A 114,692-nucleotide genomic window follows, 5' to 3' on the forward strand; every position below is an offset into this window, starting at 1 on the left:
TGCGCCGGGTGAGGCAGGCGGTGGCCCCGCGAGCGCAGGATCACGGGACAGACCGCAGCACACCGCGGCGGGAGACGGCTCATGCACTACGAGATCCGCGTCGAAGGGGCCATGTCGGAGACGCTGACCCAGGCCTTCCCGGAAATGGAACACGTCACGATGTCCGGCCAGACGGTCCTGTTCGGTCCCGTCATCGACGAGGCACAGCTGTACGGCCTGCTGAACCGCTGCCTGTCACTCGGGCTGCGGGTCGTGGAGATGCGACGGCGCCCGGAGTGACCGGGCGCGGCGGCCGCGGTGCGGGAGACCGCCCCGGGCCGCCCCGGGCGGCGCACGATCACCCGCACAGGGTGAGGAACCCCGGCGTCCACCCTGCGCACCCTGAAACCGCAGAGCGCGGCCGACCGGCCGGTGCCGTGGACGGAGGACACAAATGAGCGCACAGACCTACCTCGCGTACGACTATCCGCTGCTGAGCGCCTTCTGGACCATGCTGTGGCTCTTCCTGTGGATCATGTGGCTCGTCCTGCTGTTCCGGGTCATCGTGGACATCTTCCGCGACGACTCGATGGGCGGCTGGGCCAAGGCCGGCTGGCTGGCCCTCTGCATCGTGGTCCCGTTCCTGGGCGTTCTCGTCTACGTGATCGCCCGTGGCAAGGGCATGGGGCAGCGCGAGATCTCCCAGGCCCGCGACCAGCAGAAGGCGTTCGAGTCCTACATCCGGCAGACCGCCCAGGGCGCCCCCGCCGGCACCAGCAGCGTCGACGAACTGGCCAGGCTCTCCGAGATGAAGTCCCGCGGCGACATCTCGGACGAGGAGTTCCGCAGGGCCAAGGCACTGGTCCTGAGCGACGCCGGGCCGGCCCAGCGTTCCACCGCGGTGCCCACCACCCACGGGCGCTGAGCACACGACGAGAGACCGACGAGAACAGAGAACGACGAGAACGAATCGAGGCAGGCGCATGACCGCGACACATCCCGCGCACCACCCGCACACCGCCAAGATGCAGTGGGCCGGCGGACTGACGGCCTTCTCCGCCGTCATGCTTATGATCGCCGGCCTGCTCGCGGTGTTCCGGGGCATCATGGCGATCGCACAGGACGACGTCTTCGTGACGACGCCCAACTACGTGTTCAAGTTCGACCTCACCAGCTGGGGCTGGATCCACCTGGTCCTGGGCGTGATCGCCGTGGTCGTCAGCATCGGCCTCTTCCAGCCCGCCGCGTGGGCCCGCGGCGCCGGTGTGGCCATCGCCGCGCTGGTGATCATCGCCAACTTCCTGTCCCTGCCGTACTACCCGGTGTGGTCCGTGGTGATGATCGCGCTGTCCGGATTCATCATCTGGGCACTGTGCGTGGTGCGGAGCGACGACTCCGCGGACACCGCCTGACGGCGCGGGCGCGAGGGCCGCGGCCCTCTCCGTCCGCGCCGCCCGAGGGGCCTGTCGCCTCAGCCGCGGCAGGCCCTCAGGCGGTGCCGGCGGGGATCAGGTGGGTCCGGGCCGCGCGGTGGAACGCCGGGAACAGCGGATGGCGGTGGCCGGCCCGGGCGGCGAGGACCACCTGGAGGGGGTCCGCGTCCTCGACCGGGACGGCGGCGATGTCCGGCCGCAGGTGGCCCGCGAAACCGGCGGGCGCCAGGGACACCACCTCACCGCTCGCCACCAGCTCCAGCTTGTCCTCCAGGGTCTCCACCACGGGACCCGGACGGGTGTGGCCGGCGGGATTCGCCCCGATCCGGTCCGCGCCGGTGAAGCGGGGGAGCGGCTCGTCCGAGAAGTCCGCGAGGGTGACCGACTCCTTGCCCGCCAGCCGGTGCCCGAGCGGCACCAGCAGGATTCGCGGTTCGTCGTGGAGGACCGTGACGTCCAGGCCGTCGGCGGCGAACAGGAACCGGGTCACCACCACGTCGACCCGGTGGTCCAGCAGCGCTGCGCGCGGGTCGTTCCAGTCGAGGTGCTGGGCGCGGACGTCGGCCTCCGGATGCCGGTGGCGCAGCTCGCGGACGGCCGGGGTGACGATCGTGTGCGTGGTGAACCCGACGGTGTACGGCCCCTGCCCGGCGGCCGACCGGGCGCTCGCGGCGGCCCGGCCCGCGGTCCGCAGCAGCTCCCGCGCCTGGGGCAGGAAGACCTCCCCGGCCCCGGTGAGCCGCGTCCCGCGCGGGCCGCGGTCCAGCAGCGGCGCCCCCAACTGCCGCTCCAGGCGCCGGATCTGACGGCTCAGCGACGGCTGCGCGAGATGCAGCGCGTCGGCCGCGCGACCGAAGTGCAGTTCCTCGGCGACGACGGTGAAGTAGCGCACCAGGCGTAGCTCCAGGTCCACCGGCGGTACGGGGGAATCGGACACCCTGCGACTCTACCTCCGCCCCGGTACGGCCGGCCGTGAGCAGCGGCCCGGCCGGTGTGAGCTGTGGTCATGACCGGGCGGGCAACACCGGGTGCGGAACAGGTCTTGGACCCGGCACCGGCGCCGGGCGCACGCTGACGTCATCCCAACAGATCCACTCTCCCTGAGGTGATGTGTCATGCGTGTGTTCGTCACCGGCGCCACCGGCTTCATCGGCAGCGCGGTGGTCCGCGAACTGCTCGGCGCCGGGCACCGGGTGCTCGGCCTGGCCCGCTCGGACGCGGCCGAGAAGGCCCTGAAGGAGGCGGGGGCGCAGGCGTACCGCGGCGACCTGGACGACGTCGACGGGCTGCGGACCGCGGCCGCCGGGGCGGACGGGGTGGTCCACACCGGCTTCAACCACGACTTCTCCGACCCGCACGGCGCCCTGCGCACCGAACTCGCCGCCCTGGCCGCTTTCGGCGACGCCCTCGCCGGCTCCGGCCGCCCCCTCGTCATCAGCTCCGTGACCGGCCTGCTCACCCCCGGCCGCGTCGGCACCGAGGCCGACGGACCCGATCCCGCCGCGCCCGGCGCGCACCGTGGCGAGCCGGAGCGGGCCGCCCTGGCCATGGCCGGCCGCGGGGTCCGGGTGAGCGCGGTCCGGCTGCCCTCGGTGCACGGGGCGGGCGACCACGCGTTCCTGCCGGCGCTCATCGGCATCGCCCGCGACAAGGGCGTCGCCGCCTACCTCGACGAGGGGACCGACCGCTGGTCCTCCGTGCACCGCCTCGACGCCGCCGCGCTCTACCGCCGGGCCCTGGAGGCGGCCCCGGCCGGTGCCGTGCTGCACGCGGTCGCCGAGGACGACGTACGGCTCCGTGACATCGCCGAGGTCATCGGGCGCCGCCTCGCGGTGCCGGTGGTGTCCCTGCCGAGGGCGGAGGCGGCCGGCCACTTCGGCTGGCTCGGCCGCTTCGTCGGCAACGACAACCCGACGTCCGCCGCCGCCACCAGGCAGCGCTACGACTGGCACCCGGAGCAGCCGGGGCTCCTCGCCGACCTCGACCAGGACCACTACTTCTGAGCCTCCCGCGGTCCGAGGTCAGTCCACCTTCGTGTCGGATTCCCGCCAGCATCGGCCACCGCCGTGGTCGATGCTGGACCCATGCAGAAAGGGATGCACCTCGACCGTGAGCACTGCGTACGGGCCGTGCAGTCGAAGGACGCTCGGTTCGACGGCTGGTTCTTCACCGCGGTCCTGACCACCCGGATCTACTGCCGGCCCAGCTGCCCGGTGGTACCGCCCAAACCCGCCAACATGACGTTCTACCCGAGTGCCGCCGCCTGCCAGCAGGCCGGCTTCCGGGCCTGCAAACGCTGCCGCCCCGACACCAGCCCCGGCTCCCCGGAGTGGAACCAGCGCGCCGACCTGGTCGCCCGCGCCATGCGGCTGATCGCCGACGGGGTCGTCGACCGCGAGGGCGTACCCGGCCTCGCCGGCCGCCTCGGCTACAGCCCCCGGCAGGTGGAACGCCAGCTGCTCGCCGAACTCGGCGCCGGTCCGCTGGCCCTGGCCCGCGCCCAACGCGCCCAGACCGCACGTCTGTTGATCGAGACGACCGCCCTGCCGATGGCGGAGATCGCCTTCGCGGCCGGCTTCTCCTCGATCCGCACCTTCAACGACACCGTCCGTGAGGTCTTCGCGCTCTCCCCGACCGAACTGCGCGCCCGCCGCCCCAGGTCGGCACAACTGGCCCCCGGCACGCTCACCCTCCGTCTCCCGTTCCGCGCCCCCCTCAACCCCGACAACCTCTTCGGCCACCTCGCGGCCACCGCCGTGCCCGGCGTCGAGGAGTGGCGGGACGGCGCCTACCGGCGGACCCTGCGGCTGCCCTACGGCCACGGCATCGCCGCCCTCACCCCGGGACCCGACCACATCGCCTGCCGGCTCACCCTCAGCGACCTGCGGGACCTGCCCGTCGCCATCAGCCGCTGCCGTCGGCTGCTCGACCTGGACGCCGACCCGGTCGCCGTGGACGACCAGTTGCGCTCGGACCCGGTCCTGGCCCCGCTGGTGGACAAGGCGCCGGGGCGGCGGGTGCCGCGCACGGTCGACGAGGCCGAGTTCGCGGTCCGGGCCGTGCTCGGCCAACAGGTCTCCACCGCCGCCGCCCGCACCCACGCGGCCCGTCTGGTGACGGCCCACGGCACCCCCGTCGACGACCCCGAGGGCGGCCTGACCCACCTCTTCCCGTCCCCCGAGGCCCTCGCCGAGGTGCCCCCCGAGTCACTGGCGATGCCCCGCACCCGCCGGACCACCTTCACCACGCTGGTCGCCCGACTGGCCGACGGCACCCTCCACCTGGGCGTGGAGAGCGACTGGGCGGAGGCCCGCGCCAGGCTCCTCTCCCTCCCCGGCTTCGGCCCCTGGACGGTCGACGTCATCGCCATGCGGGCCCTCGGCGACCCCGACGCCTTCCTCCCCACCGACCTCGGCATCCGCCGTGCCGCCCAGGAGCTGGGCCTGCCCGGCACCCCGGCCGCCCTCACCGCCCGCGCCGCGGCCTGGCGCCCCTGGCGGGCCTACGCCGTCCAGTACCTGTGGGCGACCGACAGCCACCCCATCAACTTCCTTCCCGTGTAAGGACCCCGCCGTGAAGAACCACACCGTCACCGACAGCCCCTACGGCCCCCTCACCCTGGTCGCCGAGGACGGCACCCTGTGCGGCCTCTACATGGAGGACCAGCGCCACCGCCCGCCCGAGGAGACCTTCGGCGACCGCCACGACGGCCTCTTCGCCGAGGCCGAGGAACAGCTCACGGCCTACTTCGCGGGCGAGTTGAAGGAGTTCACCCTCGAACTCCGGCTGAACGGCACCCCGTTCCAGCGGAGCGTCTGGGACCAGCTGACCCGGATCCCGTACGGCGAGACCCGCAGCTACGGCGAACTCGCCGACGCCCTCGGCAGCCCCCGGGCCTCCCGTGCGGTCGGCCTCGCCAACGGCCGCAATCCCGTCGGCATCATCGTCCCCTGCCACCGCGTGATCGGCGCCGACGGCAACCTCACCGGCTACGGCGGCGGCCTGCCCCGCAAACAGCGCCTCCTGGACTTCGAACGGGGCGCGGGTCTCTTCTAGCGGGCCCGCAGTTCCGCGAGCAGCTTCGGCAGCGCCCCGCCGATCGGCTCCCGCACGATCTCGTCGGCCAGGTCGTCGTACGGCGTCGGTTCGGCGTTGACGATGACCAGCCGGGCGCCGTGGTCGGCGGCGACGCCCGCGAGCCCGGCGGCCGGCTGCACCTGGAGGCTGCTGCCCACCGCCACGAACACCGTGCAGGCCTTGCTGACGGCGAGCGCGTCACCGAGGACGACCGGGTCGAGGCGTTCGCCGAACATCACGGTCGCCGGTTTCAGGACGCCCCCGCACTCCAGGCACGGCGGATCCGCCTCACCGGCCTCGACCCGGGCGAGCGCGTCCGCCATCGGCCCCCGGGCACGGCACCGCGTGCACACCACGGCGCGCGCCGTACCGTGCAGTTCGAGGACCTTGCGGGCGGGCATCCCCGCGAGCTGGTGCAGCCCGTCCACGTTCTGCGTGATGACCCGTACCGGCGTCCCCGATTTCTCGAGTGCGGCGACGGCCAGGTGCGCCGCGTTCGGCTCGGCCCGCAGCGCCCCGGTCCTGAGCCGCATCTCCCAGGACCGGCGCCGGATCTCGGGATCCCCCATGTAGTACTCGTACGTCACGAGCTTCTCGGCACCGGGGTCCTTCCGCCACAGCCCGTCGGGACCGCGGTAGTCGGGGATCCCGGAATCGGTCGAGACGCCGGCGCCGCTGAGGACGGCGACGAGGGGCTTGGTCATGTGGTCGAGGGTAGGGCGGGGCGGCCGGCGGCTGCGAGCGGATATCGGCGGGGACGACCGCCGGCACCGGCGCCGCAATTCACCCGACCCGGTGACCGTTCTCCAGCTCCACCGGGCCCGAGCCGTCGGTGACGGCGTCCAGTGCGATCAGCACCCGGCGGCCGAGGGCACCGGCCAGATGGTCGGGGATCCGCTCGCGGGGGACCAGCCGCCAGGACAGCAGTTCCTCCTCCTGGAGGGTGATCGCCGCCAGGTCGGCGTCGGTGAGGACGCCGCCGTCGTACACGTACGCCACGACGGGCGGCCGGTCCGTGCCGTGCAACCCAGTCCACCGTCAGCAGCCGGCCCATCGGCCGGTCCAGGCCGATCTCCTCCAGGGTCTCCCGGCGGGCGCCCTGACGCGGGGTCTCGCCGTCGTCGGACTCGACGGTGCCGCCCGGCAGAGCCCAGCCCTCCCGGTAGTTGGGCTCCACGAGCAGCACCCGGCCCTCGGTGTCCCGGAAGAGCGCGGCGGCCCCGGCGAGGATCCGGGGGAGGCTCGCGATGTACGCGGCGTACGAGTCGGTGGTGGTCACCCAGGAAGGGTAACGAGGACGGCCCCGCCGGCAGCCCGCCGAACCGGTCCGTCTCCCGCCGGGCCGGTCCGTCTCCCGCCGGGCCGGTCCGTCTCCCGCCGGGCCGGTCCGTCTCCCGCCGGGCCGGGCGGCTCCCCGGCGCGCTCTCCCAGCGCCTTCCCAGGCGGCTCCCAGCCACCTCCCAGGCTTCGGACGGGGAATGACGGGGAGGGCGTCCTCCGGTTAAGGTCGCAGCGGCGCGACTGGCCTTGACGTGCGCGAGGCCCGGAGAGCAAGGGGATACAGGTGACACAGCGCGTGCTCATCGCCGCGGACAAGTTCAAGGGCTCGCTGACGGCCGTACAGGTCGCCGAGCGGGTCACGGCGGGACTGCGGCGGGTCGTGCCCGGCCTCGACGTGGCGGCCCTGCCCGTCGCCGACGGCGGGGACGGCACGGTGGCCGCGGCCGTCGCGGCCGGTTTCGAACGGCACGAGCGGCTGGTCGCCGGGCCGCTGGGGCAGGAGGTCACCGCCGCGTTCGCGCTGCGCGGCGACACCGCCGTCGTGGAGATGGCCGAGGCCAGCGGACTTCAGCGGCTGCCCCGCGGCGTCTTCGCGCCCCTCACGGCCTCCACCTACGGCTCCGGCGAGCTGCTGCGGGCCGCGCTGGACGCGGGTGCCCGCACGATCGTCTTCGGCGTCGGCGGCAGTGCCACGACCGACGGCGGCGCCGGGATGCTGGCCGCGCTCGGCGCCCGCTTCCTGGACGAGGACGGCGAACCGGTGCCGCCGGGCGGCGGTGCCCTCGCCGGACTGGCCCGCGCGGACCTGTCCGGGCTGGACCCGCGGCTCGCCGCCGTCGACCTGGTCCTCGCGAGCGACGTCGACAACCCGCTGACCGGCCCGAAGGGCGCGCCCGCGGTGTACGGGCCGCAGAAGGGTGCCTCGCCGGACGACGTGGAGCTGCTGGACGCCGCGCTGGCCAACTTCGCGAAGGTCCTGGAGACCGAGGTCGGCCCGCGTGCCGCCGAGTACGCGGCCGCGCCGGGTGCCGGTGCGGCCGGCGGCATCGGCTACGGCGCGCTGCTGCTCGGCGCGCGGTTCCGGGCCGGCATCGAGGTCATGCTCGACGTGCTGGGCTTCGCGCCGGCGCTCGCGGGAGCCACGCTCGTCATCACCGGCGAGGGCTCGCTGGACGAGCAGACGCTGCACGGGAAGGCGCCGGCCGGCGTGGCGGCCGCCGCCCGCGCCGCCGACAAGGAGGTCGTCGCGGTGTGCGGCCGCCTGACCCTGCCCCCGGAGGCACTCGGCCGGGCCGGGATCCGCCGCGCCTACCCGCTGACCGAGGTGGAGCCGGACGTGGTGAAGTGCATCGCCGACGCCGGCCCGATCCTGGAGCGTGTGGCGGAGCAGATCGCCCGGGACTTTCTGACCTGAGGCCCGGGGGTCAGTCCAGCGGGGTCAGCAGCCCGTCGTCGTCCCGGTAGAAGCTGCCGCTGGTCTGGTCCTCCACCCGGTGCTTGTCGAACCACTGCATGGACATGTGGTGGACGACCTTGGCAGGACGTTCCCAGACCATGGAGTGTCCCGCGTCGGCCAGCTCGAACATCAGCTTCTTGGGGCCCGGGATCGCCTCGTACAGGGCCGGCACGGAGAAGGTCAGAATCGCCGGGAGCGGTGGGCTCGGCGGGGTGTTGGCCGTCCGGTCCATGTCGCCGTAGACGATCATCACGGGCACCCGGTCGCCGAGGATGTACTTGCCGGCGGTGTCCTTGAGCGGGACGGTGTGGTTGTTCCAGCCCCACCAGTAGGTGTTCCGGTACCGGAGGACGCCTTCGGCGACGCCCGACGAGACGGGCCCCCAGGTGCTGCCCAGGCTGTCGTTGGCCATCATCGCGTCCCACACGATGTCGCCCATGTCGGGTTCCCGCTGGAGCGGGCTGGCCTGCTCCTTGTCCCAGCCGATCTTGAAGCCGGTCTTGCTGGCGACGTGCATCGGGAAGCCGAACAGGACGGCGGGCGTGGACACGGGCAGGGTGGCGGCCTCCGTCGGGCGTCCGAAGGGCTTCGTGGCGTTGCCGGACCACCGGCCGTCGGGCGGGAAGATCGGGGCCAGCAGGAAGAGGCTCTTGACGTTCTCGGGGTGCTGGAGGGTGTATGGGCCCATCACGAGAGCTCCGGCGGACCAGCCGACGAAGTCGATCGGCCCGGTCGTGCCGGTCTGGGCCTTGATGAACTTGACCACCGTGTCGAGCTCCGCCTGCTCGCTCTCCGAGTTGCCCAGCTGGGATCCGTACGGGGGGACGCACTTGGCGGAGAGCGGGTTGGGTACGAGGACCGACTCCTGCTGGGCGGGGTTGGCGTTGCAGGGTTGGTCCATCGGCAGCGGTCGCGGTGTCCGCCCGCTGCCCTGTAGGTCCATCAAGAAGACGTCGAAGCCGTGCTGGGCCAGCTGCTGCGCCCAGCTGTACCGGATGTCGGAGCCGCCGGGACCCGGGATCACGAGGTCGAAGCCCGAGACCGCGGGCACGCTGCGGCCATGGAGCATCAGGACGGGCGGTGGCTGGGGCCCGCCGTTCTTCCGGTACTCGCGCACGAACAGCTGTACCGTCTCGCCGGCGTTCACCGGGATCGTCGAGAGATGCGGGACGGCGTGGTCTTTGACCGTGAGCGCAGCCATGACTGTCCTCCTATCCGAAAGAGGGGGTAATCCCCATCCCCGAATGGGGACAAATCCCCGTAAAGTTCAACTCAATTCCACCGTCCTCCTCCGTTGCGCCCCGCGCAACTCGGCCCCGGACAGCGGTGGTTGAGTCGTCAAGGGCCGACGGCGTACGCCCTTGAACGGGAAACGGGTGTGGCCCGAGCCGTACGGCTCGGGCCACACCCGTCGGTCGTGCGGGGCGTCAGGGCAGCTGGGTCGCCCGCGCCTCGCGCCGGTTGTCGCGGAAGTTGTTCACCCGGCGTGCCGTGGCGAACAACGGGATCACCGCACCCGTCACCAGCTGGAGCGCGCAGCCGGTCTGGAGGAGCAGCTGGCCGCCCGGGGCGTCGAACGCCCAGGCCGCCAGGAGGCCCACCCCGAGCACGATCCAGGACAGCATCGCGACCGCGAGGCGGCCCCGCGGCTTCGGGTACTCGACCCGGCTCACCATCAGCCACGCCGTGCCGAGGATCGCGAGCAGAGTCGCGAAGAACGGCAGTTCCAGGAGCACGATCGAGACGACCGTCAGCGCGCCGAACGGCGACGGCATGCCCTGGAACATGCCGTTGGGCGGTGTCACGCACGAGAAGCGCGCGAGTCTCAGCACCACGGCCAGCAGCACCACGACCGCTCCGACCGCGGCCACCTTCTGGTACGCGTCGTCCGCCACCATGCCGTAGACGAGGACGAAGTACGCCGGGGCCAGGCCGAAGCTGATCAGGTCCGAGAGGTTGTCCAGCTCGGCGCCCATGGGGGAGGACCGCAGCTTGCGCGCCACCAGGCCGTCGAACAGGTCGAAGATCGCCGCGCAGAGCATCAGGATGACCGCGGTGGCGGCGCTGTGCCGCGCCATGCCCGCCGACTGGTCGTCCCCGGTGAGGTGCGGGATCAGGATGCCGGTGGTGGTGAAGTACACCGCCATGAAGCCGCACGTGGCGTTGCCGAGGGTGAGGGTGTCCGCTATCGAGAGGCGGAGAGAGAGTGGCATCTCCTCCTCGTCGTCGCCGATCTCGTCGGCTTCGGGCACCCAGCCCGCCTGGGTCTCAGGATCAATCACGGTCAATGCGAGTCACCCCAGCCACGGTCTTCTGGCCGACCTCGACCGCGACCTCCACGCCCTCGGGCAGGTAGATGTCGACGCGCGAGCCGAAGCGGATCAGACCGATGCGGTCGCCCTGCTCGACCTTCGTGCCCTGCGGGACGTAGGGCACGATACGGCGGGCCACCGCGCCGGCGATCTGGATCATCTCGATGTCGCCGAGTTCGGTGTCGAAATGCCAGACTACGCGCTCGTTGTTCTCGCTCTCCTTGTTGAAGGCGGGAACGAAGCCACCGGGGATGTGCTCCACCGACGTCACCTCGCCCGACAGGGGCGCGCGGTTGACGTGGACGTTGAGCGGGCTCATGAAGATCGCGACGCGGGTGCGGCCGTCCTTCCACGGCATGATGCTCTGCACCACACCGTCGGCGGGCGAGATGACGCGGCCCTGGGCGATCTCACGCTCGGGGTCGCGGAAGAACCACAGCATGCCCGCCGCGAGTGCGGTGGCGGGCACGGCGACGGCCTTCGCGGCACCGGAGCGACGGGCACGAAGGAGGCTGACGGCTGCGGTGGCGACGGTCGGGAGAAGCCACGGCGATGCTCCGCGCGCGAGGCGTACGCCGGCCAGGCTGTCTCGATGTGCAGAGGTTTGGCTGTGGGGCATGGATGACCTTCGTAGCGGATGATGCCGCGCGGGAATCGGGGACGGCGGCTTTCCGGGATCGTACCGGTCGGGGGCCACAACTGGGCAAGCCAGGAAGCCGAGTCGGCGGCCGAAGACCGTTGACGGGGTGTGATCTTCTTCTCGAAGAAAACACCCCGTACCGGGACAATCAGCCCTGGAATCGATACTCTTCGAGCAACCTCCGCCCGATGATCATTTTCTGGATCTCGGCGGTGCCTTCGCCGATCAGCAGCATCGGCGCCTCACGGTAGAGACGTTCGATCTCGTACTCCTTGGAGAAGCCGTAGCCGCCGTGGATCCGGAAGGCATCTTCCACGACCTCCTTGCAGTACTCGGAGGCGAGGTACTTCGCCATTCCTGCCTCAAGGTCGTTTCGTTCCCCGGAGTCCTTTTTGCGTGCGGCGTTGACCATCATGGCATGCGCGGCCTCGACCTTGGTAGCCATCTCCGCCAGCTTGAACTGGATGGCCTGGTGCTGGGCGATCGCCTTGCCGAAAGTGTGACGCTGCTGGGCGTACTGGACACCGAGCTCGAAAGCGCGCTGGGCGACACCGCAGCCGCGAGCCGCCACGTTGACCCGGCCGACCTCGACTCCGTCCATCATTTGGTAAAAACCTCGGCCGGTGACCCCGCCGAGCACCCGATCGGCCGGGATCCGCAGCCCGTCCATGATCAGCTCGGTGGTGTCGACGCCCTTGTAGCCCATCTTGTCGATCTTGCCCGGGATGGTGAGGCCGGGGCGGACCTCGCCGAAACCGGGCTCCTTCTCGACCAGGAAGGTCGTCATCGACTTGTGGGGCGCCGTACCCTCGGGGTGTCCTTCGTCACTCCGGACCAGGACGGCCACCAGGGACGAGGTGCCGCCGTTCGTCAGCCACATCTTCTGGCCGTTCAGGACGTACTCGTCGCCGTCCTTCACCGCCTTGGAGGTGATCGCCGACACGTCCGAGCCGAGGCCCGGCTCCGACATCGAGAACGCGCCCCGGATGTCGCCGGCCGCCATCCGCGGCAGGAAGTGCTCCTTCTGCTCCCGCGTGCCGTGCTGCTTGAGCATGTACGCCACGATGAAGTGCGTGTTGATGATCCCGGAGACGGACATCCAGCCACGGGCGATCTCCTCGACGCACAGCGCGTACGTCAGGAGGGACTCGCCCAGGCCGCCGTACTCCTCGGGGATCATCAGGCCGAACAGGCCGAGCTCCTTGAGGCCGTCGACGATCTGCTGCGGGTACTCGTCGCGGTGCTCCAGCTCGGTGGCGACCGGAATGATCTCCTTGTCCACGAAGTCGCGGACCGTGGAGAGGATCTCCTGCTGGACGTCGGTCAGACCGGCGGTCTGGGCGAGACGGGCCATCGCTTACTTCCCCTGTTCCTTCAGCTCGGGGCGGCCCGGCTGCTCGCCGCCGCGCTCCTTGATGTACGTCTCGGTCGGCACCATCACCTTGCGGCGGAACACGCACACCAGCGTGCCGTCCTGCTTGTAGCCCTTGGTCTCGACGTAGACGATCCCGCGGTCGTCCTTCGACCTGGACGGCCACTTGTCGAGCACGGTCGTCTGACCGTAGATCGTGTCGCCGTGGAAGGTCGGCGCCACGTGCTTCAGCGACTCGATCTCCAGGTTGGCGATCGCCTTGCCCGAGACGTCCGGCACGGACATGCCGAGCAGCAGCGAGTAGATGTAGTTCCCGACCACCACGTTCTTGCCGAAGTCCGTCGTCTTCTCGGCGTAGTTCGTGTCCATGTGGAGCGGGTGGTGGTTCATGGTGAGGAGACAGAACAGGTGGTCGTCGTACTCCGTGACGGTCTTCCCGGGCCAGTGCTTGTACGTCGCACCGACCTCGAACTCCTCGTACGTGCGTCCGAACTGCATCGCGCTCAGGGCTCCTTAGTCGACGGGGGTCTCGAACTTCGAGGTGCGCTGCATGCCGGCCGCCCGGCCCTTGCCGGAGATGACCAGGGCCATCTTCCGGCTGGCCTCGTCGATCATCTCGTCGCCGAGCATCGCGGAGCCCTTCTTGCCGCCCGCCTCGGACGTGTAGTAGTCGTACGCGTCCAGGATCAGCTCGGCGTGGTCGTAGTCCTCCTGCGACGGCGAGAAGATCTCGTTGGACGCCTCGACCTGGCCCGGGTGCAGCACCCACTTGCCGTCGAAACCGAGGGCCGCGGCGCGCCGCGCGACCTCGCGGTAGCCGTCGACGTTGCGGATCTGGAGGTAGGGGCCGTCGATCGCCTGGAGGTTGTTGGCGCGGGCGGCCATCAGGATCTTCATCAGGATGTAGTGGTAGGCGTCCGCCGGGTAGCCGGGCGGCTGCTCGCCCACGACCAGCGACTTCATGTTGATGGACGCCATGAAGTCGGCCGGGCCGAAGATGATCGTCTCGACGCGCGGGGAGGCCGTCGCGATCTCGTTGACGTTGTTCAGGCCCTGCGCGTTCTCGATCTGCGCCTCGATGCCGATCTTGCCGACCTCGAAGCCCATGGTCTTCTCGATCTGGGTCAGGAGGAGGTCCAGGGCGACCACCTGCTGGGCCGTCTGCACCTTCGGCAGCATGATGCAGTCGAGGTTCTGGCCGGCGCCCTCGACGACCGTGACGACGTCCCGGTACGTCCACTCGGTCGTCCAGTCGTTGACCCGCACCACGCGCGTCTTGCCGGTCCAGTCGCCCTCGTTGAGGAACTTCACGATGGTGTGCCGCGCCCCGGGCTTGGCGAGCGGCGCGCACGCGTCCTCCAGGTCGAGGAAGACCTGGTCCGCCGGGAGACCCTGTGCCTTCTCCAGGAAGCGCGGGTTCGAACCGGGTACTGCCAGGCACGAGCGCCGCGGGCGGAGACGGTTGACGGTCGTCATGCGGGGACCTCCAGGGGGTCGAGCTTGTTCGCTTTCCGGATCTCGTCGACGATGCGGCCGATGATTCCGGTGATGTCGAAGTCCTTCGGGGTGAAGACCGCGGCCACTCCGGCTTCCCTGAGCTGCGCGGCATCACCGTTCGGGATGATGCCACCGGCGATCACCGGTATATCTGTGGCACCGGCCACACGGAGTCGTTCCAGGACGTCCGGGACCAGCTGCGCGTGCGATCCGGAGAGGATCGACAGGCCGACCGCGTGCACGTCCTCGGCGAGGGCCGCGTCCACGATCTGCTCCGGGGTGAGCCGGATGCCCTGGTAGACCACCTCGAAGCCGGCGTCCCGGGCACGCACGGCGATCTGCTCGGCGCCGTTGGAGTGCCCGTCGAGACCGGGCTTGCCGACCAGGAAGCGCAGCTTGCCGCTGCCCAGGTCGCGGGCGGTGGCGTCCACCTTCGCGCGCACCTCGGCCAGCGCCGAGCCGGCTTCCGCCGGGACGGCGACCGGAGCCGACGAGACGCCCGTGGGCGCCCGGAACTCGCCGAACACCTCCCGCAGGGCCCCGGCCCACTCACCGGTCGTCACACCCGCGCGGGCGCACTCCAGGGTGGCCTCCATGAGGTTGTCGGTGCCCTTGGCGGCCTCCTTCAGCCGGTCCAGGGCCTTGCAGGGCCGCGGGTGGTTGAACGGCGGCTGGTAGCGGGTGTCCCGCCAGTGCCCGAGCGCCGCCACGACTCTCGCCTCGACGGCCGGGTCGACGGTCTGGATCGCGGTGTCCAGGTCGGCGGTGAGGGGGTTCGGCTCGGTCGTCTCGAAGATGTTGACGCCGACGATCTTCTCCTGCCCGGACTCGATCCGGGCGCGCCGCTCGGCGTGCGAGGAGACCAGCTGTGACTTCAGGTAGCCGGACTCGACGGCGGCCATCGCACCGCCCATCTCCTGGATCCGGTCGATCTCCGCGAGGGAGTCCGCGACCAGCTGGGCGACCTTCTTCTCGATGACGTGCGAGCCCTCGAAGATGTCCTCGTACTCCAGCAGGTCGCTCTCGTGGGCGAGCACCTGCTGGATCCGCAGCGACCACTGCTGGTCCCAGGGCGTCGGCAGGCCGAGCGCCTCGTTCCAGGCCGGGAGCTGCACGGCACGCGCGCGGGCGTCCTTCGACAGCGTCACGGCCAGCATCTCCAGGACGATCCGCTGGACGTTGTTCTCCGGCTGCGCCTCGGTCAGCCCGAGGGAGTTGACCTGGACGCCGTACCGGAACCGGCGCTGCTTGGCGTCCTCGATGCCGTACCGGTCGCGGGTGATCCGGTCCCAGATGCGGCCGAACGCGCGCATCTTGCACATCTCCTCGACGAACCGGACGCCCGCGTTCACGAAGAAGGAGATCCTGGCGACGACATCGCCCATGCGCTCCTGCGGGACCTGACCGCTGTCGCGCACCGCGTCCAGCACGGCGATGGCGGTGGACATCGCGTACGCGATCTCCTGGACCGGTGTGGCGCCCGCCTCCTGTAGGTGGTAGCTACAGATGTTGATCGGGTTCCACTTCGGCATGTGGGAGACCGTGTACGCGATCATGTCCGTCGTCAGGCGGAGACTCGGCCCCGGCGGGAAGACGTGCGTCCCCCGGGACAGGTACTCCTTGACGATGTCGTTCTGGGTCGTGCCCTGGAGCCTGGTGATGTCCGCGCCCTGCTCCTCGGCGACGACCTGGTAGAGCGCCAGCAGCCACATGGCGGTGGCGTTGATCGTCATCGAGGTGTTCATCTGCTCCAGGGGGATGTCCTGGAACAGCCGGCGCATGTCACCGAGGTGCGAGACGGGCACGCCCACCCGGCCGACCTCGCCGCGCGCGAGGATGTGGTCGGGGTCGTAGCCGGTCTGCGTCGGCAGGTCGAACGCCACCGACAGACCCGTCTGTCCCTTGGCGAGGTTGCGCCGGTACAGCTCGTTGGACGCCTCGGCCGTGGAGTGCCCGGCGTACGTGCGCATGAGCCACGGCCGGTCCTTCGCACGCGCCCCGTCGGCGATCTGACGCTCAGTCATCTATGACCTCGGGTGTCTCAGATGTTGCGGAAGCGGTTGATGGCGTCGAGGTGCTTGGCGCGCATCTCCTCGTCACGCACGCCGAGGCCCTCCTCGGGGGCGAGGCACAGCACGCCGACCTTGCCCTGGTGGAGGTTGCGGTGCACGTCGTACGCGGCCTGCCCGGTCTCCTCCAGGGAGTAGGTCTTCGACAGCGTCGGGTGGATCTTGCCCTTCGCGATGAGCCGGTTGGCCTCCCAGGCCTCGCGGTAGTTGGCGAAGTGCGAGCCGATGATCCGCTTCAGGGACATCCACAGGTAGCGGTTGTCGTACTCGTGCATGTAGCCGGAGGTCGAGGCGCAGGTGGTGATCGTGCCGCCCTTGCGGGTGACGAACACGCTCGCGCCGAAGGTCTCGCGGCCGGGGTGCTCGAAGACGATGTCGATGTCCTCGCCGCCGGTGAGCTCGCGGATGCGCTTGCCGAAGCGCTTCCACTCGCGCGGGTCCTGCTCCTGCTCGTTCTTCCAGAACTTGTAGTCCTCGGCGTTGCGGTCGATGATCGCCTCGGCGCCCATCGCGCGGCAGATGTCGGCCTTCTGCGGCGAGGAGACGACACAGATGGGGTTGGCGCCGCCGGCCAGCGCGAACTGCGTGGCGTACGAGCCGAGGCCGCCGCTCGCGCCCCAGATGAGCACGTTGTCGCCCTGCTTCATGCCGGCGCCGTTGCGGGAGACCAGCTGCCGGTAGGCGGTGGAGTTGACCAGGCCCGGGGCGGCGGCCTCCTCCCAGCTGAGGTGGTCCGGCTTCGGCATCAGCTGGTTGGACTTGACGAGCGCGACCTCGGCGAGTCCCCCGAAGTTGGTCTCGAAGCCCCAGATGCGCTGCTCGGGGTCGAGCATCGTGTCGTTGTGCCCGTCGCTGGACTCCAGCTCCACGCTGAGGCAGTGCGCGACGACCTCGTCACCGGGCTTCCAGGCGTTGACGCCGGGACCGGTGCGCAGGACCACGCCCGCGAGGTCGGAGCCGATGATGTGGTACGGCAGGTCGTGCCGCTTGGTCAGCTCGCTGAGCCGGCCGTAGCGCTCCAGGAAACCGAAGGTCGACAGCGGCTCGAAGATCGAGGTCCACACCGAGTTGTAGTTGACGCTCGACGCCATGACGGCGACCAGGGCCTCGCCCGGGCCCAGCTCGGGCAGGGCCACCTCGTCGAGGTGGATGGACTTGCGGGGGTCCTTGTCGCGGGTCTCCAGGCCCGCGAACATGTCCGTCTCGTCCTTGTGCACGGTGATCGCGCGGTACGACTCGGGGAGCGGCAGGGCGGCGAAGTCGGCCGGCGTCGAGTCCGGTGACTGGATCGCGTCCAGGATGGCCTGAGTGGTCACGGTGTTGCCTCCGGCGGTGTGCGCCCCTCCCGGGGGGAGGGGCGCTGAGGGTTACGGCGGTGCTGCTGAGGGTTTTGGGAAAGATGCCGTCGGTTCGGCGGGGATGGTGCTTCGGCAGCGCTTTGTGGCGCGGGAGGGTGCCTGTGACGCAGGCGTCCGACGGGGGAGCTGGTGGGCTCACCGGGACAGGCCGGACACCATCAACGTATGACACCGCGTGTCAGGCCGCAAGGCACTGAGTGCCATGACTTCGCCTCAGATGAAATCTTTACGTAACAAATGAGCGATGATCGATCGAACGGCCGCTGAAAGGTGCCTGAAAAGGTGCTCTGACATGCCAAAACGGCCACCCGGGCGGGTGGCCGTCATCACAGCGGCGAAGTGTCCGAGGACACTCCGGGAAGGTGACTCAGCGCTCCTTGAGTGCCTGCTCGATGGTCCGCATGACCTCGTCCAGCGGGGCGTCGGTCCGGGCCACCGTCACCAGTACCTCGCCCTGCGAGGCGACCGTGCTCGCCGCGGCCGGCCGCGGCGCGGTCTCGCGGCCCGCCCCGATCCCGTTGCCGAACGTCTTCCGCACGATCGCGAAGGCGTGGTCCAGCTGCGCCTCCACGTCGCCCTGTCCCCCCGCCCGCAGCCAGCGCCGCAGCACGTGGTTGTGGGCGGTGACCACCGCCGACGCGGCGACCTCGGCGAGCAACGGGTCGTCGTTGGCGTCGTCGGCGTGGGCATGCTCGTCGAAGTGGCCGAGGAGGTAGCGGGTGAAGAGGCGCTCGTAGCGGGCCACCGAGGCGATCTCGGCCTCGCGGAGGGTGGGCACCTCGCGGGTCAGCTTGTAACGGGCCACCGAGATCTCCGGCCGGCCCGCGTACATCTTCATGACTTCCTTGATGCCACGGCACACGGTGTCGAGCGGGTGCTCGTGCGCCGGGGCCGCGTTGAGCACCGCCTCCGCGCGGACCAGCGTGTCGTCGTGGTCGGGGAAGATCGCCTCTTCCTTGGAGCGGAAGTGGCGGAAGAAGGTGCGGCGGGCGACCCCGGCCGCGGCCGCGATCTCGTCGACGGTGGTCGCCTCGTACCCCTTGGTCGCGAAGAGCTCCATCGCGGCGGCCGCCAGTTCTCGGCGCATCTTGAGCCGCTGGGCCGCCGCGCGGCTGCCCGCGGCGCTCTCCGGCGCGTCGGGCGTGGCTGGGGTACGTGAGGACTTGGCGGGCTGGGACATGACCCGAACGTACTGCATGTGCGCAGCTCGATGCGCAGGCCCGGGGTTTCCCCCGCCCGCGGGGGACGGGGGGCCGCCGGGCCCGGCGGGCTGGAGACGGCCGTGCCGGGCGGGCGGGGGACGGCCGCCGGGGTCGAGCAGTCCGCCCCAGTCGTCCTCGTCCCGGAACCAGTCGCCGACGCCGTCAGCGGCGGGCATATTCGCGGAAGCCGCGGCCGGTCTTGCGGCCGAGGCAGCCCGCGGCCACCAGGTGCTCGAGGAGCGGCGCGGGCGCGAGGCCCGGGTCCCGGAACTCCCGGTGCAGCACCTTCTCGATCGCGAGCGAGACGTCCAGGCCGACCACGTCGAGCAGTTCGAACGGGCCCATCGGGTAGCCGCCGCCGAGCTTCATCGCCGCGTCGATGTCGTCCAGCGAGGCGTAGTGCTCCTCGACCATCTTGATCGCGTTGTTCAGGTACGGGAACAGCAGGGCGTTCACGATGAACCCGGCCCGGTCGCCGCAGTCCACCGGGTGCTTGCGGATCTTCGCGCACACCTCGCGGACCGTGGCGTGCACGTCCTCGGCGGTCAGCACGGTCCGGACGACCTCGACCAGCTTCATGGCCGGCGCCGGGTTGAAGAAGTGCATGCCGATCACGTCCTGCGGACGCGAGGTGGCGCGGGCGCAGGCGACCACCGGCAGCGAGGAGGTCGTGGTGGCCAGGACCGCGCCCGGCTTGCAGACCTTGTCCAGGGTCTGGAACAGCTGCCGCTTGACCTCCAGGTCCTCGGCGACCGCCTCGACGGCCAGGTCGACGTCGCAGAAGGCGTCGTACGAACCCGCCGGGGTGATCAGGTCCAGGGTCCCCGCGGCGGCCTCGGCGGTCATCCGGCCCTTGCCGACCGAGCGGTCCAGGGACTTGCCGATCCGGGTCTTCGCCGCCCGGGCCTTCTCCTCGCTGCGGGCGGCCAGGACCACCTCGTAGCCGGCCTTGGCGAAGACCTCGGCGATCCCGGAGGCCATGGTGCCGGACCCGGCGACGCCGACCGAGCGGACCGTGCGGCCCGGAGTGAGCGCGGCGCCGTCCAGCGGGGTCTGGGCGTCCCGGACGACCGTGGCGCTGCCGGGGGCCTCGTAGGTGTAGAAGCCGCGCCCGGACTTGCGGCCGGTCAGGCCCGCCTCGCTGAGCTGCTTGAGGATCGGGGCGGGGGCGTGCAGCCGGTCGCGGGACTCGGCGTACATGGCGTCCAGGACCGTGCGCGCGGTGTCGACGCCGATCAGGTCCAGCAGGGCCAGGGGACCCATGGGCAGGCCGCAGCCGAGCCGCATGGCCGCGTCGATGTCCTCGCGGGAGGCGTACTTCGCCTCGTACATGGCGGCGGCCTGGTTGAGATAGCCGAACAGCAGCCCGTCGGCGACGAACCCGGGGCGGTCGCCGACCGCGACCGGCTCCTTGCCCAGCTCGATCGCGAGGTCGGTGACGGCAGCGACGGCGCCCGGCGCGGTGAGGACCGAGGAGACGACCTCGACCAGCTTCATCGCCGGGGCCGGGTTGAAGAAGTGCAGTCCGAGGACGCGCTCGGGGTGGGCCGAGGCGGCCGCCAGGCGGGTCACGGAGAGCGCGTTGGTGCCGGTCGCGAGGACGGTGTCCGGGCGGACGACGCCGTCAAGTTCGCGGAAGATCTGGTGCTTGATGTCGTACGACTCCGGGACCACCTCGATGACGAGGTCGGCGTCGGCCGCGGCCGTGAGGTCGGTGCCGGTGCGGACCCGGGCGAGGACGTCGGAGCGCTCCCGCTCGGTGAGCCTGCCGCGCGCCACGGCGCGGGCGGTGGAGGTCTCCAGCGCGGCCACGGACCGGGCGGCCTGGGCTTCGCTGATGTCGATGCCGATCACCTGACGGCCGGCCCTCGCGAGGACCTCGGTGATACCGGTGCCCATGGTGCCGAGGCCGACGACGGCGACGGTGCGGAGCGGGGACAGGGAAGGGTCGGACTGGGGAGTGGCCATCGCGGGACTCCAGGAATGAGGGTGACGACTGGAAACGCGCCCCGGTGCGCCGAGGGGCGCACCGGGTGCGATAAGAAGCTGCGTGAATGCGGGTGTCGCCGGGCTGCGAGCGCACACGCCCGGTGCGGCCGCCACGGGCGCGCACACGCCCGGTGGCCGCGGATTCCGACCGGCCCTGTCCCGGAGCCGAGCCGTACTGCGGTACGAGGTACCGAACCGACCTTGGTGCTCACGACGGCTGCGTCACCAAACCGATGTGAGCGTTGCTGCGAGTGGGTGACTCGCTCGATTGAGCTTAACCGGCGGGTAACGAGCACGCCAGCCCCCCGACTTTGTGATGTACGTCCCCCTGTCCCGACAACCCCTCTACGCTGGGCTTCGTGGACGAAGAGTTGCGATCACTCACGGAGCGTCTGCGGCAGGAGTCGCAGGGAACGGCCGCCTACGACCGGCTTCTTGCCACCGAGGACCACGATGATCTGGCGGAGGTGCTGACCGCCGTCGGACAGCCCCTGTGGGCCAGGGAGCTGGCGGCGTACCGGCTCGGGGTGGCCGGGGACCGGCGGGCCTTCGAGACCCTGGTCCTCCTCCTCAACCACCGCGACCCGCCGCGCTGTGCCTCCGCCGCGCACGCCCTCGCCCGCCTCCAGGACCCGCGCACCGCCCGCGCGGCCGCCGCCCTCGCCACCAACGAACTGCGCGTCGCCTACGCCCTGCACCCGGTCCGCCTCCTGGTCGAACTGCGCGCCCCTGAGTCGGTCCCCGCTCTCATCACCACCCTGGAGCGCCGACTGCGCCCCCACGACCCCTACCGCAAGATCGCCCTCGCCTGCGTGGACGGCCTGGGCACCCTCGCCGACCCCCGGGCCGGCCGGGTCCTCAAGGAGGCCCTGGCCCATCCCACCCTCGCCGAGGCGGCGGTCCGGGCGCTGGCCCACATCCCGCGGCCGAGGTGACGGCCTCCGCCGGTCAGCCGGCGACCACCGCCAGCGCCTCGACCTCCATCAGGAACTGCGGCGCGACCAGGGCGGCCACCTGTACGGCGGAGGACGCCGGGAGGCGGTCCTCCGGTATGTGGGCGGCGCGGGCCGCGCGGAGGGCCGGCATGTGGGCCATGTCCGTGACGAAGTAGGTGAGTTTGACGACGTCGTCGAAGCCTGCGCCGGCCGCGGCCAGGCACCGGCGCAGGTTCTCGAAGACCTGTCCGGCCTGGGCGGCCGGGTCGCCCTCGCCGACCAGCGCGCCGTGTTCGTCCAGCGGGAGCTGCCCGGAGACGGCCACGAACCGGCCGGTGCCCGCCACCACGTGCGTGTACTGGGCGGCGGGGGCGACTCCGGCGGGGGCGGGGATGCGGGTCAGATCACTCATGCGTCCATGGTGGACCACGGGTGTGACAACACCCCCGCCGGACCGGTGCGTTCGGCGGGTCCGGCTCAGCGGCGGAAGCCCAGCAGGCCGTGCAGGGTCGAGCCGCGGGAGGTCGTCGAGGCCGTCTTGGTGGTGAGCGGCTTCGGGTCGGGACTCCTCCGGCAGACCGCGTCGGCCGTCCCGGCGCCGCGCGGGACCGTGCCGTCCGTGAGGTAGGCGGCGAGGTGCTTGTCCAGGCAGGCGTTGCCGCTGAGGCTGATGCCGTGGTTGCCGCCGCCCTCCTCGACCACCAGGCTGGAGCCGGCGAGGAGCCGGTGGGCGGTGACGCCGCCCTGGTAGGGGGTGGCCGCGTCGTCCGTGGCCTGGAAGAGGAGCGCCGGCGGGAGCTCGGCGTTGGCGATGTCCGCCGGCTTCAGCGTCTCCGTCGGCCAGTAGGCGCACGTCGCGTTGTACCAGGCGTTGTTCCAGACCATGAACGGCGCCTTCTCGTACGCCGCCCAGTTGTCCTTGCGCCACTGCTTCCAGTCCCGCGGCCATGACGAGTCCCGGCACTGGACGGCCGCGTAGACGCTGTAGCCGTTGTCGCCGGACGCGTCGACCGCGCCGAAGTCGTCGTACGCCTCGACCAGCGCGGCCGTCTTCCTCTCGTTGACGTACGCCGAGAACGCCTCGGCCAGGTAGGGCCAGTAGCCGTTGTAGTAGCCGCCGGGGATGAAGGTGTCCTCCAGTTCGGAGGCGCCCACCCTGCCGGCCGCCGGTTTCTTCGCCAGCGCCGCCCGCATGGCGTACCACTTGGCCTCGACCCGCTTCGGGTCGGTGCCGAGCCGGTAGACCGGGTCGTACTTCGCGATCCACGCCATCAGGGCACGGTGCCGGTCGTCGAACGCCCGGTCCTGGCCGAGGTTGTCGTCGTACCAGACGCCCGTGGGGTCGACGATCGAGTCCAGGACCAGGCGGCGGATCCGGTCCGGGTGCAGCTTGGCGTAGACCGCGCCGAGGTACGTGCCGTACGAGTAGCCGAAGTAGCTGATCTCGGGGGCGCCCAGGGCCTGCCGGACCAGGTCCAGGTCCTGCGCGGCGCTGACCGTGTCCAGGTACGGCAGCACGCTCGCGTACTTCCTGCCGCAGGCCGCCGCGAACGACCGCACCCGGTCGAGGTTCGCCTGCTCCAGCGCCGGGGTGGCCGGGACCGAGTCGGGGCGCACCGGCGCGAAGTAGCCGGGCGCGCAGTCGATCGCCGGGCCGCTCCTGCCGACCCCGCGCGGGTCGAAGCCGATGACGTCGTACCGGGCCGCCACCTTCTTCGGCAGTGCGGACGCCACGAAACCCGCCAGGGTCAGCCCGCTGCCGCCGGGGCCGCCGGGGTTGACCAGCAGCGGGCCGAGCGGGGCGGAGGCGGTGTGCGGGACCCGGGAGAGGGCGAGCGTGATCTTCTTCCCGCCGGGGTTCCGGTGGTCGAGGGGCACCTCGACCGTGCCGCACTCCAGGGTGGGGTAGTCGGTGGTGCCGCACTTCTTCCAGGTCACCGGAGACGTCTGGACGGCGGCCCGGGTGGTGGCGCTCGCGGGCGGGGCGGTGAACGACCCGGCCACGACGGCGGCGGCGCACAGCACGGCTGCGCGTGTTCGCATGGAGCCTCCCAGGACGGAGGGATCGCGGACCGCGCGTGTCACGGCCCTCGCCGCATCGTCCCGGGGCCGGGGCCCGGAAGAACCTGTTCAGATGAGTAATGACCCGATTGGGCCGAGGGTTGCGCTCGAACGCCCTGGGGCGCGACGGGTGCTCACAGCAGGGTCAGTTGGGTCGGCTCGGACGGCTCGGCCGCGCCCGTGGGGCCGGCCGCCGGTACCGGCAGCCGGCGGGGCGCGCCCGCGCGGGCCGGGCCGATGCCGTACTCCCGGGCCAGTTCGTGCACCTGACGGGTGATCCGGCGCTGGTACCACTTGGGGGCGTAGGCGCCCTCCGCGTACAGCCGCTCGTAGCGCCGCACCAGGTGCGGGTGGTGCACGGCCAGCCAGCTCATGAACCACTCGCGGGCCCCCGGCCGCAGATGCAGCACCAGGGGGGTCACGGAGGTGGCCCCGGCGGCGGCGACGGCCCGGACGGTGGCCCGCAGCTGGGCCGGGTGGTCGCCCAGGAAGGGGATCACCGGCGCCATGAGGACCCCGCAGCCGATGCCCGCCCCGGCCAGGGCGCGTACGACGTCCAGGCGCCGCTCGGGTGCCGGGGTGCCCGGTTCCACGGTCCGCCACAGCTCGGGGTCGACGAAGCCGACGGACACCGATATGCCGACGTCGGTGACGTCCGCCGCCCGGCGCAGCAGGTCGAGGTCGCGCAGGACGAGGGTGCCCTTGGTGAGGATCGAGAACGGGTTCGCGTGCTCGGTGAGGGCCGAGATGATCCCCGGCATCAGCCGGTAGCGGCCCTCGGCGCGCTGGTAGCAGTCGACATTGGTGCCCATGGCGATGTGGTCGCCGAGCCACCGGCGCGAGCCCAGCTGGCGGCGGAGCAGGTCGGGCGCGTTCACCTTGACCACGATCTGGGTGTCGAAGCCGATCCCGGTGTCGAGGTCCAGGTAGCTGTGGGTCTTGCGGGCGAAGCAGTACACGCACGCGTGCGAGCAGCCCCGGTAGGGATTCACCGTCCATTCGAACGGCATCCGCGAGGCGCCCGGCACCCGGTTGATGATCGACCGCGCCCGTACCTCGTGGAACGTGATCCCCCTGAACTCGGGGGTGTCGAACGTGCGCGTCGTGACCGCGTCCGCGCCGAACAGCGCGGTGCCGGCCCGGCCGTGTCCGGTCTCCTCGGTGAGGTTCTCCCAGCGCATGACGCCTCCTCGGTAGCACTGGGCACAGAATAGAACATCTGTTCCCATGATCGTGCGGACGATCCCCGGAGACCGCGCGGGTACCGTTTCCGACCGCTTACGGCCCCCCGATTTGGGCGGCCGGGCGCCGGGGTGGTTGGCTTGGCGCGACCCCGAGAACCCAGCTGCTGGAGGAACGCAATGGCGCAGGTCGAGGCCACCACGGAGCGGATCGTCGCCGCGGACCCGGAGACGGTGTTCGACACCCTCGCCGACTACAGCGGCACGCGCGCGAACCTGCTGACGGAGCACTACAGCGAGTACGAGGTGCGCGAGGGCGGCGACGGCGAGGGCACCCTCGTCCACTGGAAGCTCCAGGCCGCCAGCAAGCGCGTGCGCGACTGCCTGCTGGAGGTCACCGAGCCCACCGACGGCGAGCTCGTCGAGAAGGACCGCAACTCCTCCATGGTCACCACCTGGCGCGTCACCCCCGCCGGGGAGGGGAAGTCCCGGGTCGTCGTCCACACCACCTGGCAGGGCGCCGGCGGCATCGGCGGGTTCTTCGAGAAGACCTTCGCCCCCAAGGGCCTCGGCCGGATCTACGACGGCGTCCTCGACCGGCTCGCCGCCCAGGTCGAGAAGTAACCTCCCGGCGGACAGGGGGCGTTGGCCCCCCTCACCGGTTCGAGTGGATCTCCGTGTCCACCCGCTTCGTACCGTAACTCGTCGCGCTTGTTCGTAGTTGTCGCCTTACGGCGGGAATTGCACGCAGGTGCGACGAGGGGAGCGGTACGTGGGCGGAACGACACTGGTGCAGTACGAGGAACCGGCCATGGCGCCGGCGGACGCCCCCGCGCCGGAGCCCGCTCCGGCATCCGGACTCGGGACGCGCCGCACCTGGCTGGTGTTCTGCGGGCTGATGCTGGCCCTGCTCCTCGCCGCGCTGGACCAGATGATCGTCGCCACCGCGCTGCCGAAGATCGTCGGCGAGCTGCACGGCCTCGACCGGATGTCCTGGGCGATCACCGCCTATCTGCTCACCGCCACCATCGGACTGCCCGTCTACGGCAAGCTCGGCGACCTCATCGGCCGCAAGGGCGTCTTCCAGTTCGCGATCCTGGTCTTCGCCGTCGGCTCCGCGCTCGCCGGACGGGCCCGGAGCATGGACCAGTTGATCGCCTTCCGGGCCGTACAGGGCGTCGGCGCGGGCGGGTTGATGATCGGTGTGCAGGCGATCATCGCGGACATCGTGCCGCCCCGGCAGCGCGGCCGGTTCATGGGCCTGATCGGCGCCGCCTTCGGACTCGCCTCCGTCGCGGGGCCGTTGCTCGGCGGCTACTTCACCGACCACCTCTCCTGGCGCTGGTGCTTCTACGTCAACGTCCCCTTCGGGCTGGTCACCCTGGCCGTCGTCACCGTCGTACTGAAACTGCCGAAGCCCCGTGCCCGGGCCCGTTTCGACGTGCTGGGCGCCCTGCTGCTCGCCGTCGCCTCCACCTGCCTCGTCCTGCTGACCAGTTGGGGCGGGACCGAGTACGCGTGGGGCTCGCGCGTCATCCTCGGGCTGGGCGCCGGTGCGACGGCCGCCACCGTGCTGTTCCTCGTCGTCGAGCACCACGCCGTCGAACCCCTCATCCCGCTGCGGCTGTTCCGGGACTCCGTCTTCAACGTGACCGGGCTGGTGGGGCTCGTCGTCGGCGTCGCCCTGTTCGGCGCCGCCAGCTACCTGCCGACCTTCCTACAGATGGTCGACGGGGCCTCGGCGACCGAGTCCGGACTGCTGATGCTGCCCATGATGGGCGGGATCGTCGGCGCCTCGATCATCACCGGACAGCTCATCAGCCACACCGGGCGCTACCGGATCCACCCGGTCCTGGGCGGCGGCCTGTCGGTCCTCGGCATGTGGCTGCTCTCCCGGCTGGAGGTCGGCACCCCGCGCTGGCAGTACAGCATCTGGATGGCGGTACTCGGCGCCGGCATCGGCATGGTGATGCCGGTCCTCGTGCTCGCCGTGCAGAACTCGGTGCGGCCCACCGACCTGGGCACCGCCACCAGCGCCAACAACTACTTCCGGCAGATCGGCGGCAGCGTCGGCGCCGCCGTCTTCGGCACCCTCTTCGCCGACCGGCTCGCCGACGCCCTGCGGCACCGTCTCCCGGCCCGCGCCGGCGCCCGGCTGCCCGACCCCGAGGGGCTCACCCCGCAGCTCGTCCACGCGCTGCCCCCGGCGCTGCGCGACGCCTACGTCCGCGCCTACGCCGACGCGATGCCCCGGATCTTCCTGTACCTGGTCCCGGTGCTCGTCCTGGGCCTGCTCATCGCCTGCTTCCTCAAGGAGAAACCGCTGGTGTCCCACCCCACCGCCGAAACGGACCCCCTGACCGTGACCGCTTCGATCCCGCAGGCCCGCCCCCAGCCCCCGGCCGGGGAGACCCCCACCTCGCTCCGCCCGCCGCACACCGGCGCCGGGGTCCCGGTCTGCGGCACGGTCCAGCACCCCGACGGGACCGTGGTGCCCCGCGCGGCCCTGACCCTCATCGACGCCGTCGGCCGGCAGGTCGGCCGCGGCGCCAGCGGCGCGGACGGCCGGTACGCGCTGGCCACCCCCGGCTCCGGGTCGTACGTCCTGATCGCCGCCGCCGGCGGACACCAGCCGCAGGCCGTCACCGTGACCGTCGGCGAGCGCCCCGTCGAACTCGACGTGGTCCTCGGCGGCGCCGGGCGCCTCGCGGGCAGCGTCCTGACCGCCGACGGCACCCCCGTGAGGGACGCCACCGTCACCCTCACCAACGTGCACGGCGAGGTGGTCGCCAGCGTCCGCAGCGGCCGCGAGGGCGGCTACGTCATCACCGAGCTGGTGGCCGGCGAGTACACCCTCGCCGGCAGCGCCCCCGCCTTCCGCCCGGCCGCCCTCCCGGTCACCGTCCAGGCCGCCCGGGAGACCCGGCAGGACGTCGAACTCGCCGGCGGCGCCGTCCTGCGGGGCACGGTCCGCGCCGGGGGCGGGCGGCCGGTGGAGGACGCGCGGGTGACGCTGCTGGACGCCGCCGGGAACGTCGTGGACACCCTCACCACCGGAGCCGACGGCACGTTCCGGTTCGTCGACCTGTCCTCGGGCGAGTACACCGTCATCGCCGCCGGCTACCCGCCGGTCGCCACGGTCCTCCAGGTCGCGGGCGGTGGCCGCACCGAACGCGACCTCCAGCTCGGCCACGAGGACTGAGCGGAGGCGCGGCCGCGGGCCCGGCGAGCGGCGCGGTGAACGCGGTTCGCGCACCGCACGGGGGCGCGGACCTGCGCGCCGGTGCGATCAGGTGGAACCAATTCCAGGATTGCCACACATCGCAACCGCCCGCCACCGTACGGTAGTGGCGGGCGGCACAGATCTTTTGCGGAGCCGTGGGGAGAGAGGGCCTGGTTCATGGACCGTGGCAGCGAGCGGGACGCACCTGCCGGCCTCGGTGCCGGGGATCCGGTGGCGGGCCGCGTCCCGCTGGCCGTGGTCGTCGTCGACCGCGCCGGCCGGGTCTCCCACTGGAGCTCCGGCGCCCGGCGGCTCTTCGGCGCCGCCAGGGAGGACGCGATCGGCCGCTCCGCCCTCGACCTGCTGCCGGTCTCCGGCGCCCTCCCCGAGGACGACGAGCTCACCCCGTACGGGGCCTACGCGGCGTACGACGGACTCGGCCCCGACCTGGAGTCGTCCCTCGACGGACGGCTGAACTTCCCGGCGGCGGGCCGCGCCCGTATCGACGTGTCCGGGCACGGCGCGACCGGGGAGCCCCCGCCCGCCGGATGGGGGCCCGACCGCGCCGACGTGCTCTGGTGGGCGTACCCGCTGGTCGGCCCCGGCGAGGAGCGGCTCCTCGTACTGGCCGCCGACGCCGAGGGGCTGCGCCGGACCGAGCGGGACGAGGGCATCGCCTTCGAGCGGATCGCACCCGGCTTCGCCCTGCACACCGACTTCCCCGGCGCCGAGGAACTCGCCCGCAGGCTCCCCGAGATCCTGCCCAGCATGAGTGTCGACGAAAGCGCCCGCATAGTCGCCCAGGTCCTCGAACTCGGCTATCCGATTCTGGAGTTCAGCCAGAACGACCGGGTGCCGGTGACCCCCGACTGGGGCGTCGCCCGGCGCACCGAGCGCAAGGCCCGCCGCGAGCGCGCCGCCCGCGTGGCGGCCCAGGGCCTGCCGGTACCCGCCGAACTCGCCGACGAGGGCGAGGACCTGGAGTACACGGCCGTCCGGGAACGCCTCGAGTTCCTCAACGAGGTCAGCGGCAAGATCGGTACCTCGCTCGACCTGTCCCGCACCATCGTCGAGGTCAGCAGAGCCGTCGTCCCCCGCTTCACCGACGTCGCCGGCACCTACCTGCGCGAACAGGTCGTCGCCGGCGAGGGGTTCCCGGACGGCGTGCCCGACACCACCACCATGTGGCACCGGGTCGCCCTCGAACACACCGACGAACCCGGCCGCTGGGACGACGTCGTACCGGTCGGCGAGGCCATGCCGTTCCCGGCGCACACCCCGTTCTTCCAGTGCATGACCAGCGGCGAACCGGTCCTCGTGCCGCGGATCAGCGAGGAGATGGGCCACGCCATCGCCTCCCAGTTCGAGAAGCGCGACATCCGGCCGCTGATCAGCGGCCGTTCGATGCTGGTGGTCCCGCTGAAGGCACGCAACGTCGTGCTCGGCTTCATGATCCTGCTGCGCCACCCCGAGCGCGAGACGTTCAACGACATGGACCGGGTCACCGGCGCCGAACTCGCCGCCCGCGCGGGCCTCGTGCTCGACAACGCCCGCATGTACACCTTCCAGGAGAGCGTCGCCGAGACCCTCCAGGACAGCATGCTGCCGCACATCCCGCCGCGGATGGCGGGCTGTGACATCGCCACCCGCTACCTGCCCGGCACCCTGCTCGGACGGGTCGGCGGCGACTGGTTCGACTCGGTGAAGCTCCCCGGCGCCCGCACCGCCCTGGTCGTCGGCGACGTCATGGGCCACGGTCTCAACTCGGCCGCGATGATGGGCCAGTTGCGCACCGCCGTGCAGACGATGGCGGCGCTCGACCTGCCGCCCGCCCAGCTCCTGCGCAACCTCGACGACCTGGCGCAACGCCTCGGCGACAGCTACCTCGCGACCTGCCTCTACGCCGTCTACGACCCGATCGAGGGCGAACTGCACATCGCGAACGCGGGCCACATCCCGCCGGTGCTGGTCCGCGCCGTCGACGGCCGCAGTGAACTCCTCGACCTGCCCACCGGCGCGCCCATAGGCGTCGGAGGGGTCGCCTTCGAGTCGCTGCGGGTGCGCGTGGAGCCCGGCGACCGGCTGGTGATGTGCACCGACGGGCTCGTCGAGATGCGCGGCGAGGACATCGGCGTCGGCCTCGCCACCCTGTGCGAGTCCGCCGCCCACCCGGCCGCCTCGATGGACGACGCCTGCGACACCATCATCCGCGCCCTCAACACCCGGGGCGGCCGCAAGGACGACGTCGCCCTGCTGATGGCCCGCCTCAACGGCATCGAGCCCGAGGACGTCGCCGAATGGCGCCTCGCCCTGGACCCCGCCGAGGTCCCGCGGGCCCGCGCCGCCGTCCGCGAACAACTCCACGACTGGGGCCTCGGACGCCTCGCCGACCAGGCCGCACTCATGGTCAGCGAACTCGTGACCAACGCCGTACGGCACTCCCACAGCCGCCCGGTGCTGCTCCGGCTGGTGCGCGGCGAGACCCTGCTGTGCGAGGTCGAGGACGACGACCACACCCTGCCGACCCTGCTCAGCGCGCGCCCCGACGCCGACACCGGACGCGGACTGCGAGTGGTCAGCACCCTGGCCCGGGAGTGGGGCACCAGCCGTACCGCCGCCGGGAAGACCGTCTGGTTCGAACTCACCTCGCGGCGCCGCTGACCCAGGGGGCGCACGTTCGCCGAACGTGTGGTGAAGGAACGCGCCGGGCGCTTGTGGCTGAAACCCGCGCAGGGTAAACCGTACTGGCCCGTCGGTGACGGCGGTCATCTGTGGTTTCACCCTGGGGAGTTGGCCATGAGTGTGACGAGTCGGTACCGGCATGCCTGGGAAGGTTTCTGGCAGGAGGCGCCCGAGGAGCCCGGGGCGGTGTTCTGGGACGCCGAACCGGACGTGACCGCCGCGGTCCACGTCGCCCTCCTGGAACCCCACCTCACCGACCCGGGGCTGCCCCTGGTCGACCTCGGCTGCGGCAACGGCACCCAGACCCGCTTCCTCGCCCAGCGCTTCCCGCGCGTCCTGGGCACCGACATATCCGAGGCCGCCCTGGAGCACGCCCGGCGCGCCGACCCCGCGGGACAGGCCGGCTACCGGCGTCTCGACGCGGCCGAGAAGACCGAGGCGCAGGCCCTGCACCACGAGCTGAGCGACGCCAACGTCTACATGAGGGGTGTCCTGCACCAGTGCGAACCGGACGACCGGCAGCCGCTGGCCGACACCATCGCCACCCTCGTCGGCAGCCGCGGCCGGGTCTTCCTCGTGGAACTCTCCGAGGCCGCCCGCCCCGTCCTCGGCGGCCTCGCCCAGAGCCCGGCGGGGCCGCCGCCCAAGCTCGCCCCGATCTTCCGGCACGGGATCGCCCCCGGCGAGGTCGCCGACGACGCGGTCCCCGCATATCTGCGCAGCGCCGGCCTCACGGTCCTGGCGAGCGGTGAACTTCCGCTGACGACGACCGAGTTCACCCCCGAAGGCGAGCGGATAGTGCTGCCGTCGAAGTGGCTGGTGGCCGGGCGGGAGGGCTGACGGGCCACACGGCGGACCACACCGCGAACCACACCGCGAACCACACGGCGGACCACACGGCGGACCCCGGGCGGCGCGAGGCGGGCGGCACGCCCCCGCCTCCTGGCCCGGCCCCCCTGCGGCGCGTAACGTGACGGACCATGAAGATCCTCATCAGCGCCGACATGGAGGGCGCCACCGGGGTGACCTGGCCCGGCGACGTGCTGCCCGGGACCCCGCAGTGGGAGCGGTGCCGGTCGCTGTTCACCTCCGACGTCAACGCCGCCGTCCTCGGGTTCCACGACGGCGGCGCCGACGAGGTCCTCATCAACGAGGCCCACTGGAGCATGCGCAACCTGCTCCTGGAGGAGCTCGACGAACGCGCCGAGATGATCACCGGCCGCCACAAGAGCCTCTCCATGGTCGAGGGCGTCCAGCACGGCGACGTCGACGGTGTCGCCTTCGTCGGCTACCACACCGGCGCCGGCATGGAGGGCGTCCTCGCCCACACCTACCTCGCCAACTCCATCACCGGCGTCTGGCTGAACGACGTGCGCGCCAGCGAGGGCCTGCTCAACGCGCACGTGGTCGCCGAGTACGGCGTCCCCGTCATCCTCTTCACCGGCGACGACCTGGCCTGCGAGGACGCCCTCGGCTACGCGCCGGAGGCCCTCAAGGTCGCCGTCAAGGACCACGTCTCCCGGTACGCGGCGGTGTGCCGGACCCCGGCCAGGACCGCCGCCGACATCCGGGGCGCCGCCAAGGACGCCACCCGCCTCGCGGTGCGGCACGAACCGGTGACCGGCGGGCCGTTCACGATCGCCCTGGAGTTCGACGCCGAACACCTCGCCCTGTCCGCCACCGTCGTCCCCGGCGTCGAGCGGATCGGCGAGCGCAAGGTGGCGTACACCGAAGAGACCATGTACGACGGCATCCGTACCTTCAAGGCGGTCACCACGATCGTCTCGGCCGCGGTGGAGGAGCAGTATGGCTGACCAGCAGGCACTGGACGAGGCCGTCCGGTTCACCTCCGAGCTGATCCGGATCGACACCAGCAACTTCGGCGGCGGCGACTGCCGGGAGCGGCCCGCCGCCGAGTACGCGGCCGAGCGGCTCGCCGGAGCGGGCCTGGAGCCGATCCTCCTGGAGCGCACCGAGGGCCGTACCAACGTCGTCGCGCGGATCGAGGGCACCGACCCGGCCGCCGACGCGCTCCTCGTCCACGGCCACCTCGACGTGGTGCCCGCGCAGGCCTCCGACTGGAGCGTCGACCCCTTCTCCGGAGAGGTCCGCGACGGGGTGGTGTGGGGGCGGGGCGCCGTCGACATGAAGAACATGGACGCGATGATCCTGGCGGTGGTGCGCGGCTGGGCCCGCGAGGGCGTACGGCCGCGCCGGGACATCGTGGTCGCCTTCACCGCCGACGAGGAGGCCAGCGCGGTCGACGGCTCCGGGTTCCTCGCCGACCACCACCCCGAACTCTTCGAGGGCTGCACCGAGGGCGTCGGCGAGTCCGGTGCCTTCACCTTCCACGACGGCGGCGGGCGGCAGCTCTACCCCGTCGCCGCCGGAGAGCGCGGCACCGCCTGGCTCAGGCTCACCGCGCGCGGCCGGGCCGGACACGGCTCCAAGGTGAACAAGCAGAACGCGGTCACCCGGCTCGCCGCCGCCGTCGCCCGTATCGGGGAGCACACCTGGCCGCCCCGGCTCACCCCCACGGTCAGCGCGGCCCTCACCGAGATCGCCGTGCTCTACGGCATCGAGCCCGACCTGCACGAGGTCGACCTGCTCCTCGACAAACTCGGCCCGGCCGCCAAGCTGGTCGAGGCCACCGTCCGCAACAGCGCCAACCCGACCATGCTGAACGCCGGTTACAAGGTCAACGTCATCCCCGGCGAGGCCGTCGCCTTCGTCGACGGGCGCTATCTGTACGGCACCGAGGACGAGTTCCGCGCCACCCTCGACAGGCTCACAGGACCCGACGTCGACTGGGAGTTCGAGCACCGCGAGGTCGCCCTCCAGGCACCGCTGGACGCGCCGATCTACGCCCGGATGCGGGCCGCCGTCGAGGAGTTCGCGCCCGAGGGGCACGTGGTGCCGTACTGCATGTCCGGCGGCACCGACGCCAAGCAGTTCTCCCGGCTCGGCATCGCCGGCTACGGCTTCGCCCCGCTCAGGCTGCCCGAGGGCCTCGACTACCAGGCCCTCTTCCACGGCGTCGACGAACGCGTGCCCGTCGAGGCCCTGCACTTCGGCGTCCAGGTCCTGGACCGCTTCCTGCGCACGGCCTGACCGCGGAGGAGACAGCGTGGAGACGAAGGCGTACGGCTCATGGAACTCGCCGGTCGACGCGGCCCTGGCCGCGGCGCACGACGGCACCCCCGACTGGGTGGGGTTCGTCGGCGGCGAACCCTGGTGGACCGAACCCCGGCCGGCGGAGGGCGGCCGCCGGACCCTGGTCCGGGGCGACACCCGCGAGTCCGTGCTGCCAGCGCCGTGGAACGTGCGCAGCCGGGTCATCGAGTACGGCGGACACCCCTGGGACGGTGCCGTACCCGTCGACGGCGGCGGGCCGCTGCTGGTCTTCGTGCACTTCGACGACCAGCGTCTGTACCGCTACGAGCCCGGTGGCGAGCCCCGCCCGCTGACCCCGCCGGGACCCCGCTGGGCCGAACCGCGGCTGCTCCTGGACCGGGGTGAGGTGTGGTGCGTGCTGGAGGAGTCCACCGGCGACGGCCCCTCCGACGTACGGCGTGTGCCCGCCGCCGTACCCCTGGACGGCTCGGCCGCCGACGACCGGGCCGCGGTACGTGAACTGACAGGCGAGCGGCACCGGTTCGTGACCGGGCCACGGCTCTCGCCCGACGGGCGGCGGGCCGCCTGGCTGGCCTGGGACCACCCGCGGATGCCCTGGGACGGCACCGAACTGCTGGTCGGCGAGGTCGGCGACGACGGCCTGCTGCACGCGGTCCGCGCGGTCGCGGGCGGACCGCGGGAGGCCGTCGCCCAGGTGGAGTGGGCGGCGGACGGCCGGCTGCTGTACGCGAGCGACCGCGAGGGCTGGTGGAACCTCTACCGGGACGACGTTCCCTCCCCACCCGCCGGGCGGGAGGAGTCCCCGCTCGCTTCGCTCTGCCCGCGTGCGGAGGAGTTCGCCGGACCGCTCTGGAGGCTCGGATCCCGCTGGTTCGCTCCGCTGTCCGACGGGCTGATCGCCGTCGTGCACGGCCGGGGACCGACCGCGCTCGGCGTGCTGGACCCGGAGACCGGCGAGGTGGCCGACACCGCCGGACCCTGGGCCGAGTTCGCGCCCACCCTCGCCGTGCACGGCACCCGGGTCGTCGCGGTCGGCGCCGGGCCGCGCACCGCGCCCGAGGTCGTCGAACTCGACACCGCCTCCGCCCGCGCCCGGGTCGTGGGCACCCCGCACCGCGACCCCGTCGACCCGGCCTACTACTCCGAGCCGCAGGCCCGCACCTTCGCCGGACCGGGCGGCCGCGAGGTGCACGCCTACGTCCACCCGCCCCGCCATCCCGGCCACACCGCGCCCGAGGGCGAGCTGCCGCCGTACGTCATCTGGGCGCACGGCGGCCCGACCAGCAGGGTGCCGCTCGTCCTCGACCTCGCGATCGCCTACTTCACCTCCCGGGGCATCGGGGTCGCCGAGGTCGACTACGGCGGCTCCACCGGGTACGGGCGGGAGTACCGGGAGCGGCTGCGCGAGCAGTGGGGCGTGGTCGACGTCGAGGACTGCGCGGCCGTCGCGCTCGCCCTCGCCGAGGAGGGCAGCGCCGACCGCGCCCGGCTCGCGATCCGCGGCGGCAGCGCGGGCGGCTGGACCGCCGCCGCCTCCCTGACCGGCACCGACGTCTACGCCTGCGGCACCATCGCCTACCCGGTCCTCGACCTCGTCGGCTGGGGCGCGGGGGAGACCCACGACTTCGAGTCCCGGTACCTGGAATCCCTGATCGGGCCGCAGGCCGAGGTGCCCGAGCGCTACGCCGAACGGTCGCCCAGCGAGCAGGTGGACCGGCTCACCGCGCCCTTCCTGCTGCTCCAGGGCCTGGACGACGTGATCTGCCCGCCCGCGCAGTGCGAACGCTTCCTGGCCCGGCTGGACGGCCGGGCGGTGCCGCACGCGTACCTCACCTTCGCGGGTGAGGGCCACGGCTTCCGCCGCGCCGAGACCCTGGTCCGCGCCCTGGAGGCCGAACTGGCCCTCTACGCCCAGGTGTTCGGCCTCGACGTGGCCGGGATCCCGGCTCTGGAGCTGATCGGGTGAACGCGCTGACCAGGCCGTCGCGGCTGACCGCCGGTGCACGGGTCGCGGTCGTGGCGCCCAGCGGGCCGGTCGTGGAGGAGCGGCTCCAGGCCGGCCTCGACATCCTGCGCGGCTGGGACCTCGACCCGGTGGTGGCCCCCCATGTCCTGGCGAAGGACACCACGTCGGGGTACCTGGCGGGCGCCGACGCCGACCGCGCGGCCGACCTCCAGCGGGCCTGGTGCGACCCGTCCGTCTCCGCCGTGCTCTCGGCACGCGGCGGCTACGGCGCCCAGCGCGTCGTCGACCTGCTCGACTGGGAGGCGATGCGGGCCGCCGGGCCGAAGGTGTTCGTCGGCTTCAGCGACGGGACGGTACTGCACGAGGCGTTCGCCACCCGGCTGGGGCTCGCCACCCTGTACGGGCCGGTGGCCGCGGGCGTGGACTTCGTCAAGAGCACCGGGGCCCAGGAGCATCTGCGGGCCACCCTGTTCGCCCCGGAGACGGTCCGCACGATCACCTCCCGGGGCACCACGCTGGTCCCAGGGCGGGCCGCGGGCGTCACCGTCGGCGGCTGCCTGCGGATGCTCGCCACCGGTCTCGGCACCCCGGGCACCCACCCCGGCGTGCGCGGCGGGCTGCTCCTCCTGGAGGACGTGGGCGAGCAGCCGTACAGCCTCGACCGCAGCCTCACCCAGCTGCTGCGGTCCGGCTGGCTCGACGGCGTCGCCGGGATCCTGCTCGGGTCCTGGGACCGCTGCGGGCCGTACGAGAGGGTACGGGCGACACTCGCCGACCGGCTCGGCGGGCTCGGGGTGCCGGTGGCCGAGGAGTTCGGGTTCGGGCACTGCGCGGCGGCCCTGACGGTCCCGCTGGGGGTGGCCGCTGAACTCGACGCCGACGCGGGCACCCTGACCCTGGCCGAGCCGGCGCTGTGCTGACCGCCCACCGGAGGGCCGGGGCGGCGCGTAGGGTGACGGGATGCCGCACACCGCTTCCCGCTACCTCGCCGAGGGCCCCCGCGTGGGCATCCGTCACTTCAGCTACGAGGACGGCGCCGAGTTCATCGCCCGGGCCCGGGAGAGCAAGGACCTGCACCAGCCCTGGCTGTTCCCGCCCACCACGGACGCCGCCTACGCGGGCTACGCGGGGCGGTTGATCGAGGACCGCACCAAGGCCGGGTTCCTGGTGTGCGAGAAGGACGCCGACGGTGCCATCGCCGGGTTCATCAACATCAACAACATCGTCGAGGGCGGCTTCCAGTGCGGCGCCCTCGGCTACGGCGTGTTCGCGCACGCGGCCGGGCGCGGACTGATGCGGGAGGCCATGGGGCTGGTCGTCGACCACGCCTTCGGGCCGATGCGCCTGCACCGCCTCGAGATCAACGCCCAGCCCGGCAACGCCGCGTCCATCGCGCTCGCGCGCGGTGCCGGCTTCCGTCTGGAGGGCTTCTCCCCGAACATGATCTACATCGACGGCGCCTGGCGCGACCACGAACGGTGGGCGATCACGGCGGAGATGCGCACGGACGGCTGACGGCCTTTGCGCAATCCTGACCCGTAGCTCCCCTGGCCGACTCACCGCGGGCCGGGTTCCATGGTGATCGTGACGAGGATCCGACGTGAGGTACTGACCCTGCCCGCGGCGGAGCTGGGCCCGGACAACCCGCTGCCCCCGCTCCGCCTCCTCGAAGAGGTCCACGGCGTCGACGAGCGCGAACGCGACGACCTGCCAAGGGACATGGCCCGGCAGATCGGCTACGGACCGCTGCGCAGCCTCCTGCCGGTCCGGATCCGCGACGGCTACGGCAGGACCCGCGAGCCCCGTGCCCTGGACACCCTCGTGATCGAGAACGACCGGCTGCGCGCCACCGTCCTGCCCGGTCTCGGCGGCCGGGTCGTCTCCCTCGTCCACCTGCCCACGGGCCGCGAACTCCTCCACCGCAACCCGGTGTTCCAGCCCGCCAACCTCGCCCTCAACGGCGCCTGGTATGCCGGCGGGATCGAGTGGAACATCGGCGCCACCGGCCACACCACCCTCTCCTGCGCGCCCCTGCACGCGGCCCGTGTCCAAGCCCCCGACGGCGGAGAGATGCTGCGGCTGTGGGAATGGGAGCGGCTGCGCGACCTGCCGTTCCAGGTCGACCTCTGGCTGCCGGACGGCTCCGACTTCCTGTACGCCGGCGTCCGCGTGCGCAACCCGCACGAGCACCCCGTGCCGCTGTACTGGTGGTCCAACACGGCGGTCCCCGAGGACCGCCGGATCGCCGTACCGGCAGAGGAGGCCTGGGAGTTCGGACCCGAGCGGCGGCTGCGCCGGGTGCCCGTCCCGTCGTACGACGCCCGACGCTCCTGTGCCACCGACTGGTTCTACGACATCCCGCAGGAGCGGCGCCGCTGGATCGCCGCGCTGGACGCGGAGGGACACGGGCTGGTGCAGACCTCCACCGACGAACTGCGCGGCCGGAAACAGTTCGTGTGGGGCTCCGGGCCGGGCGGCCGGCGCTGGCAGGAGTGGCTCGGCGCGTCCGGCACCGGCGGCTACCGCGAGATCCAGGCCGGACTCGCCCGCACCCAGCTGGAACACGTCCGGCTCGACGCGGGCGGCGAGGTGTCCTGGCTGGAGGCGTACGGGCCGCTGACGGCACCTCCCGAGGCGGCCGGGGAGGCGCTGGAGGCCGCCCTGCCGCGCGCCGCGCTCGACGCCGCCCGTGCCGTCTGGCAGCCGTACGCCGACGCCGAACCCGGCGAACTCCTCGCCACCGGCTCCGGCTGGGGCGCCCTCGAAGTGCTGCGCGCGGACCGGAAGCTGCCCGGCACGCCGTTCGCCGAGTCGACGCTGAGCGAGGAACAGGCGCCCTGGCACGAGCTGTTGCGCACCGGCACGCTGCCCGAGCCCCGCCGGGTACGGCCGCCGGGGCCGACGCTGGTCGCCCCGCACTGGCGGGACATGCTGGAGACGGCCCCCGCCACCCCGCACACCGAGTACCACCTCGGCGTGGCCCAGTGGCACGCCGGGGACCGCGCGCAGGCCGTCCGCAGCTGGGAACGCGGCCTCCGGCTCGCGCCGTCCCTGTGGCCGCTGCTGCGCTGTCTCGCCGTCGCGGACCAGGAGTACGGGCATCACGAGCGGGCCGCCGAGCGGTACGCCGACGCCTTCGACGACCTGTGCCGGGAACGCCGCGACGACGGCGAGACCTGGACGGCGGCCTGCGCGGCGCTCGGCCGCGAGGCCCTGGAAGCGCTGCTGCGGGTACGGCGGGTCGCGGACGCCCGCGCCGTGTGGGAGGCGCTGCTGCCCGCGACCCGGGCGCGGGGCCGGTTCCGGCTCCTGGAGGCGGAACTGCTGCTCGCGGAGGGACGGCCTCAGGCCGCCCGGGCCGTGTTCGACAGCGGCTTCGAGGTCGCCGACCTGCGGGAGGGCACGGACGTCGTCGACCGGTTGTGGGCGCGGCTCGGCGACGAGCCGCTGCCCGGCCGGTACGACTTCCGCATGCGGCCGCCCGGCCCCTGATCAGGCCTGGTGCTGGTCGACGTACTCGAAGATCGAGCCGTCCGGGTGCATCGCGAGCAGGTTGCGGCCGACCGGTGTCGGCACCGGTCCCGCGATGATCTGCGCGCCGAGGTCGCCGAGCAGCCGGTGCGCCTCCGTCACGTCCTTCACCGCGATGGTCGCGGACACCTTGCGCAGCACCTCCAGCTCCGCCTCCGGGCCGCTCATCAGCAGGAACGAGCCGACCGCGGCGACCTGGACGCCGCCGCGTTCGAACCGGCTGGCTCTGCCGCCGGAGAGACGTTCGTAGAACGGGATCGCGGTATCGAGGTCGTCGACGCAGATGCGCAGGGAGGCGCCCAGAATCTCCATGCGTCGAGCCTAGTTGGCGCCGGGCGCGATGGTGCAGCCTCCGGTGTTCTCCTGTTACCGCGATCCGGGTCCGGGTACCCGCCCCCCATGGACCACATCGACCGTCTGGACCATCTGGACCATCTGGACAAGGAGCTCGTCGACGAACTGGCGCAGGTCGCACGCGAGACCGTACGCGACGAACTGCGCGAACAGGGCCGCAAGCGGCGGCGCACGGCGGCCCTGTACGCGGCCTCCGGCGCGGTCGCCCTGTACGCGGGGGCCGCGGTCGCGCTGGCCGTGGGGCTGGCGCTGGCGATCGTGCTGCCCGGGTGGGCCGCGGCGCTGGTCACCGCGGTGCTCCTCGCCGCGGTCGCCGCCCTGCTGCGGGAGGCGGGCCGCCCCAAGGGTCCGCGGGCCCCGCATCCGATGGCGGGCGCCACGACCCCCGGGGACCCGCGGAGCGGCACCGGACTGCCGTACCCGCCGATGCCGGCCGAGCCGCCGGTCACGCCCGGCACGGACGGCGGCACACCCCCGCGCCGCGTCTGACCGCGCCCGACCCGCCCTGAGGCGGTGAACCCGCCCCGACGCGGTGAACCCGCCCTGACACAGTGAGACAGGGGGCCGCGGGACTGTTCGGCGGGCGCGGTAGGACCGCCCCGCCTACGGTTACGTGGGAGGCCTCGGACCCGGCCCGCGCCCCGGACGGCGCGCCGTGAGCAGCCGGCCCCGCAGGGTGACCGCCGGGCCGGTTCCGCGCGAAGAGTGCGGACCCGCGGGGGACGGGTACCCGGGTCCGTGCCGGACCCCCGGAAGGAGCCCCATGAACACCGACGAACTCGTAGAACTCGCCCAGCAGTTGCGCGTGGACAGCGTGCGGGCGGCCGCCGCTGCCGAGTCCGGGCATCCGACCTCGTCGATGTCCGCCGCCGATGTGATGGCGGTACTGATCGCCCACCATCTGCGCTACGACTTCGACCGGCCCACCCACCCCGGCAACGACCGTTTCATCCTCTCCAAGGGGCATGCCTCCCCGTTGCTCTACGCCGCGTACAAGGCGGCCGGCGCCATCGACGACGCCGAACTGCTCACCTTCCGCAAGCTCGGCAGCCACCTGGAGGGGCACCCCACACCGCGCCGGCTGCCCTGGGTCGAGACGGCCACCGGCTCCCTCGGCCAGGGCCTGCCCGTCGGCGTCGGCATCGCACTCTCCGGGAAGCGGCTGGAGCACGGCCGCTACCGGGTCTGGGTGCTGTGCGGGGACAGCGAGCTGGCGGAGGGCTCTGTCTGGGAGGCCGCCGAACACGCCGGGTATGAACACCTCGACAACCTCACCGTGATCGTGGACGTCAACCGGCTCGGCCAGCGCGGCCCCACCCGGCACGGCCACGACCTCGACGCCTACGCCCGCCGCTTCCAGGCCTTCGGCTGGCACACCGTGGAGATCGACGGCCACGACGTGGACGCCGTCGACCGCGCCTGCGGCGAGGCCGCGTCCACCGCGGGCCAGCCCACCGTGATCCTCGCCCGCACCCGCAAGGGCCGGGGGGTCGCCGCCGTCGAGGACCGCGAGGGCATGCACGGCAAGCCACTGCCGGACGCCGAGGAGGCCATCGCCGAACTGGGCGGCCAGCGTGACCTGCGCGTCCACGTGAAGGAGCCTCCGGCGGCCCGCGCACTGCACTCCGCGTCCACCGGACCGCTCGAACTCCCGCGCTACGACAAGGGGGACGAGGTCCCCACCCGTGACGCCTTCGGCAAGGCACTCGTCGCGCTCGGTCACGCTCGCGCCGACGTGGTCGCACTCGACGGCGAGGTCGGCGACTCCACCAGGACCGAGCTCTTCGGCAAGGAACACCCCGACCGCTACTTCGAGTTCTACATCGCCGAACAGCAACTCGTCGCAGGCGCCGTCGGCATGGCCACCCGCGGCTGGGTGCCGTACGCCTCGACCTTCGCCGCCTTCCTCACCCGCGCCCACGACTTCGTGCGGATGGCCTCGATCAGCGGCAGCGGCATCAACCTGGTCGGCTCGCACGCGGGCTCGGCGATCGGGCAGGACGGGCCCTCGCAGATGGGCCTCGAGGACCTGGCGATGTTCCGCTCGGTGTACGACTCGACCGTGCTGTACCCGTGCGACGCCAACCAGACCGCCAAGCTCGTCGCGACCATGGCGGGCCTCGACGGCATCCGCTACCTGCGCACCTCGCGCGGCGCCGCCCCGGTGATCTACGGCCCGGACGAGGAGTTCCCGGTCGGCGGCAGCAAGGTGCTCCGCTCCTCCGACGAGGACCGGCTGACCGTGGTCGCCGCCGGCGTCACCCTGCACGAGGCACTGAAGGCCGCCGACGCGCTCGCCGAGGACGGCATCCGGATCCGGGTCGTCGACCTGTACTCCGTCAAGCCCGTCGACCGGCGGACCCTGTACCGCGCGGCCGAGGAGACCGGCTGTCTGCTCACCGTCGAGGACCACCACGAGGAGGGCGGGCTCGGCGACGCGGTCGCGGAGGCGTTCGGCGACGGCAGGCCGGTGCCGCGCCTGGTCCGGCTCGCCGTACGGACCATGCCGGGATCGGCCGCGCCCGACCAGCAGCTGCACGCCGCCGGCATCGACGCCGAGGCGATCGCGGCGGCCGGGCGGCTGCTCGTCGAGGAGGCGGTCGTGCGGTGACCGGCGGCGAGCGGCGGCCGGTACGGGCCGGCCGCCGCACCGTGGAGCTGCACCGGCCCGGCAAGGTCCTGTTCCCCGGTGGCGGCGACGGCGCGCCCGAGTACACCAAGGCCGACCTCGTCGAGTACCACAGGTCGGTCGCGCCCTTCCTGCTGCCGCAGCTGCGCGGCCGCCCGCTGATGCTGGAACGGTACCCGGACGGCCTGGACGGGCCCCGGTTCATGCAGAAGAACACCCCGGACCACTACCCGGAGTGGATCGAGCGGGCCGAGGTCGCCAAGGAGGGCGGCACCGTGACCCATGTGGTCTGCGACGACACCGCCACCCTCGTCTACCTCGCCGACCAGGCCTGTCTCACCCTGCACCGCTGGCTGTCGCGCGCCACGGCACCCGACCGCCCCGACCGCCTGGTGCTGGACCTGGACCCGGCCGGCGAGGACTTCGCCACGGTACGGGAGACCGCAGGCTGGGCCCGTGACCTGCTTGACCGGCTGGGGCTGCCGTCGGCGCCGATGACCACCGGCTCCCGCGGGGTACACCTCGTCGTGCCGCTGAACGGCCGGCACCACTTCGACGAGGTCCGCGCCTTCGCCCGCGACCTCGCCGAACTGCTCGCCGCCGAGCACCCCGACCGGCTCACCACCGCCGTCCGCAAGGAGGAGCGCGGTGACCGGCTCTTCCTGGACATGGGGCGCAACGCCTACGCACAGACCGCCGTGGCCCCCTACACGGTGCGGGCCAGGCCCGGAGCCCCCGTAGCCGTACCCGTCACCTGGGACCAGCTCACCGATCCCGCCGTGGACGCCCGCCGCTGGACGATCGCCGACGCCGCCGACCAGGCCCGGACCAACCCCTGGGCCGAGGTGCCCGGCCGGGGCAGGGCGCTGGGGCCGGCCCGGCGCAGGCTGGACGCGCTACGGAACGAGGCCGTCCGACCGCGAGGCGTGTCCGGCCGAATGTGAAGGTTTGAGCGGGGTACCTCCGGCCACTCGGACAAAGAGGTGGCCATGACGAACACACACAACACGTCAGAGACACACAATTCACGCCAGGAACGCAACCGCGACAAGGAACCCGACACGGCCGCGCACAACCGGCCGGGCCCCATGGACGTACTGCGTCAGGCACGCGCCCAGCTCGCCGAACTCACCGGCATGGCCGCCGAGTCGGTGTCGTCCTTCGAACAGACGGAGGACGGCTGGGCGTTGGAGGTCGAGGTGCTCGAACTCCCCAGGGTGCCCGACACGATGAGCCTGATGGCGAGCTACCAGGTCGAACTCGACCCGCAGGGGCAGCTCACCGGGTACCGGCGGGTCCGCCGCTACGAGCGCGGACGTGCCGACACCGCGCACAGGCCAGGCGGCCGCTAGACCGCCCGCCCGCGACCACGGACGGTTCCCACGACAAGGAGGTCGGACAGGCATGACCGTAGTACCCGCACAACAGACCGGCGGAGGCGGCTCCAGCGGCCTCTACGACGTGCTCGAACTCGTTCTCGACCGAGGACTGGTCATCGACGCGTTCGTGCGGGTCTCCCTCGTCGGCATCGAGATCCTGAAGATCGACGTACGCGTCGTCGTCGCCAGCGTCGACACGTATCTCCGCTTCGCCGAGGCCTGCAACCGGCTCGACCTCGAGTCGGGCCCCAACAAGAGCCCGGGCCTGCCCGAGATCGTGGGTGAGGTCACCGAGTCCGGCGCCCGCGGGAAGTCCAAGGGCGCGCTGTCCGGCGCCGCGCAGACCATCTCCGACGCCTTCCAGCAGGCCCGCGACGAGCACTCGGGCGAGACCGAGTCCCGGCCGCGTGCGCGCAAGTCGACCGCGTCCCGCCGGAAGGAGGAGCAGGAGTGAGTACGTACGTCTACGGCATCACGGCCGCGGCACACCCCTCCCTGCCCGAGGGCATGGGCGGGGTGGGCGATCCGCCGTGCCCGGTCCGGGTGATCACCGAGGGTGAGCTGTCCGCGGTGGTCAGTGAGGCTCCCGAAGGGCTGCGGCCCAAGCGCCGGGACCTCCTCGCCCATCAGAACGTGCTGGCCGAGGCGGGTGGCGGCGGCTGCGTGCTGCCGATGCGGTTCGGCAGCGTCGCCCCCGACGACCAGACCGTCGCGGGCGTGCTCGCCGAACGCGCCGACCACTATCTGGAACGGCTGCGCACGCTCGACGGCAGGGTCGAGTACAACGTCAAGGCCAGCCACATCGAGGACGCCGTGCTGCATCGCGTGATGTCCGAGAACGCGGACCTGCGCGCCCTCGCCGAGTCCAACCGGCAGTCCGGTGGCGGAAGCTACGAGAGCCGGCTCCAGCTCGGCGAGATGGTGGCGGCCGCCGTCCAGGCCCGGGAGGCCGAGGACGCGGTGGAGGTGGAGCGGGCACTGGAGCCGAAGGCCGCGGCCGTCAGCGTGGGCCCCGAGTCGACCGGCTGGCTCGCCAACCTGTCGTTCCTGGTGGACCGGGCCGAGGCCGAGAAGTTCATCGCCGAGGTCGACCGGCTGCGCAACAGCCATCCGCACCTCGACGTGCGGATCAACGGCCCGCTCCCGCCGTACAGCTTTGTCGAACCCGGGCCCTCCGAGCCCGCGGGCACCATCGCCGGCGGTGCGGAGGGCGGTCAGGAGTAAGGCTCATGGGACTCGTCAAGGAGCTGCTGCTGCTGCCGTTCGCGCCTGTGCGCGGCAGCGCCTGGGTCATCGAGCAGGTGGTGAACGAGGCGGAGCGGATCTACTACGACCCCGCTACCGTCCGGGCCGAACTGGGCCGCCTGGAAGAGCGGCTGGAGGCCGGCGAGATCGACGAGGAGGAGTTCGACCGGGCCGAGGACGAACTCCTCGACCGGCTGGAGACCGCCCTGCGCAATGACGTGGGGCACGGCAATGGGACGCATATATGAATCGCATGGGACTGGGCCTCGCGATCGGGGCCGGATATCTCCTGGGCAGGACCAAGAAGCTCAAAATGGCCGTCGCCGTGGGTTCGCTGGTGGCGGGCAAGCGGCTGAACCTGGGCCCGAAGGCCCTGCTGGACCTCGCCAACCAGCAACTGCGGGCCAACCCGCAGTTCAAGGAGATCGGCGACCAGTTGCGCCAGGACCTGCGCGGGGTCGGCAAGGCCGCCTCCGGTGCCATGGTCGAACGCCAGCTGGACGCCTTCGCCGACCGGCTGCACGGCCGTACCGAACAGGTACGCGACCAGTTGGCCGGCGTCGTACCGGACACCGGCGACCTCGGTCTCGGCGGCGGCCGGTCCGACAAGGACGCCGAGGACGCCGAGGACACCGAGGACACCGAGGACGCCACGGACGAAAACACCGGGGCGGAGAACGGCAGGGCCGAGGACGACGGGTCCGAGGACGAGCGTGGGCGGCGGGACAGGGCGCCCGCGAAGAAGGCGGCGAAGAAGGCCCCGGCCAAGCAGGCCGCGGCGAAGAAGGCGCCCGCCAAGAAGGCTCCGGCCCGGAAGGCGCCCGCCAAGAAGGCCGCACAGGGCCGCGCCGCTGCCAAGAAGACGGCCGGCCGCGCCCGGCCGAAGGGAGGCGGTGACCGATGAACACCGGACCGATCGGCAACGCGGCCCGCTCCGAGGCCGCCGACCGCCTGAAGGCGGAACTCCAGGAGTACCTCGCCGCCCAGGCCCAGCGTCTGCTGATGGGCGCGGGAACCAAACTCGGCGAGGCCACCGGCAAACTGAACGACATCGCCGAGGGCAACAGCCCCGGCTTCGGCAAGCTCGCCCTCGACGCCGGCCGCAAGGTGGCCGAGGGCAAGGGGCCCGTGCGTTCCGCCCTGGAACTCGGCTTCTCCCACGCCAAGGACACCGTCATGGACAAGGTGAAGAACCTGGGGGGCGGCAAGGGCAAGGGGAAGGGCAAGGGCTCGGGGCAGAAGCCGACCGTCATCATCGAATCCGTCGACGTCGGCGTCCCGGTGCGCACGGCCTACGACCAGTGGACCCGCTACCAGGACTTCAGCACCTTCGCCAAGGGCGTCAAGAGCGCCGGCCGGGCCGACGACACCACGTCGGACTGGCAGGGCAAGATCTGGTGGTCCAGCCGCAGCTGGAAGGGGAAGACGCTGGAGCAGGTCCCCGACTACCGCATCCAGTGGTCGTCGGAGGGCGCCAAGGGCACCCACAAGGGTGTCGTGACCTTCCACCGGCTCGACGACAACCTCACCCGCATCCTGCTGGTGATCGAGTACTACCCCAGCGGCTTCTTCGAGAAGACCGCCAACATCTGGCGCGCCTCCGGCCGCCGCGCCCGGCTCGACCTGAAGCACTACGCCCGCCACATCTCCATGAAGGGAGAGGTGGACGACGGCTGGCGCGGCGAGATCCGCGACGGCGAGGTCGTCGTCAGCCACGAGGACGCCCTGGCCGAGGAGGAGAACGCCGAGGACGAGAACGCCGAGGGGCAGGACGAGGAGTCCTACGAGGGCGAGGAACCCTACGACGAGGCGGAGGAGGGCCCGGAGGAGGACGATGAGGAGGAGACCGAAGAGTCCGACGAGTCCGGGGAGCCCGAGGAGTACGAAGCCGAGGACGCCGAGGGCGCCGAGGACGAGGACTACGAGGAGGACGAGGAGGGCGAGGAGGAACCTGAGGACGAACTGGAGGACGAGGACGAGTACGCCGAGTCCGGGAGCCGTCGATGACGATGGCCGGTCGGCTGCCCGAGCCGTACGGACGTGACGGGGGCGGGGCGAACCTCGCGGACATCCTGGAGCGCGTCCTCGACAAGGGCATCGTGATCGCCGGCGACATCAGGATCAACCTGCTCGACATCGAACTGCTCACCATCAAGCTTCGCCTGGTCGTCGCCTCGGTCGACCGGGCGAAGGAGATGGGCATCGACTGGTGGGAGCACGACCCGGAGCTGTCCACCCGGGCCCGGAGCGACCAGCTCACCAGGGAGAACCACGAGCTGCGGGAGCGGCTCGCGGCCCTGGAGGCGCTGGAGGCGGGCCGCGGACAGCACCAGAAGGAGGACGGATGACCGCTCAGGGCGGACTCCGCTACGTCTACGCCGTCTGCCGCCCCTTCGAGGCGGCCCTTCAGGCCCAGCTCACCGGCGTGGGCGGCACCCCGCCGGGGCTGCTCAGGCACCACGGCCTGGTCGCCGTCGTCAGTACGGTCCCCGAACGGGACTTCTCCGAGGCGCCGCTGCGCGACCATCTGGAGGACCTGGACTGGCTCGCCGCGACCGCCCGGGCCCACCAGGGCGTGATCGACGCGCTCACCACGGTGACGACCCCGCTGCCGCTCCGGCTCGCCACCGTCTTCCGGGACGACAGCGGCGTACGGACCATGATGGAGAGCCGCGAGGACGACTTCCTGCACACCCTCGACCGGCTCGAAGGCCGGGTCGAGTGGGGTGTGAAGCTGTATGCCGAGCCGTCGGAGCCCGACCGGCCGCCGACGCCCGCCGGGCGGCCCGCCAGCGGTCGTGACTACCTGCGGCAGCGGCGGTCACAGACCCGTGAGCACGAGGAGAAATGGCAGGCGGCCGAGGAGTTCGCCCGTTCGCTGCACGAGCGTCTTTCCGAGCGTGCCGAGGATTCCCGGCTGCACCCGCCGCAGAACGCCTCGCTGTCCGGGGTCGCAGGGCAGAACCTGCTCAACGCCGCTTATCTGGTGCGGCGCGCGGATTCCGAGGAATTCGTGGAACTGGTCGACCGTACGAAGGACGAGGCTCCGGGAATGCGCGTGGAACTCACCGGGCCGTGGGCCGCGTACTCCTTCACCGAACCTGTGGAGGCGACGCGGCGGGAGGAGTCCCGGTGACCGTCGTCGAACGCCGTGAGGTCGCCCTGGTCGACCTGCTCGACCGGCTGCTGGCCGGCGGGGTCGTCATCACCGGCGACATCACCCTGCGCATCGCGGACGTCGACCTCGTCCGCATCGACCTCAACGCGCTGATCAGCTCGGTCAACGCCCAAGTGCCCGCACCCTGGGGGGAGCCGACGTGAGCGAGCACCGCAACCGGATGGACCTCGACCCTGACACGGTGGAGCGCGATCTGGTGAAACTCGTGCTGACGGTCGTGGAACTGCTGCGCCAGCTGATGGAACGGCAGGCGCTGCGCCGCTTCGACACCGGAGACCTCACCGAGCAGCAGGAGGAGCGGATCGGGCTCACCCTGATGCTCCTGGAGGACCGCATGGCCGAGCTGCGGGACCGCTACGGACTGCGGCCCGAGGACCTCAATCTGGACCTCGGGCCGCTGGGACCACTACTGCCGCGCCGGTGACCCGGCCGCTGTCGGCGGCTTCACCACCTGTACCAGCGGCCCCTGCCGCCGGCGCCGGTGGTGCCACGTACCAGGAATCCGAGCAGCCACACCACCAGGACGGCCAGCGCGATCCACCAGAGCACTTTCACCGCGAACCCGGCGCCGAAGAGAATCAGCACCAGAAGCAGTACCAGCAGAATGGGAACCATGGTCTGAACCTCCTGCGACCCGGGTTTCCCGAAATGCCGGAATCAGGCTCACTTGCGGCAGAGAATTTCCCCGTGCAGTACGGCGAACCAGCCGTCCTCCTGTTCCGCCCACTGCCGCCAGGCCGCCGAGATCGCCCGCAGCTCCGCGGTGGTCGCGTGCCCGCCCTCCGTGGCCCGCTCGGCGTAGGCCGAGGCGACCGTACGGTCCGCCCACAGCCCGCCCCACCACTGCCGTTCCTCCGTCGTGCTGTACGTCCAGGTGCCGGAGGTGGCCGTGATGTCGGTGAGTCCCGCCGCCAGCGCCCACGACTTCAGCCGCCGCCCGGCGTCCGGCTCGCCCCCGTTGGCCCGCGCCACCCGCCGGTACAGGGCCAGCCAGTCGTCCAGGCCGGGTACCGGCGGGTGCCAGGTCATCGCCGCGTAGTCCGAGTCGCGTACGGCGATGAAACCGCCCGGCTTGGTGACCCGGCGCATCTCGCGCAGCGCCTGCACCGGGTCACCCACGTGCTGGAGCACCTGGTGGGCGTGGACCACGCAGAAGGTGTCGTCCGGGTAGTCCAGCGCGTGCACGTCGGCGACCGCGAAGTCCACGTTCGACAGGCCGCGTGCCGCGGCGGTCGCCCGGGCCTGCTCCAGGATGTCCGGCGCCCGGTCGACACCGGTGACCCGCCCGTCCGGGACCAGCTCCGCCAGGTCGGCCGTGATCGTCCCGGGGCCGCAGCCGATGTCCAGGATCCGCATGTGCGGCTTCAGCGAGCCGAGCAGGTAGCCGGCCGAGTTGGCGGCGGTGCGCCAGGTGTGGGAACGCAGCACCGACTCGTGGTGCCCGTGCGTGTAGACAGCGGTCTCCTGCGGCTTCGACATGGCCCAACCCCTTCGCGTCACACCGGCGGACGGGGTCGGACGACCCCGTCCCGCGGTGTCCACGACGCTACGCCCGCATGCCGAATGATGAGACCCACGTTTTACGATGTGGACTGACGGTTCATCAGGAACGTTCGCGGATCAGGGCAGCGGCCGGTACACGGTCAGCGCCTCCGGCAGCTTCTCCACGGTCATCTCACCGGACACGTCGATCACCTCGCCGTCGTAGGCGAGCGGGGTGCCGGCCGCGATACCGGTCAGGCTCAGCCGCCTGACCCGGGCCTCGGCATGTGCGGGGGAGCGGGTCAGCGGGCCCGCGAGGGCGGCGGAGAGCAGCCGCAGCGCGGGGTGCCGGCCGCCGTGCACCACCCGCACGTCGAGCTGCCCGTCCGCCAGGTCGGTGCGGCGGCCCGGGGCCAGCCCCATCCGGCGGTAGTGGCAGTTGCCGACGAACAGCAGCCACAACGGATGGGTCTCGCCGCGCAGTTCGACCTTCAGCGGATGCCGGTCCGTGCGCAGCACACGCACCGCGGCCAGCACCTCGGCGGGCCAGCTGCCGATCCGGTGCGCCCAGTGCTCCCGCTCCCGGACCAGCTCCGGATAGACGCCCAGGCTCAGGGTGTTCAGGAAGATGCCCTGACGCTCGCCGGCGGTGAAACGGCCCACGTCCACCCGGACCGCCGCGCCTTCGCGCACCGCCCGGGCGAGACCTCGGCCGTCCTCCACGCTCAGGTCGTAGGCGAAGTGGTTGAGGGTGCCGCCGGGCAGCACCGCGAGCGGCAGCCCGTGGCGCAGGGCGGTGGCGGCGGCCGTGTTCACGGTACCGTCGCCACCGCACACCCCGAGCGCCTTGGCCCGCATCGCCGCCTTCTCCAACTCGGCCTTCACGTCGGCGGGTTCGCACTCCACCAGCTCCGCCTCCGGCAGCTCGTCGTGCAGCGCCTGCACCCGGTCGGAGCTGCCCGAGGCCCGGTTGGCGACCACCACCAGACCCTCCCCGCCGGGGAGTGCCGGGGCCTTCGCGAGAGGCCGGGGCGGCGGACCGGTCTGCGCCCGGGTCGGCACCAGCGCGCGGACGGCGAACGCGGCACCCACCCCCAGCGCGGCGCCCGCGAGCACATCGCTCGGGAAGTGCACGCCGGTGTACACCCGGGACATGGCGACGGAGAACGCCACCGGCGCCACCGCCGCGCCCCATGCCGGGGACTCCAGGGCCACACCGGCCGCGAAGGCGGCCGCCGACGCGGCGTGCCCGGACGGGAACGAGGTGGTGATCGGCTGCCGCTTCAGCTGCCGGGCCGCCGGGACCGGGTCGAGCAGCGGCCGCGGCCGGCGCACCGAGCGCTTCCCCAGCGTGTTGATGGTGAGCGAGGCCAGGGAGAGCGAGGCCAGGCCACGGGCGGCCGCCCGGCGGGCCCGCGGGGTGCGGGAGGCGGCCACCGCGGCGGCCGCCGCGAACCACAGCACCCCGTGGTTGGCGCTGCGGCTCAGCCGGGGGAGCACCGGCTCGGCGAACGGCCAGTTCCGCTCGGCGGCCACCTCGAACAGGCGGGAGTCGAGGGCGAGCAGCCTGTCACGCAGCGCGTGCCGGCCGGGCTTCGGGACGGTCAGGTCGACATCTGGGCTCATGCGGGTCCGGTTACCCTGAAGTGGCTGTTTCCTGCCCGCACGCGGTGCGGTCGAGTGAGAAGTGAGAGGAAACCCCCGGATGCGCCTGCTCCTCGTACGCCACGGGCAGACCCCGGCCAACGTCGACTACCTGCTCGACACCGCCGTTCCGGGGCCCGGTCTGACCGCCCTCGGCGAACGGCAGGCGGCGGCCCTTCCCGCGGCCCTCGCCGACGAGGACATCGAGGCGCTGTACGTCTCCACCCTGACCCGCACCCGGCTCACCGCGGCCCCGCTGGCCGCCGCCCGCGGTCTCGAACCGATCGTCCGCGACGGCATCCGCGAGGTGTCCGCCGGCGACCTGGAGATGCTGCCCGGCCACTCCGGGGCCGGCGAGGAGTACATGCGGACCGTGTTCGCGTGGGCGGCCGGCGACACGGGGCTGCGCATGCCGGGCGGCGAGACCGGCACGGAGGCGCTGGGCCGCTACGACGCGGTGGTCGCGGAGGCGTTCGCGAGCGGGGCCGGGACGGTCGCCATGATCAGCCACGGCGCCGCGATCCGGCTGTGGACGGCGGCCCGCGCCTTCAACGTCGACGTCCCCTACGCCGCGTCCCGGCCCCTGGACAACACCGGCGTGGTGATCCTGGAGGGCTCCCCTGCGGACGGCTGGAAGGCGCTGTCCTGGGAGGGGGCCGTGGTGGAACCGACAGGGGCGAGCGGGCCGACGGGCGAGGTGGTGGAAGACCTGGCCGAGTGACGCCGGGTGCGGGTGCGCGGTGGTTGCTCGCGCAGTTCCCCGCGCCCCTTTCAGGGGCGTCCACTCGGCGCCCCTTCAGGGGCGCGGGGAACTGCGCGACCAGCCCCCACCGGGCCGCACCCGAAGGACTGCCTCGATAACGGTTTGCCCCACCCCCGGTGGGCCCCGCAGAATCCCTGACCATGGGACATCTGGAAGCCGCGCACCTTGAGTACTACCTCCCCGACGGGAGGGCGCTGCTCGGCGACGTCTCCTTCCGGGTCGGTGAGGGCACCGCCGTCGCCCTGGTCGGCCCCAACGGCGCCGGCAAGACGACCCTGCTCCGGCTGATCTCAGGCGAGCTGAAGCCGCACGCCGGCACCGTCACCGTGAGCGGCGGCCTCGGCGTGATGCGCCAGTTCGTGGGCTCCGTACGCGACGAGACGACCGTGCGCGACCTCCTCGTGTCGGTCGCGCCGCCCGGCATCCAGCAGGCCGCGCGGGCCGTCGACAAGGCCGAGCACGCCATCATGACCGTCGACGACGAGGCCGCCCAGCTGCACTACGCGCAGGCCCTCGCCGACTGGGCCGAGGTGCGCGGCTACGAGCACGAGACGCTGTGGGACATGTGCACCACGGCCGCCCTCGGGGTGCCGTACGACAAGGCGCAGTGGCGGCAGGTCCGCACGCTCTCCGGCGGCGAGCAGAAGCGGCTGGTGCTGGAGGCGCTGTTCCGGGGCGCCGACGAGGTGCTGCTCCTCGACGAACCGGACAACTACCTGGACGTCCCCGGCAAGCGCTGGCTGGAGCAGCAGCTGAAGGAGACCCGCAAGACGGTCCTGTTCGTCTCCCACGACCGCGAACTCCTCTCCCTGGCCGCCGAGAAGATCGTCTCCGTGGAGCCCTCGCCCACCGGAGCCGACGCCTGGGTGCACGGCGCCGGGTTCGCCACCTACCACGAGGCCCGCCGTGAACGCTTCGCCCGTTTCGAGGAGTTGCGCCGCCGCTGGGACGAGAAGCACGCCCAGCTGAAGAAGCTGGTCCTGACGCTCCGTCAGGCGGCGGCGGTCTCCCACGAGATGGCGTCCCGGTACGCGGCGGCGCAGACCCGGCTCCGCAAGTTCGAAGAGGCCGGACCGCCCCCGGAGCCGCCGCGCGAGCAGGACATCAGGATGCGCATCAAGGGCGGCCGTACCGGCGTCCGCGCCGTCACCTGTGAACAGCTCGAACTCACCGGCCTGATGAAGCCGTTCGACCTGGAGGTCTTCTACGGCGAACGGGTCGCCGTGCTCGGCTCCAACGGCTCCGGCAAGTCGCACTTCCTGCGGCTGCTGGCCGGCGAGGACGTGGCGCACACGGGACAGTGGAAGCTGGGCGCCAGGGTGGTGCCCGGCCACTTCGCCCAGACGCACGCCCACCCCGAGCTGGAGGGCCGCACCCTCCTGGACATCCTGTGGACGGAACACTCCCAGGACCGCGGTGCGGCCATGTCCCGGTTGCGCCGCTACGAGCTCACCCAGCAGGCCGAGCAGACCTTCGAGCGCCTGTCGGGCGGCCAGCAGGCCCGGTTCCAGATCCTGCTGCTGGAGCTTCAGGGCGTGACCGCGCTGCTCCTCGACGAGCCGACCGACAACCTCGACCTGGAGTCCGCCGAAGCCCTCCAGGAAGGGCTCGAGGCCTTCGACGGCACGGTCCTCGCCGTCACCCACGACCGCTGGTTCGCCCGCTCCTTCGACCGCTACCTGGTCTTCGGCAGCGACGGCCGGGTCCGGGAGGCCACCGAGCCGGTGTGGGACGAGCGCCGGGTGGAGCGCGTGCGGTAGGAGGCCCGCGGGCCCGGATGTTCGTACAGTGGAGGCAGGAATCCGGACCGCCGGGACCCACACGACGAGCGGGGTACCACCATGACCGGAGTCGACCCCAGCCGGCTGGACGAACAGCAGCTCATGAAGGAGCTGGAGACCATCCACCGGACGCGCCACGACACCCTGCTGTACGGCTCCAACGACGCGCTGCGCGCCCACAACGAGCGCATGGCCCAGCTGGAGGGCGAGTACCTGCGCCGTAATCCGCGCCGCCCCGTCGCCGCCGGCCGCACCCGGGAAGGTGCCCGGGAGCGCAGCTGCGCCGAGGCCGCGACGCCGCGGACCCCGGCGAGCTGAGCGCCGCCGCGCCGCCGGGTCCCCGGCTCAGCCGCCGGCCCGGCCGGTCTCGGCGAACACGTCGAGGAAGGCCTCGCAGAACGCCTTGAGGTCGTCCGGTTTACGGCTGGTCACCAGCTTGTTCGGGCCGCCGTCGCAGACCTTGACCTGCTCGTCCACCCAGGTGCCGCCCGCGTTGCGGATGTCGGTCCGCAGGCTCGGCCAGGACGTCAGGGTCCGGCCGCGCACCACGTCGGCCTCGATGAGCGTCCACGGCGCGTGGCAGATGGCGGCGACCGGCCGGCCCGCGTCGAAGAAGCCCTTCACGAACGCGACGGCCTTCTCGTCCGTCCGCAGGAAGTCCGGGTTGGCGACCCCGCCCGGCAGCACGAGCGCCCCGAACGACTCCGCCGACGTCTCACCGACCACCTCGTCCACCGGGAACGTGTCGCCCTTGTCGAGATGCTCGAAGCCCTGGATCGTCCCCGGCGCCGTCGACACCAGCACCGGCTCGTGCCCGGCGTCGGACGCCGCCTTCCACGGCTCGGTCAGCTCCACCTGCTCGACGCCCTCGGGCGCGGCCAGAAACGCGATCCGCATGATGCTCACTACCTTCCGCATGGGGGTGCCGCACGCGTACCCGGGGACAGGGCACCGACACGGGGATTCGACCGCCGGCTCGTGACCTGCCGGTTCCGGGCGGTCAGGTCACCCGAAAGAGTGCGGGTGTCCCGCGAATGGGGTCCGGCCGCGCGCGGCGCCGGGCGGGGCGGGCTGTGATGGCTGCGGGGGTACGGGCCCCGTGCCCCCGGAGTCGTACGTGCGAGGAGTCCCACCCATGCGCCGCACCGCTCGGGCCCTGTCCGTCGCCGTCCTGGCGGGTGCCGCGTTCGGCGTCGCCGGTACGGCCGCAGCCGTGTCCTCCGCCGCCGGGGCGAGCCCCGTCAGCTGCCAGAGCCGTACGGAGGGTGCCGGCCCGGCGGGCACCGGCGGCGACGGCACCCGTACCACCGACGGGGCCTGCCCCGCGGCCGGCGTCGGCCGGCAGCCGTCCTGGACCCCGCCGGCCGCAGCCGACCCGGGCGTCCCAGGCATCCCACCGGCCGACGACGGCACGGGACCGGGGAGCGCTGCGGGCCTGGTCCCGCCCGGGGACGGCGTCATGGATCCGCAGGACGGCGCAGGCCTGGTCCCGCCCAGGGACGGCGTCATGGATACGCAGGGCGGCGAGGGCCCGGTCCCGCCCGGGGACGGCGTCATGGATCCGCAGGACGGAGGGGGCCCGGTCCCGCCCGGGAAAGAGGCCCCGGTTCCTCACGGGGACGGCGGTGCCGGGGATCCCGGTGGCGACGGCGGGACGACCGTGCACGGCGACGGCGGCGGTGCGGATGGTCATGGCGACGGCGGCGGGACGGCCGTGCACGGGGACGGCGGCGGTGCGGATGGTCATGGCGACGGCGGCGGGACGGCCGTGCACGGGGACGGCGGCGGTGCGGATGGTCACGGCGGCGGCGGCACGGGCGGCTGGCAGGGCGGGGAGCGGCCCTGTTCCGGTGACACGCGGCAGCAGTGCGGAGGCGACGGACAGGAGTGCGGTGGCGCTCGGGGCGGTGACACGGCCTGTGCCCCGGCGGGCGTGCAGCACGGCGTGCAGGCCGGGGACGGCGGCGCCTACAACGGTTCCGTGCCCGCCCTGGCCGCGGGCGCGCTGCTGATCGCGGCCGCCTGCTGCGGCGCGGTGTACCGGGTGTGCGGCGGCGGACCGGGCCGGCTCTGGGGCGGGCGGTCCGGTCGGATGTGGGGCGGGCGGTCCGGTCGGCTGTGGGGCGGGCGGGCCCGCGCGGACGGGTGACACGGCCGGAGGCGGGTACCCCGGAGCGACCACTCCGGCACCGTACGCCGTGCCCCGACGGCGGAACACGGCCCGGACCGGACAGCACACGGCACCACGGACTGCGCGGAGGCGGACATGCGGCGGACGGACCCCGAGGGCCACGGACCGGCGCACGGCACGGCCGCCGGGAGCCGGGCGCGGGCGCACGAGCCGGCCGCCGGGGAGGACCTGCCGTCGTCGGCCGTGGGACACGGGCCGGTCCGTTACGGTCCGCCCCTGCCCGACGACGGGCTGCCCGTCCTGCCCGACCTGTCCGCCGTGCTGGCCGCCGCCGCGAGCCGGGGCGCGGAGGAACCCGTCGGCGGCGGGCCGGCGCTGCTGGACGCGGCCCGCGGCTACTGGGAGCGGCGCGGGCTGCCCGTGGCGGCCGGCCGGGTCACCGCCGGGCCCGGTGCCCCCGCCCTGCTGCTCGCGCTCACCGCCGCGCTGGGCGGCGACGTCCTGGTGCCGCGCCCCTGCGCCGCCTGGTGGGCGCCGTACGCCCGGCTGCTCGGCCGGCCCGTCTTCCACGTGCCGACCCCGGCCGAGTCCGGCGGCGCTCCCGACCCCTACGCGCTGCTGGAGACCGTGCGCCGGGTCCGCGACGAGGGCGGCGACCCGCGGCTGCTCGTCCTCTCCGTCGCCGACGACCCGACCGCCACCGTCGCCCCGCCCGAGCTGCTGCACGAGACCGTCGAGGCGGCGGCCGCCGAGGGGCTGCACCTGGTCAGCGACGAGACCTGGCGCGACACCGTGCACGCCCCGGACGCCACCGTGCTGCTCAGCCCCGCCGAGATGCTCCCGGACCGGGTCACCGTCGTGACGGACCTGGCAGGCGCCCTGCTGCCGGCGGGCTGGCCCGCCGCCGTCGCCCGGTTCCCGGCGGGCGACACCGGGGCCGCCCTGCACGCGCGCGTGCTCGACGTCCTCACCGCTATGGGCGCCCGCCTCGCCGGCCCCGTCGCGTTCGCCGCGGGGCACGCGCTGGACGAACCCGAGGCGGTGGTCGTACGCCGGGCGGCCGCCGTACGGCTGCACGCGCGCCTGGCCGCCGCCGCGCACACCGCGGTCGTCGCCGGCGGCGCGCTGGCCCGGCCCCCGCAGGCCGGCCGGCACCTGTACGCCGACCTGGAGCCGCTGCGCTCCGGACTCGCGGGCCAAGGAGTCGGCGACGCACAGGAGTTGGAGGAATTCCTCACCGCACGGCTCGGCATGCCCGCCCCCGGCGGCCACCGCTTCGGCGACGATCTCGGCGCGCTGCGCGTGCGGTTGGCGACCGGGCCGCTGCTGGGCGGGACCGAGGCAGAACGCCAGGAATGCCTCACGTCCCCCGCGCCGTTGGAACTGTCACACGTGCAACGCGCGTTGATGTCCTTGAGGTCGGTACTCGACGATCTCCGCGACGACGCTCAGCGATGGGAGCCTCCTCGATGACGCAGCAGACGCAAGAGTCAGGGTCCGCCACGACGACCGCTGCCACGACAACCGCCGCCACGACGACCGCCGACACGCCGCCTGCCGACCCGCCCGCCTCCACGCCGACCGTTGTCACAGCGCCCACCGCCACGCCGACCGTTGTCACAGCGCCCGCCTCCGCACCGTCCACTGCCCCACCGGCCGCCGTGCCGGCCCGGAGTCCCGCCGTCCCCACGGCCCCGGCGCCGGTCACGCCCCCTTTCCCGCCGCTCGCCGAACCCCGTGCGCTGGGTGAACTCCGGGTCTGGCCGCGGACGTTCCACGACCGCCTGACCGCCCCGCTGCCCGGTCTCAAGGCCATGGCCCGCTTCGCCCGTGAGGGCTCGGTCCGCCCCGGCCGCCAAGGGCTCGCCGACATCCCCCGGCTGCCCTACGAACCCGGCCCGCTGCCCCGGGCCGACGTCGGCACGGTCGCCGTCACCTGGGCGGGACACGCCAGTTGGGTCGTCCGGATCGGCGGCCTCACCGTCCTCACCGACCCCGTCTGGTCCCGCCGGATCCTCGGCACCCCGGCCCGGGTGACCCCGGTCGGCGTTCCCTGGGAGACGCTGCCGCCGGTCGACGCGGTCGTCATCAGCCACAACCACTACGACCACCTCGACGCCCCCACCCTGCGCCGGCTGCCGCGCGATACCCCCGTCTTCGTGCCCGCGGGCCTCGGCGGCTGGTTCCGCCGCCGCCGCTTCACCACCGTCACCGAGCTGGACTGGTGGGAGGCGGCCCAACTGTCCGGTGTCCGCCTCGACTTCGTCCCGGCCCACCACTGGTCCAAGCGCACCCTCACCGACGCCTGTCACAGCCTCTGGGGCGGCTGGGTCCTCACCGGCCCCGACGGACAGCGCGTCTACTTCGCCGGCGACACCGGTTACGGCCACTGGTTCGACCGCATCGGCCGCCGTTACCCCGGCATCGACCTCGCCCTGATGCCGATCGGCGCCTACGACCCGCGCTGGTGGCTCAGCGACGTCCACCTCGACCCGGAGGAGGCGGTCCGGGCGACCCAGGACGTCGGTGCGCGACGGATGGCCCCCATGCACTGGGGCACGTTCATCCTCTCGGCGGAACCGGTCCTGGAGCCGCTGACCCGGGTACGGGCCGCCTGGGAGAAGGCCGAACTGGCCCGCGAGGACCTGTGGGACCTGCCGGTGGGGGGATCGAGGATCCTGGAGCGTGCCCCGTCGGACAGCGCCGTCAACTAGAGCGCACCGTCAGAGGCGCGTGGAACCGCGCGTGGGACCGCGCGCGGAACCGCGCGTGGAACCGCGCGTGGGACCTCGCGAGGAAGCACAACGGCACCCGCGCCCCGCGACGCGCCGTCACCCGGCCGACCGAACCCGCCGCCACACTCCCGGTGCCACACTGATCACCACCGTCAGCGCGACCGCCACCACGACCCCCTCCCACGGCTCCGGGAACAACGACCCACCCAGAATGCCGATCACCTGATACGTCGCCGCCCACGCCAGACAGGCGGGCCCGTTGCCCCGCGCGAACCGCCTCAGCGGCCACTCGGCCAGCAGACACGCCAGCATCACCGGTATGCGCCCGGCCGGCACCAGCCGGGACAGCACCAGGACCGCCACCCCGTGCTCGGCCAGTTTCGACTGCGCCTGCTCCAGCCGCTCCTCCGGCGCCCGCGAACGTATCGCCTCCAGCCACCGCGACCCGTTCTTCGACCGCAGCCCGCGCCGCCCCAGCCAGTACAGTGCCGCGTCCCCGAGGAAGGCCGCGAGCGACGCCGTCACGAACACCAGCGCCAGCGCGAACGGTGCCGTCTGGTGGAACGCCACCACCGCCGCCGAACTCACCAGTGCCCCCGTCGGCACCACCGGCACCAGCGCCCCGATCAGCACCAGCAGGAACAGGGTCGGATAGCCGATGGCCTGCTGTGCGGACTCCACGGACGAGGTGGTCGCCGCCGTGGACCCGGCCGCGGCCGTCACGACCAGCAGCAGTCTCACCGTGCGACCTCCAGCCGCACGCCTTCCCCGTGGCCGAGCTTGTGCACCGCCACCGTCGGCGCGTACTCCGCCGCGAGGCGCACGAACTCGTCACCGGGCGCATGGAACTCATGGGGGCGCACGGCGTCCATGCCGATCGGCCAGTACGTGCCGTAGTGCACCGGCACCGCGCTCCGTGGCGCCAGCCGGGCCAGCGCGCGCGCCGCCCGCCCGGCGTCGAGGTGCCCCTCCCCGAGGTACGGCCCCCAGCCGCCGACCGGCAGCAGCGCCACGTCCACCGGGCCCACCGCCTCGGCCATCTCGTCGAACAGGCCGGTGTCCCCGGCGAAGTACGTCCGTGCCGCGCCCTCGACGACGTACCCGAGGGCGGGGGAGCGGTGCGGGCCGACCGGCAGCCGGCGGCCGTCGTGCAGCGCGGGCACGGCCCGCACCACGAGCCGGCCGACGTGTATCTCGTCGCCGACACCGACCTCGGTGACGCGCAGCTGCCGGAGCCGACGGAGCGCGGGCACCGCACGTCGTGCGCCCCGGGGCACAAGCAGGCGCGTACCCGGGGCGAGCCCGGCGAGCGAGGGGACGTGCAGATGGTCGGCGTGCAGGTGGGAGACGAGCGCGAGGTCCGCGCGGCGGGCCTCGGACGGGGGCGGGGCGCCCCGGCGCCGGCGCAGATGGGCGAGCCGGCGCGCGAACAGAGGATCGGTGAGCAGTCGTACGCCCGAATCCTCGATCGTGCAGGTGGCGTGGCCCCACCAGGTGATCTCCACCGGCACCCTCTTTGCCTCCTTCGCGCGACTCCCCGAAGCCTACGTGCAGGAGTAGGGTCGGCGGCGAAACCCGGAGGTGAGGGGGACGCCATGGGACAGGTGCGGGGTGCCTCCGGCGGGCTCGCCCGGGTGCGGGTGACCGCCATCGCGAGTCTGACACCCCTGGAGGAACTGGAGATCGACCCGTTTCTGGTCGACTCCCGCAGCCAGCACGCGATGTGCGCGCGCTGGGCCGTGGAACACGGGTACGTCATCGCCCGGGAACTCCTGGTCCGCGGTCTGCGGCCCGACCACAGCGCCCTGTGGGCGGGCGTCCGCCCCGGCCTCGACGTCTTCGTCGCCCCGAGCAGACGGGTCCTGGAGAGCGCGCTGTCGTCGGTCGAGGCCTTCACGGCGGAGTGCGCGCGCCGCGGGGTGCGGGTGGAGACGGTGGGCCGCGCCGAGCCCTGCTACGACGCCCAGATGAAGGCGCGCGTCCACCGGCGGCTCTCGATGCCGACGGCGGGGTACGACGGGCGGTAGGGCCGGGGACCGCGGCCCGTATGACAGTCTGGGCGGCAGACTGATCCGCGGCCGGCGCGGGTCTCGGAGCCGAGGTCGGTGGGGCGTGCGGTGGCGGCGGGTCGTCAGTCAGCTCGGGCGGAGTGTGGCGGTGTGGGCGGTCTCCACCGTCACCATGCTGGTGCTCGCCGGGATCCTGCCCGACTTCCAGCTCCAGTCCGCGGACGGTGACAGCGCCACCCGGATCGCCGTCACCGCCGCCCTCGGCGCCGGCGCCTTCGGTGTGCTGTCGGCCGTCGTGTGGCCCCTGCTGGTACGACTGCTGCTGCTGGTGCCCGCCCTCGTCCTCGGCCTGCTGGTCTTCTTCCTGAACGGCTCCCTGCTCCTCGTCGCCCTGCGCATCAACCCCTCCGGGCAGAGCGAGGCCGCCCCGGAGACCGCCGTGATCGTGGCCGCCGTGATGTCCGCCGTGGCCTCCGCCACCGGCGGTGCCCTCGCCGTCCGCGACGACGACGCCTACCGGCACCGGCTGTCCCGGCTGGCCACCCGGCGCCGCAGATCCCACCCACCCTGCGCGACCGCCCCGGGCACCGTCTTCCTCCAGCTCGACGGCGTCGGCCACGACGTCCTCACCGCCGCCGTCGCCAAGGGCCTGATGCCCACGGTGGCCGCCTGGCTGGGCACCAGCCACCGGCTCACCCCCTGGCGCACCGACTGGTCCAGCCAGACCGGCGCCAGCCAGCTCGGCATCCTGCACGGCTCGAACTTCGACATCCCCGCCTTCCGCTGGTACGAGAAGGACAGCCGGGAGGTGATGGTCTGCAACCGGCCGACCAGCGCCGCAGAGCTCCAGCGCCGCGCCGTCGAGCGCACCGCCGACGGGGGGCTGCTCGCCGTCGACGGCGCCAGCCGCGGCAACCTCTTCAGCGGTGGCGCCGAGGAACAGGCCCTGGTGCTGTCCATAGCGACCCGCCGCCGGGGCCGCAAGAACCGCTCCCGCGCCGGATACTTCGCGTACTTCGCCGACCCCGCCAACGCCGTCCGCACCGCGCTCTCCTTCTTCGCCGAGGTCGGCCGGGAGGTGGGCCAGTCCCTCACGGCCCGGCTGCACCGGCAGCGCCCGCGTGTGGGGCGCGGCGGCCTCTACCCCCTGGTCCGCGCCTTCGCGACGGTCGTCGAGCGGGACGTCGTGGTCGCCGCGGTCATCGGCGACCTGCTCGGCGGCCGCAGCGCCGTCTACGCCGACCTGGTCGCCTACGACGAGGTCGCCCACCACTCCGGCCCGCGCAGCCGGGACGCCGAGAAGGTACTGCAACGCCTGGACCGCGCCCTCGCCCTGATCGGCAAGGCCGCCGAGCACGCCCCGCGGCCCTACCGGATCGTCGTCCTCTCCGACCACGGGCAGAGCCCCGGTGAGACCTTCCGCACCCGCTACGGGCTCACCCTCGGCGACCTGGTCCGGGCCGGCTGCGGACTGCACGTGCCGAGGCGCGCCGAGCGCACCCACAGCGGCACCGAGGCCCGCGCCGCCGTCCGGGCGGCCCTGCGCAGGCCGGTCGAGGAGGGAGGCGAGAAGCACCGGCCGACCCGCCACTCGGAACCGGTCGTGCTCGCCTCCGGCAACCTCGGCCTGGTCTCGTTCCCGGACGTTCCGCACCGGATGACCAAGGAGGAACTGGACGCCCGCCACCCGGCGCTGCTCACCACCCTCGCCAACCACCCCGGCATCGGGTTCCTGCTGGTCCGCAGCGAGGAACACGGCGGGGTCGTGCTCGGCGCCCACGGCGCGGAGATCCCGCTGGACCGGCTGGACACCCGGCCGGGACCGCTGGCCGCCTTCGGGCCGGGCGCCGCGGACGCCGTCCGGCGCACCCACTCCTTTCCGCACACCGCCGACATCATGGTCAACTCCTGGTACGACCCGGAGGACGGCGAGGTCCTGGCGTTCGAGGAGCAGATCGGCTCGCACGGCGGACTGGGCGGGGCGCAGGGCAGGCCGTTCCTGCTGTCACCGTTCGCCGTGTCCGCGCCGGTGGCCGACGGCGAGGAGCTCGTCGGCGCCGAGTCCGTGCACCGCGTGCTGCGGCGCTGGCTCCTGGAGGCGGACGGACCGCAGGTGCCGCTGCCCGAGGAGCAGGAGAAGGCCGCCTGACGCGCCGCGTCCACCGGCCGCCCGGCACACCCTCAGGCGGGCTGCCACAGTTCGATCCGGTTGCCCTCGGGGTCGGTGACCCAGCCGAACCGGCCGACGCCCGTCATCTCCTGCGTCTCCTCGGCCACGTCCGCACCCCTGGCGCGCAGTTGCGCGAGCATCGCGTCCAGGTCGCGGACCCGGAAGTTCAGCATGGTCCGCTGGGACGGGGACCCGAAGTAGTCGGTGCCGGACTCGAAGGTCGCGAACACGGTCGGCCCGGTCTCCTGCCGCCACAGCCCGTGGTCGTCGGCGTCCAGCCCCAGACAGTCGCGGTACCACGCCTTCAGGGCCGCCTGGTCGGCGGCCCGCAGGAAGTACCCGCCGATGCCAAGCACACGTTCCATGCCGCCATCCTGCCAGGGCACCGGCCGGCGGCACCGCCGCCACCGCGGCCGGACCGCCGATAAATCAGCTGCGTCCGGCGCGCTCCCGAACCACACTGTTCGAGTCGCGGAACCCCTCGAAGGGCCCCTTCGAAGGGCCGCTGTGCAACACCCCTTTGCAACACCCCTGTGCAACACCCCTTTGCAACACCCCTTCGGAACACCCCTTCGGAACACCCCCAAGGAGCAGCCTCTTGCAGGCAGCCGTCACCGTCACGCCCTCCCGCATCCCCGAACTCCTCCTCGGTCTCGCCACCGTCCGGCCCGTCTTCCTCTGGGGCGCGCCCGGCATCGGGAAGTCCTCCCTGGTACGGGAGTTCGCCGAATCGCTGGGTCTGGAGTGCGTGAGCCTGCTGGGTACGCAGCTCGCGCCCGAGGACCTGATCGGGGTCCCGCAGATCCGCGACGGCCGGTCGGTCTTCTGCCCGCCCGAGGCCATCGCCCGCGACGAGCCGTACTGCCTCTTCCTGGACGAGCTGAACGCGGCCACCCCCGACGTGCAGAAGGCGTTCTACTCGCTGATCCTGGACCGCCGCATCGGGAACTACGAACTGCCCAAGGGGTCGATCGTGATCGGTGCCGGCAACCGGGCCACCGACAACGCCCTCGCCCGGCCCATCGCCTCCGCCCTGGTCAACCGTCTGGCCCACGTCCATTTGGAGGCCTCCGCGCACGACTGGCTGGCCTGGGCCGCCGGGAACGGCATCCACCCGTGGATCCTGGACCACCTCACCGACCGGCCCGACCACCTGTGGTCCAAGCCGCCGAAGACCGAGGAGCCGTTCTCCACCCCGCGCTCCTGGCACATGCTCTCCGACGCCCTGCACTCCTTCGGCCGCGACCTCGACGAGACCACGCTGCGGATCCTCGCCCACGGCACGCTCACCCCCGCGCACGCGACCGCGTTCTGCGGCTACGTCAAGATCGTGCGCAGCCGGTTCGGGATCGAGGCGATCCTCAAGGGCGACGCCGGCTGGCCGCACCGCGTCGAGGACCGCGACCTGCTGTACTACCTCGCCGAGTCCTTCCGCGGCCGGCTGGTGAAGGAACTCCCCGCCGCCAAGGAGCACATGTCCGCGAACGGCCGGGGGACCGCCTACCGCGCCAAGTCGCTGCTGGTGCAGCTCGCCGAGATCTCCGTCGAGGTCGCCCAGACCGTCATCGCCGCCGACGCCGACGGCAACCCCGTGCTGCCCGCCTGGTTCCTGATCGAGGCGGCTCGTGACATGCCCCGGCTGGTGGAGGCCCGGCGATGAGCCGGTCCACCGCCCGCAAGGAGCAGCAGAAGCAACAGCGGAAGGACCCGGCGGCGGAGGCCTTCGCCGCCGGTGTGGAGCTGCTGCGCGCCAACCCGGCGCTGCGCGCGGTGGAGTTCACCATCTGCCGGCACGAGAAGTGCGAACTCGCCCCCCACGAAGGGCTGGTACGGGCCGACTCCGACGGCGTGCTGCACGCGCACGCCACCCGGCGGGCCGAACCCGAGGCCTGGGCGTGGGCGTTGGCACACTGCACCATCCACCTCGGCTTCGGCCACCTGCCCGCCGCCACCGGCCCGCGCACCCAGCCCGACCGCTACGACCTCGCCGCCCGCTGCACCGTCGTCAACCGTTTCCTGGAGTCCTTCCCGGTCGGCGAGGCGCCGGACCACCTGCCCCCGTCGTACCCGGACGGCGACGAGGAGCAGCTGGCCGCCCGCTGGCGTCGCGCGGGCGGTGTCCCGGCCGCCTACGAGCGCGGCGGGACCAACGGCGGCGAGCCCGACCAGCTGCTGCTCACCTGGAACCAGTGGGCCGGTCAAGTGCCGGACTGGCAGCTCGGGTTCGCGCACGCGCTGACCCGCACCATGTCCCGTGCGATGGACCTGGCCGGCGGCCGCCGCACCTCCATGACCGGCCCGCCGACCCCGCTGCGCCCCTGGGAGCGCGCGCTGAGCTGGTTCGTCTCCTCCTATCCGCTGCTCGGCGGCATCGCGGCCGGGATCAAACTGGTCGCGGACGCCGAACTGGCCCGCGCCCACGACATCGCCGTCGCCGCCGTCGACCCCGAGGCCGGCGAGATCTACGTGAACCCGCTGCGCACGATGGACGACGAGGAGTGGCGGTTCGTCCTAGCCCACGAGATGCTGCACGCCGCCCTGCGCCACGGCGACCGCCAGGGCGGCCGCGACCCGTACCTCTTCAACGTCGCCTGCGACTACGTCATCAACGGCTGGCTGGTCGAGATGCAGGTCGGCACCATGCCCGAGGGACTGCTGTACGACCCCGCGCTCAAGGACCTCTCGGCGGAGGAGGTGTACGACCGGATCGCCGGCGACCTGCGGCGGCTGCGCCGGCTGGCCACCCTGCGCGGCAAGGGGCGCGGCGATGTGCTGGGCGCGCCCATCGGGCCGCCCGGCGCCGGTGTCGACCTCGACGAGTTCTACCGCCGGGGCCTCGGCCAGGGCCTCGACCTGCACCGGGCGCAGGGCCGCGGCCTCCTGCCCGGTGGCCTCGTCGAGGAGATCCGTGCGCTCAGCCACCCGCCGCTGCCCTGGGACGCCCGACTCGCCCGCTGGTTCGACGAGTTCGTGCCCCGGCCGGTGCCCGTACGGTCGTACGCCCGGCCCTCGCGCCGTCAGTCGTCCACCCCCGACATCCCGCGCGCCGGCCGGTACTTCCCGCCCGAGGAGGTGGCCCGCTGCACCTTCGGCGTGGTCCTCGACACCTCCGGTTCCATGGACCGCACCCTGCTCGGCAAGGCCCTCGGTGCGATCGCCTCCTACGCCGGGTCCCGTGACGTCCCGGCCGCCCGGGTCGTCTTCTGCGACGTGGTGCCCCATGACGCCGGGTATCTTCCGGTCACCGAGATCGCGGGCCGGGTCCGGGTGCACGGGCGCGGCGGCACCGTCCTCCAGCCCGGCGTCGACCTGTTGCACCGCGCCGAGGACTTCCCTCCCACCGCCCCGGTCCTGGTCATCACCGACGGCTGGTGCGACGTCCTGCGGGTCCGCCGCGAGCACGCCTACCTGATCCCGCAGGGCGCCCGCCTGCCCTTCGGTGCAAGGGGGCCGGTCTTCCGCGTGCACTGAGCCGGGATGTGATCGGATGGGGTCCCGGAAACCGGTTCACCCCCGAAAGGAACAACCGTGGCTACCACGCGTACCGCACACACCGTCTGGGAAGGCAGCCTTACCGAGGGCAGCGGTGTCATCACCTTCGACTCCTCCAACATCGGCGAGCAGCCGGTCACGTGGGCCGCCCGCTCGCAGGAGGCGAACGGGAAGACCAGCCCGGAGGAGCTGATCGCGGCCGCCCACTCCAGCTGCTTCTCCATGGCCCTGTCGCACGCCCTGACCGGTGCCGGCACCCCGCCCACCAAGCTGGTCACCAACGCCGACGTCACCTTCCAGCCGGGCACCGGCATCACCGGCATCCACCTGACCGTCGAGGGCACCGTCCCCGGGCTCGACGCGGACGGCTTCACCGCCGCCGCCGAGGACGCCAAGAAGAACTGCCCGGTCAGCCAGGCCCTCACCGGCACCACGATCACCCTGGACGCGAAGCTCGCCTGATCTCCGCCTCCCCTGGATGCCGCGTCCCGCTCCGGGGCGCGGCATCCGTGTTCCCGGGGTACCCGGCATTGACAACGGCCCGCTCAAGTTTTGTGCTGGAGTCGGGGAAGCGCCCGGGTGGAAGGGGACGGACATGGCACGTGCGGTCGGGATCGACCTCGGTACGACGAACTCGGTGGTGGCTCTGCTGGAGGGCGGTGAGCCCACCGTCGTCGCCAACGCCGAGGGCGCGCGCACCACCCCGTCGGTCGTGGCCTTCGCGAAGAACGGCGAGGTGCTGGTCGGCGAGGTGGCCAAGCGGCAGGCGGTGACCAACGTGGACCGCACCGCGCGCTCGGTGAAGCGGCACATGGGCGCCGCGGACTGGCGGTTCCCGGAGAGCGGGTCCGTGGACGGCACCCGCTACCGGGCCCAGGAGCTGTCCGCGCGGGTGCTCCAGAAGCTCAAGCGGGACACCGAGGCCTACCTCGGCGAGGACGTCACCGACGCGGTGATCACCGTACCCGCCTACTTCGACGACTCGCAGCGGCAGGCCACCAAGGAGGCCGGGGAGATCGCCGGCCTGAAGGTGCTCAGGATCATCAACGAGCCGACCGCCGCCGCGCTCGCCTACGGCCTCGACCGGGGCGAGGAGCAGACCGTCCTCGTCTTCGACCTCGGGGGCGGCACCTTCGACGTGTCGCTCCTGGAGATCGGCGACGGCGTGATCGAGGTGAAGGCCACCAACGGCGACACGCACCTCGGCGGCGACGACTGGGACCAGCGGGTCGTCGAACATCTCGTGAAGCGGTTCAAGGGACAGCAGGGCATCGACCTCGGCAACGACAAGATGGCGGTGCAGCGGCTGCGGGAGGCCGCCGAGAAGGCGAAGATCGAGCTGTCGTCGGCCACCGAGACCTCGATCAACCTGCCGTACATCACCGCGTCCGCGCAGGGCCCGCTGCACCTGGAGGAGAAGCTCACGCGAGCCCAGTTCCAGGAGCTGACGGCCGACCTGCTGGACCGCTGCAAGAAGCCGTTCCACCAGGCCGTGAAGGACGCGGGCGTACGGCTGTCCGCGATCGACCACGTCATCCTGGTCGGCGGCTCGACCCGGATGCCCGCCGTCACCGACCTGGTCAAGGAACTCACCGGCAAGGACCCGCACAAGGGCGTCAACCCCGACGAGGTCGTCGCGGTCGGGGCGGCCCTCCAGGCGGGCGTCATCCGCGGTGACGTGAAGGACGTCCTGCTGCTCGACGTCACCCCGCTGTCCCTGGGCATCGAGACCAAGGGCGGCATCATGACCAGGCTCATCGAGCGCAACACGACGATCCCGACGCGCCGTTCGGAGATCTTCACCACCGCCGCCGACAACCAGCCCTCCGTCGGCATCCAGGTCTACCAGGGCGAGCGGGAGATCGCCGCGTACAACAAGAAGCTGGGTGTCTTCGACCTCACGGGTCTGCCGCCGGCGCCGCGCGGTGTGCCGCAGATCGAGGTGGCGTTCGACATCGACGCGAACGGGATCATGCACGTCTCGGCGAAGGACCTGGCCACGGGGCGCGAGCAGAAGATGACGGTGACCGGCGGATCGGCGCTGCCCAGGGACGACATCGACCGCATGATGCGGGAGGCCGAGCAGTACGCCGAGGAGGACCGCGGCCGCCGGGAGGCGGCGGAGACCCGGAACCAGGCCGAGCAACTCGTCTACCAGACCGAGAACTTCCTGCGGGAGAACGCGGAACGGGTGCCGGGCGACACGAAGGCCGACGTGGAGGCCGCGATCACCGAGCTGAAGGCACTGCTGGAGCGTGACGCCGGCACGGCGGAGCTGAGGCAGGGCGTGGAGAAGCTGGCGACGGTCAGCCAGCGGGTCGGGCAGGCCATGTACGCGAGTGCCTCCGGCGGTTCGGCCGAGGAACGGACGGCGCCCGGAGCCGACGACGAGGAGGGCGTGGTGGACGCGGAGATCGTGGACGACGAACGGGGCACGGCCGGCTAGGCACCGCCGAAGCCCACCATCGCGGCTGACCACCGTCGCGGCGGGAAGAGGTGGGTGGCTGATCGCCGTCGTGGCGGGATGAGGTGGGTGGTTGGTCGTCGTCGTGAAGGAACGGGATGGTGGCTGACCACCGTCGCGGCGGGATGAGGTGGGTGACTGATCACCGTCGCGGCGGGAACAGGCGGGTGATTGATCGCCGTCGTGGCGGGATGAGGTGGGTGGTCGGTCGGCGTCGTGAAGGAACGGGATGGTGGCTGGTCACCGTCGTGGCGGGAAGGGACGGGTGGTTGATCGGCGTGTGGGGTGGGTGGCTAGCGGTGGGGGGTTTCCCAGCCTCGGCGGTCCGGGCGGGGGCCCAGTTGTCTCGGGTCCCTGCTGCGGTACACGACGTACGGGCGGAAGAGGTACTGGAGCGGCGCGCTGAACATGTGGACCAGGCGGGTGTAGGGGACCAGGGCGATCAGGACCAGGCCGACGACCGCGTGGACCTGGTAGAGGACCGGCACGCCGGTCATCAGGTCCGTCCTCGGACGCAGCGTGAACAGACTGCGGGCCCAGGGCGCGATCGTCCGCCGGTAGTCGTAGCCGTCACCGGAGGCGTGCGTGAGTTTGGCCGTCATGCCCAGCACGATCGCGGCGACCAGGAACAGGTACATCGCCTTGTCGTTGGCGGTCGTGGCCCGGAAGACGGGCGCCCGGGTACGGCGGCGGTAGATCAGCAGGGCCAGACCCGCGACCGTCAGGGCGCCCGCGAACGTACCGCCGTAGAGGGAGAACAGGTGGTACGTGTGCTCGCTCGCGCCGACCGCGTCCGTCCAGGACGCCGGCACGAACAGGCCGACGACATGGCCCGCCAGGACGAACAGGATGCCGTAGTGGAACGCGGGCGAGGCGACGTTCAGCAGCTTCGACTCGTAGACCTGGGACGAGCGGGTCGTCCAGCCGTACTTGTCGTAGCGGTACCGCCAGACCAGTCCCGCCACCAGGAGCGCGCAGGCCACGTAGGGCAGGGCGCCCCACAGGAGCGTGGTCATCGGCGCGCCCCGGTGGGCGTGGGCGGCAGCGCGGCGCAGACCGCGTCCAGGACACACGCGTAGGGAGTGCCGAAGTCGGTGAGCCGGCACCGGAGCTGGTCCAGGCAGGCACGGTGCTCGGTGAGCAGGTCCGTGTTGCCGGTGCGGGCCGTGAACTCCAGTACCGCGGGCAGGAAGTCCGGCAGTTCCTCGCCGGTGAACTCCATGCCGTACGCCTTGTAGACGTCCTTGAACCGCACCAGGGACATGCCACGGCGGCGGGTGTCGCCGTCCTGCCACCAGCTGAGGTAGAGGCTGTGCCGGTTCTTGAAGTCGAAGACCTGTACGTAGTGCGCGGCCAGCTCCTGCCGTGGGGTCACCGTCGCGTGGTCGGTGAACTCCCGCAGCTGCGGGGCGGCTTCGCGCAGCAGCGGCAGCCGGGCGATGAAGTCGTCGTCCGGGTAGGTCAGACAGAGCGCCGCCGCCTGGTAGAACACCGCGTCCGAGGGCATCAGTCCTCCTTCGCCTCGTCGGGAGTGTCGGCGGTCTGCCGTCTGCGCAGGATGTGGAAGTTCTCCACCGACACCAGAGGGAGCAGTTTGCGTCCCGAGTCCTGGCCGAAAGGCCCGTCGCCGCCCATGCCGGGGCCGCCGTCGTGGTCGAGGCTGCACCCCTGGGGCAGCGCGGACTCCTCCAGGCGGCGTGCGTCGCCGACGGCCGCCGTCGGGATCACGTACCGGTCCTCGTACTTGGCGATCGCCAGCAGCCGGTACATCGTCTCGATCTCCTCCGGGGACATCCCGACGGCCGCGGGGATCCGCGTGTCGGGCTCCTCGCCGAGGTTGAGCGAGCGCATGTGGGAGCGCATCGCCGCGAGCTTCTCCAGCGACGCCCGGACCGGGCCGATGTCGCCGGCCGTGAACATCTCGGCCAGGTACTCGAGGGGGATGCGCAGCGTGTCGATCGCTGCGAAGAGGTTGCCGGCGTCCTCGCCGTCGTGACCGGTCTCCGACAGGGCGTCCACGACGGGGGACAGCGGCGGGATGTACCAGACCATCGGCATGGTGCGGTACTCCGGGTGCAGGGGCAGGGCGACCCGGTACTCGCTGATCAGCGCGCGGACGGGGGAGCGGCGGGCCGCCTCCATCCAGTCGTACGGGATGCCCGCGGCCTCGCAGGCATGCTGCACGCCGGGATCGTGCGGGTCGAGGAACACCCCCAACTGGGCCTCGTACAGGGCCTTCTCGTCCTTGGTCTCGGCGGCCGCCGTCACCCGGTCCGCGTCGTAGAGGACGACCCCGAGATAGCGCAGCCGCCCCACGCAGGTCTCCGAGCAGACCGTCGGCAGACCGACCTCGATCCGCGGATAGCACAGCGTGCACTTCTCGGCCTTGCCGGTGGCGTGGTTGAAGTAGACCTTCTTGTACGGGCATCCGGTCACGCACATCCGCCAGCCCCGGCAGTGGTCCTGGTCGACCAGGACGATGCCGTCCTCGGCCCGCTTGTACATCGCCCCGGACGGGCAGGAGGCCACGCACGACGGGTTGAGGCAGTGCTCGCAGATTCGAGGCAGGTAGAACATGAAGGTCTGCTCGAACTCGAACCGCACCTTGTCGGCGGCCTGCCGGCGGGTGCGTTCGACCATCGGGTCCAGGTCGCCGTGGGCGGGTGCCCCGGCCAGGTTGTCGTCCCAGTTCGAGGACCACTCGATCTTCATCGGTCTGCCGTCGAGCTGCGAGACCGGGCGGGCCACCGGGTAGTCGTCGCCGAGCGGGGCGTCGGTGAGGTTCCGGTACTCGTACGTCCAGGGCTCGTAGTAGTCCTTGATCTCCGGGAGCCGCGGGTTGGAGAAGATCCCGGCGAGCTTGTGCAGCCGCCCGCCGGCCTTCAGTCTCAGTGCCCCGCGCCGGTTCAGCTCCCAGCCGCCACGCCAGGTCTCCTGGTCCTCGTACCGGCGCGGATACCCCTGCCCCGGGCGCGTCTCGACGTTGTTGAACCAGACGTACTCCATGCCCCGCCGGTTGGTCCACGCCTGTTTGCAGGTGACCGAACAGGTGTGGCAGCCGATGCACTTGTCGAGGTTCATGACCATCGCGATCTGGGCCATCGGACGCATCAGTACTCGACCTCCTGGCCGCGCCGGCGGATCACCGTCACCTCGTCACGCTGGTTGCCCGTCGGGCCCAGGTAGTTGAAGGCCCAGGACAGCTGTGCGTAGCCGCCGATCAGCTGCGAGGGCTTGAGGATCAGCCGGGTGAGCGTGTTGTGGATGCCGCCGCGCATACCGGTGGTCTCCGACTTCGGGACGCCCACCGTGCGCTCCTGCGCGTGATGCATGTAGACCGTGCCGGCCGGCATCCGGTGCGAGACGACCGCGCGGGCCACCACCACGCCGTTGCGGTTGACCGCCTCGACCCAGTCGTCGTCCGCGACCCCGATGGCGTCGGCGTCCTGCGGGGACATCCAGATGTTCTGGCCGCCCCGGGAGAGCGCGAGCATGAACAGGTTGTCCTGGTACTCGGAGTGGATCGACCACTTGTTGTGCGGGGTGAGGTAACGGACCGTCACCTCCCGCTGCCCGTCCGAGCCGAGCCGGGGCTCGCCGAAGAGCCGGTGCATGTCGAGCGGCGGCCGGTACACCGGCAGCGCCTCACCCAGCTCGTGCATCCAGTCGTGGTCGAGGAAGAACTGCTGGCGGCCGGTGAGCGTGTGCCAGGGCTTGAGGTGCTCGGTGTTCAGGACGAACGCCGTGTACCTGCGGCCGCCGGACTCGCTGCCGGACCACTCCGGCGAGGTGATCACCGGCACCGGGGCCGCCTGGGTGTCCGCGTAGGTGACCCGCCTGCCCTCGTGCTCGGCGGCCAGGTGTGCCATCTCCTGCCCGGTCCGCTGCTCCAGGGTGCGGAAACCCTGGGTGGCGAGGCGGCCGTTGGTGGTACCGGACAGCGCCAAAATGGCGTTCGCGGCCTTCACCGCGGTGTCGAGCGAGGGACGGCCCTGATGTCCGACGCCGTTCGACTCCCGCAGCCGGTCGACCTCTTCACCCGGCCGCAGCACGATCCCCTTGGCGGGCAGCCCCAGTTCCTCCACCAGGGGACCGAGCGCCGCGAACCTGGCGCCGATCGCCGTGTAGTCCCGCTCCACCACCGTCAGGCTCGGCATGGTCTCGCCGGGAACCGGCTCGCACTCCCCGCGCCTCCAGTCCCGCACCACCCCGCCGGGCTGGGCGGTCTCGCCCGGGGTGTCGTGCTGGAGCGGTGCGGCCACCAGGTCCCGGCGCACCCCGAGATGTCCCACCGCCAGCTCGCTCAGCCGCTCCGCCAGCGCCTTGAAGGTGTCGAAGTCGGTGCGCGCCTGCCAGGGCGGGTCCACGGCCGGGGTGAAGGCGTGCACGTAGGGATGCATGTCCGTGGACGACAGGTCGTGCTTCTCGTACCAGGTGGCGGCGGGCAGCACGACGTCCGACAGCAGGGTGGAGGACGTCTGCCGGAAGTCCAGGGAGAGCAGCAGGTCGAGCTTGCCCTCGGGCGCCTCGTCCCGCCACCGCACGTCACGGGGACGCTGGTCCGGGGCCGCCTCAGCGGCGCGCAGCGAGGAGTGCGTGCCGAGCAGGTGCTTGGTGAAGTACTCGGCGCCCTTCGCCGACGAACCGAGGAGATTGGCCCGCCACAGGGTCAGCACCCGCGGCCAGTTCTCCGGCGCGTCCGGGTCCTCGCAGGCGAACTTCAGCGTCCCCGCCCGGAGTTCGGCCACCGCTGCTGCCACCGGATCGCCGGCCGCCCCGCCCAGTTCCAGAGGGTTGCGGTCGAAGGTCGGATACGACGGCATCCAGCCCACACGGGCCGACAGCGCCAGGCAGTCGGCGCCCGTCATGCCCGCGAACCTGCCCTCACCCAGCGGCGAGGCCAGCACGTCGGCGCCGAACCGGTCGTAGCGCCACTGGTCGGTGTTGAGGAACCAGTACGCGGTGCCGATCATCTGACGTGGCGGCCGGGACCAGTCGTTGGCCGAGGCCAGCGAGGCCCAGCCGGTCACCGGGCGGCACTTCTCCTGGCCGACGTAGTGCGCCCAGCCGCCCTCGTTGCGGCCCTGGCAGCCGGTCAGCTGGAGCAGGGCCAGGAATGCCCGGTAGATGGTCTCGGAGTGGAACCAGTGGTTGGTGCCCGCGCCCATCAGGATCATGCAGCGGCCCTTGGAACGCTCCGCGGTCCGCGCGAACTCCCTGGCGATCTTCACGCACTTGGCGGCCGGGACCGAGGTGTGCCGCTCCTGCCAGGCCGGGGTGCCGGGGGTACGGGCGTCCTCGTAGTGGGTGGGCCAGCTGCCGGGCAGACCGGTCCGCCACACCCCGTACTGCGCCAGCAGCAGATCGAAGACGGTGGTCACGAGGGGGCCCCCGGGACCGCCCAGCCGGGTCGCCGGCACCCCGCGCCGCAGCACCTCGCCGCGCCCCTGGCCGTGCTCGCCGCCGTCCGTGTCGAAACGCGGCAGCAGCACCTCGACCCCGGCCGCCACCTCACTGCCGTACAGGGTCAACTGCGGTTCGATGGCGCCCAGTTCGAGATTCCAGCGGCCCTTGCCCGACTCGGTCCAGCGGAAGCCGAGGGAACCGTTCGGGACGACCGCGCGGCCGGACGCCGTGTCCAGGACGACCGTCTTCCACTCGGCCCCCTCGCCCGCCTGCCCCAGGTCGGCGGCGCGCAGGAACTTGCCCGGCACGTACGCGCCGTCCCGCTCGGTGAGCGTCACCAGGAACGGCAGGTCCGTGAACCGCCGTACGTAGTCCGCGAAGAACGGCGTCTCGCGGTCGACGAAGAACTCCTTCAGGATGACGTGGCCCATCGCCAGGGCCAGCGCGCCGTCCGTGCCGGGGTGCGGGTGCAGCCACTCGTCCGCGAACTTCGCGTTGTCCGCGTAGTCCGGGGAGACCACGACGACCTTCTGACCCCGGTAGCGGGCCTCCGCCATCCAGTGCGCGTCCGGGGTACGGGTCACCGGGACGTTGGAACCCCACATCATCAGATAGGCCGCGTCCCACCAGTCACCCGACTCCGGGACGTCCGTCTGGTCGCCGAAGACCTGCGGCGAGGCCACCGGCAGGTCGGCGTACCAGTCGTAGAAGGAGAGCATCGGGGCGCCGATGAGGGAGTGGTACCGGGCGCCGGCCGCGTGCGACACCATCGACATCGCCGGGATGGGGGAGAAACCGGCGATCCGGTCCGGGCCGTACGTCCTGATGGTGTGCACCTGGGCGGCGGCGACGATCTCCACCGCCTCGTCCCAGGTCGCACGGACGAGACCGCCCTTGCCGCGCGCCCGCTGGTAGCGGCGGCGGCGCTCGGGGTCGCTCTGGATGTCCGCCCAGGCGTCCACCGGATCCGGGAGCCGGGTCTTCGCCTCCCGGTACATCTCGAGGAGCACGCCCCGGACGTACGGGTACCGCACCCGGGTCGGCGAGTACGTGTACCAGGAGAACGCGGCCCCGCGCGGGCAGCCCCGCGGCTCGTACTCGGGGCGGTCGGGACCGACCGACGGGTAGTCCGTCTCCTGGGTCTCCCAGGTGATGATGCCGTCCTTGACGTACACCTTCCAGCGGCAGGAACCCGTGCAGTTCACGCCGTGCGTGGAGGCCACGACCTTGTCGTGGCTCCAGCGGTCCCGGTAGAAGGCGTCCGCCTCCCGGCCGCCGGTCAGCGCCACGCTGTGCAGGTCGGGCGCGGGCGTGCCGGGCCGGAAGAACCGGGCGACGCCCAGCAGCGCCGCGCCGGGCTCCTTCGGGGGTGTCTGCGTGTCGGTCACCTGCGCTCCCTTGCCGGCCCCTCGGTCCGACGCTAGGGGCAGGCACGGGAACGCACCCGTTCAGGGCGCCCGGACGGGTCACCGGAGCAGGACGCCGGGACGGGTCACCGGAGCAGGACGCCGGGACGGGTCACCGGGGCAGGGCGCCCGGACGGGTCACCGGGGCAGGGCGCCCTTGACGGGTCAGGGCTTGCGGGCGACCCCGCCGTACACCGGCACGATGCCCTCCTGCTGGAGCGCCACGTCCTCGGGGTCCGGGCGCCAGCCGGAGACCGGGATCACGCCGGGGCCGAGCAGCTCCAGGCCGTCGAAGAAACGCGAGAACTCGGGCAGTGAACGCGGGTGGAAGGGCGTCCCGCTGCGCCGGAAGTTCGCCGCCGCCTGCTCGATGGCCGCCGGGCTGAGGTCCGGGGTGACCTGGGAGAGGATCAGATGGCTGCCCGGGGCGAGCGCGTCGACGTACCGCTTCAGCAGTCCGTGCACGTCGTCGCCGTCCGGGTCGTCGCCCAGGTAGTGGGTCAGAGCCACCAGCGACAGCGCGATCGGCTGCCCGAAGTCCAGGGTCTCGGCGGCCTCGGCCAGCAGGGTGCCGGGGTCGCGGACGTCGGCGTGCACATAGGCGGTGGCGCCCTCGGGGGTGCCGCGCAGCAGGGCCTCCGCGTGACGCAGCACGATCGGGTCGTTGTCGGCGTACACCACCCTCGCCTCGGCTGCGACGCCCTGTGCGACCTGGTGCAGGTTGGGCTCGGTGGGGATGCCCGTGCCGATGTCCAGGAACTGGCGGGTGCCCGACTCGGCGACGGTCCGCACCGCCCGCTGCATGAACCGGCGGTTGGCGCGCGCCCCGCGCAGCACGGTGCCGTCCACCGCCAGGATCTTCCGGGCGAGTTCCTCGTCCACCGGGTAGTTGTCCTTGCCGCCCAGCCACCAGTCGTACACCCGCGCCGGGTGCGGCCGGCTGGTGTCGACGGCGGGGGGCGCGGGCTCGGATGCGGTCACGGTGTCTGCTCCTCGGGATGCTTCGCGGTGCTTGCGCTCGGGGTCATGGGCGGTGCGTGGGCTCAGAGCTCGTCGCGGTACTTCCGCAGCAGTTCCTCGGTCCGCTGCGCCGAGGCGGCCCGGGCCGTCATGTGGTCCAGCACCTCCAGATGCGCCCCGACCTCGTCCCGGGAGTCCAGGTACAGGGCGCCGGTCAGGTACTCGGTGAACACCATGTCCGGCAGTTCGGGCTCGGCGAACCGGAACAGCGTGAACGGCGCGTACGTCCCCGGGTGCGGACCACTGGCGAACTCGGCGAGCTGAAGGGTGATCCGGTCCCGTTCGACGAGGGCCAGCAGCTTGTCGACCTGCTCGCGCATCACCCCGCAGTCGCCGCTCACCGGGCGGCGCAGCACGGTCTCGTCCATGATCACCCACAGGTGGGGCGGATCGTCCTGCTCCAGCAGCCGCTGCCTGGTCATGCGCAGCGCCACGTGCCGTTCCACGGCCGCCGGGTCGGCATGGCCGATCGTCCCGGCCTCCATCACGGCCCGCGCGTACGCCTCGGTCTGCAACAGGCCGGGGAAGAAGTGCGGTTCGTAGGAGCGGATGACCCGGGCGGCGCCCTCCAGGCTCACGTACAGGCTGAACCAGTCCGGCAGCACGTCGTGGAACCGCTGCCACCAGCCCGGCTGGTTGGCCTCCTCGGCCAGCCGCACGAACGCGCCCTGTTCCTCCTCGGGCACCCCGTACGTCTCCAGCAGCACCTGGACGTACGGGATCTTCAGCGCGACCTCGGCCATCTCCATCCGCCGCACGGTGGCCTGCGCCACCCGCAGTACCCGCGCCGCTTCGTCCCGGCCCAGGCCCGCCGCCTCCCGCAGTTCCTGAAGCCGTTTGCCGAGCACGACCTGACCGACCGTGGGCGCAGCACGCCGCTCACTCACGCCACGCCTCCCCTACGTGCACAAGTACGCGTGCAGTGTGCCACGCGATGCCGCTCTCGCACATGTTGTCGAGGCAGACTCCTGTATCTACGCGCGGAGCCGCCCGTGCGTCAACCCGTCGGCGTGCAGGGCCACTTGACGGCCGTGCCGTCCGCCGGCGGGAACCCGGGGGCGATCACGGTCGCGTCGCGCCCCCGGCCGGGCCGCCGGCCCGTACGCTCGGGAACCGCGCAAGCCGCCGCAGTCCCAGGGAAGGAAGCCCCACCATGGCCGTCGAACCGCTGTCCCAGAAGGAGATCGAGGACCGGCTGACGGAGCTGCCGGGCTGGTCGGTGGACGACGACCGGCTCGTCCGCGCCTACCGCCTCGACTCGCACTTCGCGGCCGCCGCGCTGGTCGTGCACATCGCCCGCGTCCAGGACGAACTCGACCACCACTCCGACCTCACCCTCGGCTACCACACGGTCGCCCTCGCGGTGAACACCCACAGCGTGGGCGGCGCGGTCACCGCCAAGGACTTCGAACTCGCCCGCAGGGTGGAGGACATCGCTCCCGGTCACGGCGCACACTGAGCGATGTGCTGGACTACGACAAGGAAGCCGGGGTCTACGACGCGACGCGCGGTGGCGAGCCCCGCGCCGAGGCGGCGGCCGGCGCCGTCCTCGGTCTGATACCCGACCGCCCCGGCCGGCTCCTCGACCTCGCCTGCGGCACCGGCATCGTCACGCGCCGGCTGGCCGCCGCCCGTCCCGCGCTCCGCGTCACCGGCGCCGACCGCGCACCCGGCATGGCACGGATGGCGGCGGCCCGGCTGCCGGGGGCGGTCGTGCTCGCCGACAGCCGCCGCCTCCCCTTCCCGGACGCCACGTTCGACGCGGTCACCACGGTCTGGCTGCTCCACCTCGTACCGGACCCCGCCGAGGTCCGTGCGATCGTCGCGGAGTGCGCGCGCGTGCTGCGCCGCGGCGGGGTGTACGTCACCACCGTCGACAAGGCCGCCGCGCACGACGTCGGCAGCGACATCGACGCGGTGCTCGCCGACCGCCCGCGCCGCCCGCCCCCGGACGCGGCCGCCGACGTCACGGCGCTCGCCCGGGACAGCGGGCTGCCTCCCGCCGGACAGACCGCCTTCGTCGGCCTCGGCCAGGGCCGCAGTCCCCGCTCCACCATCGCCGACCTGCGCCGTGGCTGGTTCACCCTGCTGCGCGCCGGCGACCCCCGGATCGAGGAGTTCACCGGCCGGCTGGCGGCCCTGCCCGACCAGGACCGCCCGCGCCCCGACCCGCGCTTCGGCGTCCGGGCGTACCGCAAGCCCTGAACCGGCCGACGCGGAAACCAAGTTGGCGCAAAGCAACGGCAACGAGACGACATGCGACGGCGACTGACGGTGCGACCACGCAACCCGTCCGTCCTCTCTGGAGGTTCGTCCCGTGCAGCACCCGCGCCCGCACCGCAGACACCGCTTCCTGCTCCCGGCGGTCACCGCGACCGCGGCACTGATCGCCGCCGGTCTCACCGCGCTCTCTCCCACCCCGGCCGCGGCGGCCACCGCCCGTCAGGTCGAGGCGCTCGACCGGGGTGTGGTCAGCGTCCACACCGACGCGGGCAACCTGGTCAGCTGGCGCTGGCTGGGCACCGACCCCGACAACGTCTCCTTCAACGTCTACCGCGCCGGTACGAAGGTCAACTCGACGCCGGTCACCGGCTCCACGAACTACTTCCACACCGGCGCCCCGGCCCAGGCCGACTACACGGTCCGCGCGATCGTGGGCGGCGTCGAACAGGCCGACTCGGTCCACGCGATCCAGTTCCGCACGGGATACAAGGACGTCCCCATCACCCCGCCCGCCGGCGGCACCACCCCCGACGGCGTCTCCTACACCTACGAGGCGAACGACGCGTCCGTCGGCGACCTCGACGGCGACGGCCGGCTGGACTTCGTCCTCAAGTGGCAGCCGACGAACGCCAAGGACAACTCCCAGTCCGGCTACACCGGCGCCACGATCCTGGACGGCATCACCCTCGACGGCACCCGGCTGTGGCGCGTCGACCTGGGTAGGAACATCCGCTCGGGCGCCCACTACACCCAGTTCCAGGTGTACGACTACGACGGCGACGGCAAGGCCGAGGTCGCCGTGAAGACGGCGGACGGCACGGTCGACGGCACCGGCACGGTGATCGGCAGCGCCACCGCCGACTACCGCAACTCCAGCGGCTACGTCCTGTCCGGCCCCGAGTACCTGACCATGTTCAACGGGCAGACCGGCAAGGCCATGGGCACCGTCGACTACGTCCCGGCCCGCGGCACGGTCTCCTCGTGGGGCGACTCCTACGGCAACCGGGTCGACCGCTTCCTCGCCGGTACCGCCTACCTGGACGGCTCCCGTCCCTCCCTGATCGAGGCGCGCGGTTACTACACCCGCACGGTGATCGCCGCCTGGGACTGGCGGAACGGCGCCTTCACCCGCCGCTGGACCTTCGACACCAACTCCTCCACCAACTCCGGCAAGGGCTACGACGCCCAGGGCAACCACCAGCTCTCCGTCGCGGACGTCGACGGGGACGGCAAGGACGAGATCGTGTACGGCTCGATGGCCGTCGACGACAACGGCTCCGGCCTGTGGACCACGAAGAACGGCCACGGCGACGCCATGCACGTCGGTGACCTCGACCCGTCCCGTCCCGGTCTGGAGGAGTTCAAGGTGGACGAGGACAGCTCCAAGCCCTCCTCCTGGATGGCCGACGCGAAGACCGGCGAGATCCTCTGGTCCACCGACCCCGACGGGGACAACGGCCGGGGCGTCTCCGGGGACGTCTGGGCGGGCAGCGCTGGCGCCGAGTCCTGGTCGTCGCACGCGGACGGCGTCCGCGACCCCCAGGGCACGGTGGTCGCGAGCCGCAAACCCTCCAGTACCAACTTCCTCTCCTGGTGGGACGGCGACCCGGTGCGCGAACTCCTCGACGACACCCACATCGACAAGTACGGCACGTCCTCCGACACGCGTCTCCTGACCGGCGCGGGCGTCCACTCGAACAACACCACCAAGGCCACTCCGTCCCTCTCCGGCGACATCCTCGGCGACTGGCGCGAGGAGGTCGTCTGGCCGACGACGGACAACACGGCCCTGCGCATCTACTCCACCCCGTACGAGACGAGCACCCGCATCACCACCCTCCTCCACGACACCCAGTACCGCACGGCCCTGGCCTGGCAGAACACCGCCTACAACCAGCCCCCGCACCCGAGCTTCTTCCTCGGCGACGGAATGCCCACGGCACCCCGGCCGTCGGTGTACACGCCCTGAGAACAGGGCCTGAGCACAGGAGGGCGCGCGCCCGGTGCGGCGCGCGCCCTCGGTCGGTCAGGCGGCCGTGCAGGTCTGGTCGCCCAGTCTGAATGCCGTCGGTCTGTCGTTGGCGCCCGTCCAGGTGCCCGTGAAGCCGAAGGACACCGACGAGCCCGCCGCCACCGTGCCGTTCCAGCTGACGTTCCTGGCGGTCACGGCCGCTCCCGACTGGGTCCAGTCGGCGTTCCACAGCTGGCCTACGGTCTGGCCGTTCGGGAAGGACCAGCCGAGGGACCAGCCGCTCCAGGCCGCCGAACCGGTGTTGGCGAGCTGGACGTCCGCCTGGAAGCCGCCCGCCCACTGGTTGGTGATCCTGTAGGTGACCGTGCAGGCGCCGGTCGGCGTCGGGTCGGTGCCGCCTCCGCCGTCCCCGCCTCCGCCGGTGTCCGAGGTGTCGCCGTAGATCACACCCCGGCCGTTGGTCGAGACGTACACCCGGCCGTAGACCCGCGGGTCACCGGTGATGGCCGCACCCGTCCAACCCCATTGGTGGGCGTCGTCGTTGACACGGGTCCAGGTCGCGCCCCGGTCCGTGGAGCGGAAGATGCCGCGGACACCGCCGATCTTCGCGCTGGTGTAGAGGGTCTGGTACGAGGCTCCGGTCGCCGCCTTCCCGAAACCGATCGTGTCGGCCTGGTCGACGTTCGAGAGCTTGGTGAAGGTCACGCCGCCGTCCGTCGAGTGCCACAGGCCGTACGCGCCGTCCGTCGCGCCGCCGGCCAGCCACACGTCGCCCTTCGTCCCCGGCAGCGCCTTGAACCGCACGCTGTCCCCGCTCGGCAGCCCGGTCGCGGCGGACGCCGTGAAGGTCGCGCCGCCGTCCGTACTGACGTAGAACTTCCCGGACTTGAAGCCGTAGAAGGTCTTCGGGTCGACGCGGTCGGATTCCACGGCCGCGCCCGCCGGGATGCCGCTCGACGCCGACCAGGACGATCCGAAGCCCGTCGTGTACTGGACGCCGGTGCCGGCCGGACTCCAGACGAACCGGCCGCCGTCCGGGGCGGCCGCCACCGTGCCGCCGCCGCTCACCCCCGAAGGGTCCGTCCCCGCGAACCAGTTCGCCCCGTTGTCCGTCGAGAACGCGATGTGCGGACCGGAGTCCAGGTCGCCCACGCGGACCACCGTGTTCGGGTTCGACTCCGCGAAGTCCAGGCTCGTGGTCGTCGTGAACGTCGGGGACGTGTACATCATCGAGGGGACCTTGGTGAGGTCCGTGTGCCGGAACCCGCCGATGTCACCGAGCGCGCTGAACAGCTGGGCGCCGCCCGACGGGGGAGCGGCGAGGTCGTCGACGGCTGTCTCCTCCAGCCCCCGCACCATGGGCTTGACGGTGAACTGGCCACCGCTGTCCCACTGGGTGAGGTTCTCGGTGCCGTAGAGCGTGGCGCCCGTCCCGTACATCATCCGGTCGGAGTCGAACGGGTCGATCTCCAGCGACTCCGTCATCCACCCGAGTTTCGGGCTCTGTTCGGGGGGTGAGGGGTTCGCCCCGAAGGTCAGCCAGGGGGAGGACGACACGTCGATGGTGTAGCGGTTCGAGCGGTTCGGGTACGACGTGTAGTCCCACGCCTTGGTCCAGGTCGCCCCGCTGTCCGTGGAGCGGAAGATCTGGGTGTCCGGCCACCAGGAGCTGTACGCCGTCGCCATCACCGTGCCGGGGTGCCGGCGGTCGACGGTCAGCCCGGAGAAGCCGTAGTAGGTGTCGGCCTCCGCGACCGGGCTGATGTCCGTCCAGGTGCCGGTGGCCGTCGCGTACCGCCACAGCCGCCCCTTGCCGCCGTCGTACGGGCCGCCCTTGTCGCTGTAGGCGAGGTAGAGAGAACCGTTCGTGGCGTCCAGCACGCCCTTGTGGGCGAGGTATCCGGTGGGCTGCCCGGCCAGCCGGGTCCAGGTCGCGCCGGCGTCCGTCGAGCGGTACACCGCGTTGTCCTTGTCGGCGACCCCGACGTAGATCGTCCTCGTCGCCGAACCGGCGGTCCCTGTCGACTCGTCGAAGGTGACCCACACGATGCCCTGGTTGTCGGAGGCGTAGCCGGTGGTGTCGGTCGAGTCCTGCACGTAGTTGCCGGCATTGGGGAAGTTCGTCACCTGCGACCAGGTCACGCCCGAGTCCGTCGACCGCCACAGGCCCTTGCCGCTGGGCGCGCCCAGATACAGCACGCTGTCCTTGTTCGGGTCGATCGCCAGCCGCTCGCCCATGCCCCGGCCGGGCATGTTGCCGCCCAGTTTGAACGGCAGGTCGGTCTTCTGCCAGCTCGCACCCCGGTCGGAGGAGCGCAGCACCGCGCCGTCGGTCGGGTCCCAGCTGTTGGTGTACGTCCCGACGGCCGCGTACACCTTGTCGGGATCGACGGAGTCGGAGGCCAGGCTGACCACACCGGTGTGCCCCCACTCGTTCCAGCCGACCGAGTCCAGCAACGGGGTCCAGCTCTTCGTCGGCTCCGACCAGCGGTAGGCCCCGCCGATGTCGGTACGGGCGTAGGCGAGGTTCTTCTCGGTGCGGTTGAAGACGATTCCGGGCACGAATCCGCCGCCGTCGATCCGGGCGTTGTGCCAGGTGTACGTGTCGGCGGCGAGCGTGGCCCGCGCGGTGCCGTCGGCGGCGAGCGCGGGCGGGGTGCCGGCGAGCAGTCCGGCCGCGAGGGCGAGTACAGCGGTGAGGATGCGGGTTCTTCGCACGCGAGAAGTCCTCTCCATAAAAGGGAAGGGCGGCCCCCGGCGTGAAGGGACCGCCCACTGGAGCGCCCCTTCAGGGGCGCGGGGGAACTGCGTGACCAGCCACGACGCGGCCGAAGCCGCAGCCGGACTACTCCAGCAGCTCCGCGTACGACCCCATGGCCAGGGCAATGTCCGCCTGGGCCCAGAACCGGTGGTACGTGAACACAGGCGCGGCCCCGCCCGCCAAGTAGCTCTGGATCTTCGACCACGCGGGGTCGTTCTTGTAGAAGCTCCGCAGCGAAGCGAACGTGGACGAGGAGTTGATCGCGTCCCCGTTCGGCATCTTCCCGGTCCACCCGCTCGGCACGTACACCGTGTCGTCGAACCGGTTGTAGTCGGCCCGCGTCTCCGGCACAGCGATCCCCAGGCTGTCCTGGTAGTTGCCCCACATGCCGTCGAGCAGCGCCTTGGCCGTCGACTTCGCCGTCGCGTCACCGGACCTGGCGGCGTAGTACGTCAGCGTCTTGGCGTACGCGGCCGCCACGCCCACGTCGTTCGTGTAGTCGGCGACCGTGACGTGGAGTCCGCTGTTGGAGCCGGGACTCGACGCGTTCCAGGTGTCGGGCTGCCCCGACCACTGGAGCGTCGACGGGATGAGGTACGTGCCGTCCGGATTGACCGTGGTCTTGGACAGCGCCCACGCCACCCACTTGTCGAGGACCGCCTTGGCGCTCGCGTTGCCGGTCTGCTGGTAGTACTCGGCGACCCGCTCCATCGACCAGGCCTGGAAACCGAACCACTGGTTGGACGGCGGGTCGTGGTACACCGGCTCCCAGTCGTAGTACATGCCGTAGAACGTCGGCGTACCCGACGGCGGGCTCGCGTACCGTCCCTGCCAGCTGTTTGTCGCGCCACCGGCGATGGCCCCCTCCGACGACTGAAGCCAGCGGTAGAACTCCAGCTGCCGGGTCAGGGAGGTGCCCCAGTCCGCCGCGCCCGTCGCCGACTTGGGCTTCAGGTCGGCGTACGAGCTCAGCGCGTACGCGGCCAGCGGGTTCTGGTAACCCCCGTGCACATGGCTCGACCCGATCCGCCAGGCCCAGCCCGCGCTGGTGTCGGTCGCTCCGCCCCACGCGTAGTACCAGGACAGCAGATAGTCCGAGGCGTCCTTGCCGGTGCCGGCCGCGCAGGTCGTCGGCCCCACACAGTTGCCGATCTTCTTGAAGTACTTGTCGTACATGGCGTAGCGCAGATAGTCGCCCATCTTCGCCGCCTTGCCCACGGTCGCGGAGACGTCGCCGCCCTTGCCCTGCTCCTTCGCCCACACGTCGGCCCAGTACGCGGCCTGCACCGCACGCGCGTCGGCGTCCGGGGCGTCCGTGTACTTCCACTGCTTGGCGTAGGACGAGTCGCCGGTGAACAGGTCCAGGTAGCCGTTGGTCCCGCCGTACTTGAAGGCGTCGCAGGTCGGCTGCGGAACCGTCTCCCACACCGACTCCTGCGCCCCGCGCTGGAAGGTGTTGATGTACGACGGGCCGTCCGCTGCCGGGCCCGCCTCGCATCCGCCGCCCGGGGTGTCACCGTAGCCGTAGACGTTGTCGACGTCCTGGAGCCAGTGCATGCCGTACACGTCGTCCGTGCCGTACGCGCTCTTCAGCTCCGAGGCGATCGGGTCCGAGCCCACCGAGACCGTGGTGTCCAGCTTCGCCGGGTACTCGTTCGGGGTGTCCAGCTCGGGTGCGTAGGTGGCCGGTTTGGACGCGTTGTAGAAGGAGTTCGTCGGCTGGTCGGCGTGGGTGGGGATCATGTACTTCTCCATGAGCGCCCACGCGCCGTTGAACTTGGACCAGTCGCCGGTGACCTTGCCGTACATGGCTTGCAGCCAGAGAAGGTAGCTGTACGCCTCGGACGTGGTCTCGTGCCCCTGGTCCGGAGCCTCGACGATCAGCGTCTCGACCGAGTGGTAGGGGATGCCCTCGGGGGAGAAGTAGCCGTTCGCCGGGTTGGTGATCTTCCCGTACAGGTCCAGGAAGCGCGCGTCGTACGCCTTCGAGGCGGCCAGTTCCGTCACCGTCACCGTGGCCCCGGTGTAGCCGGTCGCGGACGCGGTGAAGGTCGCGGTGCCGGTGCCGGCGGAGTCCGCGGCCACGGTCACGTTCTGCGCGGTGCTCCAGTTGGACGGCGTGAACGTCAGCGACGAACCGGCGCTCACCGACAGCCCGGTGCTGCCGGCCGTGCGGGCCACCGCGACCGTCACGCTGGTGCTCGGCTGCTTCGACAGGCTGACCCCGAAGGTGCCGGTCGCGCCCTGCTGGACACCCAGCTGGGTGGGCGAGGCGACCACCGCCGGACCCGAGGCGACCGTGATGCCGACCGGCGTGGACGAGGCGGACGCGCCGAGGCTGTCGTACGCCTTCGCCACCAAGGAATGACTGCCCACGGTCAAACTTGAGACCGGGAGCGAGTACGGCGACGAGGTGTCCGTGCCCAGCAGCGTGGTGTCGTCGTAGAACTCGATCTTGCTGATCGTCGCGCCGTCGGCCGCCGCCGCGGTCGCCGCCAGCGGGACCGCGTCGCCCTGCGTGTACACCGCGCCGGCGGCGGGGCTGGTCAGTACGGTGACCGGCGGCTGGTGCGCACCGGCGCAGGTGGTGCCGTTGACCGCGAAGCTCGTCGGGGCCGCGTTGCCGCCGGTGTACGAGAACTGGGCGCCCGTCGACACCGCGGCACCCGCCGCGATCGTGCCGTTGTACGACGCGTTCTGCACGGTGACCGAGGCGCCGGACTGGGACCAGGTGCCGTTCCAGCCGTTCGACAGCTTCTGGTTGCCGGTGTACGCGTACGTCAGGGTCCAGCCGTTGATCGCGTCCGTACCGCGGTTGGTGATCGTGAGGTCCGCGGTGAAGCCGGTGCCCCAGTCGTTGGTCTTGTAGTCGACGCTGCACTGGAGGGTCGCCGCGTGGGCGGGGGTGGTCCCGGTGGCGAGCATCGACAGCGGCAGGGCGAGGGCCGCGACGACGGCGGTCCACAACCGCCGTACGGCTCTGCGCCTCCTCCCGGGGGCGGGGCCTGAGGGGTGTGCGGGATGCATGTGCTGGTTCCTCCTTGCGCTTGCGGCTCGGGGAGAAGTCAAGGCTTGAACCAGTGGGAGCGCTCCCATAGTGGAGACGTGGCATGGTTCGGTCAAGGCGGTTGAAGAGTCGAAAAGATTCGACGGACCATGTTGGCGAAAAGTCAAGCAACTCCTCTGTTCTTTGCCGTCACTTGCCGCTACCTTCCTTCGCACCAGTGGGAGCGATTCCGTTCAGTCGACGCGTCCGTCACGACGCGCCCGAGCTGCAAGGAGTCGCTCATGCGACACCCCCCGCGTTCAGTTCTTTTAACCGTCACCGGTGCGGCCGCCCTCGTCGGGTCCGCGCTGGTACCGGTGGTGTCGGCGTCCGGCGCGACACCCGCGTGCACCGTGCAGTACGCGGTCACCAGCCAGTGGGACACCGGCTTCCAGGGCTCCGTGACCATCACCAACAACCGTGCCGCCGTGAGCAGTTGGAGCCTGAGCTTCGACTTCGCGGGCGGCCAGAAGGTCACCCAGGGCTGGAACGCCAAGTGGTCCCAGGCCGGTACGACGGTCACCGCCGCCAACGAGAGCTGGAACGGCTCCCTCGGCACCGGCGCGAGCGTCAGCGCCGGCTTCCTCGGCTCCTGGTCGGGGAGCAACGCCGTACCGACGGCCTTCAAGCTCAACGGCACCACCTGCAACGTGGATTCCGAACCGACCCCGACTCCTACCCCGACCGAGCCGCCCGCCACCGGGTCGGCCCCGGCTCTGCACGTCTCCGGCAGCAGGCTCGTGGACGCCGACGGCACGGCCCGCCGTCTCCTCGGCGTGAACCGCTCCGGCGGCGAGTTCATGTGCGTGCAGGGCTACGGGATATGGGACGGACCCGTGGACGACGCGGCGATCAAGGCGATCGCCGACTGGAAGGCCGACGCGGTCCGCATCCCGCTCAACGAGGAGTGCTGGCTGGGCCTGTCCAACATCAAGCCCGAGTACGCGGGCGCCAACTACATCGCCGCGGTCAAGGACCTGGTGGCCCGCGTCGAGTCGTACGGCATGACCCCGATCCTCGAGATGCACTGGTCCTACGGCCAGTACACCGGCAACTCGGCGGGCTGCTCCGACGTGCACGCCACCTGCCAGAAGCCGATGCCGGACGCCCAGTACGCGCCGTCCTTCTGGTCCTCGGTGGCCGGCACCTTCAAGGACGACCCGGCTGCCGTGTTCGACCTGTTCAACGAGCCGTACCCGGACCGGGCGACCTCCACGGCCACCCAGGCCTGGGAGTGCTGGCGGGACGGCGGCACCTGCTCGGGGATCGGCTACCAGGTGGCCGGCATGCAGGACCTGGTGGACGCCGTCCGGGGCGCCGGCGCCGGGAACGTCATCATGATCGGCGGGCTCGCGTACTCCAACGACCTCAGCCAGTGGCTGACGTACAAGCCCACCGACCCGGCCGGCAATCTCGTCGCCGCCTACCACGTCTACAACTTCAACACCTGCTCCACCGAGAGCTGCTGGAACTCCACACTCGCCCCGGTCGCCGCCCAGGTACCGCTGGTCGCCGGGGAGATCGGTGAGAACACCTGCTCGCACGCCTTCGTCGACCAGGTCATGAAGTGGTTCGACGACCGCGGCCTCTCCTACCTGGGCTGGACCTGGAACACCTGGGACTGCTCCTCCGGGCCGTCCCTGATCTCCGACTACAACGGCACGCCGACCGCGTACGGCGCCGGGCTGCGCGACCACCTCCAGGCCGTCAACCCGTAAGCCCGCCCCACGGAAGGTCCGCCAGGAACTTCCACCGAAGAAGTCCCACCAGTGAAGTCCCACCAGTGAAGTCCCACCAGTGAAGTCCACCAGTGAAGTCCCACCCAAGAAGAAGGAACCCGCACTCATGAGTCGTACCAGAACAGCGGTGTTCGCCGCCCTGGCGCTGGTCGCCGGGGTCTCGGGGCCGGCGGTCGCCGCGGCCCCGGCCGCCCAGGCGGCGATCTCCGCGATCCCCTGCACCGTCGACTACAAGATCCAGAACGACTGGGGCTCCGGGTTCACCGCGGCCGTCACCATCACCAACAACTCCGCGGCGAAGTCGAGTTGGGCGGTGAAGTGGTCGTACGCCGGCAACCAGAAGGTGAGCAGTTACTGGAACGCCAAGGTCAGCCAGAGCGGCACCGCGGTCACCGCGAGCAACGAGACGTACAACGGCACGCTGGCGACCGGCGGTTCGGTCAGCTTCGGGTTCAACGGGACCTACAGCGGGTCGAACGCGGTCCCGGCCGCCTTCACGCTCGACGGCGTCACCTGCAACGTCGACGACGGCAGCAGCGGGGGCGGCGGAGGCAACGGGGGCGGCGGCACCGGCACCCGGGTCGACAACCCGTACTCCGGTGCCAAGGTGTACGTGAACCCCGAGTGGTCCGCGAAGGCCGCCGCCGAGACCGGTGGCAGCCGGATCTCCAACCAGCCCACCGGCGTCTGGCTCGACCGCATCGCCGCGATCAACGGCGTGAACGGCGGCATGGGGCTGCGCGACCACCTGGACGCGGCTCTCGCGCAGAAGGGCAGCGGCGAGGAGGTCGTCCAACTGGTCGTCTACGACCTGCCCGGACGTGACTGCGCGGCCCTCGCGTCGAACGGCGAACTCGGCCCGACGGAGATCGACAAGTACAAGACGCAGTTCATCGACCCGATCGCCGCGATCCTCTCCGACAGCAAGTACGCCTCGCTGCGGATCGTCACGACGATCGAGATCGACTCGCTGCCCAACCTGGTCACCAACACCGGCAGCCGGGCCACCGCCACCGCCAACTGCGACACCATGCTCGCCAACGGCAACTACGTGAAGGGCGTCGGCTACGCGCTCGCCAAGCTCGGCGCGATCCCGAACGTCTACAACTACCTGGACGCCGGCCACCACGGCTGGCTCGGCTGGGACGACAACTTCGCCCCTGCGGCCAACGTGTTCAAGCAGGCGGCCACCAGTGAGGGCGCGACCGTCGACGACGTCCAGGGCTTCATCACCAACACGGCCAACTACAGCGCACTGAAGGAGAACAACTTCACCATCAACGACTCGGTGAACGGCACTTCCGTCCGCCAGTCCAAGTGGGTCGACTGGAACCGCTACGTCGACGAGCTGTCCTTCGCCCAGGCCTTCCGCACCGAACTGGTCTCGGTCGGCTTCAACTCGGGCATCGGCATGCTGATCGACACCTCGCGCAACGGCTGGGGCGGCAGCGCGCGGCCGGCCGGCCCCGGCCCGACGACCAGCGTGGACGCCTACGTCGACGGTGGCCGCTACGACCGCCGGATCCACGTCGGCAACTGGTGCAACCAGGCCGGAGCGGGCCTCGGCGAACGTCCGCAGGCCAGTCCGGCGACCGGGATCGACGCCTATGTGTGGATGAAGCCGCCGGGTGAGTCCGACGGCTCCAGCTCCGCCATCGCGAACGACGAGGGCAAGGGCTTCGACCAGATGTGCGACCCGACGTACACGGGCAACGCGCGCAACGGCAACAGCATGTCCGGCGCCCTGCCGAACGCGCCGCTGTCCGGGCACTGGTTCTCCGCGCAGTTCCAGCAGCTGATGGCGAACGCGTACCCGCCGTTGTCATGACGGCCGGTTGAGCCGAGTGCATGGCTGCGGACCGAGTGTGGCCGGTCGCGCAGTCCTCCACCAGCCTTCGGCCGGGGGTGCCCCCAGCGCCCCTTCGGGGGCGCGGGACAGACCTCGGCGAATGGCGAGTTCCACCGGTGAACAGGTTCCGTCCGGCCGCTCCAGCTCGTAGGGAGCGGCCGGCATCAGTGGTGGCTGGGCCATGAGACGGGGGCGGGTGCCGTGGTGCGGCTGGGCCGCGTGCACCAGGAACGGGTGACAGAGGAAGACGTCGCCGGGGCGGCCGGTGGCGTACGCGACAGGACGGTGGGCGGAGGCCTCGACCAGCCGCGGGGCGATCTCCAGACCGGACACTCCCGCCTCCCCGTACGGCTCCAGCAGCGGCGGCACGTCGAGGTGCGAGCCGACCCGGATCCGGGTCGGGGCGTCCTCCGGTGTGACCTCGCTGAACAGGAAGAGCATCAGCAGCGCCCGGTCCCGTGAGCGCAGGTTGGTGAAGTACCAGCTCGCGCCCTCGGGAAGGTAGCTGCCCTCGATGTGCCAGCCCGCGTCGTCCGGCTCCTCGGCGTGCGGGAACCGCAGCGGGAAGCTCCCCAGCGAATACCGGGGCGCCCATCGGCCCTCGCCCACCAGCAGGTCGAACGCCCGGTGCAGAACAGGGGAGTTGGCCGCGGCCGCGAACGGGCCCTGGGCCATCCCCGCCACCCGGACCACCGGGTCCCGCCAGGTGCCGGGGTCCTCCGGGTCGTACCCCGTCTCCCGCCACAGCAGCCGGGCGCAGTCCTCGGCGACCCGCGGCGGGAACGCGCCCTCGATCTTCACGAAGCCGTCGGTCAGGAAGCGTTCCACGAGGTCGTCGTCCACCGGTTCATCGTGGCCCGCCGGCGTTGCCGTTCGCATCCGGTTTTTTGCCGCAACGGCAACAGGACTGGCCTCGGGGCAGGGCGGCGTCGCACCCTGGCGGCATCCGGACGAGAGGCTGATTCCATGGCGCACGACCACGACCACCACGACCACCGGCACCAGGACACGCACACCCACACCCACACCCACGCGCACACCGACATCGACTGGGCCGAGATGGCCGAACACCTGGAGTCCCAGGCGGAGCTCTTCGCGCCCCTGTACGACGACGTGCTGAGCTGGCTCGGCGAGGAGGTGACCGAGCCGGGGCTGGTCGTCGACGCGGGCAGCGGGCCCGGGGTGGTGTCGTGCCTGTTCGCCGAGGCCTTCCCGGGCGCCCGGGTGCTGGCCGTGGACGGCAGCGCACCGCTCCTCGACCGGGCCCGCGCCCGCGCCGAGCGGCTGGGCGTCGCCGACCGCTTCGACGTACTCGCCGGTGAACTCCCCGTCGTACTGGACCAGTTGGAATACCCGGCGGACCTCCTGTGGGCCGGGCACAGCCTGCACCACCTCGGTGACCAGCGGGCCGCGCTCACCGCCTTCGGTGAGCGGCTGGCCCCCGGCGGCACCCTGGCGATCCTGGAGGGCGGCCTGCCCAGCCGCTTCCTGCCCCGCGACATCGGCATCGGACGGCCCGGCCTCCAGGCGCGGCTGGACGCGGTGCAGGAGGAGTGGTTCGAGCAGATGCGCACCGAACTGCCCGGCTCGGTCACGGAGGCCGAGGACTGGCCGGCACTGCTGAACTCCGCGGGGCTCAAGCACACCCGCAGCCGCAGCTTCCTGATCGACCTGCCCGCCCCGGCCTCCGACCGGGCCCGCGCCTACGCGACGGAGATGCTCTCCCGCTTCCGCGACACCGTCGGCGACGGTCTGGACGCCGACGACCGTGCCACCCTGGACCGGCTCCTCGACCCGGCCGACCCGGCGAGCGTCCACCGCAGGTCCGACGTGTTCGTCCTGGGCGCCCGCACGGTGCACACCGCGGTGCGGCCCCGGTAGCGGAACCCGGACGGCCCGGCACCGTGCGGTACCGGGCCGCTCGCCCACCCCGGGTCCTCGGCCGGCGCAGAGCCGCCTCGGTCAGTTGTTGGCGAGGAACTGTTTCGCCAGCTGGTCGCCGAGGGAGACGGCCGCGCTGTGGCTCTCGATGGGGGACACGGTGGAGTTCTTGAAGAGGATGTAGGTGACGCCGGAGTCGGCACCGCCGGTCGCCGGGTCCGGGTCTATGCCGAGCGCCTTGGCGGTGGCGTACGACGCCTCACCGATGATCTTCGTGGGTCCGGTGTCGCCGACCACCGCGTACTCGACCTTGTTGTTGTAGATCACGGCCACCACGCCGCCGCCCTTGATGCCGGCGCCGGAGTAGTTCCAGATGCTGCTGGAACTCGGGACCACCACGTACGGCAGGGACTCGGCCTTCAGCGCCTTGCCGTCGGACTGGTGGAAGGCGGTGTCGTCCTGGTACCAGGGGTCGCGGTCCTCGTTGCAGTTGGTGGTGCGCTGGCCGTCGCAGTCGATGTCCATGTCGGCCTTCCAGAAGACCGCGCCGTTCTTGCCGCAGACGGGGACCGTGGCCGAGGTCTCGTCGTCGGTCCGGTACTTGCCGTTGGAGATCTGGGAACAGGAGGTCACCTTGGCGAGCAGGTCGGCCGCGCTGACCGTGCCCTCCTGGGCGGACCTGGGGGTGGCGCCGGAGGCGCTGGCGGGCAGCACGCCGGCGGCGAGCAGTGCGGCCCCGGAGGCCGCGGCGAGGGTCAGTGTTCGGATGCGCACTGTGGGGGGTCCCCTTCTGTTAGGAAAGTTTCCTGACCGGGTGCCGTACAAGGTGGACCCGACTGCATGTTCGCGTCAAGTCCTGGGTGTGAACTCGGGAAATTGTCGCGCATTGCGGTGATATGACCCTCGGGGAACACTGGTGGGGCGGAACATTCCGAATATTTACGCAGGAGCCGTGCGGGGGTGAGCGGTGGCTCCGGTGGCTCCTGGGAGGCGAGGGGTCATGTTCGTACGCGCGGTGTACGTGACCGGCGATCCGGCGAAGGTCGAAGCCGCGATCAGGGCGCTCAACAGTGAGGGGCGCGGTCTCCTGGAGGACCGTCCCGAGTACCGCGGCGCCGGCGTCTTCGTCGACCGGGACCTGGGCAAACTGCTCGCGGTCAGCTGGTGGGGCTCCGAGGAGGCCCGGCGCAACAGCGACCAGGTGATGAGTGAGCGGCGCGGGCCGATGCTGGAGCCGTTCGCGGGTACCGTCGCGGTCCAGAACTACGAGGTGGCGGTCTTCCACTCGGCGCAGATGCCGAGGGCGGGCGGCGGTCTGCGCGCCACCAGGGTGGAGTTCGACCCGGCCGACACGGACCTGTTCGTCGAGACGTTCCGTTCCTCGGCCGTGCCCAGGCTCGAAGCGCTGCCCGGCTTCGCGCGGTGCGCCCTGTTCGTCGACCGGGAGCGGGGCCGGGGCATGGCCGGCTCGCTCTTCGTCGACCGCGCCTCGATGGCCGCCTCGCGCGCGGGGCAGGCCGCCGCCCGGCGCGCGGACGCCGCGAAGGCACACGTGACCGTGGTCGGCCTGGAGGAGTTCGAGGTCGTCCACGCGGACGTGCACCCCGACTGACGCACCCGGACGGGGAGTCGGGGGACGCGGACGACTCGCGGGCGCGACGGTCCGCGGGTGCGACGGTCCGGGGGCACGGCGGTCCGGGAACGCGAACGGCCCGCGGGCGCGACGGTCCGGGAACGCGAACGGCCGCCCCGCCGGGTCGGTGGCGGGGCGGCCGGCGCGGTACGGGAGCCGGTCAGCTCACGTTGAAGGTGCCCGGGTCGGGGCCGATGCGGCGGTCCTCGTTGAGCGCGCTGATCGCCGCGAGGTCCTCGGTGTCCAGGCTGAAGTCGAACACCTGGATGTTCTCCTTGATCCGGGACGGCGTCACGGACTTCGGGATCACGACGTTGCCGAGCTGGATGTGCCAGCGCAGCACGACCTGGGCCGGGGTGCGGTTGTGCTTCTGCGCGATCGCGACGATCGCCGGCACCTCCAGCAGCCCCTTGCCCTGACCGAGCGGCGACCAGGCCTCGGTGGCGATGCCCTGCTCGTCGTGGAACTCCCGCGAGGCGTGCTGCTGGAGATGCGGGTGCAGCTCGATCTGGTTGACCGCGGGGATGACCGAGGTCTCGGCGATCAGCCGCTCCAGGTGCTCCGGAAGGAAGTTGGAGACGCCGATCGCCTTGACCCGGCCGTCGGCGTACAGCTTCTCGAACGCCTTGTAGGTGTCCAGGTACTTGTCCTGGGCCGGCAGCGGCCAGTGGATGAGATACAGGTCCAGGTAGTCGAGACCCAGCTTGTCCAGGGACGCGTCGAACGCGCGGAGCGTGGCGTCGTATCCCTGGTCGGCGTTCCAGAGCTTGGTGGTGACGAAGATGTCCGCACGCGGAACGCCGGAGGCGGCGATCGCCTTGCCGGTGCCCTCTTCGTTGCCGTAGATCGCCGCTGTGTCGATGCTGCGGTACCCGGCCTCCAGCGCCGTGGCGACGGCCCGCTCGGCCTCGTCGTCCGGCACCTGCCACACGCCGAAGCCCAGCTGGGGCATCTCGACGCCGTTGTTGAGGATTTTCGGGGGGACCTTGCTGCTCACGAGCTCTCGATCCTTCGGTTGTCGACAGGTGGTACTCCCATCGTCAACGATCACGCGCCCCGATGCATTCCTGACCACGGAATCCGCCGGAACCGACCGCTGAGTCGGCCGTGCGGGCCGAGAATGGCCGGAAATGGATCCGACGTCATGGGTCCGGACCATTGACCGCGGCCTGTCGCTGCCGAGACTCTGGTTCTCGTCATCGGACGTATCGCTGAACCCCGTACAGGAATGTGAACAACTCTGTGGGTTTTCCAGCGGACCCCTGTGAACAGCAGTCTTCTCTCTGCGCTCTGAGACCCCCCAACCTCAGGAAAGCAGGTGCACACGCATGAACGAGACCGCCCGCGGGAGCCGGCAGTGGAACTCCGGCCGCCCGCAGACATCCGATGAAAAGGTCCGGCGAAGCCCTGGTCGCCAGGTTGTGGAGACCGCTCCGTAGGTGACCGGCCACGTCCTCGGCGCCCGCTGACCCGCACCATGTGCGCCGCCGTCACCGTCCCCGCCGGCCGCCGGCACGACCGGCGCGGTCATGGTCCACGCCATGTCCGACTGATCAGTCGGTCAGCCGGGCCGGGTGTCGGGGAGGGAGCGGAGGCGTTCCGGAAGGAGGACCATGAAACACCCGCGAACCGCCGCTCTCACGGCCGTCGCGCTCACCACGGCCGCCCTCGCCGTGCTTCCCACGGCCACCGCCCCGCCCGCCACCGCCGCCTCTCGCTCCGCCCCCGCCGTCGCGCCCCGGCCGGCCGCCGCTCCCGACTGGTCCACCGCGGTCGTCGACTCCACCATGGCCCGCTACACGCCGGCCACCATCGGCGGCTGGTCCTACCCGGTCGGCCTCTACCTCTACGGCCAGTACCTCACCTACCGGCGCACCCACGATCCCCGCTACCTCACCTACATCAAGAGCTACGTCGACCGGTTCGTGACGAGCGACGGTTCGATCGACCAGTCCTTCAACAGCCTGGACAGCATGCAGGCGGGCCGGCTCCTGGTGATCCTGCACCACGAGACGGGCCAGGACCGCTACCGCAAGGCGGCCAAGAAGATCCGCGACCGCCTGAACACCTACCCGCGCACGAGTGACGGCGGCTTCTGGCACGCCGACACCAGCAGCCGCGCCCATCAACTCTGGTCGGACGGCGTCTACATGGTGAACCCGTTCCTCGTCGAGTACGGCAAGGAGTTCGGCGACAGCGCCTATGCCGACGACGAGGCGGCCAGGCAGCTCGCCGTCTACGGCGGCCACCTCCAGGTCGCGAACGGCCTGCTCCGGCACGCCTACGACGAGTCGAGGACGGCGAGCTGGGCGGATCCGCAGACCGGCCTCGCGCCCGAGCACTGGTGCCGGGCGGTCGGCTGGTACGCGATGGCGATCGTCAACGTGCTGGACGCCGTCCCGGCGGACCAGCCCCGGCGTCCGCAACTCCTCACCGTCTTCCGGAAGCTCGCGGCGGCCCTGGAGAAGTACCAGGACCCGGCGACCGGACGCTGGTTCCAGGTGATCGACAAGGGCGGCCGGAGCGACAACTGGACCGAGACGTCCTGCTCCAGCATGTTCACCTACGCCCTCTCGCGCGGAGCCCGGCAGCACTACCTCGACCCGCACTACGCGGACGTCGCCCGCCGCGGCTACCAGGGCGTGCTCGCCGAACTGTCGGTCGGCGCGGACGGGCGCACGGACCTCGCCGACATCTCCGTCGGCACCAACGTCGGCGACTACGCGTACTACGTCGCCCGTACCCGGGCCGTGAACGACTTCCACGGCCTCGGGGCCTTCCTGATCATGAACGAGCAACTGCGAGGTGATTCGGTGTCATGAGCACGACATCCAGAAGGGCGGTTCTCGGAGCCGCGCTCGCCGGCGCCGCGGGAGCGGCCGTCGGGCTGCCCGCGGCGACGACCGCGCACGCCGCGTCCTGGCAGCTCAAGTGGCAGCCGTCGGCGAGCAGTGACGGACTCGGTGCCTTCGAGACCGTCGAGGACGACCGCGCCGACTCCCACCCCGCCGGGCAGCCGCACATCTACCCCACCGGGAACAACTGGCGCTTCAACATGCACATGGTCGACCGGGACACCTCCACCGACCGGCAGCGCCAGGAGGTCACCGGTCTGCGGACGAGTTCCAGCAGCTACCTCAAGTGGAACGAGGGCCAGACCTGGCGGGTCACGTACTCGATGTACATCCCGAGCTCGCTGAAGGCGACCACCACCTTCACCCACATCATGCAGATGAAGCAGCCGGGCACCGGCACCTCGCCGATCGTCACGCAGTCGCTGCGCCGGGTGAACGGCAAGCAGACCATCGAGCTGAACCTCGCCACCGACGGCATCATCGTCGGCCGTGCCGACCTCGACCCGCTGCACGACAAGTGGACCGACGTCGACTTCCAGATCAAGGTCGGCAACGGCTCGGCGGGTTCGGTCCGCTGGATCCTCAAGTCCGGGGGCGCCACCGTGATCGACGTCTCGAAGACCGGCGTGGACACCTTCCTCGCGGACCGGGTCCGCCCCAAGTGGGGCATCTACCGCTCCCTCGGCGACACCTCGGGCTCGCTCCAGGACACCTACCTGCTGCTCACCAACCTCCGTGGCTACCAACAGGTGTGAGGAACACTCACCATGAAACCCCCCACCGCCGAACGGCACCGTGCCGCCGCGATCGTCCTCTTCGTCCTCGCCGTCGTCCTCGGCCTCTCCCACCCCGCCGCCCTAGCCGCCCCGAGGACCGCCGCACCACGCGCCGGCGCCGTCTACGACGTGCGCGACTACGGCGCCAAGGGGGACGGCTCCAGCAACGACAGCCCGGCCGTCGACAAGGCCATCACGGCCGCGAACGAGGCGGGCGGCGGCACCGTCCGCTTCACCGCCGGCACCTACAAGTCCAAGAACACCCTCCACATGAAGAGCCATGTGACGCTCCAGCTCGACAAGGGCGCCACCCTCCAGGGCTCCAGCGCGGACACCTACGACAAGGCCGAGTCCAACCCGTACGACGCCTACCAGGACTACGGCCACAGCCACTTCCACGACGCGATGATCTACGGCGACAAGCTCACCGACATCGGGTTCGTCGGCCAGGGCGTCATCGACGGCGCGGGCAACCTGATCACCGGCAACCCGAAGACCGGCGAGGCCGACAAGATCATCTCGCTGACCCGGTGCGACGGCCTCCGGATCGGTGACGGCCTCACCCTCCGCCGGGGCGGTCACTTCGCGGCCCTCATCAACGGCTGCACCGACGTGACCTCCGACCACCTCACCATCGACACCGCGAGCGACCGCGACGGCTGGAACGTCATCTCCACCACGAACGCCACGATCACCAACGCCACCATCCACGCCAACGACGACGCCCTGGTCTTCAAGAGCGACTACGCGCTCGGCGCGAAACTGCCCAACGGGCACGTCCGGGTGAGCGGTTCGACGCTGGGCGCCAAGTGCTGCAACGCCCTGATGTTCGGCTCCGAGACCTGTGGCGACTTCTCGGACTACCGGTTCGAGAACATCCGCATCGACGGCGCCGACAAGTCCGGCCTCGGCATGGTCTCCATGGACGGCGCGAAGATCTCCGACGTCCACTACCGCGACATCACGATGACGAACGTGCACTCGCCGATCATGGAGAAGATCGGCACCCGGAAACGCTGCGGCAACAGCCCCGGTGTCGGATCGATCAGCGACATCACGTACGACGACATCACCGCCACCGGCAACAGCCCCTCCTTCAGCCCGACCCTGTGGGGCGAGAGCGGCCACCGCATCAACGGCGTCACCTTCGACAACGTCGACATCACGGTCCCCGGCGGCAACGGCACCATGTCCACCGGCGTGCCGAGCAACGACCCCACCGACTACAACCCCAAGGCCATCGGCACCCGGCCCGCCTACGGCTGGTACCTGCACAACGCCGACCACGTCCAGTTCACCGACAGCAGCGTCAAGTTCGCCGCGGACGACGGCCGGCCCGCGGTCATCGCCAACGCGGCGAGCGACCTCCGCCTCACCCGCTTCACCGCGCGCAAGGGCAGCGACTCCCCGTACGACGTCGGCCTCCAGGACGTCACAGGAGCGTGCCTGACGGACAGTCACAACACCTCGGGCGGCGCGCTCCGCGTCTCCGGCGGCCAGGACTGCTCCGGTACGGCCGTGAAACCGCTCGACCTGGAGAACCCCCGCCAGGACTTCCTCCGCAACTCGGTCGGCGGCCTCTTCCTGCACTGGGGCCTGCGCACCGCGCCCGCCCACACCAGCTGCACCGCCTGGGAGAACGACGTCACGAACGGCGGCTGGACCCCCGACTACTGGGTGAAGGAGGCCCAGAAACTGCACACCCAGTACCTGGTCCTCGCCACCTTCCACAGCCGCCTCGGCTATGCCCGCCCCTGGCCCTCCAAGATCCCCGGCTCCTGCTCGACCAAGCGGGACTTCCTCGGCGAGCTGATCACCGCCGCCAAGGCCAAGGGCATGAAGGTCATCCTCTACATGACCAACGACCCGCAGTGGCACGACGAGGGCGGTCACGAGTGGCTCGACTCGGCCGCCTACTCCGCCTACAAGGGCAAGAACGTCGACCTGACCACCAACGACGGCTTCGGGCAGTTCAGTTACGACAACTTCTTCGAGGTCATGGACCGCTACCCCGACCTCGGCGGCTTCTGGATCGACAACGACAACGCGTACTGGGAGAGCCACGACCTCTACCAGCAGATCTACCAGAAGCGGCCGAACTACACGCTCAGCAACAACAACGAGGACACGCCGATCATGGACATGATCAGCAATGAGCAGAAGACGGGGATGACACCGGCCTACGACTACCCGCAGGCCGTCTACACGGCCCAGCCCCGCCTCACCGAGGCCGACTTCAAGCTGCCCTCGACCGGCGCCTGGTGGTACGACGGCTCCGACCCGACCGTCGACAAGATGCTCACCCTCGGTCGCCTCGTCACCAACGCGGGCTCCTCGGTGAAGGCCCTGATGGCCGAGACCGCGCAGGTCAACGGCAAGTTCCCGGCCAACCAGGCCGCCTTCAACAACTTCGCCGACTCCTACCTCGACCCCGTCTGGGAGTCCCTGCACGGTACCGAGGGCGGCGGGTACATGTACGGCGGCCTCAAACCCGGCTTCTGGAACGACGGGGCGCACGGCGTCACCACCGTCGGCAAGGACGATCCGAACCGCCAGTACATCCACGTCCTCACCCCGCCCACCACCAGCACCCTGCGCGTCCGCGACAACGGCTACCGCATCGCCTCGGTCACCAACCTCCGTACCGGCGCGGCTGTTTCGTGGTCGCAGTCCGGCGGCGTCCTCACCCTGACGGGGCTCGGCGACTGGGACCCGTACGACACCGTCTTCAAGGTCGTCACAGCCGGCCGCCAGGGCATCCTCACCGGAGTCAAGGTGACCGCGAGCGCCGCCGCGAGCGGGCACGCGGGTTCGGCCGTCGGCGACGGGGACTTCCTCACCTACTGGGACAACAACAAGACCCTGCCCGTCAGCCTCACCTTCGACCTCGGCTCGGCCAAGAAGGTCCAGTACCTCGGGCTCAACCAGCGCGAGGACTCGGTCGCCTACGCCCGCTCCGACACCGAGCAGTCGGCGCGCATCAAGGACTACAAGGTGTACGTCAGCAACGACGGCACCACCTGGGGCAGCGCGGTCAAGTCCGGGCAACTGCCGAGCCGCCGCGGCATCCAGGGCATCGACCTCACCGCCGCCACGGCCCGTTACGTCCGCCTGGAGGTGGACTCCACCTGGGCCGCCGCCACCGACACCACCCGTTACCAGCGGCTGCGCGTCGACGAGGCATGGATCGGCACCGCCTACGCCACACCCGTGAACGGAGCACGCCCGTGACCCGAACCAGAACCCTGACGGCGACGGCCGCCGCACTGCTGGCCGTGGCCGCGGTGCCACTCGTGGGCACCGGCCAGCGGGCCGCCGCCTCCGACAACGGCCAGTCGCTGCGGCCCGCGGTGGGCTGGAGCAGCTGGAGCTTCGTGCGCCGGTGGCCCACCCAGGCCAAGATCGAGGCCCAGGCCGACGCGCTCGCCGCGAGCGGCCTGAAGGACCACGGTTTCCTCCAGGTCAACCTGGACGACTTCTGGCAGAAGTGCGACGCGAACGGCTTCACCGTCGACTCCTACGGCCGCTGGGCCGTGGACACCGCCAAGTTCCCCGACGGCATCAAGGCCCTGGCCGACCACATCCACGCCAAGGGCCTGAAGTTCGGCTTCTACGTGACGCCCGGCATCGCCAAGAACGCCGTCACCGCGAACACCCCGATCGAGGGCACCTCGTACCACGCGAAGGACATCGCGGACACCTCGAAGACCGAGAAGAACTACAACTGCAAGAACATGTACTACATCGACTACTCCAAGCCGGGCGCCCAGGACTTCGTGAACTCCTGGGCGAAGCAGTTCGCCTCCTGGGGAGTCGACTACCTGAAGATCGACGGGGTGGGCAGCCAGGACATCCCCGACGTCCAGGCCTGGTCCAAGGCCCTGCGCGCCACCGGCCGCCCCATCACCTTCGCCCTCTCCAACAACCTCGCCATCGCCGACGCCCCGACCTGGAAGTCCCTCGCCAACAGCTGGCGCACCCAGGGCGACGTCGAGTGCTACTGCGGACCCGGCGACAACGGCAGCGGCTATCCGCTCACCGACTGGTCGCACGTCTCCGCCCGCTTCAACACGGCGGCGAACTGGCAGCAGTACGCGGGCCCCGGCGGCTGGAACGACCTGGACTCGCTGGAGATCGGCAACGGCGACCAGGTGGGCCTCACCGCCGACCAGCGCCGCTCCCACTTCACCCTGTGGGCGATGGCCGCCGCGCCCCTGCTGCTGGGCACCGACCTCACCCACCTCGACACCGTCGACAAGGCCATGCTCACCAACGACCGGCTGATCGGCGTCGACCAGGACGGGGTGGCCGCGAAGCGGATCGTGAACAGCGGGGTCAAGCAGGTCTGGAGCAAGAAGGAGGCCGACGGCCAGTACGTCGTGGCCCTCTTCAACACCGGCACCTCCGGCAGCGCCACGGTGAGCGTCGACTGGTCCCAGGCCGGCTTCACCGGCTCCGGGGACGTCACCGACCTGTGGTCCGGCTCCCACAAGGGCACCGTCGCCACCACCTACAGCGCGACCCTGCGTCCGGGGGAGACCCGGCTGATCCGCGTCCGGCCGCTGGGCTGAGGAGGACCGTCATGACACCACCCAGAACCCTGCTGGCCCGCGTCCTGCCGCTGGCCCTCGCGGTCCCGCTGGTCACCCTGGTGCCGGGGACCGCGCGGGCGGCCACCGACTACCAGGCCGAGGACGCGACGATCTCCCAGGGCACCGTCGCCACCAACCACACCGGGTACACCGGCACCGGCTTCGTCGACTACACCAACGTCAAGGGCTCGTACGTGGAGTTCACGGTCAGTGCGGCCACCGCCGGCACCTCCGCGCTCGCCGTGCGCTTCGCCAACGGCACCGGCACCGACCGGCCGATGGACCTCTCCGTCAACGGCACCGTCGTCGCCTCCGGCGTCTCCTTCCCGGCCACCGCCGACTGGAACACCTGGGCCACGAAGACGGTGAACGTCCCGTTGACCGCGGGCAGCAACAGGATCCGTGCCACCGCCACCACCGCGAACGGCGGCCCCAACCTGGACCGGATCAGCATCGGCACGGCGGCCGACACCCAGGCCCCCACCAGCCCCGGCCGGCCCTCCTGCTCCGACGTCGGCGAGGACGCGCTCACCCTCGCCTGGGGCGCGGCCACGGACAACGTGGGCGTGACGGCGTACGACCTCTACGAGCACGGCAACAAGATCGGTGAGGCGTCCGGGAGTTCGACCTCGAAGACCCTCACCGGACTCACCCCGGACACCACCTACGACCTCACCGTCATCGCCCGCGACGCGGCCGGCAACACCTCGCCGGCCAGTCCCGTCGTCGACTGCACGACCGAGCCGAGCAGCGACAGCACGCCGCCCACCACCCCCGGCACCCTGGCCGCGACCGGCATCACCGCGAACACCGCCGACCTCAGCTGGGGCGCGTCCACCGACGACCGGGCCGTCACCGCGTACGACATCCGCAGCGGGAGCACCGTCTACAAGACGGTCACCGGCGGCACGACCACCACCCTCACCGGCCTCGCCTGCGACAGCCCCTACACCCTGGACGTGGTCGCCCGGGACGCGGCCGGGAACGTCTCCGGCCCGAGCAACAGCGTCACCTTCACCACCAAGGCCTGCGCCACCGACGGCGGCACGCCCTCCTCCATCGCCACGCTCTCCACCGGCTGGACGATCCCCTGGGGCATCTACTGGATGCCCGACGGCAAGACCGCGCTGGTCACCGAGCGGGACGACTTCCGGGTCTGGAAGGTGACCAAGGACGGCACCCGGACCCAGATCGGCACCGTCCCGAACGCCGTCACCACCAACGGCGAGGGCGGCCTGCTCGGCGTCGCCGTCGACCCCAAGTGGGAGACGAACCACTACGTCTACTTCATGCACACCGCGGACGAGGGCAACCGGGTCGTGCGCATGACCTACGACGGCACCAGGCTCAGCGACTACAAGATCCTGCTCCAGGGCATCAAGAAGAACCGCTACCACAACGGCGGCCGGCTCCTCTTCGGCCCCGACGGCTACCTCTACGTCTCCACCGGGGAGGCCCAGACACCCGACCTCGCCCAGGACAAGAACTCCCTCAACGGCAAGATCCTGCGCATGACGACCGACGGGAAACCGGCCCCCGGCAACCCGTTCGGCACCTACGTCTACAGCCTCGGCCACCGCAACCCGCAGGGCCTCGCCTTCGACCGCGACGGACGCCTGTGGGAAGCCGAGTTCGGCAACAGCTCCAAGGACGAGCTGAATCTCATCAAGCCCGGGGCCAACTACGGCTGGCCGACCTGCGAGGGCACCTGCTCGGTCGCCGGGATGACCAACCCCAAGGCCACCTGGAACGTCTCCGAGGCGTCCCCGAGCGGCATCGCCATCGTCCGCAACGTCGTCTACATGGCCTCACTGCGCGGCGAACGGCTCTGGCGCATCCCGATCAACGGCGACACGGAGAACGTCGGCACCCCGACGGCGTACTACGTGGGAACCTACGGCCGGCTGCGGACCGTGACCAAGGTGCCGGGCGCCGACCAGCTGTGGCTGTCCACCACCAACTGCGACAACAACGGCAACGAGCCGGACGGATCCGACAAGATCTTCCGGGTCGACATCGGGTGACGGGGCGTCAGGCCCGGTACAGGGCCTCGACCTCGTTGGCGTAGGCGTTCTCGATCGCCTTGCGCTTCAGCTTCAACGACGGTGTCAGCAAGCCGTGTTCCTCGGTGAACGGCTGCGCGAGGATACGGAACGTACGGATCGACTCGGCCTGCGAGACCAGGGTGTTGGCGGCCACCACCGCGCGCCGGACCTCGGTCTCCAGGTCGGCGTCGCGCACCAGCTGGGACGCGGACATCTGCGGCTTGCCGCGCATGGTCAGCCAGTGCTCGACCGCCTCGGTGTCCAGGGTGACCAGGGCGGCGATGTAGGGGCGGTCGTTGCCCACCACGATGCACTGGTTGACCAGCGGGTGGTCACGGACCCGCTCCTCCAGCACCCCGGGGGAGACGCTCTTGCCGCCGGAGGTCACCAGGATCTCCTTCTTGCGGCCGGTGATGGTCAGGTAGCCGTCCTCGTCGAGGGAGCCCAGGTCTCCGGTGGCCAGCCAGCCGTCGTGCAGGGTGGCGTCGGTGGCCTTCTGGTTGTTCAGATAGCCCTGGAAGACGTTGCCGCCGTTCAGCCAGATCTCGCCGTCGTCCGCGATGTGCACGGTGGTGCCGGGGATGGCCTGGCCGACCGTGCCGTACCGGGTGCGCTCGGGCGGGTTGGCGGTGGCGGCCGCCGTCGACTCGGTGAGGCCGTAACCCTCGTAGATGTGGACGCCCGCGCCGGCGAAGAACAGGCCCAGCCTGCGGTCCATCCCGGAGCCGCCGGACATGGCGTTGCGGATCCGGCCGCCCATCGCCGTCCGCACCTTGGCGTAGACCAGTTTGTCGAACAGCTGGTGCTGCATCCGCAGCCCCGCCGACGGGCCGGGACCCGTGCCCCACGCCTTGGCCTCGACGGCGTCGGCGTACTTCACGGCGATCTCGACCGCCTTCTCGAACGGCCCGCCCTTGCCCTCCTTCTCGGCCTTCCGCCGCGCCGCGTTGAACACCTTCTCGAAGATGTACGGCACGGCCAGGATGAACGTCGGCCTGAACGCGGCCAGGTCGGGCAGCAGCGCGGCCGCGTGCAGCTGCGGCTGGTGGCCGAAGCGGACGCCGTGCCGGATCGCGGCCACCTCCACCATGCGGCCGAAGACGTGCGCGAGCGGCAGGAAGAGCAGGGTCGACACCTCCTCGCCCTTCTTGGCGCGGAACACCGACTCCCAGCGGCCGACGACCGTGTCCGCCTCGAACATGAAGTTCCCGTGCGACAGCACACAGCCCTTCGGGCGGCCCGTGGTGCCCGAGGTGTAGATGATCGTGGCGACCGAGTCCGGGGTGACCGCCTGCCGGTGCCGGTGGACGACCTCGTCCTCCAGGTGCGCGCCCGCGTCGTACAGCTCCTGCACGGCGCCGGAGTCCAGCTGCCACAGCTGGCGCAGCTGCGGCAGCCGGTCGATGACGGTGGCGATCGTCATCGCGTGGTCCTCGTGCTCCACGATCGCGGCCGTGCACTCGGCGTCGTACAGCATCCAGAAGCACTGCTCGGCCGACGAGGTCGGGTAGACCGGCACCACCTGGGCGCCGATCGTCCACAGCGCGAAGTCGAACAGGGTCCACTCGTACCGGGTGCGGGACATGATCGCGACCCGGTCCCCGAACCGGATGCCGCGCGCCAGCAGCCCCTTGGCGAGCGCCAGGACCTCGTCGCGGAACTCGGCGGAGGTCACGTCACGCCACTGCCCGAGCTCGTCCTTGCGGCCCAGGGCGACGTGGAGCGGGTCCGTCTGGGCATGCTCGAACACACAGTCGGCCAGTCCGCCGACCGGCGGTGCCGACGCCGACGGCGGGTTGGTGAACTCGCGCAAACCCCGCTCCCCGCTTCTCGCTCCACAGTGACGGTAGTGACGCTCCGCACAGCGCCGTGAAAGCTACCCCACCGGAAGACCGCGCGGGAGGGGGTGCGAAAACGAGCATTGCTCGCCTATCGCCGCGTCCCCGTCCAGAAAATACGCTCACATGCGGAAGGGTCGGACAGAAAACTTACGGTGCAGTAGGTATCGCCTCCGTAATCTCCACCGAATCTGTACGACCCGATTACCGCCCTCTTCCGGTTACCGGCCGGTCCGTCGCGGGGTGCGAAGCGCTCTCTGAGGACAGCGCCGCCCCGCCCGATTCCGTCACTCCGTAGGGTGGCGGTACGGGGAGACGCGACGGGGGAGCGATGCTGGAGCCGGAATCCGACACACTGGATCGCCTGGACATGGGGCTGCTGTCCGCGCTGGAGGTCGACGCCCGTGCCTCCTTCAGCCGGATCGCCGCCGTCCTCGGTGTCTCCGACCAGACCGTCGCCCGCCGCTACCGGCGGCTGTGTGCCGAGGCCGGGCTGCGGGTCGTCGCGGTCCGGGACGCCGAACGGCTCGGTCAGGACCAGTGGATGCTGCGGCTGCGCTGCGCGCCGGACAGCGCCACCGTCATCTCCGACGCGCTCGCCAGACGCCCCGACACGGCCTGGATCGGGCTGGCCTCCGGCGGCACGGAGATCGTCTGCATGACCCGGCCCCGCCGCCCCGGCGACCACGACGAACTGCTCCTCGGCAAACTGCCGCGCACTCCCAGGGTGGTGGAGATCCGGGCGCAGCAGCTGCTGCACCGCTTCTACGGCGGACCGGCCGGCTGGGTGCGCAAGTTCCGGGCGCTGTCCGAGGAGCAGGTGGCGGCGCTGCGGCCGGCGTTCCCGGAAGCCGGGGGTCCCGCCCGGCTGGAGCCCGAGGACGCGCCGTTGCTCGCCGCGCTGGAGCGGGACGGGCGGGCGACGTACCCGGAGTTGCAGCGGGCGACGGGGCGCTCGGAGTCGTCGGTGAAGCGCCGGCTGACCGCGCTGCTCGCCTCCGGGGCGGTGTACATCGATGTCGAGTACCGCTCCGAGGTGCTGGGCTTTCCGACGTCCGCGCTGCTGTGGATCACCACGGCGCCGTCCGCGATGCACTCCGTGGGCCAGGCGCTGGCCGCCCATGACGAGGTGGCGTTCGCCGCGGCCACGGCGGGGCCGTCGCACGTCGTGGTCACCGCGCTGTTCCGGGACTCGGCCGATCTGTACCGGTACCTGAGTGGGCCGTTGGGGCGGCTGGAGGGGGTGCGGCACGTGGAGGCCATGCCTTTTTTGCGGAGGGTGAAGCAGTTGACGTACGCGGGGTCGCACTGAGAGGGCGAGTGGCGGGGGCCGAGCGCGCGGTTCCCCGCGCCCGTTCGGGTCGCCCCGGTCAGGGGCGTTTCAGGGGCTAGGGGCGTCTCAAGCGGGTTCCGCCGGTCAGGATCGCCGCGGCCAGTGCGTCGGCCGCGCTCTGTGCGGGTGATCGTCGGTGGCTGTGCACCAGGACGAAGTCGACCTTGTCCAGTTCCGGCAGGCCCGCCCGGTCCGGGACACGGAACAGGCCCGGTGGGATCAGGCCCCTCGAATGGGCCATCACCCCGAGGCCCGCCCGCGCTGCCGCGATCAGGCCGTTGAGGCTGCCGCTGGTGCAGACGATGCGCCAGTCGCGGCCCTGGCGCTCCAGTGCCTCCAGGGCCAGGGCGCGCGTGATGCCCGGCGGCGGGTAGACGATCAGCGGTACCGGGCGGTCGGGGTCCAGACGCAGGCGTTCCGCGCCGATCCACACCAGGTCGTCGTGCCAGACCAGCTCGCCCAGCGGGTCCTCCGCGCGCCGCTTGGCCAGCACCAGGTCCAGCTTTCCGGCGGCCAGCTGCTCGTGCAGGGTGCCCGAGAGCTCCACCGTGAGCTCCAGGTCGACCTCGGGGTGGTCGTAGCGGAAGCCCTCCAGGATCTCGGGCAGCCGGGTCAGCACGAAGTCCTCCGACGCGCCGAAGCGGAGCCGGCCGCGCACCCGGGTGCCGGTGAAGAACGCCGCCGCCTGCTCGTGCACCTCGAGGATCCGGCGGGCGAAGCCGAGCATGGCCTCGCCGTCCTCGGTCAGCTCGACGGAGTGCGTGTCACGGGCGAACAGCTGGCGGCCGGCCGCGTCCTCCAGCCGGCGCACGTGCTGGCTGACCGTCGACTGGCGCAGTCCCAGACGGCGGGCGGCCTGGGTGAAGCTGAGCGTCTGGGCCACCGCCAGAAAGGTCCGCAGGTGCGTGGGGTCGTACACTCGAACATGTTATCGCGGAACGTGATGGCAGTCAGAGTGGTATACCGGATTCCCGATCACCTGCCGGAGGAGGACGATGGAGGGGGCCCTTCCGGCCCCGGCGAGACCCGGTCGCAGCGGCCGGGCGAGAACCCTGACCGACCCGCAAGTGGAGCACCGTGAAACGCCTGAGCTGGCCCAGTCGGATGCCGATCGACCCGTACGTGCTGCTGCTGCTCGGGACGGTGTGTCTCGCCGCGCTCCTCCCTGCCAGGGGCACGGCCGCCGACGTGGCCTCCGGCGCCTCCACGGCCGCGATCGCCTTCCTCTTCTTCCTCTACGGCGCCCGGCTCTCCACCCGCGAGGCCGTCGACGGGCTGCGCCACTGGCGACTTCACGTCACGGTCCTGGTCTGCACCTTCGTGGTCTTCCCGGTGCTCGGGCTGGCCGCCCGTGGTCTGGTGCCGGTGCTGCTCACCCATCCGCTCTACCAGGGCCTGCTCTTCCTGACCCTGGTGCCCTCCACCATCCAGTCGTCGATCGCGTTCACCTCGATCGCCCGGGGCAACGTGCCCGCCGCGATCTGCGCCGGCTCCTTCTCCTCGCTCGTCGGCATCGTGCTGACCCCGCTGCTCGCCGCCGCGCTGCTCGGCAACAGCGGGGGCGGGTTCTCCGCCGACTCGATCGTCAAGATCGTGCTCCAGCTGCTGGTGCCGTTCGTCGCCGGGCAGCTGCTGCGGCCCTGGATCGGCGAGTTCGTGAAACGGCACAAGAAGGTGCTCGGCCTGGTCGACCGCGGCTCCATCCTGCTCGTCGTCTACACCGCGTTCAGCGAGGGAATGGTCAAGGGCATCTGGCACCAGGTCAGCGCCGTGCGGCTGGGCGGACTGCTCCTGGTGGAGGCCGTACTGCTCGCGGTGATGCTCCTGCTGACCTGGTACGGCGCCAAGGCGCTCGGCTTCGGGCGCGGGGACCGTGTCGCCATCCAGTTCGCAGGGTCGAAGAAGTCCCTCGCCTCGGGGCTGCCGATGGCCAGCGTGCTGTTCGGTGCCCACGCCTCGCTGGCCGTGCTGCCGCTGATGCTCTTCCACCAGATGCAGCTCATGGTGTGCGCGGTCATCGCCAAGCGCCGCGCCCACGACCCCGAGGTCCGGGAGGAGGCCGCGCCCCCGGCCGCCCCGACGGCGCAGTCACGGCAGGCGGCCGTCACCGGGCCACCCGCCCGCTGACCCCCCGGTCACGGGCGCAGCACGACCTTGCCCAGGTTGGCCCGTGACTCGACGGCCTCGTGGGCCCGCGCCGCGTCCGTCAGTGCGAACTCCGCGTGCACGGCCGGCCGGACCGCTCCCCGTGCGAACAGGCGCCACAGTTCCTGACGCCAGGCCTCGTACCGGGTCGGCTGCTCGCGGGCGATCAGGGCCATCTGGAAACCGGTCACCGACTTGGCGCCGACCAGCAGGTCGTACGCCTGGATCGTGCCGCCGCCCGAGCTGTACGCCACCAGCCGGCCGCCGGGTGCCAGTGCGGCGAGGGCCGGGGTGAGCAGGTCGCCGCCGACCGCGTCGAGGACGTAGTCGGCCGGGGTGCCCCAGTCCGCGTCGGTGTACGCCACCACCGCGTCGGCGCCCAGGGAGCGGACGAAGGGGGCTTTCGCCGGGTCGGAGACGGCGGCCACGACCCGGCCCGCTCCCCGGGCGCGGGCCAGCTGGACGGCGAGGTGGCCGACCCCGCTCGCGGCGGCCGTGACGAGGGCGGTCTCGCCCGGTGCGGGACGGGCCGCGGCAAGCGCGCCGAGGGCGACCAGGCCGCCGCGGACCAGAGCGACCGCCTCGACGGCGGAGGCGGTCCCGGGTACGGCGGAGGCCATCGCCTCGTGCAGGACGGCGTAGTCGGCGTAGCCGTGGCCGAAGCACAGGCCCGTGACCCGGTCGCCGGTGCGGAACCGGGTGGCTCCCGCGCCGACGGCCACCACCGCACCGGCGATCTCACCGCCCAGCGCGATCGGCTCCGCCGCCTCGGCGACCTTGCGGACCACCGGCAGCGTGACCCCGACCGCCTCGCAGCGGACCAGCAGCTCACCGGGGCCGGGCTCGGGGACCGGGGCCTCCTCCAGGAACAGGGGGCCGCCGGTGGACTCGTACCGGACGCGACGCATCGCACCTCCGTGAAGCGACAGATTCATGGGGAGTCCCAACGATAAGGCGAAGTCGTGGGTGAGTCCAACGATTTTTCGTTGGGGGTGCCCATGGACATGTGGCTACGCTGCCCCCATGTCCGAAGCCCCTCTCCCCGCCATCCGCTCCCTGCCCAGCTGGCTGCTCGGCCGGGCCGCCGCCCGCGGCCGCGCCCTCGTCGCCGAGGCGCTCGCCGAGCACGGCATGCGGATGTGGCACCACGTGGTCCTCTCCGCAGTACGCGACCTCGCCCCCGTGGCCCAGGCCGACCTCGGCCGGTCCGTCGGCCTGGACCCGAAGGACCTGGTCGGCGTCCTGAACGACCTCCAGTCCGCCGCGCTCGTGGTGCGCGCGCCCGACCCCGCGGACCGCCGCAAGAACGCGGTCTCCCTCACCGACGAGGGCGGCCGCCTGCTCGCCCGCTGCGAAGAGGCGGCCCGCGCGGCCAACGACACCCTGCTCGCCCCGCTGTCGGCCGCCGAACGAGACCAGTTCACGGGCCTGTTGATCCGGATTTCCGGTACGGACGGCTCATGACGGCTAACGTTCCGTCATGACCGCACCCCTGGCGCTCGACCCGACGCGCACCGCCCTAGTCCTCGTCGACCTGATGGACCGCATCGTCGCGCTGCCCCTGGAGCCCCGCAAGGGCACCGAAGTCCTGCACGCCGCCGAGGAACTGGCCGCCGCCTTCCGCACGGCCGGCGCCCCCGTCGTGCTCATCCGGGTGGAGCGCCCCTCGCTCGCCGAGCAGCCGCCGGGCAGCGCGCTGGTGGCGGGACTGAGGAAAGAAGGGGACGTGGAGATCGTGAAGCGCACGATCGGCGGCTTCCAGGGCACCGACCTCGACGCCACGCTGCGCCGGCTGGGCGTCACCCGGCTGGTGTTCGGCGGTATCGCCACCAACCTCGGAGTCGAGTCCACCGCCCGCGCCGCCGCCGACCTCGGCTATGACCTCGTCTTCGTCGAGGACGCCATGGCCGCCCTCACGGCCGCCGAGCACGACGCGTCCGTGCGGCTCGACTTCCCGCGCCTGGGCACGGTGGTGACCGCCGCCGGAGTCCGCCTCACCCGCGCCTGACCGCTCAGACCAGCGTCCCGCCGCCGTCCACCACCACCACCGAACCGGTGCTGTACCCGCCCCGCATCAGATACAGGTACGCCTCCGCCACATCCGCCGGCTCGCCGACCCGTCCCACCGGCAGCGACCCGGCGGAGGCCCGGAACAGCCCCTCCCGGTCGGCCTCCGGCAGTTCCCGCCACAGCTCCGTCCGTACGATCCCCGGTGAGACGACGTTCACCCGCAGCGGCGCCAGTTCCACGGCCAGCGCCCGGGTCAGCGACTCCATCGCCCCGCACAGCGCCGATGCCACGCTGGAACCCGGCAGCGGCCTGCGTCCGGCCGTGCCCGTGGTCAGCACCACCGACCCGCCGGGGCGGATCGACCCGGCCCCGAGCTTCACCGCCGTGTACGCACCCCACAGCCGGGTGTCCAGGAAACTCCGGGCCGCCGCCAGGTCCGTGGCGGCCACGGTCTCCAGCAGCAACGCGTCACCCGCCGTGTACACCAGGTGGTCGTAGGCTCCGACGCCCGCGAAGAAGCCGCGCACCGCCTCCTCGTCCCCGGCGTCCAGCACCCCGCCCTCGGCGCCCTCGGGCAGCACCTTCAGCGCCGCGTCCACGTTCTCCCGACGGCGTGAGGCGACCACCACCCGCGCGCCCTCCCGCGCGGCGCCCCCGGCGACCGCGAGCCCGATGCCCGACGTGCCCCCGATGACGACGACACGCTGTCCTTGCAGATCCATGGCGGATCCTCTCTTCCGAAGACTTCCGGCGCGAACCGTTGGCGCGAACCGTTGGAATGACCGCTGGTGTGCGGACGGTTCAAGGCTGCGGCCCCACCGCACCGCCCGTCCAAGACCTCTTCCGGCGTCGGCGATACCCTGAGGACATCGCCGGTGTCGCAGAGAGGTGCGGTCATGGACCTGGACCTGCGCAAGGTCCGCTACTTCGTGGCGGTCGCCGAACTCCTCCACTTCGGCCGGGCCGCCGAGCGGCTGCACATCGCCCAGCCCGTCCTCAGCCGCCAGATCCGCGCGCTGGAGAAGGACTTGGGGGCCGAGCTGTTCGTACGCGACAGCCACGGCGTGACGTTGACCGGCGCCGGGGACCAGTTCCTAGAGGACGCCCGGCCCTTGCTGGCCGCCGCCGACGGCGCCCGGCGCCGCGCCTCCCAGGCCGCGCGCGGCAGACGGCGGCTGGTCGTCGGCTTCCGCGCCGGTGTCGTCGTCACCCGGGCCCTGCGCGCCTTCACCGCCGAGCACCCGGACATCGAGGCCAACGCCCGCCGGGTCGAGTGGGACGACCAGGAGCAGCTGATCCTCGACGGCACCGTCGACATCGCCTACGTACGGCAGCCGATCCGGCCGGACGGACTCGAACTGCGCCCCCTGTACGGCGAGCCCCGGGTGGCCATGCTCCCGGACCGGCACCGGCTCGCCGGGAAACAGGAGATCTCACTCGCCGACCTCGACGGCGAGCAGTGGATCCGCTACAACGACCCCCGCCCCGGTGACCTTCCGCTGCGCACCATCGAGGAGAAGTTCGAGTGCGTGGCCGCGGGCGTCGCCATCACGATGGTGCCGCGCTCGGCCGCCGAGCAGTACTCCCGCCCGGACATCGTCTACGTCCCCGTCGTCGACGCCGAACCCGACCGGGTGCTGCTGGCCTGGGCGGCGGGCCGCCGCTCCCCGCTCGTCGCCGCGTTCGCCGCGGCCGCGGTGGCTGTCGCGGCACCCGACTGAGGCGGGGCCCCTGCGGCGCAGGGGGCGCTCCCCGCCGGTCGGGGCCCCGCCGCCGTGACGCGGGGAACCGGTCAGCCCTGGGCGGCCGCGGCCCGCAGAGCGATGCGGTCCTCGCCCGCGTACACGTTCATGTTGCTGCCCCGCAGGAAGCCGACCAGCGTCAGACCGGTCTCCGCCGCCAGGTCCACCGCCAGCGACGACGGCGCCGAGACCGCCGCGAGCACCGGGATGCCCGCCATCACGGCCTTCTGCGCCAGCTCGAAGGAGGCCCGCCCGGAGACCAGCAGGACGGTGCGGGACAACGGCAGATCGCCGTTCTTCAGGGCCCGCCCGACCAGTTTGTCCACCGCGTTGTGCCGGCCCACGTCCTCCCGGACGTCCAGCAGTTCCCCGCCCTCCGTGAACAGGGCCGCCGCGTGCAGCCCCCCGGTCCGGTCGAACACCCGCTGCGCCGCGCGGAGCCGGTCGGGGAGGCTCGCGAGCAGTTCGGGCGTGACCCGGACCGGGGGAGTGTCGGCTATCGGCCAGCGAGTCGTCGTACGCACCGCGTCGAGGCTCGCCTTGCCGCAGAGCCCGCAGGACGAGGACGTGTACACGTTCCGTTCCAGTGTGAAGTCGGGGAGCTCGACGCCCGGGGTGGTGCGCACGTCGACCACGTTGTACGTGTTGGAGCCGTCGGCCGTCGCACCCGCGCAGTAGACGATGTTCTGGAGGTCGCCGGCGTCCGCCAGGACGCCCTCGCTCACCAGGAAACCGGCCGCCAGCGCGAAGTCGTCGCCGGGCGTGCGCATCGTGATCGCCAGCGGTTTCCCGTTGAGCCTGATCTCCAGCGGTTCCTCGGCGACGAGCGTGTCCGGCCGGGCGGAGACCGCTCCGTCGCGGATCCGGATGACCTTGCGTCGTTCCGTGACTCGTCCCATGTCCTGATCAGCCCCGGTTCTGTACGTGCTGGTAGCCGAAACGGCCCTTGATGCAGAGATTGCCGTGGGTCACCGGGTTGTCGTGCGGCGAGGTGACCTTGACTATCTCATTGTCCTGCACATGGAGCGTGAGGTTGCAGCCCACACCGCAGTACGCGCACACGGTGGTCGTCTCCGTCTGCCGCGACTCGTCCCAGGTACCCGCCGCCCGCATGTCGAACTCCGACTTGGACGACAGCGCCCCGGTGGGGCACACCTCCACGCAGTTCCCGCAGTACACGCATGCCGAGTCGGTCAGCGGGGCGTCGTGCTCGACGGCGATCCGGGCGTCGAAGCCACGCCCGGCCACGGAGATGGCGAAACTGTTCTGCCACTGGTCGCCGCAGGCGTCCACGCACTTGTAGCACAGGATGCACTTACCGTAGTCGCGCACGTACAGCTCGTTGTCGATCCTGGGTTCCTCGTCGACGCGGGCCGCGCCGGGCCCGAAGCGGTCCGGTTTCGCCTCGTACTCCTTGATCCAGTCGGCGACCCGGGGCGTCGTCGACAGGTCCACCGAGGACGCCAGCAGTTCCAGCACGATCCTGCGGCTGTGCCGGACGCGTTCGGTGCCGGTGCGGACCACCATCCCCGGCTCCGCCCTGCGCGAGCAGGCGGGCACCAGCGTCCGGGACCCCTCCACCTCC

The 114,692-nt window shown here is 71.8% G+C and carries 100 protein-coding genes and 1 pseudogene (1 of these 101 running past the window's edge); 60 read left to right on the forward strand and 41 right to left on the reverse strand.

The annotated features are described in order from the left end of the window. Positions 1 to 81 precede the first annotated feature (81 nt). The 3 genes from AAW13_RS09185 to AAW13_RS09195 all read left to right on the forward strand — a co-directional run bounded on the left by AAW13_RS09185 (position 82) and on the right by AAW13_RS09195 (position 1,391). A complete protein-coding gene (locus AAW13_RS09185) occupies positions 82 to 279 on the forward strand; it encodes a hypothetical protein (RefSeq protein WP_046730104.1) in 198 nt (65 codons plus the stop codon). A gap of 154 nt (positions 280 to 433) precedes the next feature. Then, positions 434 to 904 carry an SHOCT domain-containing protein gene (locus AAW13_RS09190; RefSeq protein WP_046730105.1) on the forward strand — a complete coding sequence of 157 codons (471 nt, stop codon included), beginning with the start codon at positions 434 to 436 and terminating at the stop codon, positions 902 to 904. Between the two features lie 58 nt (positions 905 to 962). Beyond that, positions 963 to 1,391 (forward strand): DUF7144 family membrane protein, encoded by a 429-nt coding sequence (locus AAW13_RS09195; RefSeq protein ID WP_046730106.1) that lies wholly within the window; start codon positions 963 to 965, stop codon positions 1,389 to 1,391. Between the two features lie 76 nt (positions 1,392 to 1,467). Here the strand turns inward: AAW13_RS09195 and AAW13_RS09200 are convergent, their stop codons facing one another. Further along, positions 1,468 to 2,349, reverse strand: a complete 882-nt coding sequence (locus AAW13_RS09200; protein WP_046730107.1) for a LysR family transcriptional regulator — start codon at positions 2,347 to 2,349, stop codon at positions 1,468 to 1,470. A 178-nt stretch (positions 2,350 to 2,527) separates the two neighbouring features. On the opposite strand from AAW13_RS09200, the gene AAW13_RS09205 reads away from it, so the two are divergent. The 3 genes from AAW13_RS09205 (at position 2,528) to AAW13_RS09215 (ending at position 5,468) form a co-directional block, all read left to right on the forward strand. Beyond that, positions 2,528 to 3,415 (forward strand): SDR family oxidoreductase, encoded by an 888-nt coding sequence (locus tag AAW13_RS09205; RefSeq protein ID WP_046730108.1) that lies wholly within the window; start codon positions 2,528 to 2,530, stop codon positions 3,413 to 3,415. Positions 3,416 to 3,508: 93 nt separating this feature from the next. Next, the gene (locus AAW13_RS09210; protein WP_046730109.1) at positions 3,509 to 4,975 is read left to right on the forward strand and encodes an AlkA N-terminal domain-containing protein; all 1,467 of its coding nucleotides are present in this window, start codon (positions 3,509 to 3,511) and stop codon (positions 4,973 to 4,975) included. Between the two features lie 10 nt (positions 4,976 to 4,985). Then, positions 4,986 to 5,468: a methylated-DNA--[protein]-cysteine S-methyltransferase gene (locus tag AAW13_RS09215; RefSeq protein WP_046730110.1), complete on the forward strand. Its 483-nt coding sequence runs from the start codon at positions 4,986 to 4,988 to the stop codon at positions 5,466 to 5,468. Here AAW13_RS09215 and AAW13_RS09220 read toward each other — a convergent pair. Further along, positions 5,465 to 6,193, reverse strand: a complete 729-nt coding sequence (locus tag AAW13_RS09220; protein WP_046730111.1) for an SIR2 family NAD-dependent protein deacylase — start codon at positions 6,191 to 6,193, stop codon at positions 5,465 to 5,467. The two genes, AAW13_RS09215 and AAW13_RS09220, sit on opposite strands and share 4 nt — an antisense overlap. A 79-nt stretch (positions 6,194 to 6,272) precedes the next feature. Beyond that, a pseudogene (locus AAW13_RS09225) lies at positions 6,273 to 6,768 on the reverse strand (NUDIX domain-containing protein). A 297-nt stretch (positions 6,769 to 7,065) separates the two neighbouring features. Between AAW13_RS09225 and AAW13_RS09230 the strand changes: the two are divergent. Beyond that, positions 7,066 to 8,184, forward strand: a complete 1,119-nt coding sequence (locus AAW13_RS09230; RefSeq protein ID WP_046730112.1) for a glycerate kinase — start codon at positions 7,066 to 7,068, stop codon at positions 8,182 to 8,184. A 10-nt stretch (positions 8,185 to 8,194) separates the two neighbouring features. Here the strand turns inward: AAW13_RS09230 and AAW13_RS09235 are convergent, their stop codons facing one another. The 10 genes from AAW13_RS09235 to AAW13_RS09280 form a co-directional block, all read right to left on the reverse strand. Next, a complete protein-coding gene (locus tag AAW13_RS09235; RefSeq protein ID WP_052768580.1) occupies positions 8,195 to 9,427 on the reverse strand; it encodes an alpha/beta fold hydrolase in 1,233 nt (410 codons plus the stop codon). A 226-nt stretch (positions 9,428 to 9,653) separates the two neighbouring features. After that, positions 9,654 to 10,478 (reverse strand): CDP-diacylglycerol--serine O-phosphatidyltransferase, encoded by an 825-nt coding sequence (gene pssA / locus AAW13_RS09240; RefSeq protein WP_046730113.1) that lies wholly within the window; start codon positions 10,476 to 10,478, stop codon positions 9,654 to 9,656. 22 nt (positions 10,479 to 10,500) lie between these two features. Then, positions 10,501 to 11,157, reverse strand: coding sequence for a phosphatidylserine decarboxylase (locus AAW13_RS09245; protein WP_071659492.1), 657 nt, complete (start codon positions 11,155 to 11,157; stop codon positions 10,501 to 10,503). A gap of 169 nt (positions 11,158 to 11,326) precedes the next feature. Continuing rightward, positions 11,327 to 12,532, reverse strand: a complete 1,206-nt coding sequence (locus tag AAW13_RS09250) for an acyl-CoA dehydrogenase family protein (protein ID WP_046730115.1) — start codon at positions 12,530 to 12,532, stop codon at positions 11,327 to 11,329. A 3-nt stretch (positions 12,533 to 12,535) separates the two neighbouring features. After that, the gene (locus tag AAW13_RS09255; protein ID WP_046730116.1) at positions 12,536 to 13,048 is read right to left on the reverse strand and encodes a MaoC family dehydratase; all 513 of its coding nucleotides are present in this window, start codon (positions 13,046 to 13,048) and stop codon (positions 12,536 to 12,538) included. Between the two features lie 15 nt (positions 13,049 to 13,063). Continuing rightward, positions 13,064 to 14,026, reverse strand: coding sequence for an HpcH/HpaI aldolase/citrate lyase family protein (locus tag AAW13_RS09260; protein WP_046730117.1), 963 nt, complete (start codon positions 14,024 to 14,026; stop codon positions 13,064 to 13,066). Then, the gene (locus tag AAW13_RS09265; protein WP_046730118.1) at positions 14,023 to 16,071 is read right to left on the reverse strand and encodes a protein meaA; all 2,049 of its coding nucleotides are present in this window, start codon (positions 16,069 to 16,071) and stop codon (positions 14,023 to 14,025) included. Before AAW13_RS09265 ends, AAW13_RS09260 begins: the two co-directional genes overlap by 4 nt. A 17-nt stretch (positions 16,072 to 16,088) precedes the next feature. Continuing rightward, positions 16,089 to 17,432, reverse strand: coding sequence for a crotonyl-CoA carboxylase/reductase (gene ccrA, locus AAW13_RS09270; protein ID WP_046730119.1), 1,344 nt, complete (start codon positions 17,430 to 17,432; stop codon positions 16,089 to 16,091). A gap of 409 nt (positions 17,433 to 17,841) precedes the next feature. Continuing rightward, a complete protein-coding gene (locus AAW13_RS09275; RefSeq protein WP_046730194.1) occupies positions 17,842 to 18,654 on the reverse strand; it encodes a TetR family transcriptional regulator in 813 nt (270 codons plus the stop codon). Positions 18,655 to 18,838: 184 nt separating this feature from the next. After that, positions 18,839 to 20,644, reverse strand: a complete 1,806-nt coding sequence (locus tag AAW13_RS09280; protein WP_046730120.1) for a 3-hydroxyacyl-CoA dehydrogenase family protein — start codon at positions 20,642 to 20,644, stop codon at positions 18,839 to 18,841. A 380-nt stretch (positions 20,645 to 21,024) separates the two neighbouring features. Between AAW13_RS09280 and AAW13_RS09285 the strand changes: the two genes are divergently transcribed. Continuing rightward, positions 21,025 to 21,600, forward strand: coding sequence for an adenylosuccinate lyase (locus AAW13_RS09285; RefSeq protein WP_071659493.1), 576 nt, complete (start codon positions 21,025 to 21,027; stop codon positions 21,598 to 21,600). A gap of 13 nt (positions 21,601 to 21,613) precedes the next feature. Here AAW13_RS09285 and AAW13_RS09290 read toward each other — a convergent pair whose 3' ends face one another. The 3 genes from AAW13_RS09290 to AAW13_RS09300 all read right to left on the reverse strand — a co-directional run bounded on the left by AAW13_RS09290 (position 21,614) and on the right by AAW13_RS09300 (position 24,842). Further along, positions 21,614 to 22,012 (reverse strand): RidA family protein, encoded by a 399-nt coding sequence (locus AAW13_RS09290; RefSeq protein ID WP_046730122.1) that lies wholly within the window; start codon positions 22,010 to 22,012, stop codon positions 21,614 to 21,616. Between the two features lie 65 nt (positions 22,013 to 22,077). Then, a complete protein-coding gene (locus AAW13_RS09295) occupies positions 22,078 to 23,643 on the reverse strand; it encodes an alpha/beta hydrolase (RefSeq protein WP_046730123.1) in 1,566 nt (521 codons plus the stop codon). Positions 23,644 to 23,795: 152 nt separating this feature from the next. Further along, on the reverse strand, positions 23,796 to 24,842 hold the full coding sequence (locus tag AAW13_RS09300; RefSeq protein ID WP_046730124.1) for an Rv2578c family radical SAM protein: 1,047 nt from the start codon (positions 24,840 to 24,842) through the stop codon (positions 23,796 to 23,798). Between the two features lie 180 nt (positions 24,843 to 25,022). On the opposite strand from AAW13_RS09300, the gene AAW13_RS09305 reads away from it, so the two are divergent. The 10 genes from AAW13_RS09305 (at position 25,023) to AAW13_RS09350 (ending at position 39,340) form a co-directional block, all read left to right on the forward strand. Continuing rightward, positions 25,023 to 25,466, forward strand: coding sequence for an SRPBCC family protein (locus AAW13_RS09305; protein ID WP_046730125.1), 444 nt, complete (start codon positions 25,023 to 25,025; stop codon positions 25,464 to 25,466). 148 nt (positions 25,467 to 25,614) lie between these two features. Then, positions 25,615 to 28,044, forward strand: coding sequence for an MFS transporter (locus tag AAW13_RS09310; protein ID WP_046730126.1), 2,430 nt, complete (start codon positions 25,615 to 25,617; stop codon positions 28,042 to 28,044). A 198-nt stretch (positions 28,045 to 28,242) separates the two neighbouring features. Further along, positions 28,243 to 30,726, forward strand: a complete 2,484-nt coding sequence (locus tag AAW13_RS09315) for a SpoIIE family protein phosphatase (protein ID WP_046730127.1) — start codon at positions 28,243 to 28,245, stop codon at positions 30,724 to 30,726. 135 nt (positions 30,727 to 30,861) lie between these two features. Further along, entirely contained in the window at positions 30,862 to 31,587 is a 726-nt protein-coding gene (locus tag AAW13_RS09320) for a class I SAM-dependent methyltransferase (RefSeq protein WP_046730128.1), read from the forward strand. A gap of 140 nt (positions 31,588 to 31,727) precedes the next feature. Continuing rightward, positions 31,728 to 32,561, forward strand: coding sequence for a M55 family metallopeptidase (locus tag AAW13_RS09325; RefSeq protein ID WP_046730129.1), 834 nt, complete (start codon positions 31,728 to 31,730; stop codon positions 32,559 to 32,561). Further along, entirely contained in the window at positions 32,554 to 33,858 is a 1,305-nt protein-coding gene (locus AAW13_RS09330; RefSeq protein WP_046730130.1) for a M20/M25/M40 family metallo-hydrolase, read from the forward strand. Before AAW13_RS09325 ends, AAW13_RS09330 begins: the two co-directional genes overlap by 8 nt. A 16-nt stretch (positions 33,859 to 33,874) precedes the next feature. After that, entirely contained in the window at positions 33,875 to 35,848 is a 1,974-nt protein-coding gene (locus AAW13_RS09335) for a S9 family peptidase (RefSeq protein WP_046730131.1), read from the forward strand. After that, complete coding sequence (locus tag AAW13_RS09340) at positions 35,845 to 36,768, forward strand: S66 peptidase family protein (protein ID WP_046730132.1); 924 nt, start codon at positions 35,845 to 35,847, stop codon at positions 36,766 to 36,768. Before AAW13_RS09335 ends, AAW13_RS09340 begins: the two co-directional genes overlap by 4 nt. Before the next feature lie 40 nt (positions 36,769 to 36,808). Beyond that, positions 36,809 to 37,363, forward strand: a complete 555-nt coding sequence (locus AAW13_RS09345; protein WP_046730133.1) for a GNAT family N-acetyltransferase — start codon at positions 36,809 to 36,811, stop codon at positions 37,361 to 37,363. A gap of 60 nt (positions 37,364 to 37,423) precedes the next feature. Continuing rightward, positions 37,424 to 39,340 (forward strand): DUF5107 domain-containing protein, encoded by a 1,917-nt coding sequence (locus AAW13_RS09350; RefSeq protein ID WP_046730134.1) that lies wholly within the window; start codon positions 37,424 to 37,426, stop codon positions 39,338 to 39,340. Here AAW13_RS09350 and AAW13_RS09355 read toward each other — a convergent pair whose 3' ends face one another. Then, positions 39,341 to 39,691: a VOC family protein gene (locus tag AAW13_RS09355; protein ID WP_046730135.1), complete on the reverse strand. Its 351-nt coding sequence runs from the start codon at positions 39,689 to 39,691 to the stop codon at positions 39,341 to 39,343. Between the two features lie 96 nt (positions 39,692 to 39,787). Here AAW13_RS09355 and AAW13_RS09360 point away from each other — a divergent pair, with 96 nt between their 5' ends. The 13 genes from AAW13_RS09360 (at position 39,788) to AAW13_RS09420 (ending at position 48,588) form a co-directional block, all read left to right on the forward strand. Next, positions 39,788 to 40,222, forward strand: a complete 435-nt coding sequence (locus AAW13_RS09360) for a phage holin family protein (RefSeq protein WP_046730195.1) — start codon at positions 39,788 to 39,790, stop codon at positions 40,220 to 40,222. Positions 40,223 to 40,496: 274 nt separating this feature from the next. After that, on the forward strand, positions 40,497 to 42,344 hold the full coding sequence (locus AAW13_RS09365) for a transketolase (RefSeq protein WP_046730136.1): 1,848 nt from the start codon (positions 40,497 to 40,499) through the stop codon (positions 42,342 to 42,344). After that, positions 42,341 to 43,306, forward strand: coding sequence for a non-homologous end-joining DNA ligase (ligD, locus tag AAW13_RS09370; RefSeq protein WP_046730137.1), 966 nt, complete (start codon positions 42,341 to 42,343; stop codon positions 43,304 to 43,306). The genes AAW13_RS09365 and ligD overlap by 4 nt, the downstream gene beginning before the upstream one ends. A gap of 45 nt (positions 43,307 to 43,351) precedes the next feature. Then, positions 43,352 to 43,714, forward strand: a complete 363-nt coding sequence (locus AAW13_RS09375; RefSeq protein ID WP_046730138.1) for a gas vesicle protein GvpO — start codon at positions 43,352 to 43,354, stop codon at positions 43,712 to 43,714. Positions 43,715 to 43,766: 52 nt separating this feature from the next. Then, entirely contained in the window at positions 43,767 to 44,195 is a 429-nt protein-coding gene (locus AAW13_RS09380; RefSeq protein ID WP_046730139.1) for a gas vesicle structural protein GvpA, read from the forward strand. After that, positions 44,192 to 44,965 (forward strand): GvpL/GvpF family gas vesicle protein, encoded by a 774-nt coding sequence (locus AAW13_RS09385; protein WP_046730140.1) that lies wholly within the window; start codon positions 44,192 to 44,194, stop codon positions 44,963 to 44,965. Before AAW13_RS09380 ends, AAW13_RS09385 begins: the two co-directional genes overlap by 4 nt. A 5-nt stretch (positions 44,966 to 44,970) precedes the next feature. Then, a complete protein-coding gene (locus AAW13_RS09390) occupies positions 44,971 to 45,234 on the forward strand; it encodes a gas vesicle protein GvpG (RefSeq protein WP_046730141.1) in 264 nt (87 codons plus the stop codon). After that, entirely contained in the window at positions 45,231 to 45,890 is a 660-nt protein-coding gene (locus AAW13_RS09395) for a hypothetical protein (RefSeq protein WP_046730142.1), read from the forward strand. The genes AAW13_RS09390 and AAW13_RS09395 overlap by 4 nt, the downstream gene beginning before the upstream one ends. Beyond that, complete coding sequence (locus tag AAW13_RS09400) at positions 45,887 to 46,993, forward strand: SRPBCC family protein (protein WP_046730143.1); 1,107 nt, start codon at positions 45,887 to 45,889, stop codon at positions 46,991 to 46,993. The genes AAW13_RS09395 and AAW13_RS09400 overlap by 4 nt, the downstream gene beginning before the upstream one ends. After that, entirely contained in the window at positions 46,990 to 47,334 is a 345-nt protein-coding gene (locus AAW13_RS09405; RefSeq protein WP_046730144.1) for a gas vesicle protein, read from the forward strand. Before AAW13_RS09400 ends, AAW13_RS09405 begins: the two co-directional genes overlap by 4 nt. Further along, positions 47,331 to 48,122, forward strand: coding sequence for a GvpL/GvpF family gas vesicle protein (locus AAW13_RS09410; protein ID WP_046730145.1), 792 nt, complete (start codon positions 47,331 to 47,333; stop codon positions 48,120 to 48,122). The genes AAW13_RS09405 and AAW13_RS09410 overlap by 4 nt, the downstream gene beginning before the upstream one ends. Continuing rightward, positions 48,119 to 48,307: a gas vesicle protein gene (locus tag AAW13_RS09415; RefSeq protein WP_046730146.1), complete on the forward strand. Its 189-nt coding sequence runs from the start codon at positions 48,119 to 48,121 to the stop codon at positions 48,305 to 48,307. The genes AAW13_RS09410 and AAW13_RS09415 overlap by 4 nt, the downstream gene beginning before the upstream one ends. Before the next feature lie 17 nt (positions 48,308 to 48,324). Further along, a complete protein-coding gene (locus AAW13_RS09420) occupies positions 48,325 to 48,588 on the forward strand; it encodes a gas vesicle protein K (RefSeq protein WP_079178772.1) in 264 nt (87 codons plus the stop codon). 20 nt (positions 48,589 to 48,608) lie between these two features. Here the strand turns inward: AAW13_RS09420 and AAW13_RS09425 are convergent, their stop codons facing one another. The 3 genes from AAW13_RS09425 to AAW13_RS09435 all read right to left on the reverse strand — a co-directional run bounded on the left by AAW13_RS09425 (position 48,609) and on the right by AAW13_RS09435 (position 51,272). Next, positions 48,609 to 48,779, reverse strand: coding sequence for a hypothetical protein (locus AAW13_RS09425; RefSeq protein ID WP_046730148.1), 171 nt, complete (start codon positions 48,777 to 48,779; stop codon positions 48,609 to 48,611). A 48-nt stretch (positions 48,780 to 48,827) separates the two neighbouring features. Beyond that, positions 48,828 to 49,643 (reverse strand): class I SAM-dependent methyltransferase, encoded by an 816-nt coding sequence (locus AAW13_RS09430; protein ID WP_046730149.1) that lies wholly within the window; start codon positions 49,641 to 49,643, stop codon positions 48,828 to 48,830. Between the two features lie 141 nt (positions 49,644 to 49,784). Continuing rightward, positions 49,785 to 51,272 (reverse strand): bifunctional phosphatase PAP2/diacylglycerol kinase family protein, encoded by a 1,488-nt coding sequence (locus AAW13_RS09435; protein WP_046730150.1) that lies wholly within the window; start codon positions 51,270 to 51,272, stop codon positions 49,785 to 49,787. A gap of 79 nt (positions 51,273 to 51,351) precedes the next feature. On the opposite strand from AAW13_RS09435, the gene AAW13_RS09440 reads away from it, so the two are divergent. From AAW13_RS09440 to AAW13_RS09450, 3 genes are all read left to right on the forward strand, one after another. Further along, on the forward strand, positions 51,352 to 52,011 hold the full coding sequence (locus AAW13_RS09440) for a histidine phosphatase family protein (RefSeq protein ID WP_046730151.1): 660 nt from the start codon (positions 51,352 to 51,354) through the stop codon (positions 52,009 to 52,011). 182 nt (positions 52,012 to 52,193) lie between these two features. Continuing rightward, entirely contained in the window at positions 52,194 to 53,813 is a 1,620-nt protein-coding gene (locus tag AAW13_RS09445; RefSeq protein WP_046730152.1) for an ABC-F family ATP-binding cassette domain-containing protein, read from the forward strand. Between the two features lie 81 nt (positions 53,814 to 53,894). Beyond that, entirely contained in the window at positions 53,895 to 54,152 is a 258-nt protein-coding gene (locus AAW13_RS09450) for a DUF6158 family protein (RefSeq protein WP_046730153.1), read from the forward strand. Positions 54,153 to 54,179: 27 nt separating this feature from the next. Here the strand turns inward: AAW13_RS09450 and AAW13_RS09455 are convergent, their stop codons facing one another. Beyond that, positions 54,180 to 54,731, reverse strand: a complete 552-nt coding sequence (locus AAW13_RS09455) for a type 1 glutamine amidotransferase domain-containing protein (RefSeq protein ID WP_046730154.1) — start codon at positions 54,729 to 54,731, stop codon at positions 54,180 to 54,182. A 238-nt stretch (positions 54,732 to 54,969) separates the two neighbouring features. Here AAW13_RS09455 and AAW13_RS47390 point away from each other — a divergent pair, with 238 nt between their 5' ends. The 3 genes from AAW13_RS47390 to AAW13_RS09470 all read left to right on the forward strand — a co-directional run bounded on the left by AAW13_RS47390 (position 54,970) and on the right by AAW13_RS09470 (position 58,679). After that, positions 54,970 to 55,983 carry a hypothetical protein gene (locus tag AAW13_RS47390; RefSeq protein WP_046730155.1) on the forward strand — a complete coding sequence of 338 codons (1,014 nt, stop codon included), beginning with the start codon at positions 54,970 to 54,972 and terminating at the stop codon, positions 55,981 to 55,983. 117 nt (positions 55,984 to 56,100) lie between these two features. After that, the gene (locus tag AAW13_RS09465) at positions 56,101 to 57,438 is read left to right on the forward strand and encodes an aminotransferase class I/II-fold pyridoxal phosphate-dependent enzyme (RefSeq protein ID WP_107483284.1); all 1,338 of its coding nucleotides are present in this window, start codon (positions 56,101 to 56,103) and stop codon (positions 57,436 to 57,438) included. Then, a complete protein-coding gene (locus AAW13_RS09470) occupies positions 57,435 to 58,679 on the forward strand; it encodes an MBL fold metallo-hydrolase (RefSeq protein ID WP_420855444.1) in 1,245 nt (414 codons plus the stop codon). Before AAW13_RS09465 ends, AAW13_RS09470 begins: the two co-directional genes overlap by 4 nt. Positions 58,680 to 58,796: 117 nt before the next feature. Here the strand turns inward: AAW13_RS09470 and AAW13_RS09475 are convergent, their stop codons facing one another. Together AAW13_RS09475 and AAW13_RS09480 are read right to left on the reverse strand one after the other, a co-directional pair. Next, positions 58,797 to 59,360 (reverse strand): DedA family protein, encoded by a 564-nt coding sequence (locus AAW13_RS09475; protein ID WP_420855449.1) that lies wholly within the window; start codon positions 59,358 to 59,360, stop codon positions 58,797 to 58,799. Between the two features lie 77 nt (positions 59,361 to 59,437). Further along, entirely contained in the window at positions 59,438 to 60,211 is a 774-nt protein-coding gene (locus AAW13_RS09480) for an MBL fold metallo-hydrolase (RefSeq protein ID WP_046730157.1), read from the reverse strand. Between the two features lie 84 nt (positions 60,212 to 60,295). Between AAW13_RS09480 and AAW13_RS09485 the strand changes: the two genes are divergently transcribed. Together AAW13_RS09485 and AAW13_RS09490 are read left to right on the forward strand one after the other, a co-directional pair. Further along, positions 60,296 to 60,727 carry a hypothetical protein gene (locus AAW13_RS09485; protein ID WP_046730158.1) on the forward strand — a complete coding sequence of 144 codons (432 nt, stop codon included), beginning with the start codon at positions 60,296 to 60,298 and terminating at the stop codon, positions 60,725 to 60,727. A gap of 85 nt (positions 60,728 to 60,812) precedes the next feature. Beyond that, positions 60,813 to 62,858, forward strand: a complete 2,046-nt coding sequence (locus tag AAW13_RS09490; RefSeq protein WP_276207587.1) for an alkaline phosphatase family protein — start codon at positions 60,813 to 60,815, stop codon at positions 62,856 to 62,858. A gap of 32 nt (positions 62,859 to 62,890) precedes the next feature. Here AAW13_RS09490 and AAW13_RS09495 read toward each other — a convergent pair whose 3' ends face one another. Beyond that, the gene (locus AAW13_RS09495) at positions 62,891 to 63,244 is read right to left on the reverse strand and encodes a VOC family protein (RefSeq protein WP_046730160.1); all 354 of its coding nucleotides are present in this window, start codon (positions 63,242 to 63,244) and stop codon (positions 62,891 to 62,893) included. 233 nt (positions 63,245 to 63,477) lie between these two features. Between AAW13_RS09495 and AAW13_RS09500 the strand changes: the two genes are divergently transcribed. The 4 genes from AAW13_RS09500 to dnaK all read left to right on the forward strand — a co-directional run bounded on the left by AAW13_RS09500 (position 63,478) and on the right by dnaK (position 68,817). Next, entirely contained in the window at positions 63,478 to 64,539 is a 1,062-nt protein-coding gene (locus AAW13_RS09500) for an ATP-binding protein (protein WP_046730161.1), read from the forward strand. Next, positions 64,536 to 66,350, forward strand: coding sequence for a vWA domain-containing protein (locus tag AAW13_RS09505; RefSeq protein ID WP_046730162.1), 1,815 nt, complete (start codon positions 64,536 to 64,538; stop codon positions 66,348 to 66,350). Before AAW13_RS09500 ends, AAW13_RS09505 begins: the two co-directional genes overlap by 4 nt. Before the next feature lie 57 nt (positions 66,351 to 66,407). Next, positions 66,408 to 66,833 carry an OsmC family protein gene (locus tag AAW13_RS09510; RefSeq protein WP_046730163.1) on the forward strand — a complete coding sequence of 142 codons (426 nt, stop codon included), beginning with the start codon at positions 66,408 to 66,410 and terminating at the stop codon, positions 66,831 to 66,833. 133 nt (positions 66,834 to 66,966) lie between these two features. Next, positions 66,967 to 68,817, forward strand: a complete 1,851-nt coding sequence (gene dnaK, locus AAW13_RS09515; protein WP_046730164.1) for a molecular chaperone DnaK — start codon at positions 66,967 to 66,969, stop codon at positions 68,815 to 68,817. A 311-nt stretch (positions 68,818 to 69,128) separates the two neighbouring features. Here dnaK and narI read toward each other — a convergent pair whose 3' ends face one another. The 6 genes from narI to AAW13_RS09545 all read right to left on the reverse strand — a co-directional run bounded on the left by narI (position 69,129) and on the right by AAW13_RS09545 (position 77,554). Further along, positions 69,129 to 69,851, reverse strand: a complete 723-nt coding sequence (gene narI, locus AAW13_RS09520; protein WP_046730165.1) for a respiratory nitrate reductase subunit gamma — start codon at positions 69,849 to 69,851, stop codon at positions 69,129 to 69,131. After that, positions 69,848 to 70,342 carry a nitrate reductase molybdenum cofactor assembly chaperone gene (narJ, locus tag AAW13_RS09525; RefSeq protein WP_046730166.1) on the reverse strand — a complete coding sequence of 165 codons (495 nt, stop codon included), beginning with the start codon at positions 70,340 to 70,342 and terminating at the stop codon, positions 69,848 to 69,850. The genes narI and narJ overlap by 4 nt, the downstream gene beginning before the upstream one ends. Continuing rightward, the gene (gene narH / locus AAW13_RS09530) at positions 70,342 to 71,946 is read right to left on the reverse strand and encodes a nitrate reductase subunit beta (RefSeq protein WP_046730167.1); all 1,605 of its coding nucleotides are present in this window, start codon (positions 71,944 to 71,946) and stop codon (positions 70,342 to 70,344) included. The genes narJ and narH overlap by 1 nt, the downstream gene beginning before the upstream one ends. Continuing rightward, positions 71,946 to 75,629 (reverse strand): nitrate reductase subunit alpha, encoded by a 3,684-nt coding sequence (locus AAW13_RS09535; protein ID WP_046730168.1) that lies wholly within the window; start codon positions 75,627 to 75,629, stop codon positions 71,946 to 71,948. The genes narH and AAW13_RS09535 overlap by 1 nt, the downstream gene beginning before the upstream one ends. A gap of 183 nt (positions 75,630 to 75,812) precedes the next feature. Then, the gene (locus AAW13_RS09540; protein WP_046730169.1) at positions 75,813 to 76,628 is read right to left on the reverse strand and encodes an SAM-dependent methyltransferase; all 816 of its coding nucleotides are present in this window, start codon (positions 76,626 to 76,628) and stop codon (positions 75,813 to 75,815) included. Between the two features lie 62 nt (positions 76,629 to 76,690). Continuing rightward, complete coding sequence (locus tag AAW13_RS09545; RefSeq protein WP_046730170.1) at positions 76,691 to 77,554, reverse strand: helix-turn-helix domain-containing protein; 864 nt, start codon at positions 77,552 to 77,554, stop codon at positions 76,691 to 76,693. Positions 77,555 to 77,820: 266 nt separating this feature from the next. On the opposite strand from AAW13_RS09545, the gene AAW13_RS09550 reads away from it, so the two are divergent. From AAW13_RS09550 to AAW13_RS09560, 3 genes are all read left to right on the forward strand, one after another. Then, complete coding sequence (locus AAW13_RS09550) at positions 77,821 to 78,126, forward strand: 4a-hydroxytetrahydrobiopterin dehydratase (protein ID WP_046730171.1); 306 nt, start codon at positions 77,821 to 77,823, stop codon at positions 78,124 to 78,126. 5 nt (positions 78,127 to 78,131) lie between these two features. Further along, a complete protein-coding gene (locus AAW13_RS09555) occupies positions 78,132 to 78,872 on the forward strand; it encodes a class I SAM-dependent methyltransferase (RefSeq protein WP_046730172.1) in 741 nt (246 codons plus the stop codon). Positions 78,873 to 78,984: 112 nt separating this feature from the next. Then, complete coding sequence (locus AAW13_RS09560; protein ID WP_046730173.1) at positions 78,985 to 80,859, forward strand: rhamnogalacturonan lyase; 1,875 nt, start codon at positions 78,985 to 78,987, stop codon at positions 80,857 to 80,859. A gap of 57 nt (positions 80,860 to 80,916) precedes the next feature. Here the strand turns inward: AAW13_RS09560 and AAW13_RS09565 are convergent, their stop codons facing one another. Then, on the reverse strand, positions 80,917 to 83,580 hold the full coding sequence (locus AAW13_RS09565; RefSeq protein WP_046730174.1) for a cellulose binding domain-containing protein: 2,664 nt from the start codon (positions 83,578 to 83,580) through the stop codon (positions 80,917 to 80,919). A 127-nt stretch (positions 83,581 to 83,707) separates the two neighbouring features. Further along, the gene (locus AAW13_RS09570; protein WP_046730175.1) at positions 83,708 to 86,650 is read right to left on the reverse strand and encodes a glycoside hydrolase family 48 protein; all 2,943 of its coding nucleotides are present in this window, start codon (positions 86,648 to 86,650) and stop codon (positions 83,708 to 83,710) included. 261 nt (positions 86,651 to 86,911) lie between these two features. Between AAW13_RS09570 and AAW13_RS09575 the strand changes: the two genes are divergently transcribed. Beyond that, positions 86,912 to 88,387: a cellulose binding domain-containing protein gene (locus tag AAW13_RS09575; protein ID WP_079178765.1), complete on the forward strand. Its 1,476-nt coding sequence runs from the start codon at positions 86,912 to 86,914 to the stop codon at positions 88,385 to 88,387. 127 nt (positions 88,388 to 88,514) lie between these two features. After that, a complete protein-coding gene (locus tag AAW13_RS09580) occupies positions 88,515 to 90,236 on the forward strand; it encodes a glycoside hydrolase family 6 protein (RefSeq protein WP_046730176.1) in 1,722 nt (573 codons plus the stop codon). Here AAW13_RS09580 and AAW13_RS09585 read toward each other — a convergent pair. After that, positions 90,231 to 91,100 (reverse strand): phytanoyl-CoA dioxygenase family protein, encoded by an 870-nt coding sequence (locus AAW13_RS09585; protein WP_167391698.1) that lies wholly within the window; start codon positions 91,098 to 91,100, stop codon positions 90,231 to 90,233. The two genes, AAW13_RS09580 and AAW13_RS09585, sit on opposite strands and share 6 nt — an antisense overlap. Positions 91,101 to 91,223: 123 nt before the next feature. Here AAW13_RS09585 and AAW13_RS09590 point away from each other — a divergent pair, with 123 nt between their 5' ends. Further along, positions 91,224 to 92,138 carry a class I SAM-dependent methyltransferase gene (locus tag AAW13_RS09590; RefSeq protein WP_046730177.1) on the forward strand — a complete coding sequence of 305 codons (915 nt, stop codon included), beginning with the start codon at positions 91,224 to 91,226 and terminating at the stop codon, positions 92,136 to 92,138. A gap of 81 nt (positions 92,139 to 92,219) precedes the next feature. Here AAW13_RS09590 and AAW13_RS09595 read toward each other — a convergent pair whose 3' ends face one another. After that, on the reverse strand, positions 92,220 to 92,912 hold the full coding sequence (locus AAW13_RS09595) for a glycoside hydrolase family 75 protein (protein WP_046730178.1): 693 nt from the start codon (positions 92,910 to 92,912) through the stop codon (positions 92,220 to 92,222). A 226-nt stretch (positions 92,913 to 93,138) separates the two neighbouring features. Between AAW13_RS09595 and AAW13_RS09600 the strand changes: the two genes are divergently transcribed. Continuing rightward, a complete protein-coding gene (locus AAW13_RS09600) occupies positions 93,139 to 93,750 on the forward strand; it encodes a hypothetical protein (protein ID WP_046730179.1) in 612 nt (203 codons plus the stop codon). A gap of 181 nt (positions 93,751 to 93,931) precedes the next feature. Here AAW13_RS09600 and AAW13_RS09605 read toward each other — a convergent pair whose 3' ends face one another. Beyond that, positions 93,932 to 94,768: an aldo/keto reductase gene (locus tag AAW13_RS09605; RefSeq protein ID WP_046730180.1), complete on the reverse strand. Its 837-nt coding sequence runs from the start codon at positions 94,766 to 94,768 to the stop codon at positions 93,932 to 93,934. Between the two features lie 616 nt (positions 94,769 to 95,384). Between AAW13_RS09605 and AAW13_RS09610 the strand changes: the two genes are divergently transcribed. Genes AAW13_RS09610 through AAW13_RS09630 form a run of 5 tightly spaced genes read left to right on the forward strand, consistent with a single transcriptional unit; the run spans position 95,385 to position 104,018 of the window. Continuing rightward, the gene (locus tag AAW13_RS09610; protein ID WP_046730181.1) at positions 95,385 to 96,593 is read left to right on the forward strand and encodes a glycoside hydrolase family 88/105 protein; all 1,209 of its coding nucleotides are present in this window, start codon (positions 95,385 to 95,387) and stop codon (positions 96,591 to 96,593) included. Then, the gene (locus tag AAW13_RS09615; RefSeq protein WP_046730182.1) at positions 96,590 to 97,381 is read left to right on the forward strand and encodes a heparin lyase I family protein; all 792 of its coding nucleotides are present in this window, start codon (positions 96,590 to 96,592) and stop codon (positions 97,379 to 97,381) included. Before AAW13_RS09610 ends, AAW13_RS09615 begins: the two co-directional genes overlap by 4 nt. Positions 97,382 to 97,393: 12 nt before the next feature. Continuing rightward, positions 97,394 to 100,633, forward strand: coding sequence for a glycosyl hydrolase family 28 protein (locus tag AAW13_RS09620; RefSeq protein ID WP_240528584.1), 3,240 nt, complete (start codon positions 97,394 to 97,396; stop codon positions 100,631 to 100,633). Then, positions 100,630 to 101,973, forward strand: coding sequence for a glycoside hydrolase family 27 protein (locus AAW13_RS09625; RefSeq protein ID WP_046730183.1), 1,344 nt, complete (start codon positions 100,630 to 100,632; stop codon positions 101,971 to 101,973). The genes AAW13_RS09620 and AAW13_RS09625 overlap by 4 nt, the downstream gene beginning before the upstream one ends. Before the next feature lie 11 nt (positions 101,974 to 101,984). Further along, complete coding sequence (locus tag AAW13_RS09630; protein WP_046730184.1) at positions 101,985 to 104,018, forward strand: PQQ-dependent sugar dehydrogenase; 2,034 nt, start codon at positions 101,985 to 101,987, stop codon at positions 104,016 to 104,018. Between the two features lie 7 nt (positions 104,019 to 104,025). Here the strand turns inward: AAW13_RS09630 and AAW13_RS09635 are convergent, their stop codons facing one another. Beyond that, positions 104,026 to 105,852: an AMP-dependent synthetase/ligase gene (locus AAW13_RS09635; RefSeq protein WP_046730185.1), complete on the reverse strand. Its 1,827-nt coding sequence runs from the start codon at positions 105,850 to 105,852 to the stop codon at positions 104,026 to 104,028. Positions 105,853 to 106,208: 356 nt separating this feature from the next. Between AAW13_RS09635 and AAW13_RS09640 the strand changes: the two genes are divergently transcribed. Next, entirely contained in the window at positions 106,209 to 107,189 is a 981-nt protein-coding gene (locus AAW13_RS09640; RefSeq protein WP_206306179.1) for an Lrp/AsnC family transcriptional regulator, read from the forward strand. Positions 107,190 to 107,265: 76 nt separating this feature from the next. Here AAW13_RS09640 and AAW13_RS09645 read toward each other — a convergent pair whose 3' ends face one another. After that, complete coding sequence (locus tag AAW13_RS09645) at positions 107,266 to 108,129, reverse strand: LysR substrate-binding domain-containing protein (RefSeq protein ID WP_046730186.1); 864 nt, start codon at positions 108,127 to 108,129, stop codon at positions 107,266 to 107,268. A 185-nt stretch (positions 108,130 to 108,314) separates the two neighbouring features. On the opposite strand from AAW13_RS09645, the gene AAW13_RS09650 reads away from it, so the two are divergent. After that, entirely contained in the window at positions 108,315 to 109,337 is a 1,023-nt protein-coding gene (locus AAW13_RS09650) for a bile acid:sodium symporter family protein (RefSeq protein WP_206306186.1), read from the forward strand. A gap of 8 nt (positions 109,338 to 109,345) precedes the next feature. Here AAW13_RS09650 and AAW13_RS09655 read toward each other — a convergent pair whose 3' ends face one another. Then, complete coding sequence (locus tag AAW13_RS09655; protein ID WP_046730188.1) at positions 109,346 to 110,263, reverse strand: quinone oxidoreductase family protein; 918 nt, start codon at positions 110,261 to 110,263, stop codon at positions 109,346 to 109,348. A 115-nt stretch (positions 110,264 to 110,378) separates the two neighbouring features. Between AAW13_RS09655 and AAW13_RS09660 the strand changes: the two genes are divergently transcribed. After that, positions 110,379 to 110,819, forward strand: a complete 441-nt coding sequence (locus tag AAW13_RS09660) for a MarR family winged helix-turn-helix transcriptional regulator (protein ID WP_046730189.1) — start codon at positions 110,379 to 110,381, stop codon at positions 110,817 to 110,819. A 16-nt stretch (positions 110,820 to 110,835) separates the two neighbouring features. Beyond that, the gene (locus AAW13_RS09665; protein ID WP_046730190.1) at positions 110,836 to 111,363 is read left to right on the forward strand and encodes an isochorismatase family protein; all 528 of its coding nucleotides are present in this window, start codon (positions 110,836 to 110,838) and stop codon (positions 111,361 to 111,363) included. Positions 111,364 to 111,367: 4 nt separating this feature from the next. Here the strand turns inward: AAW13_RS09665 and AAW13_RS09670 are convergent, their stop codons facing one another. Then, entirely contained in the window at positions 111,368 to 112,087 is a 720-nt protein-coding gene (locus tag AAW13_RS09670) for an SDR family oxidoreductase (RefSeq protein WP_046730191.1), read from the reverse strand. 174 nt (positions 112,088 to 112,261) lie between these two features. On the opposite strand from AAW13_RS09670, the gene AAW13_RS09675 reads away from it, so the two are divergent. Continuing rightward, entirely contained in the window at positions 112,262 to 113,086 is an 825-nt protein-coding gene (locus tag AAW13_RS09675) for a LysR family transcriptional regulator (RefSeq protein WP_046730192.1), read from the forward strand. 71 nt (positions 113,087 to 113,157) lie between these two features. Here AAW13_RS09675 and fdhD read toward each other — a convergent pair whose 3' ends face one another. Continuing rightward, positions 113,158 to 114,006 carry a formate dehydrogenase accessory sulfurtransferase FdhD gene (fdhD, locus tag AAW13_RS09680; RefSeq protein WP_046730819.1) on the reverse strand — a complete coding sequence of 283 codons (849 nt, stop codon included), beginning with the start codon at positions 114,004 to 114,006 and terminating at the stop codon, positions 113,158 to 113,160. A 7-nt stretch (positions 114,007 to 114,013) separates the two neighbouring features. Then, positions 114,014 to 114,692 carry the 3' portion of a 2Fe-2S iron-sulfur cluster-binding protein gene (locus AAW13_RS09685; RefSeq protein WP_046730818.1) on the reverse strand. Its footprint extends 182 nt past the window's final position, so the window shows 679 of its 861 coding nt (coding positions 183–861); its start codon lies beyond the right edge, outside the window; it ends in the stop codon at positions 114,014 to 114,016.

This window comes from Streptomyces humi, assembly GCF_001005085.2.
GTDB lineage: Bacteria > Actinomycetota > Actinomycetes > Streptomycetales > Streptomycetaceae > Streptomyces > Streptomyces humi.

What these genes read in the sequence shown, in the direction of transcription:
- AAW13_RS09185 (WP_046730104.1), top strand. Translation starts at nt 82, where the DNA reads ATGCACTACGAGATCCGCGTCGAAGGGGCCATGTCGGAGACGCTGACC.
- AAW13_RS09190 (WP_046730105.1), top strand. Translation starts at nt 434, where the DNA reads ATGAGCGCACAGACCTACCTCGCGTACGACTATCCGCTGCTGAGCGCC.
- AAW13_RS09195 (WP_046730106.1), top strand. Translation starts at nt 963, where the DNA reads ATGACCGCGACACATCCCGCGCACCACCCGCACACCGCCAAGATGCAG.
- AAW13_RS09205 (WP_046730108.1), top strand. Translation starts at nt 2,528, where the DNA reads ATGCGTGTGTTCGTCACCGGCGCCACCGGCTTCATCGGCAGCGCGGTG.
- AAW13_RS09210 (WP_046730109.1), top strand. Translation starts at nt 3,509, where the DNA reads ATGCACCTCGACCGTGAGCACTGCGTACGGGCCGTGCAGTCGAAGGAC.
- AAW13_RS09220 (WP_046730111.1), bottom strand. Translation starts at nt 6,193, where the DNA reads ATGACCAAGCCCCTCGTCGCCGTCCTCAGCGGCGCCGGCGTCTCGACC.
- AAW13_RS09235 (WP_052768580.1), bottom strand. Translation starts at nt 9,427, where the DNA reads ATGGCTGCGCTCACGGTCAAAGACCACGCCGTCCCGCATCTCTCGACG.
- AAW13_RS09245 (WP_071659492.1), bottom strand. Translation starts at nt 11,157, where the DNA reads ATGCCCCACAGCCAAACCTCTGCACATCGAGACAGCCTGGCCGGCGTA.
- AAW13_RS09250 (WP_046730115.1), bottom strand. Translation starts at nt 12,532, where the DNA reads ATGGCCCGTCTCGCCCAGACCGCCGGTCTGACCGACGTCCAGCAGGAG.
- AAW13_RS09255 (WP_046730116.1), bottom strand. Translation starts at nt 13,048, where the DNA reads ATGCAGTTCGGACGCACGTACGAGGAGTTCGAGGTCGGTGCGACGTAC.
- AAW13_RS09260 (WP_046730117.1), bottom strand. Translation starts at nt 14,026, where the DNA reads ATGACGACCGTCAACCGTCTCCGCCCGCGGCGCTCGTGCCTGGCAGTA.
- AAW13_RS09265 (WP_046730118.1), bottom strand. Translation starts at nt 16,071, where the DNA reads ATGACTGAGCGTCAGATCGCCGACGGGGCGCGTGCGAAGGACCGGCCG.
- AAW13_RS09275 (WP_046730194.1), bottom strand. Translation starts at nt 18,654, where the DNA reads ATGTCCCAGCCCGCCAAGTCCTCACGTACCCCAGCCACGCCCGACGCG.
- AAW13_RS09280 (WP_046730120.1), bottom strand. Translation starts at nt 20,644, where the DNA reads ATGGCCACTCCCCAGTCCGACCCTTCCCTGTCCCCGCTCCGCACCGTC.
- AAW13_RS09290 (WP_046730122.1), bottom strand. Translation starts at nt 22,012, where the DNA reads ATGAGTGATCTGACCCGCATCCCCGCCCCCGCCGGAGTCGCCCCCGCC.
- AAW13_RS09295 (WP_046730123.1), bottom strand. Translation starts at nt 23,643, where the DNA reads ATGCGAACACGCGCAGCCGTGCTGTGCGCCGCCGCCGTCGTGGCCGGG.
- AAW13_RS09300 (WP_046730124.1), bottom strand. Translation starts at nt 24,842, where the DNA reads ATGCGCTGGGAGAACCTCACCGAGGAGACCGGACACGGCCGGGCCGGC.
- AAW13_RS09305 (WP_046730125.1), top strand. Translation starts at nt 25,023, where the DNA reads ATGGCGCAGGTCGAGGCCACCACGGAGCGGATCGTCGCCGCGGACCCG.
- AAW13_RS09315 (WP_046730127.1), top strand. Translation starts at nt 28,243, where the DNA reads ATGGACCGTGGCAGCGAGCGGGACGCACCTGCCGGCCTCGGTGCCGGG.
- AAW13_RS09320 (WP_046730128.1), top strand. Translation starts at nt 30,862, where the DNA reads ATGAGTGTGACGAGTCGGTACCGGCATGCCTGGGAAGGTTTCTGGCAG.
- AAW13_RS09325 (WP_046730129.1), top strand. Translation starts at nt 31,728, where the DNA reads ATGAAGATCCTCATCAGCGCCGACATGGAGGGCGCCACCGGGGTGACC.
- AAW13_RS09330 (WP_046730130.1), top strand. Translation starts at nt 32,554, where the DNA reads ATGGCTGACCAGCAGGCACTGGACGAGGCCGTCCGGTTCACCTCCGAG.
- AAW13_RS09345 (WP_046730133.1), top strand. Translation starts at nt 36,809, where the DNA reads ATGCCGCACACCGCTTCCCGCTACCTCGCCGAGGGCCCCCGCGTGGGC.
- AAW13_RS09350 (WP_046730134.1), top strand. Translation starts at nt 37,424, where the DNA reads ATGGTGATCGTGACGAGGATCCGACGTGAGGTACTGACCCTGCCCGCG.
- AAW13_RS09355 (WP_046730135.1), bottom strand. Translation starts at nt 39,691, where the DNA reads ATGGAGATTCTGGGCGCCTCCCTGCGCATCTGCGTCGACGACCTCGAT.
- AAW13_RS09365 (WP_046730136.1), top strand. Translation starts at nt 40,497, where the DNA reads ATGAACACCGACGAACTCGTAGAACTCGCCCAGCAGTTGCGCGTGGAC.
- AAW13_RS09375 (WP_046730138.1), top strand. Translation starts at nt 43,352, where the DNA reads ATGACGAACACACACAACACGTCAGAGACACACAATTCACGCCAGGAA.
- AAW13_RS09380 (WP_046730139.1), top strand. Translation starts at nt 43,767, where the DNA reads ATGACCGTAGTACCCGCACAACAGACCGGCGGAGGCGGCTCCAGCGGC.
- AAW13_RS09390 (WP_046730141.1), top strand. Translation starts at nt 44,971, where the DNA reads ATGGGACTCGTCAAGGAGCTGCTGCTGCTGCCGTTCGCGCCTGTGCGC.
- AAW13_RS09395 (WP_046730142.1), top strand. Translation starts at nt 45,231, where the DNA reads ATGAATCGCATGGGACTGGGCCTCGCGATCGGGGCCGGATATCTCCTG.
- AAW13_RS09400 (WP_046730143.1), top strand. Translation starts at nt 45,887, where the DNA reads ATGAACACCGGACCGATCGGCAACGCGGCCCGCTCCGAGGCCGCCGAC.
- AAW13_RS09405 (WP_046730144.1), top strand. Translation starts at nt 46,990, where the DNA reads ATGACGATGGCCGGTCGGCTGCCCGAGCCGTACGGACGTGACGGGGGC.
- AAW13_RS09410 (WP_046730145.1), top strand. Translation starts at nt 47,331, where the DNA reads ATGACCGCTCAGGGCGGACTCCGCTACGTCTACGCCGTCTGCCGCCCC.
- AAW13_RS09420 (WP_079178772.1), top strand. Translation starts at nt 48,325, where the DNA reads ATGGACCTCGACCCTGACACGGTGGAGCGCGATCTGGTGAAACTCGTG.
- AAW13_RS09425 (WP_046730148.1), bottom strand. Translation starts at nt 48,779, where the DNA reads ATGGTTCCCATTCTGCTGGTACTGCTTCTGGTGCTGATTCTCTTCGGC.
- AAW13_RS09430 (WP_046730149.1), bottom strand. Translation starts at nt 49,643, where the DNA reads ATGTCGAAGCCGCAGGAGACCGCTGTCTACACGCACGGGCACCACGAG.
- AAW13_RS09435 (WP_046730150.1), bottom strand. Translation starts at nt 51,272, where the DNA reads ATGAGCCCAGATGTCGACCTGACCGTCCCGAAGCCCGGCCGGCACGCG.
- AAW13_RS09440 (WP_046730151.1), top strand. Translation starts at nt 51,352, where the DNA reads ATGCGCCTGCTCCTCGTACGCCACGGGCAGACCCCGGCCAACGTCGAC.
- AAW13_RS09445 (WP_046730152.1), top strand. Translation starts at nt 52,194, where the DNA reads ATGGGACATCTGGAAGCCGCGCACCTTGAGTACTACCTCCCCGACGGG.
- AAW13_RS09450 (WP_046730153.1), top strand. Translation starts at nt 53,895, where the DNA reads ATGACCGGAGTCGACCCCAGCCGGCTGGACGAACAGCAGCTCATGAAG.
- AAW13_RS09455 (WP_046730154.1), bottom strand. Translation starts at nt 54,731, where the DNA reads ATGCGGATCGCGTTTCTGGCCGCGCCCGAGGGCGTCGAGCAGGTGGAG.
- AAW13_RS47390 (WP_046730155.1), top strand. Translation starts at nt 54,970, where the DNA reads ATGCGCCGCACCGCTCGGGCCCTGTCCGTCGCCGTCCTGGCGGGTGCC.
- AAW13_RS09465 (WP_107483284.1), top strand. Translation starts at nt 56,101, where the DNA reads ATGCGGCGGACGGACCCCGAGGGCCACGGACCGGCGCACGGCACGGCC.
- AAW13_RS09470 (WP_420855444.1), top strand. Translation starts at nt 57,435, where the DNA reads ATGACGCAGCAGACGCAAGAGTCAGGGTCCGCCACGACGACCGCTGCC.
- AAW13_RS09485 (WP_046730158.1), top strand. Translation starts at nt 60,296, where the DNA reads ATGGGACAGGTGCGGGGTGCCTCCGGCGGGCTCGCCCGGGTGCGGGTG.
- AAW13_RS09495 (WP_046730160.1), bottom strand. Translation starts at nt 63,244, where the DNA reads ATGGAACGTGTGCTTGGCATCGGCGGGTACTTCCTGCGGGCCGCCGAC.
- AAW13_RS09505 (WP_046730162.1), top strand. Translation starts at nt 64,536, where the DNA reads ATGAGCCGGTCCACCGCCCGCAAGGAGCAGCAGAAGCAACAGCGGAAG.
- dnaK (WP_046730164.1), top strand. Translation starts at nt 66,967, where the DNA reads ATGGCACGTGCGGTCGGGATCGACCTCGGTACGACGAACTCGGTGGTG.
- narI (WP_046730165.1), bottom strand. Translation starts at nt 69,851, where the DNA reads ATGACCACGCTCCTGTGGGGCGCCCTGCCCTACGTGGCCTGCGCGCTC.
- narJ (WP_046730166.1), bottom strand. Translation starts at nt 70,342, where the DNA reads ATGCCCTCGGACGCGGTGTTCTACCAGGCGGCGGCGCTCTGTCTGACC.
- narH (WP_046730167.1), bottom strand. Translation starts at nt 71,946, where the DNA reads ATGCGTCCGATGGCCCAGATCGCGATGGTCATGAACCTCGACAAGTGC.
- AAW13_RS09550 (WP_046730171.1), top strand. Translation starts at nt 77,821, where the DNA reads ATGGCCGTCGAACCGCTGTCCCAGAAGGAGATCGAGGACCGGCTGACG.
- AAW13_RS09570 (WP_046730175.1), bottom strand. Translation starts at nt 86,650, where the DNA reads ATGCATCCCGCACACCCCTCAGGCCCCGCCCCCGGGAGGAGGCGCAGA.
- AAW13_RS09575 (WP_079178765.1), top strand. Translation starts at nt 86,912, where the DNA reads ATGCGACACCCCCCGCGTTCAGTTCTTTTAACCGTCACCGGTGCGGCC.
- AAW13_RS09580 (WP_046730176.1), top strand. Translation starts at nt 88,515, where the DNA reads ATGAGTCGTACCAGAACAGCGGTGTTCGCCGCCCTGGCGCTGGTCGCC.
- AAW13_RS09590 (WP_046730177.1), top strand. Translation starts at nt 91,224, where the DNA reads ATGGCGCACGACCACGACCACCACGACCACCGGCACCAGGACACGCAC.
- AAW13_RS09600 (WP_046730179.1), top strand. Translation starts at nt 93,139, where the DNA reads ATGTTCGTACGCGCGGTGTACGTGACCGGCGATCCGGCGAAGGTCGAA.
- AAW13_RS09610 (WP_046730181.1), top strand. Translation starts at nt 95,385, where the DNA reads ATGAAACACCCGCGAACCGCCGCTCTCACGGCCGTCGCGCTCACCACG.
- AAW13_RS09615 (WP_046730182.1), top strand. Translation starts at nt 96,590, where the DNA reads ATGAGCACGACATCCAGAAGGGCGGTTCTCGGAGCCGCGCTCGCCGGC.
- AAW13_RS09620 (WP_240528584.1), top strand. Translation starts at nt 97,394, where the DNA reads ATGAAACCCCCCACCGCCGAACGGCACCGTGCCGCCGCGATCGTCCTC.
- AAW13_RS09630 (WP_046730184.1), top strand. Translation starts at nt 101,985, where the DNA reads ATGACACCACCCAGAACCCTGCTGGCCCGCGTCCTGCCGCTGGCCCTC.
- AAW13_RS09640 (WP_206306179.1), top strand. Translation starts at nt 106,209, where the DNA reads ATGCTGGAGCCGGAATCCGACACACTGGATCGCCTGGACATGGGGCTG.
- AAW13_RS09650 (WP_206306186.1), top strand. Translation starts at nt 108,315, where the DNA reads ATGCCGATCGACCCGTACGTGCTGCTGCTGCTCGGGACGGTGTGTCTC.
- AAW13_RS09655 (WP_046730188.1), bottom strand. Translation starts at nt 110,263, where the DNA reads ATGCGTCGCGTCCGGTACGAGTCCACCGGCGGCCCCCTGTTCCTGGAG.
- AAW13_RS09660 (WP_046730189.1), top strand. Translation starts at nt 110,379, where the DNA reads ATGTCCGAAGCCCCTCTCCCCGCCATCCGCTCCCTGCCCAGCTGGCTG.
- AAW13_RS09665 (WP_046730190.1), top strand. Translation starts at nt 110,836, where the DNA reads ATGACCGCACCCCTGGCGCTCGACCCGACGCGCACCGCCCTAGTCCTC.
- AAW13_RS09670 (WP_046730191.1), bottom strand. Translation starts at nt 112,087, where the DNA reads ATGGATCTGCAAGGACAGCGTGTCGTCGTCATCGGGGGCACGTCGGGC.
- AAW13_RS09675 (WP_046730192.1), top strand. Translation starts at nt 112,262, where the DNA reads ATGGACCTGGACCTGCGCAAGGTCCGCTACTTCGTGGCGGTCGCCGAA.
- fdhD (WP_046730819.1), bottom strand. Translation starts at nt 114,006, where the DNA reads ATGGGACGAGTCACGGAACGACGCAAGGTCATCCGGATCCGCGACGGA.